The sequence below is a fragment of the Dolichospermum heterosporum TAC447 genome, assembly GCF_024584745.1.
GTDB classification, from domain to species: domain Bacteria; phylum Cyanobacteriota; class Cyanobacteriia; order Cyanobacteriales; family Nostocaceae; genus Dolichospermum; species Dolichospermum heterosporum.
This window is the reverse complement of sequence record NZ_CP099464.1, coordinates 1,555,061-1,670,403: the sequence shown is the minus strand read 5'-3', so window position 1 is coordinate 1,670,403 and position 115,343 is coordinate 1,555,061. Positions and strand designations below refer to the sequence as shown.

General features: G+C 38.6%; 93 protein-coding genes, 4 pseudogenes and 2 CRISPR repeat arrays (1 of these 99 cut by a window edge). Of the genes and pseudogenes, 37 read left to right on the top strand and 60 right to left on the bottom strand.

Features of this window, described 5'->3' with window-relative positions; translation table 11 throughout:
* The first annotated feature begins 79 nt into the window (after nucleotides 1-79).
* The 5 genes and pseudogenes from NG743_RS07575 (at nucleotide 80) to NG743_RS07555 (ending at nucleotide 4,562) form a co-directional block, all read left to right on the top strand.
* Nucleotides 80-304, top strand: a complete 225-nt coding sequence (locus NG743_RS07575; protein WP_027404173.1) for a DUF6737 family protein — start codon at nucleotides 80-82, stop codon at nucleotides 302-304.
* A gap of 273 nt (nucleotides 305-577) precedes the next feature.
* Nucleotides 578-1,264, top strand: coding sequence for a TIGR04283 family arsenosugar biosynthesis glycosyltransferase (locus NG743_RS07570; RefSeq protein WP_027404174.1), 687 nt, complete (start codon nucleotides 578-580; stop codon nucleotides 1,262-1,264).
* A pseudogene (locus tag NG743_RS07565) lies at nucleotides 1,265-1,953 on the top strand (TVP38/TMEM64 family protein).
* A gap of 145 nt (nucleotides 1,954-2,098) precedes the next feature.
* Nucleotides 2,099-3,646 (top strand): mercuric reductase, encoded by a 1,548-nt coding sequence (locus NG743_RS07560; RefSeq protein ID WP_257121796.1) that lies wholly within the window; start codon nucleotides 2,099-2,101, stop codon nucleotides 3,644-3,646.
* 148 nt (nucleotides 3,647-3,794) lie between these two features.
* The gene (locus tag NG743_RS07555; protein WP_257121795.1) at nucleotides 3,795-4,562 is read left to right on the top strand and encodes a sterol desaturase family protein; all 768 of its coding nucleotides are present in this window, start codon (nucleotides 3,795-3,797) and stop codon (nucleotides 4,560-4,562) included.
* A gap of 349 nt (nucleotides 4,563-4,911) precedes the next feature.
* Here the strand turns inward: NG743_RS07555 and NG743_RS07550 are convergent, their stop codons facing one another.
* Entirely contained in the window at nucleotides 4,912-6,342 is a 1,431-nt protein-coding gene (locus tag NG743_RS07550; RefSeq protein WP_051424431.1) for a flavin monoamine oxidase family protein, read from the bottom strand.
* Nucleotides 6,343-6,769: 427 nt separating this feature from the next.
* Between NG743_RS07550 and NG743_RS07545 the strand changes: the two genes are divergently transcribed.
* Nucleotides 6,770-7,369, top strand: a complete 600-nt coding sequence (locus NG743_RS07545) for a MiaE family protein (protein WP_039201206.1) — start codon at nucleotides 6,770-6,772, stop codon at nucleotides 7,367-7,369.
* Here NG743_RS07545 and NG743_RS07540 read toward each other — a convergent pair.
* A complete protein-coding gene (locus NG743_RS07540) occupies nucleotides 7,366-8,292 on the bottom strand; it encodes an Rpn family recombination-promoting nuclease/putative transposase (protein ID WP_193963121.1) in 927 nt (308 codons plus the stop codon). The two genes, NG743_RS07545 and NG743_RS07540, sit on opposite strands and share 4 nt — an antisense overlap.
* Nucleotides 8,293-8,434: 142 nt before the next feature.
* Here NG743_RS07540 and recR point away from each other — a divergent pair, with 142 nt between their 5' ends.
* Complete coding sequence (recR, locus tag NG743_RS07535) at nucleotides 8,435-8,992, top strand: recombination mediator RecR (protein ID WP_027404180.1); 558 nt, start codon at nucleotides 8,435-8,437, stop codon at nucleotides 8,990-8,992.
* Nucleotides 8,993-9,015: 23 nt separating this feature from the next.
* A complete protein-coding gene (locus tag NG743_RS07530) occupies nucleotides 9,016-9,636 on the top strand; it encodes a tetratricopeptide repeat protein (RefSeq protein WP_027404181.1) in 621 nt (206 codons plus the stop codon).
* Nucleotides 9,637-9,816: 180 nt separating this feature from the next.
* Here NG743_RS07530 and NG743_RS07525 read toward each other — a convergent pair whose 3' ends face one another.
* Both NG743_RS07525 and cas6 (NG743_RS07520) read right to left on the bottom strand, forming a co-directional pair.
* Nucleotides 9,817-11,082, bottom strand: coding sequence for an FAD-dependent oxidoreductase (locus NG743_RS07525; protein ID WP_257121794.1), 1,266 nt, complete (start codon nucleotides 11,080-11,082; stop codon nucleotides 9,817-9,819).
* Between the two features lie 725 nt (nucleotides 11,083-11,807).
* Entirely contained in the window at nucleotides 11,808-12,947 is a 1,140-nt protein-coding gene (gene cas6, locus NG743_RS07520) for a CRISPR-associated endoribonuclease Cas6 (protein ID WP_027404182.1), read from the bottom strand.
* Nucleotides 12,948-13,128: 181 nt separating this feature from the next.
* Between cas6 (NG743_RS07520) and NG743_RS07515 the strand changes: the two genes are divergently transcribed.
* The 3 genes from NG743_RS07515 to NG743_RS07505 are packed head-to-tail and all read left to right on the top strand — an operon-like array spanning nucleotide 13,129 to nucleotide 13,811.
* A complete protein-coding gene (locus NG743_RS07515; RefSeq protein ID WP_035083218.1) occupies nucleotides 13,129-13,383 on the top strand; it encodes a helix-turn-helix domain-containing protein in 255 nt (84 codons plus the stop codon).
* Nucleotides 13,376-13,570 carry a hypothetical protein gene (locus NG743_RS07510; protein WP_027404184.1) on the top strand — a complete coding sequence of 65 codons (195 nt, stop codon included), beginning with the start codon at nucleotides 13,376-13,378 and terminating at the stop codon, nucleotides 13,568-13,570. Before NG743_RS07515 ends, NG743_RS07510 begins: the two co-directional genes overlap by 8 nt.
* Nucleotides 13,563-13,811 carry a hypothetical protein gene (locus NG743_RS07505; RefSeq protein ID WP_027404185.1) on the top strand — a complete coding sequence of 83 codons (249 nt, stop codon included), beginning with the start codon at nucleotides 13,563-13,565 and terminating at the stop codon, nucleotides 13,809-13,811. The genes NG743_RS07510 and NG743_RS07505 overlap by 8 nt, the downstream gene beginning before the upstream one ends.
* Before the next feature lie 73 nt (nucleotides 13,812-13,884).
* Nucleotides 13,885-14,434: a CRISPR direct-repeat array (repeat unit 37 nt; unit sequence GTTTCAGTCCCCTTGCGGGGATTAGATATGCGGAAAC).
* A 210-nt stretch (nucleotides 14,435-14,644) separates the two neighbouring features.
* Here the strand turns inward: NG743_RS07505 and cas2 are convergent.
* The 7 genes from cas2 to NG743_RS07470 all read right to left on the bottom strand — a co-directional run bounded on the left by cas2 (nucleotide 14,645) and on the right by NG743_RS07470 (nucleotide 21,372).
* The gene (gene cas2 / locus NG743_RS07500) at nucleotides 14,645-14,938 is read right to left on the bottom strand and encodes a CRISPR-associated endonuclease Cas2 (RefSeq protein WP_257121793.1); all 294 of its coding nucleotides are present in this window, start codon (nucleotides 14,936-14,938) and stop codon (nucleotides 14,645-14,647) included.
* On the bottom strand, nucleotides 14,935-15,912 hold the full coding sequence (gene cas1d / locus NG743_RS07495; protein WP_257121792.1) for a type I-D CRISPR-associated endonuclease Cas1d: 978 nt from the start codon (nucleotides 15,910-15,912) through the stop codon (nucleotides 14,935-14,937). Before cas1d ends, cas2 begins: the two co-directional genes overlap by 4 nt.
* Nucleotides 15,913-15,915: 3 nt before the next feature.
* Nucleotides 15,916-16,548, bottom strand: coding sequence for a CRISPR-associated protein Cas4 (gene cas4, locus NG743_RS07490; protein ID WP_257121791.1), 633 nt, complete (start codon nucleotides 16,546-16,548; stop codon nucleotides 15,916-15,918).
* Nucleotides 16,549-16,663: 115 nt separating this feature from the next.
* Nucleotides 16,664-17,674 carry a CRISPR system precrRNA processing endoribonuclease RAMP protein Cas6 gene (cas6, locus tag NG743_RS07485; RefSeq protein ID WP_257121790.1) on the bottom strand — a complete coding sequence of 337 codons (1,011 nt, stop codon included), beginning with the start codon at nucleotides 17,672-17,674 and terminating at the stop codon, nucleotides 16,664-16,666.
* The gene (locus tag NG743_RS07480) at nucleotides 17,652-18,404 is read right to left on the bottom strand and encodes a hypothetical protein (protein WP_027404190.1); all 753 of its coding nucleotides are present in this window, start codon (nucleotides 18,402-18,404) and stop codon (nucleotides 17,652-17,654) included. The genes cas6 (NG743_RS07485) and NG743_RS07480 overlap by 23 nt, the downstream gene beginning before the upstream one ends.
* Entirely contained in the window at nucleotides 18,385-19,347 is a 963-nt protein-coding gene (locus tag NG743_RS07475; RefSeq protein ID WP_193962646.1) for a DevR family CRISPR-associated autoregulator, read from the bottom strand. The genes NG743_RS07480 and NG743_RS07475 overlap by 20 nt, the downstream gene beginning before the upstream one ends.
* A 234-nt stretch (nucleotides 19,348-19,581) precedes the next feature.
* Nucleotides 19,582-21,372 carry a hypothetical protein gene (locus NG743_RS07470; protein WP_027404191.1) on the bottom strand — a complete coding sequence of 597 codons (1,791 nt, stop codon included), beginning with the start codon at nucleotides 21,370-21,372 and terminating at the stop codon, nucleotides 19,582-19,584.
* Nucleotides 21,373-21,630: 258 nt separating this feature from the next.
* On the opposite strand from NG743_RS07470, the gene NG743_RS07465 reads away from it, so the two are divergent.
* Nucleotides 21,631-22,572 carry an RpnC/YadD family protein gene (locus NG743_RS07465; RefSeq protein ID WP_257121789.1) on the top strand — a complete coding sequence of 314 codons (942 nt, stop codon included), beginning with the start codon at nucleotides 21,631-21,633 and terminating at the stop codon, nucleotides 22,570-22,572.
* A gap of 2 nt (nucleotides 22,573-22,574) precedes the next feature.
* Here the strand turns inward: NG743_RS07465 and cas3 are convergent, their stop codons facing one another.
* The 17 genes from cas3 to NG743_RS07380 form a co-directional block, all read right to left on the bottom strand.
* Nucleotides 22,575-24,617, bottom strand: a complete 2,043-nt coding sequence (cas3, locus tag NG743_RS07460; RefSeq protein WP_257121788.1) for a CRISPR-associated helicase Cas3' — start codon at nucleotides 24,615-24,617, stop codon at nucleotides 22,575-22,577.
* The gene (locus tag NG743_RS07455) at nucleotides 24,598-25,221 is read right to left on the bottom strand and encodes a DEAD/DEAH box helicase (RefSeq protein ID WP_257121787.1); all 624 of its coding nucleotides are present in this window, start codon (nucleotides 25,219-25,221) and stop codon (nucleotides 24,598-24,600) included. Before NG743_RS07455 ends, cas3 begins: the two co-directional genes overlap by 20 nt.
* A gap of 10 nt (nucleotides 25,222-25,231) precedes the next feature.
* The gene (locus NG743_RS07450; RefSeq protein ID WP_257121786.1) at nucleotides 25,232-25,834 is read right to left on the bottom strand and encodes a Uma2 family endonuclease; all 603 of its coding nucleotides are present in this window, start codon (nucleotides 25,832-25,834) and stop codon (nucleotides 25,232-25,234) included.
* A 172-nt stretch (nucleotides 25,835-26,006) separates the two neighbouring features.
* Nucleotides 26,007-26,297 carry a helix-turn-helix transcriptional regulator gene (locus NG743_RS07445; RefSeq protein ID WP_257121785.1) on the bottom strand — a complete coding sequence of 97 codons (291 nt, stop codon included), beginning with the start codon at nucleotides 26,295-26,297 and terminating at the stop codon, nucleotides 26,007-26,009.
* A gap of 124 nt (nucleotides 26,298-26,421) precedes the next feature.
* Nucleotides 26,422-26,802: a type II toxin-antitoxin system RelE/ParE family toxin gene (locus tag NG743_RS07440; RefSeq protein ID WP_257121784.1), complete on the bottom strand. Its 381-nt coding sequence runs from the start codon at nucleotides 26,800-26,802 to the stop codon at nucleotides 26,422-26,424.
* A 163-nt stretch (nucleotides 26,803-26,965) separates the two neighbouring features.
* Nucleotides 26,966-27,592: a hypothetical protein gene (locus tag NG743_RS07435; RefSeq protein ID WP_257121783.1), complete on the bottom strand. Its 627-nt coding sequence runs from the start codon at nucleotides 27,590-27,592 to the stop codon at nucleotides 26,966-26,968.
* The gene (locus NG743_RS07430; protein ID WP_257121782.1) at nucleotides 27,592-28,665 is read right to left on the bottom strand and encodes an RAMP superfamily CRISPR-associated protein; all 1,074 of its coding nucleotides are present in this window, start codon (nucleotides 28,663-28,665) and stop codon (nucleotides 27,592-27,594) included. The genes NG743_RS07435 and NG743_RS07430 overlap by 1 nt, the downstream gene beginning before the upstream one ends.
* Nucleotide 28,666: 1 nt before the next feature.
* Entirely contained in the window at nucleotides 28,667-29,095 is a 429-nt protein-coding gene (locus tag NG743_RS07425; RefSeq protein WP_257121781.1) for a hypothetical protein, read from the bottom strand.
* Nucleotides 29,096-29,130: 35 nt separating this feature from the next.
* Nucleotides 29,131-30,135, bottom strand: a complete 1,005-nt coding sequence (locus NG743_RS07420; RefSeq protein WP_257121780.1) for an RAMP superfamily CRISPR-associated protein — start codon at nucleotides 30,133-30,135, stop codon at nucleotides 29,131-29,133.
* A gap of 4 nt (nucleotides 30,136-30,139) precedes the next feature.
* Nucleotides 30,140-30,994: a type III CRISPR-associated RAMP protein Csx7 gene (gene csx7, locus NG743_RS07415; protein ID WP_257121779.1), complete on the bottom strand. Its 855-nt coding sequence runs from the start codon at nucleotides 30,992-30,994 to the stop codon at nucleotides 30,140-30,142.
* 7 nt (nucleotides 30,995-31,001) lie between these two features.
* Nucleotides 31,002-32,138: a putative CRISPR-associated protein gene (locus NG743_RS07410; protein ID WP_257121778.1), complete on the bottom strand. Its 1,137-nt coding sequence runs from the start codon at nucleotides 32,136-32,138 to the stop codon at nucleotides 31,002-31,004.
* A gap of 40 nt (nucleotides 32,139-32,178) precedes the next feature.
* On the bottom strand, nucleotides 32,179-32,598 hold the full coding sequence (locus NG743_RS07405) for a hypothetical protein (RefSeq protein WP_257121777.1): 420 nt from the start codon (nucleotides 32,596-32,598) through the stop codon (nucleotides 32,179-32,181).
* The gene (gene csx10, locus NG743_RS07400) at nucleotides 32,595-33,812 is read right to left on the bottom strand and encodes a type III-D CRISPR-associated RAMP protein Csx10 (protein WP_257121776.1); all 1,218 of its coding nucleotides are present in this window, start codon (nucleotides 33,810-33,812) and stop codon (nucleotides 32,595-32,597) included. The genes NG743_RS07405 and csx10 overlap by 4 nt, the downstream gene beginning before the upstream one ends.
* On the bottom strand, nucleotides 33,799-34,521 hold the full coding sequence (locus NG743_RS07395) for an RAMP superfamily CRISPR-associated protein (protein ID WP_257121775.1): 723 nt from the start codon (nucleotides 34,519-34,521) through the stop codon (nucleotides 33,799-33,801). Before NG743_RS07395 ends, csx10 begins: the two co-directional genes overlap by 14 nt.
* On the bottom strand, nucleotides 34,518-36,848 hold the full coding sequence (gene cas10, locus NG743_RS07390) for a type III-B CRISPR-associated protein Cas10/Cmr2 (RefSeq protein WP_257121774.1): 2,331 nt from the start codon (nucleotides 36,846-36,848) through the stop codon (nucleotides 34,518-34,520). The genes NG743_RS07395 and cas10 overlap by 4 nt, the downstream gene beginning before the upstream one ends.
* Nucleotides 36,841-37,773: a CRISPR-associated protein Csx3 gene (locus tag NG743_RS07385; RefSeq protein WP_193963008.1), complete on the bottom strand. Its 933-nt coding sequence runs from the start codon at nucleotides 37,771-37,773 to the stop codon at nucleotides 36,841-36,843. Before NG743_RS07385 ends, cas10 begins: the two co-directional genes overlap by 8 nt.
* A 62-nt stretch (nucleotides 37,774-37,835) precedes the next feature.
* A complete protein-coding gene (locus NG743_RS07380) occupies nucleotides 37,836-38,141 on the bottom strand; it encodes a CRISPR-associated protein Csx3 (protein ID WP_027404212.1) in 306 nt (101 codons plus the stop codon).
* Nucleotides 38,142-38,239: 98 nt separating this feature from the next.
* Between NG743_RS07380 and NG743_RS07375 the strand changes: the two genes are divergently transcribed.
* Nucleotides 38,240-39,580, top strand: a complete 1,341-nt coding sequence (locus NG743_RS07375; RefSeq protein ID WP_257122128.1) for a TIGR03985 family CRISPR-associated protein — start codon at nucleotides 38,240-38,242, stop codon at nucleotides 39,578-39,580.
* Between the two features lie 261 nt (nucleotides 39,581-39,841).
* Nucleotides 39,842-41,068: direct repeats of the CRISPR family, unit length 37 nt; unit sequence GTTTCCGCATATCTAATCCCCGCAAGGGGACTGAAAC.
* A gap of 870 nt (nucleotides 41,069-41,938) precedes the next feature.
* On the opposite strand, the gene NG743_RS07370 is transcribed toward NG743_RS07375, so the two are convergent.
* The 11 genes from NG743_RS07370 to sipA form a co-directional block, all read right to left on the bottom strand.
* Complete coding sequence (locus NG743_RS07370) at nucleotides 41,939-42,277, bottom strand: ArsR/SmtB family transcription factor (protein WP_193963508.1); 339 nt, start codon at nucleotides 42,275-42,277, stop codon at nucleotides 41,939-41,941.
* 195 nt (nucleotides 42,278-42,472) lie between these two features.
* Entirely contained in the window at nucleotides 42,473-42,739 is a 267-nt protein-coding gene (locus NG743_RS07365) for a transposase (RefSeq protein WP_168636564.1), read from the bottom strand.
* A 39-nt stretch (nucleotides 42,740-42,778) separates the two neighbouring features.
* Entirely contained in the window at nucleotides 42,779-43,063 is a 285-nt protein-coding gene (locus NG743_RS07360; protein ID WP_257121773.1) for a hypothetical protein, read from the bottom strand.
* 107 nt (nucleotides 43,064-43,170) lie between these two features.
* Nucleotides 43,171-43,566, bottom strand: coding sequence for a hypothetical protein (locus tag NG743_RS07355; RefSeq protein WP_027404217.1), 396 nt, complete (start codon nucleotides 43,564-43,566; stop codon nucleotides 43,171-43,173).
* Between the two features lie 1,839 nt (nucleotides 43,567-45,405).
* Nucleotides 45,406-48,351, bottom strand: coding sequence for a UPF0182 family protein (locus NG743_RS07350; protein ID WP_257121772.1), 2,946 nt, complete (start codon nucleotides 48,349-48,351; stop codon nucleotides 45,406-45,408).
* 173 nt (nucleotides 48,352-48,524) lie between these two features.
* Nucleotides 48,525-49,964: a cobyrinic acid a,c-diamide synthase CobB gene (locus NG743_RS07345; protein WP_257121771.1), complete on the bottom strand. Its 1,440-nt coding sequence runs from the start codon at nucleotides 49,962-49,964 to the stop codon at nucleotides 48,525-48,527.
* 284 nt (nucleotides 49,965-50,248) lie between these two features.
* A complete protein-coding gene (locus NG743_RS07340; RefSeq protein ID WP_027404220.1) occupies nucleotides 50,249-52,177 on the bottom strand; it encodes a CheR family methyltransferase in 1,929 nt (642 codons plus the stop codon).
* Nucleotides 52,178-52,374: 197 nt separating this feature from the next.
* Nucleotides 52,375-52,968, bottom strand: coding sequence for a chemotaxis protein CheB (locus NG743_RS07335; protein ID WP_228044034.1), 594 nt, complete (start codon nucleotides 52,966-52,968; stop codon nucleotides 52,375-52,377).
* Nucleotides 52,969-53,143: 175 nt separating this feature from the next.
* Entirely contained in the window at nucleotides 53,144-54,013 is an 870-nt protein-coding gene (locus NG743_RS07330; protein ID WP_027404222.1) for a polyphosphate kinase 2 family protein, read from the bottom strand.
* Nucleotides 54,014-54,524: 511 nt separating this feature from the next.
* Entirely contained in the window at nucleotides 54,525-55,082 is a 558-nt protein-coding gene (locus NG743_RS07325; RefSeq protein ID WP_027404223.1) for a peroxiredoxin, read from the bottom strand.
* Between the two features lie 56 nt (nucleotides 55,083-55,138).
* A complete protein-coding gene (gene sipA, locus NG743_RS07320; RefSeq protein WP_027404224.1) occupies nucleotides 55,139-55,381 on the bottom strand; it encodes a regulatory protein SipA in 243 nt (80 codons plus the stop codon).
* Between the two features lie 688 nt (nucleotides 55,382-56,069).
* Here sipA and NG743_RS07315 point away from each other — a divergent pair.
* From NG743_RS07315 to topA, 4 genes are all read left to right on the top strand, one after another.
* Nucleotides 56,070-57,029, top strand: a complete 960-nt coding sequence (locus tag NG743_RS07315; protein ID WP_193965010.1) for an IS110 family RNA-guided transposase — start codon at nucleotides 56,070-56,072, stop codon at nucleotides 57,027-57,029.
* A gap of 236 nt (nucleotides 57,030-57,265) precedes the next feature.
* Entirely contained in the window at nucleotides 57,266-57,850 is a 585-nt protein-coding gene (locus NG743_RS07310) for a hypothetical protein (protein WP_257121770.1), read from the top strand.
* Nucleotides 57,851-58,415: 565 nt separating this feature from the next.
* Nucleotides 58,416-59,255, top strand: a complete 840-nt coding sequence (locus NG743_RS07305; protein WP_027404226.1) for an FAD-binding domain-containing protein — start codon at nucleotides 58,416-58,418, stop codon at nucleotides 59,253-59,255.
* Nucleotides 59,256-60,609: 1,354 nt separating this feature from the next.
* Complete coding sequence (gene topA / locus NG743_RS07300; RefSeq protein WP_257121769.1) at nucleotides 60,610-62,796, top strand: type I DNA topoisomerase; 2,187 nt, start codon at nucleotides 60,610-60,612, stop codon at nucleotides 62,794-62,796.
* 182 nt (nucleotides 62,797-62,978) lie between these two features.
* Here topA and NG743_RS07295 read toward each other — a convergent pair whose 3' ends face one another.
* Both NG743_RS07295 and NG743_RS07290 read right to left on the bottom strand, forming a co-directional pair.
* Nucleotides 62,979-63,542 carry a GAF domain-containing protein gene (locus NG743_RS07295; RefSeq protein ID WP_027404228.1) on the bottom strand — a complete coding sequence of 188 codons (564 nt, stop codon included), beginning with the start codon at nucleotides 63,540-63,542 and terminating at the stop codon, nucleotides 62,979-62,981.
* A 179-nt stretch (nucleotides 63,543-63,721) separates the two neighbouring features.
* On the bottom strand, nucleotides 63,722-64,522 hold the full coding sequence (locus tag NG743_RS07290; RefSeq protein WP_371316503.1) for a type 1 glutamine amidotransferase: 801 nt from the start codon (nucleotides 64,520-64,522) through the stop codon (nucleotides 63,722-63,724).
* A 618-nt stretch (nucleotides 64,523-65,140) separates the two neighbouring features.
* Here NG743_RS07290 and NG743_RS07285 point away from each other — a divergent pair.
* The 6 genes from NG743_RS07285 (at nucleotide 65,141) to NG743_RS07260 (ending at nucleotide 72,988) form a co-directional block, all read left to right on the top strand.
* Nucleotides 65,141-65,905, top strand: a complete 765-nt coding sequence (locus NG743_RS07285) for a COP23 domain-containing protein (RefSeq protein WP_027404230.1) — start codon at nucleotides 65,141-65,143, stop codon at nucleotides 65,903-65,905.
* Between the two features lie 512 nt (nucleotides 65,906-66,417).
* Nucleotides 66,418-67,122, top strand: coding sequence for a peptidylprolyl isomerase (locus NG743_RS07280; RefSeq protein ID WP_027404231.1), 705 nt, complete (start codon nucleotides 66,418-66,420; stop codon nucleotides 67,120-67,122).
* Nucleotides 67,123-67,178: 56 nt separating this feature from the next.
* Nucleotides 67,179-70,172 carry a peptidase domain-containing ABC transporter gene (locus NG743_RS07275; protein WP_193962148.1) on the top strand — a complete coding sequence of 998 codons (2,994 nt, stop codon included), beginning with the start codon at nucleotides 67,179-67,181 and terminating at the stop codon, nucleotides 70,170-70,172.
* A 1-nt stretch (nucleotide 70,173) separates the two neighbouring features.
* Nucleotides 70,174-70,389, top strand: coding sequence for a hypothetical protein (locus NG743_RS07270; RefSeq protein ID WP_152540508.1), 216 nt, complete (start codon nucleotides 70,174-70,176; stop codon nucleotides 70,387-70,389).
* Between the two features lie 147 nt (nucleotides 70,390-70,536).
* On the top strand, nucleotides 70,537-72,120 hold the full coding sequence (locus NG743_RS07265) for an HlyD family type I secretion periplasmic adaptor subunit (RefSeq protein WP_027404233.1): 1,584 nt from the start codon (nucleotides 70,537-70,539) through the stop codon (nucleotides 72,118-72,120).
* Between the two features lie 739 nt (nucleotides 72,121-72,859).
* Entirely contained in the window at nucleotides 72,860-72,988 is a 129-nt protein-coding gene (locus NG743_RS07260) for a hypothetical protein (protein ID WP_257121768.1), read from the top strand.
* Here the strand turns inward: NG743_RS07260 and NG743_RS07255 are convergent.
* The 4 genes from NG743_RS07255 to menD form a co-directional block, all read right to left on the bottom strand.
* Nucleotides 72,979-74,016 (bottom strand): agmatinase family protein, encoded by a 1,038-nt coding sequence (locus tag NG743_RS07255; RefSeq protein ID WP_027404234.1) that lies wholly within the window; start codon nucleotides 74,014-74,016, stop codon nucleotides 72,979-72,981. The two genes, NG743_RS07260 and NG743_RS07255, sit on opposite strands and share 10 nt — an antisense overlap.
* A 122-nt stretch (nucleotides 74,017-74,138) precedes the next feature.
* Entirely contained in the window at nucleotides 74,139-75,059 is a 921-nt protein-coding gene (gene prmA, locus NG743_RS07250; protein ID WP_027404235.1) for a 50S ribosomal protein L11 methyltransferase, read from the bottom strand.
* A gap of 210 nt (nucleotides 75,060-75,269) precedes the next feature.
* Nucleotides 75,270-76,850 carry a phosphoglycerate dehydrogenase gene (gene serA / locus NG743_RS07245; RefSeq protein ID WP_027404236.1) on the bottom strand — a complete coding sequence of 527 codons (1,581 nt, stop codon included), beginning with the start codon at nucleotides 76,848-76,850 and terminating at the stop codon, nucleotides 75,270-75,272.
* Nucleotides 76,851-76,983: 133 nt separating this feature from the next.
* Nucleotides 76,984-78,696 (bottom strand): 2-succinyl-5-enolpyruvyl-6-hydroxy-3-cyclohexene-1-carboxylic-acid synthase, encoded by a 1,713-nt coding sequence (gene menD / locus NG743_RS07240; protein WP_257121767.1) that lies wholly within the window; start codon nucleotides 78,694-78,696, stop codon nucleotides 76,984-76,986.
* Nucleotides 78,697-78,708: 12 nt separating this feature from the next.
* On the opposite strand from menD, the gene folB reads away from it, so the two are divergent.
* The 3 genes from folB to NG743_RS07225 all read left to right on the top strand — a co-directional run bounded on the left by folB (nucleotide 78,709) and on the right by NG743_RS07225 (nucleotide 82,439).
* Nucleotides 78,709-79,074, top strand: a complete 366-nt coding sequence (gene folB, locus NG743_RS07235) for a dihydroneopterin aldolase (protein ID WP_257121766.1) — start codon at nucleotides 78,709-78,711, stop codon at nucleotides 79,072-79,074.
* A 153-nt stretch (nucleotides 79,075-79,227) separates the two neighbouring features.
* Nucleotides 79,228-79,689, top strand: a complete 462-nt coding sequence (locus NG743_RS07230; protein ID WP_257121765.1) for a hypothetical protein — start codon at nucleotides 79,228-79,230, stop codon at nucleotides 79,687-79,689.
* Nucleotides 79,686-82,439 (top strand): KGGVGR-motif variant AAA ATPase, encoded by a 2,754-nt coding sequence (locus NG743_RS07225; protein WP_257121764.1) that lies wholly within the window; start codon nucleotides 79,686-79,688, stop codon nucleotides 82,437-82,439. The genes NG743_RS07230 and NG743_RS07225 overlap by 4 nt, the downstream gene beginning before the upstream one ends.
* Before the next feature lie 37 nt (nucleotides 82,440-82,476).
* Here NG743_RS07225 and NG743_RS07220 read toward each other — a convergent pair whose 3' ends face one another.
* Together NG743_RS07220 and NG743_RS07215 are read right to left on the bottom strand one after the other, a co-directional pair.
* On the bottom strand, nucleotides 82,477-82,599 hold the full coding sequence (locus NG743_RS07220) for a hypothetical protein (RefSeq protein ID WP_255549939.1): 123 nt from the start codon (nucleotides 82,597-82,599) through the stop codon (nucleotides 82,477-82,479).
* Between the two features lie 246 nt (nucleotides 82,600-82,845).
* Nucleotides 82,846-83,391, bottom strand: a complete 546-nt coding sequence (locus tag NG743_RS07215) for a GIY-YIG nuclease family protein (RefSeq protein ID WP_027404241.1) — start codon at nucleotides 83,389-83,391, stop codon at nucleotides 82,846-82,848.
* Between the two features lie 67 nt (nucleotides 83,392-83,458).
* Here NG743_RS07215 and NG743_RS07210 point away from each other — a divergent pair, with 67 nt between their 5' ends.
* Nucleotides 83,459-83,827, top strand: a complete 369-nt coding sequence (locus NG743_RS07210; RefSeq protein WP_257121763.1) for a hypothetical protein — start codon at nucleotides 83,459-83,461, stop codon at nucleotides 83,825-83,827.
* A 554-nt stretch (nucleotides 83,828-84,381) separates the two neighbouring features.
* On the opposite strand, the pseudogene NG743_RS07205 reads toward NG743_RS07210, so the two are convergent.
* The 6 genes and pseudogenes from NG743_RS07205 to rpsT all read right to left on the bottom strand — a co-directional run bounded on the left by NG743_RS07205 (nucleotide 84,382) and on the right by rpsT (nucleotide 96,434).
* Nucleotides 84,382-88,631, bottom strand: a pseudogene (locus NG743_RS07205) (DNA-directed RNA polymerase subunit beta'').
* A 350-nt stretch (nucleotides 88,632-88,981) separates the two neighbouring features.
* The gene (locus tag NG743_RS07200) at nucleotides 88,982-90,874 is read right to left on the bottom strand and encodes a DNA-directed RNA polymerase subunit gamma (protein ID WP_193962180.1); all 1,893 of its coding nucleotides are present in this window, start codon (nucleotides 90,872-90,874) and stop codon (nucleotides 88,982-88,984) included.
* A gap of 193 nt (nucleotides 90,875-91,067) precedes the next feature.
* Nucleotides 91,068-94,406, bottom strand: a complete 3,339-nt coding sequence (gene rpoB, locus NG743_RS07195; protein ID WP_027404243.1) for a DNA-directed RNA polymerase subunit beta — start codon at nucleotides 94,404-94,406, stop codon at nucleotides 91,068-91,070.
* A 93-nt stretch (nucleotides 94,407-94,499) separates the two neighbouring features.
* Entirely contained in the window at nucleotides 94,500-94,622 is a 123-nt protein-coding gene (locus NG743_RS07190) for a hypothetical protein (RefSeq protein ID WP_255549966.1), read from the bottom strand.
* A 520-nt stretch (nucleotides 94,623-95,142) separates the two neighbouring features.
* Nucleotides 95,143-95,928 carry a TatD family hydrolase gene (locus tag NG743_RS07185; RefSeq protein WP_027404244.1) on the bottom strand — a complete coding sequence of 262 codons (786 nt, stop codon included), beginning with the start codon at nucleotides 95,926-95,928 and terminating at the stop codon, nucleotides 95,143-95,145.
* 218 nt (nucleotides 95,929-96,146) lie between these two features.
* Complete coding sequence (gene rpsT, locus NG743_RS07180) at nucleotides 96,147-96,434, bottom strand: 30S ribosomal protein S20 (RefSeq protein ID WP_027404245.1); 288 nt, start codon at nucleotides 96,432-96,434, stop codon at nucleotides 96,147-96,149.
* Nucleotides 96,435-96,903: 469 nt separating this feature from the next.
* On the opposite strand from rpsT, the gene hisD reads away from it, so the two are divergent.
* Entirely contained in the window at nucleotides 96,904-98,199 is a 1,296-nt protein-coding gene (gene hisD, locus NG743_RS07175; protein ID WP_027404246.1) for a histidinol dehydrogenase, read from the top strand.
* A 213-nt stretch (nucleotides 98,200-98,412) separates the two neighbouring features.
* The gene (locus NG743_RS07170; protein ID WP_027404247.1) at nucleotides 98,413-99,582 is read left to right on the top strand and encodes a homocysteine biosynthesis protein; all 1,170 of its coding nucleotides are present in this window, start codon (nucleotides 98,413-98,415) and stop codon (nucleotides 99,580-99,582) included.
* Nucleotides 99,583-99,779: 197 nt separating this feature from the next.
* Here the strand turns inward: NG743_RS07170 and patR are convergent, their stop codons facing one another.
* A complete protein-coding gene (gene patR, locus NG743_RS07165) occupies nucleotides 99,780-100,772 on the bottom strand; it encodes a heterocyst master regulator PatR (protein ID WP_027404248.1) in 993 nt (330 codons plus the stop codon).
* Between the two features lie 391 nt (nucleotides 100,773-101,163).
* On the opposite strand from patR, the gene NG743_RS07160 reads away from it, so the two are divergent.
* The 4 genes from NG743_RS07160 (at nucleotide 101,164) to NG743_RS07145 (ending at nucleotide 104,298) form a co-directional block, all read left to right on the top strand.
* Nucleotides 101,164-102,057 (top strand): tetratricopeptide repeat protein, encoded by an 894-nt coding sequence (locus NG743_RS07160; protein ID WP_193962915.1) that lies wholly within the window; start codon nucleotides 101,164-101,166, stop codon nucleotides 102,055-102,057.
* Between the two features lie 533 nt (nucleotides 102,058-102,590).
* Complete coding sequence (locus NG743_RS07155; RefSeq protein ID WP_257121762.1) at nucleotides 102,591-103,367, top strand: DUF7149 domain-containing protein; 777 nt, start codon at nucleotides 102,591-102,593, stop codon at nucleotides 103,365-103,367.
* 28 nt (nucleotides 103,368-103,395) lie between these two features.
* Entirely contained in the window at nucleotides 103,396-103,848 is a 453-nt protein-coding gene (locus tag NG743_RS07150) for a hypothetical protein (protein ID WP_257121761.1), read from the top strand.
* 24 nt (nucleotides 103,849-103,872) lie between these two features.
* A complete protein-coding gene (locus tag NG743_RS07145; protein WP_306459846.1) occupies nucleotides 103,873-104,298 on the top strand; it encodes a TaqI-like C-terminal specificity domain-containing protein in 426 nt (141 codons plus the stop codon).
* Nucleotides 104,299-104,382: 84 nt separating this feature from the next.
* Here NG743_RS07145 and NG743_RS07140 read toward each other — a convergent pair.
* The 4 genes and pseudogenes from NG743_RS07140 to NG743_RS07125 all read right to left on the bottom strand — a co-directional run.
* A pseudogene (locus NG743_RS07140) lies at nucleotides 104,383-104,517 on the bottom strand (TMEM165/GDT1 family protein); the annotation flags it as partial.
* 216 nt (nucleotides 104,518-104,733) lie between these two features.
* Nucleotides 104,734-105,072, bottom strand: a complete 339-nt coding sequence (locus NG743_RS07135; protein ID WP_027404251.1) for a type II toxin-antitoxin system PemK/MazF family toxin — start codon at nucleotides 105,070-105,072, stop codon at nucleotides 104,734-104,736.
* Nucleotides 105,059-105,283, bottom strand: coding sequence for a ribbon-helix-helix domain-containing protein (locus tag NG743_RS07130; RefSeq protein ID WP_027404252.1), 225 nt, complete (start codon nucleotides 105,281-105,283; stop codon nucleotides 105,059-105,061). The genes NG743_RS07135 and NG743_RS07130 overlap by 14 nt, the downstream gene beginning before the upstream one ends.
* Before the next feature lie 157 nt (nucleotides 105,284-105,440).
* Complete coding sequence (locus NG743_RS07125) at nucleotides 105,441-106,058, bottom strand: TMEM165/GDT1 family protein (protein ID WP_027404253.1); 618 nt, start codon at nucleotides 106,056-106,058, stop codon at nucleotides 105,441-105,443.
* 279 nt (nucleotides 106,059-106,337) lie between these two features.
* On the opposite strand from NG743_RS07125, the gene arsM reads away from it, so the two are divergent.
* Together arsM and NG743_RS07115 are read left to right on the top strand one after the other, a co-directional pair.
* Nucleotides 106,338-107,306, top strand: coding sequence for an arsenosugar biosynthesis arsenite methyltransferase ArsM (arsM, locus tag NG743_RS07120; RefSeq protein ID WP_257121760.1), 969 nt, complete (start codon nucleotides 106,338-106,340; stop codon nucleotides 107,304-107,306).
* 618 nt (nucleotides 107,307-107,924) lie between these two features.
* Nucleotides 107,925-109,516 (top strand): annotated as a pseudogene (locus NG743_RS07115) (IS1634 family transposase).
* Between the two features lie 142 nt (nucleotides 109,517-109,658).
* Here NG743_RS07115 and NG743_RS07110 read toward each other — a convergent pair.
* The gene (locus NG743_RS07110; protein WP_257121759.1) at nucleotides 109,659-110,561 is read right to left on the bottom strand and encodes an Rpn family recombination-promoting nuclease/putative transposase; all 903 of its coding nucleotides are present in this window, start codon (nucleotides 110,559-110,561) and stop codon (nucleotides 109,659-109,661) included.
* 443 nt (nucleotides 110,562-111,004) lie between these two features.
* On the opposite strand from NG743_RS07110, the gene arsS reads away from it, so the two are divergent.
* Nucleotides 111,005-111,979 carry an arsenosugar biosynthesis radical SAM (seleno)protein ArsS gene (gene arsS, locus NG743_RS07105; protein WP_257121758.1) on the top strand — a complete coding sequence of 325 codons (975 nt, stop codon included), beginning with the start codon at nucleotides 111,005-111,007 and terminating at the stop codon, nucleotides 111,977-111,979.
* A gap of 816 nt (nucleotides 111,980-112,795) precedes the next feature.
* Here the strand turns inward: arsS and psbA are convergent.
* Nucleotides 112,796-113,878 (bottom strand): photosystem II q(b) protein, encoded by a 1,083-nt coding sequence (gene psbA / locus NG743_RS07100; protein ID WP_027404089.1) that lies wholly within the window; start codon nucleotides 113,876-113,878, stop codon nucleotides 112,796-112,798.
* A gap of 710 nt (nucleotides 113,879-114,588) precedes the next feature.
* Between psbA and NG743_RS07095 the strand changes: the two genes are divergently transcribed.
* Nucleotides 114,589-115,343, top strand: the 5' portion of a protein-coding gene (locus NG743_RS07095) for a class II aldolase/adducin family protein (protein WP_027404258.1). Its footprint extends 22 nt past the window's final position; the window shows 755 of its 777 coding nt (coding positions 1-755); its start codon is at nucleotides 114,589-114,591; its stop codon lies off the right edge, out of view.

Below are 115,343 nucleotides of genomic sequence, written 5' to 3'. Positions count from 1 at the left end.
GTTAGTAGTCACTTTATTAAAAAAGTCATCTATTGCCCATGATTTCTCTTTTAGCAAATTCTAGTTTTTTCATCTAAAAATGTCTGAACAACAAACAATTAGTCCTTGGAAATATAAACCTTGGTGGTGTCAGCCTTGGTCAATTATCCTCACTGCTGTCACATTAATTAGCGGTAGTTGGTTAATATTTAAAATTCTTTGGGTGACAATTTTAGTAGCTATTCCATTATTAATTTGGATGGGATTTTTTCTGTTAATTTGGCCACAAATGATGATTCGCAGTCGAGTCTTAGAAGATGTTTGAAAAGTTTGGGGCGAATATAATAGAGCATCCGGCTCCCGTCAGGGATACGCTACTACACAAACGAATTCCACGCCCGTGGAATAATTAAAATCAAGAGTTTTGTCTGTGTAGCCGCGACTTCTAGTCGCCAGGATAAGTAATAATTTAGATTTTTCAAACAACCTCTTAAACAAAATGACAGAATAACTAATTTAATAAATCAATCCTCCAATTCTTCTTCCTGACTCCTGACTGGGCGCAGTCCCTGCGCCCCTACCTCCTAGCCTTAATGATATGAATGCTCAAATTTCTATTATTATTCCCACACTCAATGAAGCGAGTAATATTAAAGAAGTAATTACTAGCAGTCAATCCAGTAATAATGTAGAAATAATTGTGGTTGATGGTGGTTCACAAGATCAAACATTATTAATAGCCAAATCCTTAAATGTTCAGGTGATTATTTCTTCTCCGGGACGTGCTAATCAAATGAATGCAGGTGCTATGGCTGCTAGTGGGGAAATTCTCCTATTTCTCCATGCTGATACTCGGTTACCGACTAATTTTGAACAGATGATTTGCACAACCTTAGCACAACCGGGAATTGTAGCTGGTGCATTTGCTTTACAGATAAATGCCCCCGATTGGGGCTTGCGTTTGGTCGAATTTGGGGTAAAATGGCGATCGCATCTTTGGCAAATGCCCTATGGTGATCAAGGTATTTTTCTCACCAAAGATGTATTTCAGCAAGTTGGTAATTTCCCCCAAATGCCAATTATGGAAGACTTTGAACTGATGAGAAAATTAAAAACTCTGGGGAAAATTTATCTATTACCAACACCTGTAATTACCTCACCTCGCAGATGGTTAAAAAAAGGAATTATCCAAACTACTCTCTGGAATCAAATTATTGTCATTGCTTATTTACTAGGGATATCCCCCCATCGAATTCGTAATTGGTACTCTTCTTCAAAATTGTAAATAATTCTTATGGTTATGACATTTTTATCAGAAATAGATTTAGCTTTAGTACAGGAATCTATTAGTGTATCTTCTCTCAGTTTCCTATCATTTTTACAAAATACTTTACAATGGATTAATAGTCTTGGTGCTGTGGGGGAATAGTATTTATTGGTATCTACATTATTGCTACTTTGGCTTTTTTACCAGCCGCAATTCTCACTTTAGGTGCTGGTATAATTTTTGGGGTAATTTGGGGTTCTTTATATGTGTTTATTGGGGCTACATTAGGTGCTGTAGCCGCATTTTTAGTAGGACGTTATTTAGCTCAAAGTTGGATAAAAGAGAAAATATCTAGTTATAAAAAATTTGCCATTATTGATAAAGCCGTTAGTAAACAAGGATTAAAAATCGTCCTATTAGTTCGACTTTCTCCCCTTTTTCCCTTCAACTTATTAAACTATGCTTTCGGAATTACTAGTGTTTCTTTTCAAGACTATTTAATTGGCTCAGTGGGGATGATTCCTGGAACAATCATGTATGTGTATTTCGGTTATTTAGCAGGAGATTTAGCCTTAATTGGCACTCATAATCAACCGGTAAATCTCATCTTGAACTGGGTAATTAAAATCATTGGGTTAATAGCGACAATTGCTGTGACAATCTATGTTACTAAAATAGCTAAGAAAGCTTTAGACGAAGAAATTTGATTCCGAGGTTTAGTTGCTTATTTACAGAAAATTGAGAAAATCTGTTAAATATCAAACCGACAAAATTTTAATTATAATGTATCTATAAATAACAGATTGTCTAATCACAAACATACTTGATACTTGATTCTTCAGAGGTAAAAAAATGTCAAATTCAGAATCTCCAAGAGTCACAATGCGTCCAATGGATGAGTTTAATCAAAAACTAATCAAAAATGTTCATCCCGATAACTGGCTAAATCCCCAACCGGCTGATTATTATGATTTAGTAGTTATTGGTGGGGGAACTGCGGGTTTAGTTGTGGCTGCGGGGGCTGCGGGTTTAGATTTGGGTTTGAAAATAGCCTTAATTGAAAAAAATCTCATGGGAGGAGATTGTTTAAATTTTGGTTGTATCCCCTCTAAATGTTTAATTCGTTCTTCTCTTGTAGTTGAAGAAATCAAAAAAGCCAAAGATTTAGGGATTAATATTTCCCAGCAATTTGATGTAGACTTTGCCACAGTTATGGAGAGAATGAGACGTATTCGGGCGAGTATTAGTCATCATGACTCTGTGGAAAGATTTAAAAGTTTGGGAATTGATGTTTTTTTAGGTAATGGTGAATTTAAAAGTCATAATACTATAGAAGTTGATCAGCAAACATTAAAATTTAAAAAAGCTGTCATTGCCACGGGTGCTAGGGCTGTGAGACCGAAAATTCGGGGAATTGAATCCGCAGGTTATTTAACTAATGAAACTGTTTTTTCTCTGACTCAGAAACCGGAAAAATTAGCAATAATTGGTGGTGGTCCTGTCGGTTGTGAATTAGCACAAACATTTCAGCGTTTGGGTTGTGAGGTGACATTATTTCATCGCGGTTCACATATTTTAAATCAGGAAGATCCAGAAGCAGCGGAAATTTTGCAAAAAGTTTTGATTGATGAAGGGATTCGTTTAGTATTAAATTGTCAATTAGAAGAAGTTGTCACAGTTACGGAAGGAAAACGCCTATATTTTTCTGTGAATAGTGAAAGAGATTCAGTGACAGTTGATGAAATATTAGTTGGTGCGGGACGTGCGCCAAATGTGGAAAATTTGAATTTAGAGGCAGTGGGTGTAGAATACGATCAAAGCTTCGGTGTGAAAGTAAATGATTATTTGCAAACCACAAATCCGAAAATTTACGCCGCTGGTGATATCTGCATGAATTGGAAATTTACTCATGCGGCAGATGCGGCAGCCCGAATTGTGATTAAAAATACCCTGTTTTCGCCTTTTGGTTGGGGACGATCTAAACTCAGTAGTCTAGTCATGCCTTGGGTGACATATACCAGCCCGGAAATTGCCCATGTGGGGATGTACGCACAGGAGGCGAAAGAATTGGGTATAGAGATAGAAACTATTAAGATACCCTATAATCGCATAGACCGAGCGATCGCCGATCATGAAGAATCTGGTTTTTTAAAGATTCATCACAAAAAAGGCTCAGATCAAATTTTGGGTGCAACCATAGTTGCTAATCATGCAGGGGAGATGATTTCCGAAATTACCACAGCTATTGTTCATCAAATTGGTTTAAGTAAACTTAGCAGTGTAATTCATCCTTACCCCACCCAAGCAGAAGCCATTAAAAAAGCCGCAGACGCTTATCGCAAGACTTTACTCACACCAAAAACTAAGCAATTATTGGGATTTTTAAGAAAATTTTCTTAAATTAAGAGTTTCAGATCCCCGACTTCTTAAAGAAGTTGGGGATCTTGTTCTTTGTTCTTGAGACTCAAGAAAATATTCATGGTAAAATTCATGAATAGAGAGAAAAAATTGACCCATCTATGGCAGAATTATCAGGACATCAAACAAAATGGAATATAAATCTCTGGCTGTTTTCAGCAGTATTGTGATATTTGGAATCTTAGAAACATTAATTCCCTTTTTTCAATATCATCAAACTTTACTTAAAAGAGTTATTCACAATCTAATTTTAGGTTTAGTAAATTCTTTATTGGTTAACCTCACAGTTATTTTAATCTTAAAATCTCTCTGGAAACCAACTTTATCACAGGGATTTTTTTATGATCTAAATTTACCCTGGTTGCACTTTATTCTCTCTTTTTTGTTGCTAGATTTATATATGTATACGTGGCATAGATTAATCCACACTTGGGGTTTTGCTTGGCGGTTTCACAAAGTTCATCATACAGATAGATGGATGAATATATCCACAGCTTACCGCTTTCATCCGGTAGAAGTAATTGTCTCCAATATTCCTAAAATTGGATTAATTTATCTATTGGGAATTACCCCAAATGCTTGGATATTATATGAATCTTTATTTGCTATATCCTTAGTTTTTCATCATAGTAATTTTGCTTTACCTTTCAAAATAGATAAATTCCTGAGTTATTTTATTGTTACACCTAATTATCATCGCGCTCATCATTGCCAATTAACAAAATATTTAAATAGTAACTATACAAGTTTATTAACTATCTGGGATATAATATTTCAATCTCGTTATTATCCACCCCAACCAGAAACCATCCAATTTGGTGTACCCGAAGAAACTAGAAATTTTAATGTGATCAGTTTATTAAAATTACCGTTTGTGCCTGTGAATAAACACGATTGATAGCATCAGAGATTATGAATTGAGTAGTGCTTTCCTAGAAGGTGCAATTATGCCTGATGGCTCAAAGTATAAATCATCAGTTAGCGATCGCTCTTAGAGGGTGTTTGAAAAGTTATGGTTGATGTATCAAATATTTTTTACCCCTCCCTAACCCTCCCCTTTACAAGGGGAGGGAACTAGATTTTTATTGTTTCCCCCCTTGTAAAGGGGAAAGGGGTGTAGCAATGTGATAAAAATTACGGAATACCACTTTTAAAACATCCTCTTAGTCAGTTTATATAAAACCAGGTAACGGATAGTAAATCCATTACCTGAAAATAGCCGTAAATTTTGCTAGATTTCTTGTTACCTATGCTCTCACAGGAACTTTTGCCTTACTTAATGTACCCAAAATTTGCTCTGCGGCTGCTTCACCGGTGTTGATAGCACCTTCCATAAAACCTTGCCAATCAGCGAGGTGTTCACCGGCAAAGTATACATTCTCAAACTTGCGCTCTAAAACTGGTCTAATGGTAAACCACTGCCCTGTACCATACACAGCATAAGCTCCTCCAGAATATTTATCATTGCCCCAGTAGTAGCTGGTCTGTTTGAGCAAATGGGATTTAGTTTCTCCAAAAGCAGGTTTAAGAGCATTATTAATCATCCGACTCCGCCATGTATCAGTCTGCCGAGAAACTACGTCAGCTTTATCGCCAATTGTGTATGAAATCAGCACTCCCTTTTGAGATGGCTGATTCTTAGTGGCATGATAAAAGTAGTGAGGCAGAATATCTGTTAATATGTCAAAACTTTCGTCTTTCCAGAAACGTTGATCATAAAGCAAAGCATTTTTATTAATCCGCGCATACTGTAAGGCATTAATTGCTGCTTGCTTGTCCTTCGGTAGCATCGGTTCCCAATGAATTTGACTAATAGCCAGTGTAGGAAGAGTGCAAATTACGTTGTTAGCCTCAATCTTGAAACCATCTTCACAGGTAATTGTGACAGTCTCCCCCGATTGAACCACTGAGACTACTTGATGATTGAGCAGAATTTTATCTCTACCAATCGCTTTTGCCATAGCTTTAGCAAGTTGATTATTTCCCCCCTTAATCTTGTAGTCCATCTCATTCTTTTCACTAGACTCAGCGTATTCTGCTAAAGCGGCAAATGCAGAGACCTGACGGATACTTTCACCAAAATCAGTGCTGTCTAGGAGTTCTCTAAGTTCCAAATCTCTACCACTAATGCCATTGTTGACAAGATAACGCCACCAATCCATTTTATCTAGTTCAACTTTGTCGGCTTCACTAAAATTAGCATAAGCCTGGAGAATTTCCTCAAATTTACTATTCCATGCTGTTGAGTAATCCCATTTAGCTTCAGTAAAATATTCATCTTGATAGATCAAATGAGTATTAAATTGGTTGTTCTTTAGCTCCAAACCAAATTCTTTACATAGTGCAATCAATCGTTTGTGAGATGCTCCCACCCACTCTGCGCCTAGTTCAATTGTCAAATTGTCAGTATCATCAATCTTGTGGGAAAATACGCGGCCGCCTATTCGTGAGCGAGCTTCGAGAATAGTCACATCTACTCCCTGTTTAGAAAGAAAATATCCAGCCGCCAAACCAGAAAATCCTGCTCCTAAAATCACCACTTTTTGAGGTGTGGTGATAGCAACTTGAAAGGTATTTTTAGCAGGTTTGGTGGCAGAAATTGGAAAACCATTAGCCAATGCAATTAGTCCAAGTGATCCTGCTGAACCTTGAGTCAAAAATTCTCGCCGAGTAGTCATAAGTTTGTTCTGGAAGAAAATATATTTTCAGTGATTTTAACCAAGTCTCAGTATAGGTGTTTCAGTGTTGCCAAACAATTAAGTTTTACAAAGTTATATGGAAATTTGGATAAAAAAGGCAAAATTTTACAGGAATCTACATAATACATCTGGTGAAAATTAAATATGCGTGACTTAAAACCTTTGTAGAGATGTTCCATGTGTAGAGATTCTCAGATCTACATCCTTTACCGGAGATGTCTATAGTGCTAAACCAAAAGGTGCAATTATGCCTGATGGCTCAAAATATAAATCTTCAGTTAGCGATTACTAGGTCGCGCTATCTCTTTCCTTGGGTCTTGTAAGGAATACAAGAGGCTACCGCGAACGCCGCTGATTTAAGATTAGAATTAATTAGCCAAATTGTTCAATTGGGAGTTTTTTCGCTGTGCTGAGTTCACCTTTACCCACTATCAACGCCCTCAAACAACCTACCAGTGATGCTTGGGTAGAGCAGGCGATCGCTAACCTTGATATTATTTTACTAGATCACTCCCACTGTGAACGCAAAGCCGCAGGAGTAGCATTAAATATGATGTTCCGCTATCCCTCTAATGCTAAAATGGTGAGGGAGTTAACAGCGATCGCTCGTGAAGAACTCGAACACTTTGAACTTGTTAATCAATGGCTAGAACGCCGTCAGATCAAACTAGCAGCCTTATCCGCACCCCCCTACGGTGCGGGGTTAAAATCCCAAGTTCGGGGACAAGAACCCCAGAGATTTTTAGACTCCTTACTCGTCACCGGCTTAATAGAAGCCCGCAGTCATGAACGCTTAGGACTCCTAGCTGCTAACTGTCCAGAACCAGAACTAGCTCAATTTTACCGCAGTTTAATGGCATCAGAAGCCAGACATTTTGGGATGTATTGGGTTTTAGCTGACACCTATTATGACCGAAAAATCGTCATGGACAGATTAGATGAATTAGCAGAGGTGGAAAGTCAATTATTATCAACCTTACACCCAGAACCCAGAATACATAGTTAGTCAGTTTTTGCCGGAGTATGGATTAACAACCAAGTTTGCAAATCATTCAAACTCTGAAAATCTAAAAGAGCTTCACTCAATTCTTCTAACACAGACAATGGTAAACCAGAAATAGATTTTATCTTTCTCTGAGATATTTTACCAAACCGCTTTGTTAATTGTCGAATCACCAAATTAATTGTAGCTTGTTCTATGCCTTGTTCTATGCCTTGTTCTAGTCCTTCCTCTAGTCCTTCTTCTCTGCCTTGTTCCAGTCCTTCCTCTCTGCCTTCTTCTTTAATTTCTTGATAAACTCTAGTTTCTTTGAGTGTAATTCCTAACATTGATTCTACCTCCCGACGACTCAGATTTTCAAACTTGTAGACCATGATTGTCGTGATCATCTCCATCATAGCTTGACTTGATGGTGTGACAATCTCCTCATGGGTTCTGGTTAATAAATATCTAGCTACTGCTGGGGCTTGACTTTCTCCCAGAGTAGTTAGTAACATGACACCTAAACCTAATGGTAATTCTTGAATATCTCCCAATTCATCTAAATATACTCGATGTACTTGAGGACTGTTGAGAAATCCACGATGAGGATAAATGTCATTTTGTTCTGTATTTCGAGATGGATAAATGATCACTATTTGCCAATCACAAAATCTTTTGCGATTACGATAAAAATATAGTGAAGTTTCCGCACAGATTCTTTCATACAATTCCTCATCTCTTTGAAATTGTACCTCACAAAAATATACTATGCCCTGTTCATCACCTTCTGGTGGTAAAAATACACCATCAATTGCAAAAGTCGGTTCTTTGACAGCCACAGAATCAAAGCGGTAAGCCTGAGCATTAATCGGCGGATCTGTCAACAGTTCAAACAACAAAGATGGATATTGTTGAAAGAGTTTATAAAAAAGTGAATCTCTTCGCATAAATCATGATTATAATATTTACTGGTTAAAATTCCTCAAACTTTGCGTCTTTGCGCGAAACATAATTTAACTGTAAAATAGAAAAAACCCCGGAGGTAGAATTACGGTTTACGCACGTCCCCTAGCCAGATTAATCGAACAATTGCAACGGCTACCCGGAGTTGGTCCAAAAAGCGCCCAACGTTTAGCTTTGCACATCTTAAAAAGACCAGAAGCAGAAGTAGAAGCCTTAGCTCAAGCACTTATTGACGCAAAAAAACAGATCGGTTTGTGTAAAGTTTGTTTTCACCTTTCATCAGATCCAATCTGTGAAATTTGTCGTCATCCTCAGCGAGATAATACAACTATTTGCGTAGTTGCAGATTCTCGTGATGTGATTGCATTGGAAAAAACCCGTGAATTTAAAGGTAAATATCATGTTTTAGGTGGCGTAATTTCCCCTATGGACGGTATTGGACCAGAACAGTTAAATATTCAGCCTTTAGTCAGACGGGTAAGCGAACAAAAACCCCAAGAGGTGATTTTAGCTATTAGTCCTAGTATCGAAGGAGAAACCACAACATTATACATAGGTCAATTACTAAAACCATTTACAAAAGTCACCCGCATTGCTTTTGGTTTACCTGTAGGTGGTGATTTAGAATATGCTGATGAACTTACCTTAGCTAGAGCATTAGAAGGACGGAGAGAGCTAGATTAAAAGTAGCAAATTTGATTACCAAAATGTTTTTTACCAACTCCCTAGAAAATCAACTGCAAGAGTGGAATAATACCATTAACACTCAGCCAAATAATGTCAATGCTTATGTCCGTCGCGGCATGATTAATTTTAAATTAGGAAAAATTGCCGAATCAATTCAAGATTTTGATGATGCAGAAAAGTTAGACATTCAAATTACTCCTTATTTGTGGCAACGAGGATTATCTTATTATTATGCAGAACGATTTGCTGAAGGTGCAAAACAGTTTGAAATAGATTTAACTGTTAATGCCCAAGATGTGGAAGAAACGGTCTGGAGATATCTTTGTATAGCTAGATTATCCGGTGTTACAGAAGCTCGTAATTCTTTATTACCTGTGAAAAATGATCCGCGAAAAATCATGAAGTCTGTTTATGATTTATTTGCAGGTAATTGTACAACAGATGATGTTTTGAACGTAGGAAAATTGGCAGGATTAAAAGGTAAGTTTTACAGTCATCTCTATTTGGGTTTATATTATGAAGCTGAGAATAATTGGGAGTTAGCACAGGAATATATAGTTAAAGCTGCGGATGAGTATAAGCTTGATGATTATATGTGGTATTTAGCAGTAGTGCATAAGCAATTACGAGAATGGGAGTAATATAAATTATACATCTCCAGAAATAAAATTTCACGAATCGCTTCCCCTCCCTAACCCTCCCCTTGTAAAGGGGAGGGTTAGGGAGGGGTAAAACATTTGATAATAGCAATCATGACTTTTCAAACACCCTCTAATAATTTAATTTTCCTCTAAGAATCCCTTTGCGCCAGAGTAAGTTATCTAAAAATATTTATTAATTAAATAGTTAGAATATTCAGTAACTCCTCTTAAAGAAGGAAAATTCATAATTTCTCCTGTTAGATACATATTATTTTGTCCTTGAATACCTTCTAATTTATCATAAAAGCCATCTTTCATATCTTCACTACCAACATGGGGGAAATATTTCCATTTAATAGATACATATTCTCTATCAATTATAAATCCCATGTTTTTTAGTTGATTTTCTACGTCTAACTTAAGTTTTTGTTCGTTATGCTCTTGGTTTGCCACTAGATAAAAAGTACAAAATTCTGAATCTACATAACGACGATAAAAAAACATAATCTTTCCTTGATACCTACTGTTCATATTTTCAGTAAAAAATCCACTGTCAACATCTGTTTTAGTAAAGGGAAACTTATTGATAATAAATGCAAAAGTATAATAATTATTATACTTTATCTTAGAAAACAACTCATTTTCAAGCAAAGTTGCATCAAGAAAATCAAGGGCATTATCCAAGGGACAGGCTAAAATTAACTTATCAAACTCATAATTTCCTTTTTGAGTTTGGATATAAATTCTATCAGTTCTGTTAATGCTAATAATGTGTTCTTCAAATAAAACATTAAATTGTTTTGATAATTTCTGCCATAAACTTCCTGCTCCTTCTACAAAGAATTGCAGTCTCTTCGTAATAAAATATTCAACTAAACCTGTAAAAGTAAAATACTTCAAATAATAGGCAGTTGGAATTGTATCAAAATAACCATAGCCAAAAGGAGAAACAATTGTATTTAGAGTTTGGGCAAAATCCGATAAATTATTTTTACGACAATAACTATCAAAATTTTCATATAATTCTTCAGGAATATTAGATAAACCCGGCTGAGAAAATTTTCGATTTTTGAATAATAAATATGAAAACTTAAACAATAATTCCCAGATAAATTTTATTTGTTTGAAAAAACTTGATTTAATTTCCAAACCGTTATTGTTCAAAAAAAGAGGATTAGGAATAGCGGGTATTTTGGACTTCACCCCCAGTTCTTTCATTATTTCTAAAATCACCTTATAATCGCTACAAATCGCACCAGCACCAAGTTCAAAATACCTATCTTTATAGACAATAGTATGGCATTTTCCTCCAGGCTGGTTCTCTTTTTCGAGGATAGTGATATTTTTGTAACCTTTTTTTCTTAAAATATAAGCTACGGTCAAACCAGCCGCACCAGCGCCGATTATACAAATTTTTGTATTCAAGTCAAATTTGTTGTCAGTCAAAATTGCCTCCCAAAATCAAATACTAAGTAATTGGACAAAAATATTTACAGTCATTGCGAGCGAAGGGAAGCAATCACAACCCTGGCAATTGCTTCATTTCACTTCGTTCCATATGGCTAACGCCACGCTGCGCTAACGCCATGACATTGTGTAACTAATTCTGTCTCACTACTTATCATCCATTAGACATCTCCAGAAATTAAAGATCCTTAAGCTGAAACCCTTGTAGAAACGTTCCATGGAACGTCTCTACAATCTTTTTTGGAGATGTCTATTCGCAATGACATTGTGTAATTAATTCTGTCTCACTACTTACCATTCCCTAACCATCCCCGATGCTTTGGGGCTACGGTGTACACACAAGTTATCGAATCACCATTATTCCTCAAATTACCCCACCCTAACCCTCCCCGATGCTTGGGGGAGGGAACTAATTTTTCCTTAATCCCCCCTTATAAAGCTTATAAAGGGGGGATTAAGGGGGGTAATTTAACTTGTGTGTGATAGCCTTTTAGGAGAGGGCTAGGGAGAGGTAGGGAATGGGGGTTAGGTTTTTGGAGATTATCGGTTTCATCTAATACTTTTCAACCACCCTCTTATGTTATATTCTTCAGAGCAACTATACATGACTTGTTATCAAACTGTACTTATAGCCCATTTATAAACCCAAAAAAACTACTTTACTTCCCTCTAAAGAAATTCTTCTCAGGGAGTATAGAAAAATGTTAAACATTGGATTGTGTATCTTTAAGCATCCGACGTGCTAATTTAACATAGGTTTTCGCTGTGGTGTAAGGTATTTCTAAATCCTCGGCTATTACCTGTAATGATTCCCCCATTTCCCGACGGGCTAAAATCGTTGCCCAGGTTGTAGCGATTTTTTCAGTGCGTTCTCCTCCTATGCGTTTACGTTGTGCTGTGAATATTGTTGTCAATTCCTCAATGCGTTCTGATAGCAGATTATTGATAATTTCAGTAGATGTATTTGATTCTGGGTTTACCCAGTTCAAGCAGGTTTGTCCGAGTCCAAAAGTGGTCTTGTGTCCTGTTCCACAGTAGGGAGCAAGTTGGACTAAAGCATCAAATAATTGGGTAAATTCAGGGTTATCTAAGGCGGTTTTAGTTAATCCTAGAGAAATTGCTCCTGTAAAACCAGTGACAGAACCCCGTTTACCCGCTGCAACTTTGACTGATTCTAAGCAATGTTTATGAATGATAACGTTTTCATCTATCCATTCTAGAAAAGCTTCTTGTTCTATGGGCATTCCTGAAAAATCATTCCAACGTCTGAGGTAACTATGGAAAAGATTGAAGGGAACAGGAAGGGGAAAATGATGCCCTTTACGGCGAAAACTGGTAGGGGAAATAAAACTCAGATTAATATTTCTATGGTTTATAAATGATTGGAGTAGTTGGTTGTAAGTAGTTGGTGGATTAACAATACTTATTTGCTTTATTTGTAAGTAAGCATCCCTTAATTTCAAAGTAGTTGGCGGTTGTGTTAACCACTGACTCAAAAACTGAACTACTGGTTGAGAAATAGCGTTAATCTGCCAACGATATCTATAATTTGCTTGCAGTTGCAGTTGTTTTCCCGTGGGAAGTAATTGACCTTCTAGTGCAGAAATACTAAAGGGTTTTTCTGACTCACTATCATGCAAATATGCTGAAAGCGTTGGGTTAATTTGCCGCACTTGGTCTAAAAACCAAGCATGAAGTCCAATGGTATATTGCGAGTATAGAGCGGTGGAATCAGTCACTTCTAGCTCAAAAACTAAGCTAACTAATTCGGTATCATCTGCCCATATTAAAGGGGTGTTTTTTGATGGGTTTTTATGTTTGCTAGATGTAGCTAGTTCTGACATTTTTTTTAATGCTACATGGTTTTTATGATCCGCATTTTACAACCTTTCAGTCCCCTTGCGGGGATTAGATATGCGGAAACTTGACTGCTTTCCCTTATCTCTATCAATATAACTGGTTACTTTGCACTTGGCAAATATTTATTTTTCATATACATTAAGGAAGTTGAACGGAGATAGAAAAATGTCATTGAAAGTCCGAGAAGTTATATACAGAGAAGCAGAGGTAATTGATTTACCTGGGTTACTAGCACAAGCCCAAAAAAATTCCGGTAAATCGGTTGCCGGAATTTGTGAAATAGTAGGGTTTAGCCGTTCTTATTGGTATTTGTTGATAAACGGGAAAGAAAAATTAATCGCCTATAGCACATTACGGAAAATAGAAGCGGCTTTAGGAGTAGATTTTGGCATTGTCTTGGAGGAGAAATGCGATGGGTGATGAGGTTAAACGCTCGAAAAGGAAATTCGACCCAGTTACAGAACGCAAAGAATGGCACATGGCCGCAACTGAAGATTATTGCAAACGGATTGCTAAAAACACGGGAAAACGACTAATTGAAGTCATTGATATAGAAGATGACATCTTGCCGATAGTTTGTATTTTTGAGGATTACGAAAATGAGTGAAACAGCTACCTTGCTACCACTGAACACATTTATCTCAGTTTTTGAGGCTATCAGCGATCGCAACTGGTTACAATTCAAGGAACTTGAAAGGGCGTTCGCTAGTAGTTACGGAGTAGAAACTTGGGCAGATGTTTTAAACTTCCGTATTAAGCCAGCCCTTGAACCTGAAGCTAAAAAATGGTTGCTAGTCCAAAGATGTAGCCAAGGGATTAAATCAATAAAAATAATCAATGATGACTAGATGGCATCCGTTTCTTCAGTTCTCGCACCCACACGTCCAATTCCGCAACTTTTTGAGCCGCAGTGGAAGGGTAGCTTAAGTCCCCTTGCGGGGGTTAGATATACGGAAACTTAGGACAATTTTTGTACCTATCGTAGTTGTACGCCTGTTTCAGTCCCCTTGCGGGGATTAGATATGCGGAAACTTCCCTCTTTTAGGTGTCAGAATCAAAGACTATATGTTTCAGTCCCCTTGCGGGGATTAGATATGCGGAAACATAATGAGGTAATTTGGGAATCTTTGTTAAATGTAACAACGTTTCAGTCCCCTTGCGGGGATTAGATATGCGGAAACTGTAGCGGAGTTAGGGGAATCTCTCAAGTACGTGGGGTTTCAGTCCCCTTGCGGGGATTAGATATGCGGAAACTTTACAGGTATCCAGTCCATCTTATGCTCCCCAACTGTTTCAGTCCCCTTGCGGGGATTAGATATGCGGAAACTGTGGCGAGATTAAATGGCAATATTTGGCGGAGATGTTTCAGTCCCCTTGCGGGGATTAGATATGCGGAAACTATTCCCTGTTGTTTATTCCCTGTTGTCTGTTCCAGTTTCAGTCCCCTTGCGGGGATTAGATATGCGGAAACCCCGCCGTCTGAAACATAAACTGGGGGCGGAATCCAGAGACGATTTTGGCAGACCTCTCAAAAAACCTTATTTCAGGCTTCGGGTCAAGCACAAACTGAAACTGATGAAACGCTGAAAGTATTTAGTTGTCAAGGTTCTGGCTGTTTGGCGAATCTCCAGGGTTTTTGACCCCGCTTTAGGTCTGCCAAAAATTTAATCTCACCTATCAATTATATAATGATAGCCTGTTCTTGTCTAGGGATTTCCGAACCATAGGTAATAGTTCTTCTCACACTCCCAGCATCCAACACATACATTCTAATAGAATCTTCATCAGACTTGATCAGTTTTTCTATCTTGGTTTGCAACTGAGCAAATTGTACAGCAGTCAAAAAGCACTCAAATACACTGTATTGGGTCCACTTACCATAACCACTCAACATTTTATGTAAACGAGTCCGACGTTTATTGGCTGCTTTATTGTCAGGTAAATCATAAATAATCAGATAAAACAGTGTAGTCATCTTAATGATAAAGGTTTGTAGGGAATACCTTCTTGTAAATGACGACTCAGTAACCGTGCTTGTAATTCTATTGCTCGTCGGTAGGTACAACGATAGTCAAACACTGGGTGTTTAAATTCATCATTCATTTTTTTGTCAAAAGCTTGCAAAAAGGTTTTTCTCGCATTGTCCTTTAAGCGATAAGCACCCAAACTTTCGTTAAAATCTTCGGGTTTAATTTCGTGTTTATGCAATAATGACAGTACCAAATTATCAGCAATCAAAGCTCGAAATTCTTCCATTAAATCTAACACCATTGCCGGCTGACCATGATGAACTTCGTGGAGATAGCCAATATAAGGATCTAATCCTGCCACATGAACACCAGCCATAACTTGACCTTGCAATAAAGCATAGGCAAAACTGAGTAAGGAATTAACAGGGTCAGTAGGTGGACGGCGATTTCTGCCATTAAAAGTCCATTGTTTACCTATCATTCTTTGCCAACAAGCAAAATATTCCCTAGCTGCTAAACCTTCCACACCACGAACTTGATCTATATTTTGTTGAGTTTTAACTAAAATTTTCCGTTCTTTGAGCAGATTATCCTTTTCATTATGTCGGTACAAGACATTATATTGATTATGGATCTTTGCACTAACAATTGCCTTAACTAATTCCAAACGCCGCACAGGATCATGATAAACTGCATATTGTGCTAATCTCAATTGACCATTCCGAGAAGACTTAGGTAAAGCTGAACCCAAGTATTTACCAAAGGTAGAAAGATAATGCACTGGCATTCCCAATTCTAAAGCATAGACAAAAGCATCGCCGGTGACTTGGGGATTACCCATAAAAATAACTTCGTCTACTGTTTGAGCCGCAACTTTTTGTTTTTTCCAAGAACCGTCTTCTTGTTTCAAAGCTACTTGAAAAGCTTCATAATCTTTGCTTAAAACAGCATCAGGTTGAATGATATAAAGAGTAGGCATAATTTAATATTCTTGACGTTGTAATTGTTTGACTTCAAAAGGTAAACAAATTCCTTGCAGACTACATGATTGACATTTTTTAGGATGGTCAATAGCTGCTGGCATTTTGTTTTGACTTGCAACATGAGCAAGGGCTATAGCTTGTTCTGTCATTTGCCTTAATTGCGGTGTAAATGCCACAGTTTGTCTTCTACGATTGGCATGATAAAATATTTCACCATAGGTAATCGTGCGACCAGTGCGTTCTTCTAAACATAAAGCCGCTGCACAAACTTGAAAATGGTCATTTAGGTGTTGTGCCATCTTGCCTTTTTTGTATTCCACAGGCACAAGTTGACCATCGTATTCCTCAACAGCATCAATAATCCCGGAAACTTTGAGGCGTTCTGACCAGACCCATTGTTGTTGATGAATTAGGGTTTCTCCTTCTTGAAAAGTGCCTTCTTCATTAATATTGCGGTGGACATGACGACCTAAGATAATATGTTCATTGTCTGCCATTTCACCTAATACATATTCTAGGTAAAATCGTCGAGGACAATATTCCCAGGCATTGAGATAAGCTAATGGTAAATAATCTTCATTCATTTTATTTGGTAATGGGTAATGGGTAATTTCTCGTTTTCTCGTTCCCATACTCTGTATGGGAATGAATTCTAGAAGGCTCTGCCTTCAATAACAGCAGAGGCAGAGCCTCTGTGATAGCATTCCCAGTCAGAGACTGGGAACGAGATATGGGTAATGGGTAATTCTAAATTCTTACTTGTCCCATACCCATAGCTGTTTTACGTCCGACTCCAGAAAAGACCGCGAAGTTAGCTAAAACAGTGGCAATTCTGGCTTGTTCGGGGTCTGGAAACCGATATTTTACCCAGCCAACAGTACCAATTTCTGCACCAGCTTCCATCTTTAAAGCATGGGTTTTCAGTTCAAAAGCAGAAACTAAACCCTGCCATTCAACTTGAGGAAATTGTAATTCTGCGGGTGCAAATCTATTCCAACGACGGAGTAAACTGTTGAATACTAAATCGGGTAATGGGAAAGGTTGGATATTTTGATTCTGTTTAAAACTGGTGGGAGAAATAAACTGTAATTCAATTGTATTTTGTGATGGTATTTCTAACAATTTTTCAAAGCTGCTAGATTGATAAATATTTAGCCACTTACCTAATTTACAAGATATTCCTGCTAATGTAATTTCACCACCTAAATTGTTATTTAATCCCCACAATAAAGGTGCTAAAAGTTCTTGTTTTAACAGCGTAATTCTCAATCGTATTCTTTGCGGGGAAGTGTACTCTATTCCTATCGTCATTGGCAAAGTATCTTGTTGATGCAAATTCTCCGCGAGAATAGAATCTGCATTAGCAATCCATTGAAAACATTGAGCATGAATAGCCCTTCCTAATGTTGCTGGTAATGGTGCAGTAGCAGAAACGGAAATGAGAATTACATGAAGGTTATGAGAATCAACTTCAACACCTGTTAATTGATATGAATTATTTTGCCAATCCAGGGTAATTTCTTTACCAATAATTCGCTGACAGATTGATTCCATCAGTTGGGGATATAATCCACAATCTGGCAACACAGGCATGATTTTGGTAATACCATCAGCAATATGTAATTGAATCCAAACAGGTGCAGGTTGAATATCTGACAACCAAGCTTCTAAGGTGACAGAATTGATAATTTTTGCATCTTGTTTGAGGATTAAACTCATCCCAGCAAATGTAGTCTCAATATCTTCTGTAAATGTCATAACGAGCGCTGGTGGCGATAAGTTTTAATGGTAAAAACCCTGATTTAATCACTCGGTCTTTATTGAGTTGGGCTTTATCAGTGGAAAAAGGATTAATACGACTAAATGTGGTTTTTTCACCTAAATCATCCATTGGTTGAATTGTAAAACCAGTAGCAGGATTTGGTAAAAATAATGGTTCTGAAGTTTCTTGTTTAAAATCTGGTAAATATTGAAAAAAACAACTCCGTTTACCAAAATAATTAATTTGGGCAAATAATTGTTCTAGTTCTATTAAATGCTTTCCTGCACTACAACAAATTTGTAGATGTCCTTGTAAATGCACCCATTCCCGAAATACAAAACCATCTTGCATAGGCACAGTTAGACGGGTTTTATCTGCTTTGTCTGCGGATTGATCGTAATAGCGTAGCTTGTAACCATTACGATTAACAACCAATTTTTTTGGAGGACAAATATAAATGATTAAATCTCGAATCCAGGTAAATTCGGTTTTAATCCATTGGTCAAAATCATTTTGATGGTGTCTTCCCTGACTTTCTAACAACACTTTTAACAATGCCATTTTGATAGCATAAGGAGTAGGTACTAAATTAGACCGTGCCGCCATGCTGGTAGCATCAGAACGTTTGAGAGAAAAGAGGCTAACAGGTTGATAAGTGACAGTTAGCCATGTAGTTACGGTTTCTGATGTTGGGGAAGTTTTAGATTTAGGAGATTGCTTCGGCATTTTCACTATCCCAAGGTAGAGTTTGAGCAATCAAAATTTCAATCTGATCTGCAAATTCAGCCATGTTTTCAAATTCAAAACAGCGAATTGTCTCAGCACCATTGAGATTATTTAAAGTAGTGGCTAAACTCTTAATTTGACTTTGGTAATCGTATTCCAATGCACTTAACATTGGTGCTGGACAACGGCGAGAACTAACGGTAATTATACCCTTAAAACTATCAGGATGAGGTAAATTAGTATTGCGTTTTGCCCCATTGGGTTGTAAATAGGTATAAAGCACACTTTTTAGTAAAGCATCAAGACGTTTTTTGCGTTCAGCAACATCAATGCTATAACCAAAATTGTGGGGATTATAACCAATTCTAAAAGCCTCAATATTGAGAACAGTGGCATATAAACCCGAACTAACTTGCACATTATAAGGAGTAGGGTTATCTACACCATATTTAGCATGAAAATAACTCTGGGTTTTCACACGATTTGGTAAACCAACAACCGCCCCAAATTCAATTACAGAATCACGTTTTAGGGTTTGTCCACCTTTAACAGTCACCATGAAACCTTCTAAATCGCTGATGGTGCAAAGTTGCAGAACCTTACCAGTTTTCGCTGATAAATCGGTATCTTTATCTGTAAAAACCGAGAAATTTTTTTCCAAGTCATAACCAATTCTATCGGGATTAAATTGTTTACCACCCTCAGATAAACTTAGTCCAGATTCTAAAGCAACACGGTGTAAATGTTCAGATTGAATATGTTTGAACATATCCCCAGAAATGCCATTAACATACTCAGGTTCATCCATTCCGTCTTGAATGATGTAATAACGTCGAGTTAAGGATTGATTACCCTCATTACCTTCATTATTCAAAGCATGAAGTTGTAAAGAAAGTAACCCACTAATAGAAATTGAATAAACGGGAAATTTGGTTTTAGTCATTATCGGATTCTCCTTCTTCAATGTTAAGTAATTGGACAAAAATATTTACAGTCATTGCGAGCGAAGGGAAGCAATCACAACCCTTGCGATTGCTTCATTTCACTTCGTTCCATTTGCAATGACATTGTGTAATTAATTCTGTCCCATTACTTATCTACTTCTAGCACTCAGATCCCCGACTTCTTTATTTAATCATGTCAATAAATTATGATTTCTTGCCAGAAGTCGGGGATCTTATTCATTATCTACTTCTATTTCTAATTCACTATTTACACCTGTTTTATCTGCTTCCTTGGATTTACCCCAACCCTTAGCGTAACCATAGGCAATCAATAGGTTAGCCACTAAACTAGAACCATGATTTTCAATGAGATTGATAATTCCATCTAAATCATCTTTGGTAGTCCAAATGCGGCGGGGTTTGCCTTTCTTCTTTAATTCCTCATCAATGCGAAGATTTTCATTTTCATAACTAGTAAGAAAGATTGATAATTCAATAATAAAATCCTTTTTAGACCCTGCTTGACTGCTCAAACGTTGTGCTAAACCATAGATTCTATCCCAACCATGTTCATCTTTTCCGGCATAGACAGTCGCGCTATTAATAGCTTTAGCAATCCGTAAAAAACCGAGGTCTTGTGTAATGTCAGTTAAATTTAATTCCTGGTCATTTTGAGGATGATTAAAATTTTTCACCATGAGATTTAATCCATTAAGAGAAAATAAACGAGGAAAGAATTTAGCTTTAGAGTCTGCTAAACACTTAACAACATAATCGGCATAAATTACTTGAAAGCGAAAGAAATTTTCTAGACTTGTACTAGTAATGAAATCCCGATAAGCTGCTAATAATTCACTGTGTCCCTCTTCTGCTGATAGGGTAGTAACAATTGACAAGTGTTCTGTCAAAATATTGTGATAATCTGCTAATTCCTCAGAAGTTTTAGGACTAATCCAACCTGGTAAACCTAAAGAAAACACTTCTTTGACACCGTAAACTTGACCTTTAGAACCAAAGTGAGTTCCAATAAAGCTACTAACAAAATGATTAATCGGTTGCAAAAAATCATCAAATTCATCTTCTTCAGTATTTGCTGGGACTTGATGATGACTAAGTAATTCTTGACAGAAACGTAATATCAACTCAGCATCAAATCTAGCAATTCCGTGACCCCCAGAAGGTGGGTTTAATTGACGCAGCTTATTCAATACTTCACGGTATTTACTTAACTGAATATCTTGAGGTTCAAGAACAACAACACGCCAATCATAAACTCGTTCTGCGATTTTGATTCTTTCGGCGATACCAAAGGTAAATAACCCCCCAGCAATCAACCATAAACTTAACCAATCGGTTTTTTGAGAATCTACTTTATTACCATCTGCTTTAATGCGATTCACACCTTGGACAGATGTAGGTAAATAAATTTTAACTGCACTGGCTGTTTCTGGTAATTTCTGTCCAGTAGCCTCAGTAAATAACTCATTTACTAATTTATTAACATCCTCTGCTTGTTGGCTGAATGCTGTAAACAAAGCAACCAATAAAGCCCCATAATGGTCTTTAATTTGCCATCCTAAATACCACAATTCGTTATGATTGCGGTCATGGCGCATGGAAGTAAGAATTACGCCATTTTGGGTACTTGGATGCGGTGGTTTTGGTGAATCTTCGTTAAATTGGGGTTTACCTTTTTGTTGAAATAAATACTCCCGGTAAAGTTTTCGTCTTTCGGTTTTCTCCACTGTGTCAAAACATTCAGTTTCCTGGGATATTTTGCTAATGTCAGTCTTTTGACCTTTGACTGGTGGAAAAGGATCGGTATAATTGAGTTTATCTACCAGTTCTAAATTGACTGTCTGTTTTAGTTTTAGGCAGTAGTGTGTTCCTTGATCTAAAAGTTGAATTGCACTTTTTTGATTAGTAGCTTTCAGGGCATACTCCACAAGCTGCGCCAAACCTAACATCAAGAAAGTGTCAGCATAAGTGCCGTATTTCTTGGTAACAAATAGCTGCTGTGTCATTTGTCTTTCAACTCACAGGAGTTGTGTACTTCCAATCAGTGTATACCCACCTGGAAGAGGCGTATTCCAAAGGAAATTATGCCTCTTCAACAGTAATAAAGAGATAAAGGAAAGACTGGATAGTAAAGAATCCTGGTCATGGAATCATCCTGACAACGGGACTGAAACTATTCTTATGGTTTGTAGTTCTCCATTCAGTTCATCTATCTGCTACCAGATAAACCGCTATAGTGTATTAATAATCTCTTAAATACAACCGTGAGTGAAGTAAAAGCCGATTATGATGGTGCTTGGAAGGAAGGGGTAGAAAAATACTTTGAGGCATTTTTAACATTCTTCTTTCCCCATATTTACAACGAAATTGACTGGACGCGAGGTTATGAGTTTCTTGACCAAGAACTCCAGCAATTGATGAGAGAATCAGAAGTTGGTAAGCAATTTGTTGATAAGCTGATTAAAGTTTGGCTGAATGATGGTAAAGAAACCTGGTTACTAATCCATTTAGAAATCCAAAGTCAAGTAGATACTGGCTTTGCTAAACGGATGTTTTCTTACCATTACAGAATTTTTGACCGCTATAACCAGGAGGTTGTGAGTTTAGCTATTCTCGGTGATAGTCAAGCAAGTTGGCGACCTCAAGAATACAGTTATGGACGTTGGGGATGTCGTTTAAGTCTTCAGTTTCCTACTGTAAAATTACTAGATTATCAACCCCGTTGGTTAGAATTAGAAGCAAGTGATAATCCCTTTGCTGTACTTGTGATGGCGCACCTGCGAACACAAGCGACAACTAAAGATTTAACAGGCAGATTACGGTGGAAGTTAAGCCTAGTTAAACGGATGTATGAGTTAGGATATAGTAGAGATAAGATTCTTCAGTTATTCGATTTAATTGACCGACTGATGGCTTTACCACCAAATCTGGATTTGAATTTCAAAACTGAATTGAAGCAGTTTGAGGATGACAAAAAAATGGCATATATAACAAGTGTACAACGTATAGAAAGATCGCAAACTCTCCAAGAATCTGTTGTTAAAATTCTAAAAACCCGATTTCAAGATACTCCGTCTAAGTTAGTTGAACAAATCAATCAAATTTATGAGCATGACCGATTAAATCAGCTATTAGAGGAGGCTATTACTATTGGGTCAATTTCTGATTTTCAGCAACAATTAAGTCAGGAGAATACAGATACTTAATTCTAAAGTTGTACAGAACGTTGATCACACAGTCGTAAAGCCCTAACTACCAGCAAGTAGAGATGAAAATACTCAAATTCATCAGCAGTATTTAACTGATTCAAATCAAACTCTTTTTTAATTGGGTAGATACTTTTGCTTAAATTTGCTGGTGCTAAAGGTAAACTCTGATTTAGGAAGCGTGTCATACCTTGCCAACTTTGGGCGATCGCTCTTTGTGCTTCTGGATGTAATTCTATAGTTTTTATTTTAGTTATATCTGCTATACTCCAACCACCAGCCCAAGCAGAATGGTGACGACCGGTAGCCATAAGGACTGTATGACAGATATATTGAATTTGTTCATTATCAGCCTCAAAATAATCACTTAATAAGGGAAATAAAGATTGTTTGAGAATATCTTTGGCTAGGAATGCACTTTCAACAGCGTGGTTAGGACGCTTGTGTTTCTTTTCGTGGTCTTTGAGTGCTGTTTTTTGGTCTTTATCGTCTGGGTTATAATCAGTGTGTGCTAGGAGGTGTTGTTTGGGGTTTTTACCTTCAAATGAAGAATGAGCGATCGCTTGCCATCCCCGCATCACTTCCTGCCACTTAATTTGTAGTTTACCCAGGTCATGAGTAAAGATAGCGAAAAACACCAATAATTCAAATAATGCTGCTGCTTCTGATTCTTGGATATGTGGAAAAATCTTGTTTTTAATTAACTTTGTCCCTGCTGGTAGTAGTTCATTCCTGATACTATTGTAAGTAGTTGGTTCAGCTTCACCGTTTTTTAAGCGTAAGGTTTTAAATGGTTTATACCAACAAGTCCACATAGAACCCAAATGTCCAACATAAGTATCCATATTATAACGATATTCACTGACAATTGAACGCTGTGGTTTTGGTGGGGAAATAAACCCATTACCAAATTCATTAATGCCAATTAGTAAGCCAATATTTTCATCATAAGAAACATAGCGACAGTTGACTAAAATCTTGATACTATTAATCAATGATTCACGGGATTTAATCTCAGTGCAAACAGGTTGATTATAGGTTTCTGCTTTACCTTTTGGTGTTTCAATTCGTTTAAAAATCCAATCTGTACCAAATTCTAAGTTTTTGGAATCTCGCCAAACTTTGCATAGTGTAGACACAGGCACGGAAAAAGCCATTAATTTGCGGGGGTCAATGGGTTCTTCCTCAAAATCAATAAATCCGCTTTCTTCCCAAACAAATAAACTCCGACTATCAACTGAACGAATTAACTCACTGGCAAAAGATTGATCACCCCTAAAAAATGCCGCTTCAAAATTGTTTTCAAACTGCATTTTATTATTTTGTCGGCGTTGTTGTTGGAGTAAATCTTCTGCTATATGCACTTGATTTATCCAAGTTTCTTCGGTACGAAATCCGACATTTTCATTAACATGATTTGATTCAGTATGTGCCTGTAATACTTGCCATGTTGATTCACAGGTTTTTTCAGGATATGGCAGAAAACTTTGTTTTTTATCGGTAGATTCTTGGGTTTCTGGTTCTAAATCTGCTTCTGTAAGTGCAGTATAAGCTTGGTTAACTTCTATGGTGCGATAAACCAAAACTTGACCTTGTTCATCTTGGAATCTTGCACAACGTCCTGCCCTTTGTAATAATGAGTTCATTGGGCAAAGTTGACTGTACATAACTTGGCAAGTAATATTAATTCCTGCTTCAATTACTTGGGTGGAAATCAATATATAACAAGTACCGTCATCTTGCCAATTTTCAGCAAAGGTTTCTTTTAAAAATGTTTCTTTTTGGGCGCGATGTTCTGGTAAAAATCTGGAGTGCAGCAGGGTAATATTTAAGGTATCATCATAATTCAACTCTTGCAAATCTCTATATAATCCCTGCGCTTGAGAAACGGTATTACAGATGATGATAACCCGTTTATGGTTATGATTGTTAATACCAACTTTGATAACTTCAGCGGTCAATGGTTCAGATATAGCTTGAAATATCCGGCGACGTTTACCTTCAATAGCCTGTAAATCGGCATCTTCAATTTGAATTATTTCCATTGTCTATTAAACCTTGAATTTGGGTGGCCAGTTCATTGGTTAATGTGGCAGTCATCAGCAGAAATGGGGAAATACCTTTGACTTGTTGTAAAACCTTGAGAACGGTGGTAAAGGAACGGTCTGGGTCAAGTAAATGCAGTTCATCAAATACTAGATAAGATGCGAATATTGCCCCGGAGTTGACGTTAGCTGAACCCCGACCAACTGAGTAGGGAATATTCAAGAAACTGCTTAACATTTGGTCAATGGTACAGAAGACTATATCACCTTCAAAACGGGGGTCTTCTGGGTTTTCTCCTGTTTGTAGGGTAACGACTGGACAAGGGACATTTTGAGCTTGTGACCAGCGTTGAACCAGGATTTCTGTTCTTTGTCGCAGACTGTTGGCCAGGGTTCGTAGGGGGACGACGTAGATTAGCTTATTGGGGAAGTCGAGGTTGAGGGTTTTGGCAAAGAGAAAAGGGGCGATCGCTGTTTCGGTTTTCCCTGACCCTGTGGGGGCGCGGAGAAGGATGTCTTGACGGTGGAGGAGTTTGAGAATGGTTTCTCGTTGAAAGTTGCGTGGGGGGAAGGTGGTGAGGGTTTGGAATTGTGCATCTATCATGAAATTGTATTTATGCTGAAAAAACTTGATCAACCGTAATATTTAATTCTGGAAAAGTTGGGGAGATAATTATATCTGTACCTCGATAAGCATTTAATTGATAAACGCCTTGTTCATTGAGAAGATATACAAAAATAGTTGGTTCTTTGGGATTACCTAAATAATTACGACTACCAATAGCTAAATAATCAACTATCCAATATTCAGAAATCCCTAAACGTTGATATTCTTCTAATTTATCTATATAATCATCTTCCCAATTTGTGGAAACTATTTCTACTGCTAATTGTAATGGTTCAAGAAAAGCAGTGTAAGCGGATAAATTAGCATCCCAGAGGTTTTTATCTACTACGCTAACATCAGGAACACGACCTTGTTCTTTACCGCTGGTTGTTACAGTTCTAATGGAAATTCTTCCCGATACTCTGTAATTGAGATTCAGACGTTTAACCTCTAATTTAAAAGCATCAGCAATAAATTCTGCTAAGTTATCATGTTTTCTAGTTGCTTGTATCCGCATGATTTCTCCATTTACAAGTTCATAGCGACCTTCTTCGGGGAAGTCGTAGTTGAGGAATTGATCAAAGGTAAGTCGGGTTTTAGTTAGAGACATGGTTGTGAAATGGGAGGGTTTCTATTTTTACGATAATCTGAGTTTTAAGATTGCTTGGTAATTTTAATCCCCTTGCGGGGAAGAGAGATGGGCAACCATAAATTATATGTAGCCTAACATCTCACGGATATTTGTTTCCGTCCCCTTACGAGGAATTTATGGTTTTAGAATATCATATTTCAGCGATATTATTAACAGAATCAACAGCTTTCTTCGCAAGATATAATCTATAATTATTTTCCAAGTTGATCCAAGATTGAACTGAAGTACCAAAAGCTTTTGCTAGTTTTTCGGCAATTTCAGGCGTAATAGGCTGTTCATCTTGAACAATTGCGGAAACAATTTCAGGTAAATCCTGATTAATTGCTGCTAAATTAATTTCTGTCCAGCTTCTAGCTTCTATTTCTTTTTGTAAAATTCTTCCTGGAGGGAAGGAGATTACTGGTATTAAACGCTGTTGCATTTTCTCTTTTCCTGTAGATATGTACTATACATATCTTCTATTCTATGTTGTAGAGATGCTAATGAAGCATCTCTACAGTTAATCAATCAAGATTAAAAACTATCGGCACTATCGGCAGTAATTTCTAATGATGATAGTCAATAATTTCGATAATTAAGAGATATTCGCTTAATTCATCTTCTTCTATCGCCAAAATTAAGCGCCAATTCCCAGTTAGCCATACGGCATACTTTCCCTTGAGTTTCCCTTTTTTTAGCTTGTGAAAACCAAGACTCTTGTATTTAAATAAGTCCGACCTGTTACTCACCATATTGAGTGTTACCATCTTCTCAAAAAAGTTCTCACGGACGGCTTCTGTGTATTTATGAGAACCTTCTCCAGTTTCGTAGATTTTCTGGAGTTTTTGATAGTGAAAACGGATATCTCCCCAAGGCTTAGGTTGCGGAGGGTGTTTTTTATTCACTTTGTTAATTTGGGCTTGTTTGCGTGCGGATGTAGTCTTCATATTATTTATGTAGGTATCTATACCTGTTAAGCTGAACTTGATGTCTGGTATTGGCGGTTTACCAAGTTTGTATTTAAGTCATAAGTAAAATTCCTTGTCATTTATGAAACTACATCTCATATTATAAGCAATAAATATCGAAAAGAGCAGTAAATCGTCAAAATCACTCGATAAGCTTGATACTCTTAATACTTCCATCATCCTTCAGGGCAGTAATTTTGACTTTTACTACCTGTCCCTCCTTGAGAGAAGCTGCTTTTTTCGGTTCTTTCTCAGTCAGCTTAATTGTTCCCAATATCTCATAAGTTACTTTATTGCCTTTAACAGCAAGTACAGTAGCGTCTAAAACTTGATCAATTTCAAACTTCTGTGACTGAAAAACCTCCGTAATTGCCGCTTGACGTTCAGAAATTTCTTCAACTGGAGAAACTAAAATTTCCTCAATGGGACTAACCTTGTAATATCGCATCAAACGCATAGCCCAGCCTAATATTTTTAACATAGTCTGGGCGTTTGTTTGTTGGTTTTGCAGATATTGATTACAGGCACGTTCTATACTGCGGTAGTAACCTGCGGTGCGTCCACTGTGTCCAATTTGTCTACCATGAGTAACAAGAGTTTTCAGGTAGTTAAAAAATCTCTTTCCTGCGTCGGGTTGATTAACAATACTTCGCAAATATGCAATAACTTTTCCTACTTCGTTAACATCCGTTTCTTCTTTAACCAAAGTTATGGCTAAATTATGTGCAAGTTGGGATTCTTTTTCTGTTAAAGATTCTGTAGTTAACATTAATACATTCCTTCTGGTGGTTCGCGGTCAGTTGGGTAACGTAAAACTTCAGCAAGTTGTTGGAGTTGGGGAAGTTGCACGAGTTGGGAATGTGCAGTTTTAATTTTAGTTTCAATAAATTTTTGTAGTAGTTCTCCTGTGAGAAGATGATTATTACTGGGGGTGTAGCTGGAGTAGTGCGATCGCAAATCCTCAAAATTTTGTAATATCTTAGCTTGGGTAAGTTCTACAGTCATTGTCCCCATACCAATAGGTTTACCACCACCAATTTTCAAAGCAATGGGATAATTAGCATCTTGTCCCAGAATAATAAATAATGTTCCTAGTTCTTCAGGTTTGAGGTTTTTAAATTGCAATTGAGTTGTAAAACTATATTCTCTAGCAGCTTGTTGAACTGGAATTCCTTGATTTTGTCCTTTTTCAATAGCGCGAATTGTATGATAATAAAACTTACGCCCAGCAACTTTTCCCCTGGTGTTAAAATACGCGCTTCCGGGTTCAGGACGGGGACGATACAAGGATGGCATAAATCCCGTATTAAAATCCATACTTTCGCATTTAGCATCATTAAATTCTATTAATCCTTGCCAATTTAAAGCCCCAAATACTTGACTAGCAGGACATAATTGTTCTTTATTTGGACAAGGTAATCTTTCATTGGGTATTTTATCCCGATATCTTGAAGTAACTACTGCAAGAGTGCTATTTGTAATCGCTTCATAAACTGAACGAATACAACCTTTAAGAGAACTTCCTTGAATTATTAAATTTTTATCAACTCCTTGTACCATTGTTTTAATCAAAGGTACGCGAGTTGCAATATCGTTACCAGGAACAACTACACCAGTAGAAACATGAAGTGAGGTTTTAACTGTCAGCTTTAAAAATAAAGTTCCATGCAGACGATTTTTATCAAGTCTATCATGTCCAGCAGGATGTTCTAAACGTGGTCGTTCCTGTGGAAAAGAAACAAATTTATATGGTTTTTCTGTTTTATTTACGTCCGCATCATCACGGGAAACTGGCTGAGAAGGTACGGCTTTTCGTGGTTTAGGTTTGGGTATATCTGTCATTTTAGTTAACCGTTAAAGCGATAAAATGAATAGTTGCTGTATCAGCATCTTGGAAATATCTTTGCTTGATTTTTATATCTTTGGGATTAATAGATTGATCCTTTTCATCTTTAAAAATGAAACCTTTGGGAAACCTTGTTTCTTCTGGGTCATTCAAATAGGCACTTCTATCAAAAATTGCCCAATTACCAATTAATTTTTCAAATCCTTGTAAGTTAAATTCCTGTTTACTAAGAATTAACACTTCATAACCAGATTTATATTTTTTCCATCGCATTTCACAGATAGAATTAAAAACCTGTCCTTCTATTTCTCCTCTGTCTGCGGGTAATTTTTGACAAATTCCACTCACACCATGAGAATAGCGTAAAAAGTAATAATTCTTTGGTGATTTAGCAATTTGGGTAATTAAATTATTGAGTTGATCCAATAATACAAATTGCTTGTGATATACATATCCTTTTATCATGTTGTTGCACATCCTAAAACCTCACCCCAAGAACGAACCGCACGCATAAATAAATCTTTCACACCTGCTTCTGTATCACCTTCCCATTTCATCTGTACACCAAAACCTAAATCCATAGGTTCTGCACGGACTGGAGAATCTTGTCTATCGAATGTGAGAAAACCATAATTTTGTTCTAGTTGTAATTTTTCAGATGTATAAGATAAAAACTCACCAGCACCTAGTAAAAAAGTCCAATCCCATTCTTTATTGTTTCCTAATTGACGAATTTTTTTATTTTCATCATCTAATATACATCCTGGATACTGTACTACAGCAGAATTATATTTAACTTGCACAGTTCCTAGACCGCGAGATTTAGCAAAACCTAAACCAAACCAACCATCATTTAAATCTCGTAATACTAAACCAATTAAACCTAACTGTGCAAGGGTAAAGTTTTTTAAATGTATTTTGGTTTTAAATTCTCCCGCAGTGCAAACTTGATAATTGAATAATGCTCCTGGAATTGTTGAACCAAATACTCTATCTATTGCGACACCGTTACGTTCTTCTAATCTCAATTGTTTGATATCTACTGGATGTGCATCTTCTATTCTGATTCTACTAGCGATAGAAGTATTACCGAAAATTTGGTCAGTAAATGAAGAAAGTTTATATAACTTTGCTCCGATATTGGGATCACTTTTATTTTGTTCTTTAAAATTGTCTAGATAACTATCTTTTTTTAAAGGGTTATTAGCCCAAAGTTGCTGATCATCTCCTGATAGACGTTCTTCACTTCCTACAGTTCTAACTATACGTTCTGCATGAGCGCGAATTGCACCTTTTAAACTGCTTCCTGGTAAATAAATTGATAATCCACCTTGATGAAATGTTTCAACAAATGCCATATCAGGATTTGTAGGGTCTGCACCTTCTTTTCCAGATTTGATGAGAATTGGTCCATCGGGAATGATGGTTAAATCTATGGTGCAGTGATTAACAAATTTTTTGTGCATTATTTTATGATTCTGCTGTTGTAGTGGTTGAAGTTTTTTGAGAAATATTCTTGTTTAAATACTCAATAAATTGATGTACCCATTCATCTTTATAGTCTGCTGCATCTTCATAAGCGGTTGCATCTCCCATAACCATTTTTTGAAGATATTGCAAAAGAAATTGGGGATTATCTTCAACATCAACCCAGAGCATTTTATCAATATTTAGTTTAACAACTCCCAAACCGCGAGAACGTCCACCACCAAGGGGAATTTGTTCTGTTTCAAATTGATGTAACCCAATCATCAATAGTCCCAGTTCCCAATCTTCCGCATTTTCCACCACTGCACGAAATTCAAACTGTGTACTAGCTGGTACTACTTGGAAATCATAGAGTTTACCATCTGCTGCTGTTTCAGTATCTCTATCAATTGATACTCCGTCACGTTCTTGATATTGTCCAAACCAGGTGTCAGGTACTACGGTAAAATCACGGACTTGAAATTTACTTGCTATCCAGGGAGAACCAAAGAGACGAGAGATTAAATCTGTTTTGTTGATGATTTCTTGAGTTAAAATCTGGTCGTTATCAAAACTTTCTTTTAATTCTTTCATCTGTTGAGATGTAATTGACCACTCTTTTTCAATTGCTGGGTTAGCTGCAAATTTATCATCAATACCTCTAAGGAAACTTTCAAGACGGGATCTTAATGCACCTTTGAAGCTAGAACCTGGTATTAATGGTTGTCCTAATGCGTCTTTGATAACGGGTAAGTCTGTTCCAATAGGTTCAGTGGAACGTCCCGCACTAATTCTTAATGCGGTGATTGTTGTTAGTATTCCTGTGATTTCTAAGCGGTTTTTGAATGTGTCAAACATAGTTTAATTATCTACCTTTAATTTTTTCACTTCTTTCAACATGATCATGTGTTCCGTAGTATTTTAAACATAAATAACCACCTACTAATTTACAACTAACTCTGAGACTAAGGGTAACTCTAAAATGTTCAATGTCAGTATTTTTATAAGTTTCTAATTGAACGCCACCATCTCCTTTTAGACAAGAAATATCTCCATTGTACTTGTCTAATAGATATGCCACCTTAACTATCGTTTCATGTAATTTTAAACGTTCTTTTTTGTCTCTAATGTTTTCAAAATCTTTCAGAAATGAACTTTCATATTTAATGTAGTTTAGAGTTAATAAACCTTCTGACAATACATTTTCTTTACTTCTATTCCAAATTAGTCTACCCCAGGTGCTTAATGTGGCTTTATCTTCAATGATAAACAATAAAGTTTCTGGTACTCCTGTTAGGTATTGTAAATCAATCCATGCTCCTTGTGCCATTAATGCAAATTCTACAGGTTTAATTACATCCGTATCTATTTTGATAGGCAAACGAGGAATAGTAATTAGTTCTGAACTACCTTCAAATATATAGGTAATTTTATCTGCATAAAACATACCTATGGTATTAGCAAATCCTTGAATTGCTTTAAATCCTCCTACTAAATTAAAGTAAATTTCATAGCCACTATCTTGATAACCAGGAATTAAATCTTCACACCAATTCAATAATTCATCAATACCTTGTGTAAAGACTTCATTGCTCCCAGTTGAAAAGCCTGGAGGTGTATAAATAGAAATATTTAACCCTTTTTGACCGAGAAAAGATTGTAATATTTCTGCTGTTATTTTATCTTGAGCAGTATCACTAGCAATTAACCAGTGTATATCTTGTTCACCTTGATTTATTTGGTCTTGATACAATCCATAAATTCCATTAAGTTCTGCACTAGCTTCTCGAATTTTATCAATGTCGTTACTATTCAGTTTTTCTTCTGCTCTTTCTTTAAGTTCTTGAATGATATCTGCGACATCTTCATGATACTTTTCAATTTCTTCAGCAGTACAATTAGCTGTATCTCGTAAACGACTATAATAGCCGTTTTCATATTGTCGATCAATTTGATTAGTTAATAAACTTGTTCCAACTGTAGAAATTACTAAACGTGGCATATTTTATAACTCCTGAAAAACTTACTTGAATTAAATTGAATTACCCTAATTTTTCGCCTTTAAGTTTGTAGGTTAAATAACGCGCACCATATCCTAAATAACGGCGAGTCAAATCTAGCAAAATTGAGTTTGTATCATCAATTTTAGCTTCTTTTGCTATATCTTTTGCTTTTTGTTTAATTCTGGTATTAATATCTGAAACAATTTTTTCTGCTAGTGAATCTTTACCTCTTCCCCATTTATCATCTCTACCTACTTGATAATGCAGAAAATTTTTAATCACTTCTGTGCTTTCAGTGGTATCAGCAACGCGCACTAAGTTACGAAATTGTGATTCTTCTAATTTTCCATAGGATTTAGGGTTATCTAAAGCGTCTTGAATCCAAGTAACTAAATAATCATCAGCTTTAAGAATACCTTGTTGAATTTTTAATTTTTGTTGGGTTGATAATTCACTCATACTGCTTCCTCTCTTAATACTAAATGAAACTCATTACAAATTTGTACCTGTCCGAAACCTTCAGAAGTGCGATCACCTATTCCATAAACTTCCAAATCTTCCCAAGGCTTTAACCACAACTCTTTATTATCTGTACTAAATAAATACACACCTCCTCTATTTGTTACTAACTCTACATCTTTCATTAAACCCCAAGCGGTATTCCAACCAGAACGGTAATCATAACTGCTATAAGCAGCATGAAGTTCTAAAGATGAATCATTTACGCCTGTAAACTGTTGTAGCATTGTTTTAGAAATTACCGTTGTGCGTCGCCCATTTTCCGTTAAAATTGCATCTGCTTGTAAATCAATTGTGAAATAAATTCGGTTATCTGGTATTTCTGAAATCTTACCAAAAATATTCCCCCATTCATTCCAGCGTGTTCGTAACTTTTTATTAAATTGGTTGATTCGATTATCTGAATTTGACTGAATTTCACTTTGCTTTTTAGCGGTGATTTTAACTTTTCCTAAACCTCGTGAACTCGCACCTCCTAAACGAAAATTATTTTGATGGATGTCAATAAATCTGTGTAAAGAATCTACTAAATCATCAGGTACTAAAATGGCACTTTTATATATTACAAATTCTGGTTCTTTTATTTGTTGCTTCGATTCGTTTAATACTTTAATACTATAAAGTACGTTTTCTTCAGAAGTAGCGCGGCTGCGATTTATACCTACTCTGGTTAATAAACGAGAATTAGCAGAGTTTTTGGAATATATACTAGGATTTTGACTATAAAAACCTGTAAAATTATCTACTCTACCGCCATCTACAGGACAGTTAGGATCATAAACATGACCATAATTTTCTGCACAAAAGCGATCTATCAAAGTATCAAAAACCCCATTTCCTTTTGATGATTTAAACCCAGGTTTATCTTTAGAACTTAAAACAGTTGCAGGTATCACCCTAACTTCTGATTTAATTTTAACATTTCCCGGATAAGCATTTTGAAAAATTGCCGAATTTTCATTCAAAAATAATTTATGAAAATCATCACCTTCTTCAATTATTTTATTTGATTCTTTCAATATTTGTCCAGCGACAGCACCACGAATTACTGAACCAGGAATAAAAGTTTCAGCTTCAGTTATATTCCCTCCTGGTTTTTTACGTCCAATTGCTAAAGGTGATAAAGCTTGAATTTCTAAATTAATTTTTTTCATTATTTTCCACTCCTTTAGCTAAAAATTCCCATGCTTTTGCTTCTATTGGTAAATTAGGTAATTCCCAAGTTAACCAACCTAAACCCGCTGATTTACTCCCACCTAAAGCGTTAATATGTCGTAATCCTGCTAAAATTAGCGGACTTGCATAATTTGGAATACTTGATAAATAAATATTTCCTGTAAATCTCAATTTTGTATTTGCAGGTGATGTTTCTAAAAAGTAAAGTTTACTTTCTTCCGCAGTGCGACGACGACGGTTAATAGTTACACCAGGACGGATAATTTCTGGTAAATTTTCTGGATTTTCTTCACAAATTAAATCATCAAATATAATGCGAGAAGGTAAAACAGGATTTCCAAATATTTGACAAATTAAACAATGATGATTTTTATCATCTTCTGATATTTGATACTCTTCTCTGGCAAAATTACCATCTAAACCTGCTCTTTGTGGACACATACTTTGGGCGTTGGGAGAACAGCAAATATCCCATTTTAAACCTCTGGCAATTTTCTCACATTCATGGCGTAAACGTCCTTTTAATTGTGATGCGGGGATGAGTAAATTTCTTTCTGCGTTGCGAACTATGGGTTTATCTGCGAGTGAACCAGAAGAACCACCAGCACCAATACATAAAGCGGTATCAATGATAGCTGTAATGGAATAGGTTTGAATTGAGTTAGGTAATTCTGCTAATTTAATCATGACTCAACCTCCGCAGTTAAAATTGTTGATTCTTCATCTTCTGCTGATTGTACAAACTCATAGATATCAACCATATCTCGCCAAATTGTTTCATAAGTTTTTTCTTCTTTATCATACATCCAAGGTGCTAAATTACCTTTATTTGTATCATCTTTAGGTAAGCACCAAACATCTTCAAAATTAATTTTTAGTTCTTTTTGTCCTTGTTTTAGCCTAACTCGAAAATAACGATAATTGAGAATGGCTGTATGTTTACCTTGTTCTAATAAACTCCTGATTTGGTAAAGTTGGGATCTAGGAAATTTAGCTATTTTCAATGCTGCAACCGATGTTAATAATCCTCCTAATTCATGTAGAGTATAAGGTGCAGCGTAGAGTCTTAAATTCTGCGGACTTAATGCTTCTGTGCGAAAATCTTTAACACTTGATGCAATCATTGTCACAGATTTTAGGGTTAAAAAGTCTACTGTTCCCCCATAATATCCGAATTTCTTCAATTTTTTAGCTCGTTCTTTGGCAGATTTTAGTAATTGTTCAGTTAAGTCTTGGGCGTAGTAAATGGGTGTGTTAACAGCCGTAATTAAAACACCTATGGATGTACTAAGTTCACATTCTGAACGTTTGGCTGTTGCTGGTTGGTAGCGGTGAATTTTGTGTGGTTCAAATGGTTGATCAAATTTGAGTTGATAATTACCTAAAATCCGCTTTTCTTTTCCTTGAATTTGAATTTCCGCTAATTCAATTTTCTTGAGTAAAATTTCTTCAAATCTCTCAGCTATCATTTGAGAAATTTCTAAGGCTTTATTTCCAGGTACAACAATTAAAATGTCGTCACCACCAATAGTAATTATTTCAAAAGGATGAATTAAATCATCATTTTTCAAAACTGATTCTTTATCATTTAACCCTTTCAGTATGTGAGGATGTAAATTTTCTGCTAACGCTTGATAAACAGCATATTGTGTTGCTAGTTCTACATCTTTACTAAATTCTTGATATTGCTGTGGAGTTTTTATTTGTTTTTGGATATATCCACCCATATTATTACCATCAGCGTAAATATGGGCGATAAATCCATTACTAGCATTAGATACTTGGGTAAGAGTTGCTGCTGTTTCTACTTTATTAGGATTTGTATCTCTATAGTATTTAGTTTTTAAGCTAGGATTTTGTTCTAAAAAGTTATCAAATCTATTTGTCCACTTTTCAATTCTGTTTACACGCCATTCTAAAAGGGTTTCTTGATACCAATCTGGTTGTTCAGATTGACCTTTTTTTGCTCTATTACCAACAAGGTATTTTCTCACTGATGTTTCGGAAAAATAGGTTTCTTTGGATAAACCACCTTCTTCTACTTGCAGAATAGCAGAACGATTTTCCACTTCATCTCTAACTAAATAAGGATGGGTTTCAAGCATCGGTGGATAGCGACGGGTGGTTTTACGTTCAGGAACATCATTACCGCTACGACGTTGATTAAATAAAACTGCTAATTTGGTGGTTATTTCATTAAAGCTTTTACGGGTTTTAAATACTTCTAGCTGTTCCTGGTCATTTTTGGGATATCCAAAATAAGCCTGAACTATTGGTTTCTTATAATTCTGATGATACCAATCTAACCACAATGTATCTTCTATCTTTTCTTTGAGTAGACCAAACCGAATTTCTAATAATCTAAATCTATCACCAACTGCACAGGAATTAGCTGTTAATGTTTCTGTGGTATAACGTTTCTCAATAGCATTAGCTAAATCATGAACATAAGCAGCAGGACAAAAAGCAAGAATATTTCCACCTGTTGAATATACGATGAGTTCGGGAATGAGAATTTCTGATAATTTATAATCTTGATTAAAATTTTCGTTCAACCATTGTTTAGCTTCGTTACATTGAATACTATAACTATTTTTATCCTTGTTTAATTCTGGTTGGTATGTTTTATTAAAAAATGCTGGTAAATCAATTATATTAATTCTATCTAACAAACCTGATGCACCACGAATTTCTTGAATTTTTGATGATTCAAAAACATACTGTTTAACCTTAGTCACACCACCATAAATCAAACCAATTTTGGTAGTTTGATTCCATAAATTAGAATATTTCTGCTTTAACTCATCTAGAGTTTGCGGAAAATAATCATCAGGAATACTTTGAAATTCTTTAACCTGATCAACAATTTCTCTAACCGCTTCTGGTACTTCTCTCCCATTCCTTAAAGCTTCGTACATTTCTTGTAAAACGGTAATATCAAACTGCGGTTGACGTTGATTACCCCAAGCCAAACACCAAGCGATCGCAATACTAACAGAATTCATCTTATCCATTTTTAGATTCTCCTGAAACTAAACCCACCAAAACCCCAGCCAAAGCCCGAATCATCGGACGCACAGAAACATCCTCCCCCCGTTTTAAGCGATGCACATTTCCTCTAAGAATCGGCGTTTCCTGGGAAATCACATCTTCCACACCCTCATAATCACTGTGAATAATGGCCACCACCGACAAACCCAGAGACTTACATAGTTCTTCCCAAGGTGCAACCTCAGTTTCATCCTTGACTAAAATCACCGCATGAGTTGCTTCCCCCATAATCAACCGGTTAGCATTGGAAATTTTACCCCCCACATCAAATACAAATATTGGTGTATTGATCCCCCTGACTTCCTGTGCCTTCAGTTGTCCAAATTCTGGGGTAAAACCCGCCTTGTACTCCGTTTTTAACCTATTTGCTAAATCTGCGTCCCGTCGTGCGGTTTCCCCATACCAAGAACCATCCCCATCTGGACAACCAGAGATAAAATAGGATTCCGGTGCATTGGGAATCTGTAACAACGCTTGTTTTAGACCTTCCCGGAAGCAAGTCTTTCCTGTGTTCGCAAACCCGCAAATCACCAATTTGATACTTGACTGCTGCTGTACCCGCACCACATCCAAAATATCCCCAACTTGATAATCAGGATGTTTACTAATGGTGACTACGTACCTATCCAGCCCCTTGTCGCCAATCTTGGGGTCAAACAGAGCGATCGCATCATACAATATAGATAATTTATCAGCTAATACCTGACTCACCAGCACCGATGTCCGACCGTTGATTTTAATCAGCGAACCCCCCGGTAACTCCCCAGAAACAATCATTTGATTCAATCTGGTAGCTGCATCACGGACAATTTTATCACCTGTAGTCAGGGTAGCACCAAATCCTACCTTTAAAACGTCACCGTCTAAACTGATATGGTAAATACTCATTAAATAGCACTGGATTATAAAATAATTAAAACATGACTCAAGTAATTTCCTCAAGTAAAACTTCAATCAATTAAATCTCCCAGCTTATATGCCGGATTGTGTGTGATGCAAATCACGTATTTACCTAATTTCGGATCAAAAAAAGCGATCGCTCCGTAAATATGAGCTAATTTATGTGCCAACACAAAAGCCACAGGAATAGAAACGGGTCCATTAATCCTCAGCAGTTGTCCTCCTGTAAGTTCCCCCGACTGTGCCATTTGCTCTAACTTAGTGGCAGCATCTTTCACAATCTGGTCATTTTGGGCAGGTTCACCAAAACTCAACCGCAAAATATCGTCCTTGAACTCGATGTTGTAAGTAGTCATTACCTTTACTGATTCACTGACTATTACATCATACATGGCATTGGAAGCAGCCTATTCCAGATTAGTCTATGCTGGAACTATCCCCAAGTTCTAGTAAAGTGTCTGAGCAAATTTTTTCTGATGTCCCCCAAGTAGAACTGTTGCAATGGTTAGCACGCGGTTCTCTCAAGCAAAATCTTCTCCGTGCTATTCGGTTGTGGGTGTGGTTACGTTCTTTATATGGAGAAGGTCAAGATCATATATTCTTAGAGGATGGTTTTACCTTGGCAGATTGGAAAACCGCTTTCTTTGGTTCTACACACCCCAAAGGAGAAACAATTCCCGATTTCCATGACCCTAACTGTCATTGTGTAAAAACTACTGCTGACTGGTTGTTTGATGCCAAAACTGGATTAAATCAGGAAACATGGAAACATTCTTTATTATCTCATATTCATATCTCTAATTTAGATGAAATCCTCGAAAAACGATTATTTGGGGTAACTCGCCGTTCTTTACAAGCAGATTTACAAATCTTAGTAGAATTAGGTTGGTTAGAAAATAGAGAACAAAAATACCATCGAGTTCAATATTTACCTTCTCGTCCTATTACTAGCAAACACAATTATAATGAATTACATTTTCTCAATCAAGAAGATTTAGCGGAAATTGCTCAAAATCTATCTCAACAAATTGGCGGAATTCGGCGGTTATTGTTTAAACTAGACTATGTGGTAACTGCCGTAGACGAAGTTGGAAATTGGCAGGATGAACTCCGAAAAATCTGGGAACAAAAACCAGTGCCACCTATTAACTTAATTTATAATAGTGCCAGACTAAGAGAATCTATAGAATGTTTGGTTTATCCTGTTTGCATTTATTATGTACAACGTGCAGTTTATTTATGTGCTTTTGGGGAAAGTCCTGATAGAAAAACAGATTGGTATAATTTTCGGTTGGATAGAATCGAAAACATTACGCCAATTGAATGGACAAGTCCTGGGATTCCCAAAAATCTACAACAAAGATATCAACAAAGAAATTTGCCAAATCCAGAAGAAATAGAATTACAAATGGATAAGGCATTAGGGTTTGATTTCTATTTAGAATCTCGACTGATGCTGCTACGATTTGAACGAGATTATCATGACTGCTACATTCGGGATACATTTCGCCATGAAACTTTTAAATTGATTGGCTATCAAAAAGCAAAAAGTTTGATTCAAAGTTCTGTAGTTAGTTCAGAACACAAGGCAGAATTATTAAAGGTTATCGCCAATCGTTCCCCAAAGGATGCTTATTACAGTCTTCAGTACCGACATGGGGATTATAACGTAACTATGCGGTTAAGAGCTTGGCGACCAAGGGTAGAAATTCTCTCACCTTATGATTTAAGACAGAAAGTTACAGCCGATATTGTTAAGGAAATAGGACTTTACCAGAATAATTGGCCAATTTAATGCTTTACTATTTGTAATACAGTAACTATTGACAATTAATCTGCTAAATTTTACACTCATATAAAGACAAATTTGGCAGACCTAAAGCGGGGTCAAAAACCCTGGAGATTCGCCAAACAGCCAGAACCTTGACAACTAAATACTTTCAGCGTTTCATTAGTTTCAGTTTGTGCTTGACCCGAAGCCTGAAATAAGGTTTTTTGAGAGGTCCGCCAAAATCGTCTCTGGATTCCGCCTCCAGTTTATGTTTCAGACGGCGGGGTTTCCGCATATCTAATCCCCGCAAGGGGACTGAAACAAACCAAATTACCTAAGAATGTAGTTTGCTGCACATAGTTTCCGCATATCTAATCCCCGCAAGGGGACTGAAACGCTTGATGAAGCTTTTATTAAAACTGCGGCTTATGCCCGTTTCCGCATATCTAATCCCCGCAAGGGGACTGAAACATTAATTATCTCCAGTTCTTGTGCGGGATCAGGAAATCCTCGTTTCCGCATATCTAATCCCCGCAAGGGGACTGAAACTTTTCCTTATTGGAAGGCTTATTAAAGGCTCATTTAAGTTTCCGCATATCTAATCCCCGCAAGGGGACTGAAACCGCCGAGGGCGAAGCATGAGTTGTTTCCGTCTTCAGTTTCCGCATATCTAATCCCCGCAAGGGGACTGAAACCTAATGCTACATGGTTACTATCAGGAGATACTAAAGTTTCCGCATATCTAATCCCCGCAAGGGGACTGAAACACAATTGGTATACGAAATATGCAAAAAAATGCGGTAATGTTTCCGCATATCTAATCCCCGCAAGGGGACTGAAACTTAACCTGAAGTCTCTCGGATTAGCTGATGATGCGAAGTTTCCGCATATCTAATCCCCGCAAGGGGACTGAAACGTTCAAATCACTACAAATATAAAGGCGCAAAAAGTATTCAGGTTTCCGCATATCTAATCCCCGCAAGGGGACTGAAACCTTTTGGCGATCCACCATGTCTCCCTAATTCTCTGACGTTTCCGCATATCTAATCCCCGCAAGGGGACTGAAACATTAATTATCTCCAGTTCTTGTGCAGGATCAGGAAATGTTTCCGCATATCTAATCCCCGCAAGGGGACTGAAACTTTTCATTCCTCAACCTTTACACTTATAATTACATTAAGGTTTCCGCATATCTAATCCCCGCAAGGGGACTGAAACTACCAATAAATTCCTTTAAAGGGATGTCGATACTAAGGTTTCCGCATATCTAATCCCCGCAAGGGGACTGAAACGTTGAAGTTGGTGGTGTTCGCAAAGATGCGAAAAAAGTTTCCGCATATCTAATCCCCGCAAGGGGACTGAAACGTTTCATATTTTGGTATATTATTTTGCTATGTTTGTGTTTCCGCATATCTAATCCCCGCAAGGGGACTGAAACTTGATTAAGTGACGAACAAAAGCTGCTACACAAATGTGTTTCCGCATATCTAATCCCCGCAAGGGGACTGAAAAAATAAATAACTGATGATAGAACTTGAAGCAATACTGCTTGGTTAAGCCTGAAAAGTCATTAAGCTGTTACGCAGCTAAATTTGATAACCATAATTTACTTGAACTTTGTAGTGCGGGCATCTTGCCCGCTAGAATTATACAAACTAAATGCACAACAGCTTAGACATCTCCAAAAAATAAAGATACTTGACCTGAAAACCCTGTAGAGACGTTCCATGGAACGTCTCTACAATCTTTTTTGGAGATGTCTATTAGTAGGTTGTGGAACGTAAATGTATCCCTGCGGGACACTGCGTGAACGCGGAGGAATGGAACGTTCATGAAGTGTGGGGTATCCCTGCGATCGCTGGAGGCATTATACTAAACACGGGTGAGATTTAAACTTTTGCCAAATGACAAAGAACCCAGATGTGTAGGGGTTTAGCACTGCTCATTGGTGTCAACTTAAGTTAGAAATGGCTTATCCGTTGTTCTTTGTATGGTAAAAGAGTCCAGCTTCTAGCCGTTTTGAGTATAAAACTGTTTATTAATAAAGGTTTTACAGATTTTTATCTCAAAAAAAGTGCAAGGTTTTGGCTGATGGTGTCTCAAAATAGGTGCATTTTTCCTTGTCGGATTTGGAAAATTGAGGATATCCACATAGCTAAAACTGTTCCCTGTTCTCTGTTCCCAGTTAAGAGTTCCCTGCCCTCACAGACAAATTTTTCAGCAAACCCTATTTAGTCATCAAAAGACAACTTTTGCTATGAGACTGGGAATGAATTCCCAGTGGGGCTATGGGTTTTGCGTTAAGTTGATACCAGTGTTGAAGGCAGAGCCTTCTGTAATTCATTCCCCATACAGGGTATGGGAACGAGAAATAAAAATCAACTATTCACCACAGGAACGAGGGGATAAAAGTCCAGAATTGACGCGAAATTCCCCCAGATATGTTTCTAAAATCTGAAATTGGGGAATATTCAAGCTGTAATAAATCCAGCGTCCCTCTTGACGGGAATTTACTAGACTTGCTTCTTTGAGGGTTTTGAGATGAAAAGAAAGTTTTGATTGATTTATTTCTAAAGCATCACATAAATCACATACACATAGTTCACGCTGACGCAGAAGTTCTATAACACTCATTCTAATGGGATCTGATAGGGCATGAAAACCCAATACTATTAAATTGTGAGTGGCAATAGGAAAAGTTAGTGGTTTATTTAAGAGCATTAGGTATCCATCCTCATGATATTTGATTTTCTAGATAGGTCTTGCTGATAGCGCAGCGTGGCGTTAGCCATACTTCTGGACGCAAAGAGAGCGAAGGAAGAAGGAAGAGGAAAAATTTATTTACCCGTCAATTATACTCAACACGGCTTAATTATTTGATTTAAGCGGGTAGGGGTTTAGCAGTGATCATTGGTGTCAACTTAACGGTACAGCCTCCCAAATTAAAACTGATACTAATCGCACTGGATATTTACATGGATTTGAACGATATTTACCCATGATGATAATTTCATCTTTATAATAAGTGCATTGAGATAATACTTGTTTAACTTTATAATTTGTTTTTTCTTTTATTCTGGTAATAAAGTACTTTTTACTCTCGGTTAATTTGTCAAACCAATTAAAGCTAAAAAATCCTAGATCCACTATTATCAAGCCTCTTTCTGGCAGTTTATCTAACAAATCTTTTCCCCAGTTTTGGTCATGACTTTTGGGATTTTGTTAATACCATAATTTGACGAGATTTTGGTTAAAAGCTTCGACAATTATCATGATTTTCCCACCTAATTTTGATGAATTATCTTCGCTTATTTTTAATCTTTTTGATAATGCTTGTTTGCTAAATTCTATTGGTTCTACCCATAATAATCCTTCTTCTTTTAATACTCTTACTGCTTCTGATAATCCCGCTATTTGTCGATAAACTAAACTGAGAATTAGTGCTACCATTACTGGTAAGTTTAGCAATCTTAGATCCCCGACTTCTTCACAGCGATTTCCAATCATATAAAGTACATCTTAGCCCCCTCATCGCTTGCGGGGAGGGGGTTGGGGGTGGGGTTCTTGTTCCGGGTTTGATGACAATTTGCTGTAAGAAGTCGGGGATCTGATATTTATTGAAATAAGTTTTTAGGGGGGAAGCTGACCTTTTTAGGCACGTATTCAGAGCAGTCTATGGCTTCTTCTGTGAGAACAGTATCAGGCTTGACGGCACATTTTAAATAATGGTTATTGGCAAAAAATTGACATTTTTTACAGGGGACTTTTTGTAGAATTTTGTTTTTTACGCATACCTTATCATCTGCATTGGTGCGGATTTTATGAAAAAGCAGGAGAAAAACAGCCCAAACAAAAATAAATCCCAGAGGAGCTAAAGATAGTGCTAAATCTGGTATTTGGATATTGTGATATTGCACTTGGACTTTTTCTTGTTGAACTGCACCTTGAGCAATGGACAAGTTGGTATTGTCGGTTATGAATGTATTTCCCAATACCTGCTCTATATACATCTTATTTTCCTTAATTATCTATAATGGTTCTTACAGCAATTCTCGGTTTCATAAAATACAATGGAGGGCGCAGACCCTGTTCCCCTACAGGTTTTGCGATAAAAAACTGTACCTCATAACATCAGAAAGCACTGTAAATTGACAACTGTGACAGAACCAAGTGGCAAACCCCTCAATATAAAGTCTGTTTTAATTGTGACTGATGTTTGATTTTGAAACTTTTAATTTAAGTCTATGCTTTGTTTGGGTAAAGCTGTATATGGCTTCTGATTATAGGTTTATCAAAAGTAAAGATTAGTTATCTCTGTCAATAGTTTTGTTTTTTATTATGTGAATATATACCTGAAGTAGTACGTGGATATTAAAAATACAGTTGGTAAGAGAACTCCACAAAAAGAAATGCTCAATGTCATTCTGTTCGCGCTGCCATAGGCATTACGAAACGAAGTGTAGTGAAGAATCTCAAGAGATGCTTCGTTTCGCTATGGCTAACGCCACGCTCCGCGAACGCTACACTCAGCATGACAAAACAGGATCATTTATTTTGCGGCTTACTCTAATAGGTTTTTAAATTTTTGAATTTCTAGAACACCGATACATTAATTAATTTAATTGTAAGTAGGTGAACACAATAAGGGATCACCAAAAAATAAATTACCCAATTTTGTGGGATGGGCATCCTGCCTGTCCTTGGTAATTAGCGGGCAATTCGTCCCGCACCACAAGAAACTTTTGGGGATTTTTTTAATTGGAAGTCCCTAAAACCAATCTGTGTAAAGAAAAGTAAAATCGCCCAAACCCTCTTCACTCTTGCCTCTTGCCTTGCCATAACGACAATTTTCAACGCCAACCTACTTACACAATGTCATTGCGAATGAAATGAAGCAATCGCCAGGGTTGTGATTGCTTCCCTTCGCTCGCAATGACTAATTACTTATTAGTTTAAACTAAAATCAGTATAAGTAGGTGAACACAATAAAACCAAACTGTGTAAAGAAACGTAAAATCGCCCAAACCCTCTTGCCTCTTGCCTTGCCATAACGACAATTTTCAACGCCAACCTACTTACACAATGTCATTGCGAATGAAATGAAGCAATCGCCAGGGTTGTGATTGCTTCCCTTCCCTCGCAATGACTAATTACTTATTAGTTTAAACTAAAATCAGTATAAGTAGGTGAACACAATAAAACCAAACTGTGTAAAGAAACGTAAAATCGCCCAAACCCTCTTCACTTTTGCCTCTTGCCTTGCCATAACGACAATTTTCAACGCCAACCTACTTACACAATGTCATTGCGAATGAAATGAAGCAATCGCCAGGGTTGTGATTGCTTCCCTTCGCTCGCAATGACTAATTACTTATTAGTTTAAACTAAAATCAGTATAAGTAGGTGAACACAATAAAACCAAACTGTGTAAAGAAAAGTAAAATCGCCCAAACCCTCTTCACTCTTGCCTCTTGCCTTGCCATAACGACAATTTTCAACGCCAACCTACTTACACAATGTCATTGCGAATGAAATGAAGCAATCGCCAGGGTTGTGATTGCTTCCCTTCCCTCGCAATGACTAATTACTTATTAGTTTAAACTAAAATCAGTATAAGTAGGTGAACACAATAAAACCAAACTGTGTAAAGAAAAGTAAAATCGCCCAAACCCTCTTGCCTCTTGCCTTGCCATAATGACAATTTTCAACGCCAACCTACTTACACAATGTCATTGCGAATGAAATGAAGCAATCGCCAGGGTTGTGATTGCTTCCCTTCGCTCGCAATGACTAATTACTTATTAGTTTAAACTAAAATCAGTATAATTCTGAGTTGAAATATCAGCTATTTAGCCAGCGGGTATTTCGTTTTCTAGGGGACGAATAATAGTTGCTGGTGGTGCGAGTTCTGGTTGAAAGATTCCTTGTAGTGCTTGTTCTAGGGTGGGTGCCATGATGATGCGATTTTCATAGGCTACGACTACTCTCACTAATGTTGGTAAACTATTTTGTGTGGCTTCTAAATAAATTGGTTCAACATATAGTAATGATTGCTCAATGGGAACTATTAACAGATTACCTTGAATTACTCTTGAACCTTGACGATTCCATAGGGAAATTTGTTGAGAAATAACTGGATCTTGATTTATTCTGGCTTCAATTTGTTCTTGTCCATAAATTAAACGTTCTTTGGGAAAGTTATATAATACTAATTTGCCATAATTTTCACCGTCGGAACGTGCTGCTAACCAAGCGATTAAATTGGTGCGTTGTTTGGGTGTGTAGGGAAGTAGGAGGATGAATTCTTCAAAGGAAACGTTGGGGAGACTGGTTATTAAATAGTAGGGTTCAACTTTACGGCTCTCGTTACCATAGATTTCATTGGGAATCTGCCATTGATCCTCCCGATTATAAAATACTTGGGTATCTGTCATGTGGTAGATCATTAAGCGTTCAGATTGAATTTTGAAATAATCTACTGGATAGCGGAGATGAGTGCGGAGATTGATTGGTAAATTATTCAGTGGTTGAAACATTTTGGGAAATATTTTTGACCAAGCTGTAATTAATGGATCGGAGGCATCAGCAATGTAAAATCTTACTGTACCGTTGTTAGCATCAATGACGACTTTAACAGAGTTACGGATATAGTTAATACTATTTTTACCTGTATCTGAGTAAGGATAGCGATCGCTTGTGGTGTAAGCATCAACTATCCAATAAAGATAATTTTCTTTGCCAGGAAATTGTTGATTTTGACCATCTATATGGGCATCTGCTACAACTAAATAAGGATCACTATCAAATTTTAAGAAAGGGGCAATGGTGCGAATTCGTTGGTTAATATTCCGCCGTAATAATATTTTAGTTTCTGGTAAAAAATCTCTAGTAAATATCATTCTCCAGTCTTTTAAATATAGGGAAAATAGCCATCTTCGCCATAGAGAGTTGATATGAATACCCCCTAATCCATCATAACTATTATAAACATTATCGCTGCCACTGGGATAATCTAATTCTTTAACTTTTGTCCCAGTCATGACGTGAGTATTACTAATTTCTCCATAATAAATTCGTGGTTGTCCGATAGGAATACTTTCCCGAATATTAGGACTAGAAGTATTTAATACGCTACCATTTTCACTAATATCTTTGACAAAATATTCTGGTAATCCACCAGCAGCAACGGTATTGACGGGACTCATAGTGAAGCCATAACCATGAGTATAAATCATATTTTGGTTTACCCATGTTTGTGCTTGGAGGGGAACATCTGGATAATTTAATTCTCTCGCTGCAATTAGTACCTGTTGTTTTTCCTGATTACCGTTATTTTTAATTAAATATCTATCAATATCAGCATCGGAAAATTTATAATAAGGGCGAATTTGTTGTAACTGACGGTTAGTTTTTAATAATGGTTCTTGATCCCAAAGCCGAATATTTCTAATTGTCAATTCATTAGCTTTGATATCTGCTTCTGTGAGTTTTCCTATGGGGTTAAATATTTGAGAGTCAATGACATCTAAATTAAATGCTTGACGAGTTAGGGCGATATTTCGCATTATATAAGGTTGTTCTTTTTGTAATTCATTTGGCTCAACAATAAAATTTTGTACAGCCATAGGTACAATGAAATTACCTATGAATATCAAAGTTATATAAATACCTAAAGCATAACTTACCCGGCGATGATGTGAAGATTTTTGTTGCCAAAATACAGTTAACCATAATAAGTATAAGGCTATAGCTACTGATAAAATATACAGTATTGTATCTGCTGGTAATTGGGCTTTAACATCAGTATAACTAGCTCCATAACTGACACCACGAACCGAGTATAGGAGTTGATAACGACTGAGCCAATAATTTAAAGATACGACTAACATTAAACAGCCGACTAATCCCGATAAATGGCGCATTTGTGGAGAAGAAAATCCGGGAAAAACGGCTTGACTGAGACTATTTGCTGATAATAAATAGGTGAGAATGACGCTAATACAAGCATATAGGGATAATCCTATTAACCAAAATCCTAAAAGTTCCCAAATGGGGAGATGGAAAATATAAAAACTGATATCCTTGCCAAATAATGGTTCAGGATGATCAAAGGAAATAGGATGAAAAGATAAGAGAATTTTTGCCCAATGTTGAGATAGTATCCAGCCAAAGATAAGACTAAAAATAATAGCGATCGCCCTGAAGCACAATTTGCTATAAATTAATATAGCCATAGATAATCCCCCCAATAGTCCTAAAGACCAAGGTTGAGAAATTATCTGTCTTCCCAACTGTAAAATTATCTCGGCTCGAAATAATAGTGGTACTGATAAACTAGATTGATTAACTTTCTCTAACCAATAGGAGAGGGCAATGTTTCCATAGTGTATTAGCATTAGGCACAGTAAAAAAATTAACCCTAATATTAGAGGTAAGAGCGATCGCAATTTAATTTTACTGGTATAATTTTGCCATTGAGGGAATTGATTATTTCTGGGATATTGAGGACTAAGAAAACTCGTTAATTTTTGACTAATTTTTAGTTCCTGTACCGGAATAGAATGAGAAAAAGGGGGATATTTCAACCTCTCAGCTAAAGTGAGATTTCCTAATAAGTAAATGGCGCTCAAACTCACAATAAACAACCATAAACTCCCCTGAGTTAACAATCTTTGCAAAAATACTTCTATATAACCAACTTCCTGAAACCAAAAAATTTCCGCACCCAAATAAGCAGCTATATCTAAGAATAGCCACAAACTCAAACATCCTATAAAAACTCTAATAGGTTTCATTTTTAAAACATTTAATGTCATTTGTCACTAGGATTTTAGAGGGTGTTTTAAAAGTTATGGTTGTCAAATATTTTTTACCCCACCCTAACCCTCCCCTTAGTAAGGGGAGGGAACTGGATTTTTATTGTTACCCCCCTTTATAAGGGGAAAGGGGGGTAACAATGTGATGAAAATTACGGGATACGACTTTTCAAACATCCTCTTAAACATTTCTGGATAAATCTTTGAGGAATTTCTCTACTTTCTCCCCAGTGTTGATGAATATAAGAAGCATGAACATTAGGTAAATACCAACCTTCAAAACCTGTATTTTCATCACAATCATAGCGATAGGTATTAAATAATGGTTGGGGAGAATTAGTGATTAAATGAGAACGATGAAATTCATGTCCAAAAATGTTTTGATTGCTATCAAGTAAAAAAGTATTTTCTAAAACTACTGCGCGACGATATCCTAATGTTAATCTTTTATCCATTTGTGCATAAGTGGGTAATATTCCTACCATTGACCAAGAGTTACCATCAAAATCAATAATTTTCTCACACAAATACATCAATCCTCCACATTCCGCAATTGTGGGTATTCCTGCTAAAATTGAGTTTTTGACTGTTTCTATTAGGCTGGTATTTTTAGATAATTGTTGTGCGAATACTTCAGGAAACCCTCCACCAAAATACATTCCTTGGATATCTTTGGGTAATTGATCATCATTTAATGGACTCCAAAATACTAATTCTGCTCCTAATTCTTCTAGTAGATCTAAGTTATCTTGATAGTAAAAATTAAAGGCTTGATCTCGCGCTACAGCAATTTTACAGCTTATTTCAGCTTTATGAGGTATACCCCTCTCCAGTCCTCCCCTTCCTAAGGGGAGGGTGGGCGATAGCACGGGTGGGGTATGGAAATTTGGGGAAGATGCTGATTTTAAAAGTGGGAGAAGTTTATCCCAATCAAAGTAAATATCACCTAAATCGGCCAAACTATTAATTATTTGATCTAATTCTGCTAGTTCTGCGGTGGGAATTAAACCGAGATGACGGTCAGGAATGGTAATATTATCTTGTCGTCGTAAGACACCGAGTATGGGTAATTGTAAAGGTGAAAGGGCAGCTTTTAATAATGATAAATGCCGATCGCTTCCGACTCGATTTAAGACTAATCCAGCAACTTTAATTCTACTATCTAAAGAACAATAACCGTGAGCGATCGCAGCTACTGAACCCGATAAACGGCTACAATCAATTACTAATATTATTGGTATATCTAACAATCTAGCAACGTGCGCTGTACTCGCAAAGTCGGTTTTTTCACTTGTGGTTGATAAATGGCTAATACCATCAAACAAACCCATTACCCCTTCAACTAAAGTATATTCAGACTGGGGAGAATGATGGTGAAAACATTGCTGCACATAACTTTCTGAAGTTAGCACAGCATCTAAATTTCGGCAAGGAAGACCAGTAACATATTGATGAAACATCGGATCAATATAATCGGGTCCCACCTTAAAAGATTGCACTTTTACACCACGACGACGTAAAGATGCTAATAGGGTAAGTGTAACTGTTGTTTTCCCGACTCCACTCCGTTCTCCAGCAATAATTATAGACATAGATTATAAGATTATGTAAAAATAATTGTACTTAGCGACTAGAAGTCGCGGCTATACGGGCAAAACCCACCTGCGTGGGTTAAAAACCTTGATTTTTCTTAGGGACTTCCAATTAAAAAAATACCCAAAAATTTCTTGTGGTGCGGGCATCTTGCCCGCTAACCATCAAGGACGGGCAGGATGCCCATCCCACAAAATTGGGTAATTTATTTTTTGGTGTTCCCTTAGTCCACGCAGGTGGACTTTGTTTGTGTAGTAGCGACTGACCGTCGCCGATAGCGGGGCTAAATATTTTCTGATCCTTCCCGTTGTCTTTCTTCAATGTCCACTGGAGAAATCATACTATTGATTTTTTCTACATCAGTCATCATTATAATGATACCTACTATTGTTTCTTCTAGTAAAGGACTACAGGCAACATAACATTGGATTTTTTTACCGCGACGGTTGGTGGCATTCAGAAGCATTTCCTGTAATTTCTTCTTACCAGACATAGTATCACGAATGGGATTTCGCAATTGTTCTATAGGTACCCCGATATCCAAACTAAACAAAGATTTATTTATTACTTCATCACTGCGTAAACCCCACAGATCTTCAACTGTATGATTCCAAATTAAAATATTAAAACTACTATCCATAACTACTATTCCCATTTGCAGAGAGTCTAAGATAGAAGCAAGAAAAATATTAGTTTGGTCAAGTTCAGTGGTGCGATCGCTTAATTCATTATTTATTGTTTGTAACTCTTCATTAGCAGATTGGAGTTCTTCATTCATTGTCTCCATTTCTTGATTTGTTGATTGAATTTCCTCATTGGTTGTTTCTAATTCCTCATTGGTAGATTGTAATTCCTCATTGGTTGTTTCTAGTTCTTCATTGGTAGATTGTAATTCTTCATTAGTAGATTGCAATTCTTCATTAGTTGTTTCTAATTCCTGTCGAGAGCGTTGTAGTTCTGTATGGAGTTTGATATAAGGACTGACATCATTAAAAGAAATTGTCACACCGACAATATTTTGATCAGTATCTTGTAGAGGAATAATCCGCACATCTAAATGTTGAAGTTCTGAATTAGATTGATAACGTTCAATATTTGTGAGTGTAATAGGATGACGTTCATTATAGACCCGTTCAATTATTGAGCGTAATTCCACAGGTCTATAAGATAGTTCTAAATTATGAAAAGGGCGGTTTAAATCTCTAACTGTTAGTCCAAATAAATTTCGAGCTTCTTCATTAATCATGATTAACTTACCATTATTATCAATCACAATTTGGGCATTAGATGCAGTATCAAAAGCCAATTCTTTAATCTGCATTTCATAATCTATATTCTTATTTGAAGCTGGACTTTTGATATTTGTAAGCAGCAATCGACGATCATTCATATTTTCCAAAGATACTTTCGCAAATACACGATCTTTTAAATCTATGGGGATAAATAAATTAGAGTGCATGACTAACATCTCTGCTTTTCCTAAAAACAGATAGCCATGGTCATTAAGCGCAAAATGAAACCGATTGATAATCTTTCCTTGTGTTTCCGAATTAAAATACATTAACGTATTGCGACAAATCAATAAATCTAAACGAGAAATTGGTGCATCCTGAAGTAAATCATGACGACCAAAAATCACGCAACGACGTAAATCTTGACGAAAAACATAGTTTTTATTCACTAGATCAAAATATTTGTCGCGCAGTTCTAAGGGAACTTCAATAATATTTTTTGCTGAATAACTAGCTTGACGAGCTTGAAAAAGAGCTTCTTCATCTACATCTGTCGCGTAGATTTTTACCCGTCTACGAAACTCTTCCATTCCCAATATTTCTGATAAGACCATTGCTAAAGTATAAGCCTCTTGTCCAGAAGCACAACCAGCACTCCAGCACCGAATCTGTTCATCTTGTTGTTTATTTTTGATGATATTAGGGATAATTTTCTTGGCTAAATATTCCCAAGCTGAACTATCTCTAAAAAAAGCAGTTACATTAATTAAAATAGTATTAAATAAATTTTTAAATTCATCTGGATGAACTTCTAAATAATCTTGATAATTCACAAAGCTATCTATATTTAAAGTCTCCATCTCTTTAATAACACGACGCATTAAAGTTGAACGTTTATAACCGCTGAAATCAAACCCTCGATTGATTTTCAAATATTCTAGGAGATTTTCAAAATCCAGATCCTTGTGTGGAGCATTCATAAGCAATAGATACACATCATAGATAATTATAAATGATAAACTTCCCCTGTTCCCTATTCCCTTTTCTCAACTTATCGGTTGAGCATAACCAGTACCGAAGAATCGAGAATATTGAACTTGCAAAACTATTGTTATACATAGCAAGCCTCCGATAACAACATAAATTTGTAATATGTTATGGCAGAACAGCATGGAAATTATGATGAAGTAGCATAAGACATAACCAAAGTTATCAAAGCTGAGGAAATTTCTGTTAAAGGCAGGATAAAATCTACATTCCCTGTCTTAATTGCTGAAGATGGCATTCCCGGAAATTCAGCACTTTTGTCATCCTGGACAATTACCGTCCCACCCATTTTTTTGACTGCTTCCACACCCATTGCGCCATCACTACCAGTTCCTGTAAGGACAACAGCGATCGCTCTTTCTTTATAACTTGCTGCCACGGATTCAAACAACAAATCCGCCGAAGGACGGAGAAAATGCACCATTTCCGACTGAGACAAAGAAGCTGTACCATCACTATTCACCAACAAGTGGTTATTCGGAGGAGCAATATAAACAGTCCCTGAAGTGAGTTCATCTCCTTGCTGTGCCTGAACTACTTTCAGTGGAGTCCGACGACTGAGAATTTCTGCCATCAGGGATGGATGACGAGGATCTAAATGTTGAACCACAACAATTGCTGCTCGGAAATTTGCAGGTAAATTTGAAAGCACCTCAATTAATGCCGTTAATCCACCAGCCGAAGCCGCTAAAGCCACAATATCAAAGTTAGGAAGATTTGGCATATTTATCCTGAAAATTATCATCTTTCCCAACTCTAAGATATCTAAATTTTCAACTCATTCCCTGTACCTACAGACCTATGAATCAATCATAGCTAATTTGTAAACATATAAATGCTTAGATCCCCGACTTCTTTAAGAAGTCGGGGATCTTTTTGTTCACATTTCACTGACAAAGCTAATTTTCTGCTTCCAGATTTTTTTTAGCTTCCTGTAATTGCTTTTTATTTTCCTCACTAATTTCAGGATATTGCAAATTTAACTCCTGTAACTTTGTGCAAATAATATCTGCTACCACCAACCGTGTAAACCATTTCCGATCAGCAGGAACAATATACCAAGGAGCTAATTCTGTACTTGTATTGTTAAAAACTTGCTCATAAGCATCCATATAATCATCCCAAAAAGCCCTTTCTCGGATATCACTAGCAGAAAATTTCCAATGTTTTTCCGGTGAATCAATCCGTGCTAAAAACCGCTTTCTTTGCACCGATTTTGAGACATTTAGAAAAAACTTCAGCACAATTACCCCATTATTAACCAAGTATTTTTCAAAATTATTAATTTCCTCAAATCGCTGTTTCCATATCTGATTACCTTGAGGAAACTTGGGTAATTGTTGTTTTTTAAGAATTTCTGGATGGACACGAACTATAAGTAATTCCTCGTAATATGAACGATTAAAAATGCCAATTCTACCCCTTTCCGGGAGAGACTTCATCGAACGCCATAAATAATCATGATCTAATTCTTCCTCACTAGGAGATTTAAAACTAAATACCTGGCACCCTTGGGGATTCACCCCCGACATCACGTGCTTAATGGTGCTATCCTTACCAGCAGCATCCATAGCTTGAAAAATAATTAACAAAGAATAACTATTTTGGGCATAGAGAACATCTTGATATTTAGCTAGTTGTAAAACACCTGTTTTTAATTTTTTAATCGCATCAGTTTTTGGGTGAAACTCGCATCTATAACCTGGATTATAGTCCTTGATCAAAGAAATTTGATCACCTGGTTTAACAATATAAGGATCATGATTCATATCAAAAAATTAAGTAGGTTGGCGTTGAAAATTGTCGTTATGGCAAGGCAAGAGGCAAGAGTGAAGAGGGTTTGGGCGATTTTACGTTTCTTTACACAGTTTGGTTTTATTGTGTTCACCTACTTAATTAATTCTGTCTCACTACTTATTAAGTAGGTGGACGTGAAATAACCAAAATGTGTAACGATATGTAAATTCACCTCGATGGGTTATTGTCGTTGATTTTTAGCCATTTCAAAAAACGAAATATATTTTGATTTTCCTCCGCCCACCTACTTAGGGAACACCAAAAAATAAATTACCCAATTTTGTGGGATGGGCATCCTGCCCGTCCTTGATGGTTAGCGGGCAAGATGCCCGCACCACAAGAAATTTTTGGGTATTTTTTTAATTGGAAGTCCCTTAGTCCACGAAGGTGGACTTTGTTTGTGTAGCCGCGTCCGCGAAGCGTGCCGGAGGCATCTTTCTAATCGCCGTCTTTCTAATCGCCGCCTTTCTAATCGCCACCTTTCTAAGAAACAGAAGATTGCAACTTGTTCAACATTTCCAGAACTTGCATACTGTGAATACTAGGATTAACCTTCACAAAAGTTGTGCGTAATATCCCTTGAGGATCAATAATAAAACTATGGCGCATAGAGACAACACCTATCCAAGAACCATAAGCCTTACTAACTTCACCCTTAATATCAGCTAACAAAGGAAATTTTAACCCCTCCGAGTCACAAAATTCTGCATGAGAATCAACATCATCAGCACTGATACCAATAATCTCAGTATTTTTCTGAATATATTTAGGTAAATCTTGCTGAAAACGTCGGGCTTCAATAGTACAACCAGAGGTAAAATCTTTGGGGTAGAAATAAAGAACCACCCACCTACCCCGAAAATCAGCCAGAGAGACTTTACCATTGCCTGTATTAGTTGGTAAAGTAAATTCAGGTGCAGGTTGATTAATTGTGGGTAATTTACCACCTAAAGCTTGAGCAGGAGGGGTAAAATTAAACCAACTAATAACAGCCAAACAAGAAGCAAATAAAATGCTAATAAAAGTGCGACGGGAACCCATTTTCTCAACCAAAAGAATAACTTAATATAAGTTTACATTCTTGTTGTTCTCTATCTTCAATCTGATTGCGGTTCGGACAGGTTTTCGATACTTTCAATGTGTTGGCTATCTATGAGAAAAGCACCTCTAGTAAAGCGGACACCCCAATAACCACCAGGACGATGGTCAAGAACTATACCTTCCTCGCCAATACGAATTACTTCAGGGGGACGTAACATAGGCATTGGTTCAGCCGTTTTCAGGTATGGTGGCAATGATACCACACGGACTTTACTACCAATTGGGAATTCTGAAGACATTTTGCAATGGTTTGTAGTTTTGAATAAGTAGGCAGGCAAAATTAATTATATAAAAGATTTAGATTTAATGTAGGTGTAGGGGTAGCGCCCCAGTGCCTACCCCGGTAAGTAATTGGACGAAAATATTTACAGTCATTGCGAGGGAAGGGAAGCAATCACAACCCTGGCGATTGCTTCATTTCACTTCGTTCCCTATGGCTAACGCCACGCAACGCTTACGCAATAATCTTGTGTAATTAATTCTGTCTCACTACTTATCGTGGGCAACTTTGTTATATATACTCAAAACGGCTAGAAGCTGGACTTTTTTATCATACAAAGAACAAGTTCAAAGCCTCTCCCCGTTGCGGGGAGAGGTTTACCAGAGGGGTTTCATATTTGGTTAAACTATGAATGAACCGTTTGCAGTATAACTATACGTTGGGTTTCGTCCCTCAACCCAACCTTGTATCTTAGAGGTATGTTAGAAGAAGTGGTAGACCGTCCCAACCTGGGTCAGAAAAGACCGCTTTGTAGCAAGGATCACCACAACAATCTCCATGACAGAACTCGAACAGTCGCCTGGGGTAAAAACTATGAACAAAGACATAGATAATATAGCCCGTATCGTGCAAGGATGAGTGAAATCAAGGGGATGAATAAAAACAAAACAAATTAAAAAGAAGTAATTGAAATTGGAGAGTTAAAAATGGATTATATCTCCCAATGGGTAGGCATTGACGTAAGTAAAGCAACACTTGATGTTTATATCCGTCCAATGGGTAAAGCATTTCAATTTGCTAATACTGAAACAGAAATAGCTAATCTAGTTAAGCAACTTCAATCTAACGATTTAAACCTAATCGTACTGGAAGCAACAGGAGGACTAGAAACAGAATTAATCATTCAATTGCAAGCGGCTCTTTTACCAGTAGCATTAATCAATCCTCGTCAGGGAAGAGACTTTGCTAAAGCTACAGGTAAGTTAGCCAAAACCGATGCCATTGATGCACAGATTTTGGCGCATTTCGGTGAAGCAATGAAACCGGAGGTGTTAGCAATCGAAAGTGAAATGTCACGTCAATTAGGCGAATTAATTAGTCGCCGAAGACAATTAGTAGAAATGTCTACAGCGGAAAAGAATCGCCGTGACCGCGCTCGTGGTAAAGCTTTGACAGATATTGAATCCCATATTGATTATCTTGAGCAACATCTTCAACAACTCAATCAAGAAATTGAGACGTTGACCCAAAATAATCAACAATGGATTGATAAAGTCAATCTACTCAAAACTACTCCTGGCGTTGGTCAAGTAATTTCTACCACTTTAGTTTCTGACTTACCAGAATTAGGTCAATTAACTGCCAAACAAATCTCTCGCTTAGTTGGTGTTGCACCAATTAATCATGATAGTGGTCAGCACAAAGGTAAGCGCATGATTAATGGTGGTCGCGCCCATGTTCGTGCCATTCTTTATATGGGTGCTGTTGTTGCCATGCGTCATAATCCTGTTATCAAAACTTTTTATGAGCGCTTGGTTGAACGTGGTAAACCCAAAAAATTGGCCATTACTGCTTGCGTTCATAAAATGTTAGTTATTTTAAATGCGATGATTCGAGATCATCTTCCTTGGTCTATTTCTCAAGACTCACAACCAATTTCTGCATAAAGTTCTACTGTCGTTTTTATACCTCCAATCTAGTTTGGTAATTTATGGCAATCTATAATTTACCTGTTTTGTTCTGTTCTGTTTTTCTCCTCTATTTTCTGACTTTTTTCCTAGACTTTAAATTTTTCCTAACGATCGCTTGACAATCAAGACAGTCGCTACAATAAATATTGTTTTACATAAAGGGAACGGTAGAGCCTATAAAATTTCATAGCATTAAATTCAATACAATAACCATGAAAATGAGATTTCTCAATTATTCTCTTGCGCTAGTGGTTTTATGTAGCGGATATACAATTACTCCAACTATAGCCGCTAACCAACAGGTAAAAGTGGCGAAATCTGTCTGGAAGTTGTTTTCTCCTGCTGACGGTAGTTTTCGGATTTTAATGCCAGGGAATCCCAGGGAGACTAAACAAACAGTAAATACAAAATCGGGGAAAATTAAATTAAATCTGTTTAGTGTTGAACGCCAACAAGAGGAAGTTAATTATGCCGTTGGTTATGTTGATTATTCCTCTGAATATATTGAATTATTAAATCGCAAAAAGCTGGTTGAAAAGGCTTTAGATAACGGACGCAATAATGTGGTTAAAAAAGCCAAAGGAACTTTAATTAGTGAACAAAAAATTAGATTATGTCCTTATTTTGGCAGGGAAATTAGCTATAGTAAACCGGGAGGAAACATTGTTAAACGGAGAATATATTTAGTTAAAACCCGGTTATATCAAGTAAGTGCGGAAACTACTAAAAAAAGACAGAAGTTTTTGACTAAGAGTATAGAAGGGTTTTTAAATTCCTTTAATGTATCTTCAAGATAAATACGATGTTGAGTGCATAAGATTTTGGGCGCAGGTCTTGTTTGGGTGCAGGTCTTGTTTGGGCGCAGGGACTGCGCCCCTACGAATTCGTTTTAAATATTAAGTAATTGGACAAAAATATTTACAGTCATTGCGAGCGAAGGGAAGCAATCACAACCCTGGCGATTGCTTCATTTCACTACGTTATATATGGCTAACGCCACGCTGCGCTAACACAATAACATTGTGTAATTAATTCTGTCTCACTACTTATTTACAGTCATTGCGAGCGAAGGGAAGCAATCACAACCCTGGCGATTGCTTCATTTCACTACGTTATATATGGCTAACGCCACGCTGCGCTAACGCAATGACATTGTGTAATTAACTCTGTCTCACTACTTAGGGATATTAGACGAATTATTTAGGAGATAAAACCACATCTGATGTAAACTACTAATACCAATTTTACGTGAATGTCCACAGAATCATAAAATACATTGACTCATCCGTCCTTATCTGCATTTATTGGCGTTCATCTGCGTTTAATTATTCTTAAAATCTTAAATTGACATATACAAATTTTATGTTACGTGATTTCCACAATCGAGCCGAATTAGTCGCATATCTCAAGGAACAGTTCCCCCAAGCCGCAGCACAAGATGATCACATTAGCGATATTCCCGGAGGAAGGAAAGCCGCACAACAAGCACTACAAAAAATTGACCCCATAGCTTACGCAAAAACCCGTAACTTCCTAACTGGTGACATTACCAAATTATCACCATACCTTCGGCATGGAGTCTTGAGTTTGCGCGAAGTTCGAGAATATATACTCAACCGAATTGACAATCCAGAGGATGCTAATAAACTAATTAATGAACTAGGCTGGCGTGATTATTGGCAAAGATTATATGTCAAACTAGGAAACGAGATTTGGCAAAATCAAGAAGAATTCAAAACCGGTTATCAATCAACAGACTACGCAGCCCAACTACCTGAAGATATCACAACCGGAACGACAGGACTAGTTTGCATTGACAGCTTTAGTCAGGAACTACGAGAAACAGGCTACCTACACAACCACATGAGAATGTGGTTAGCAGCTTATATTATCCATTGGCGGCATATTCAATGGCAAGCCGGCGCAAAATGGTTTCTCCAACATTTACTCGACGGTGATCCAGCAAGTAACAATATGTCATGGCAATGGGTAGCAAGTACATTTAGTCATAAACCCTATTTTTTCAACCGTGAGAATCTAGAACGTTACAGCAAAGGCGTTTATTGTCGTCAATGTCCCCATTTCGGTAAATGCGACTTTGAAGGCAGTTATGAACAAGTAGAACAGCGACTTTTTCCTCAAGCTAAATTCAGCAAACAGCCTAATAGTCAAAGTTGGCAAAAAGGCAATCATCGAAAATAAGCCCACCAATTTGTTAATAAATGTAAAGAATAAGTCCTATCTCAAAAATCAAATGATATCTTAAAAGCATAGGACACCAAGCAAATAAAAACCGACTAAAAGAAAGGGTTCTTTTTAGGAACTACGGTCAGAAACGGTAAGTTCTACCGGGATTGTCTGTGGAGCGGGCGAACCTCTTGGAAGTCATTCTAAGACCGCGATGAAGCAGGAAGTAAACGCTAAGACTATCGCTGTCCAGATGTGTCTAGACTTTGGTAATTTTGGGTAAGTTTTATAGAACGGTAAATGATCAGTGTGTCCCCCTATCATAAGCCCGACAATTACAGCGTTATTGATGACGAAGTGGCAACTAGCCAAACTCTAGATGAGGTGGCGAGGCCAAATCCCAGAGCGGAAAGACGTGGAGATGCTGTATTTGCGTTTTAGAAAGTCCACCCTTAGTAACTTAAATTCACTTACTCACTTTAATCATTTGAAACCTGCAAATTCATTAGAACCCGGTCAACCTTGATCGGGTTTTTAGATGTTTATATTTTGTTTTAATGAGAAAATTGCTGTGATATGAGCTAAATAGTCCTTTCCCAATTGATTTTTTACAGTATAATTTAAGGATTTTAAAGCGGCTCTAAGTAGTGAGGCAAAATTAATTACACAATGCCATTGCGTAAGCGTTGCGTGGCGTTAGCCATATGGAACGAAGTGAAATGAAGCAATCGCAAGGGTTGTGATTGCTTCCCTTCGCTCGCAATGACTGTATACTAAACACGGTTGAGACATGGACTTTTACAAAATTACGAAAAACCTAGATTTGTAGGGGTAAAGCAAGAGCTTCATTGGTGTCAACTTAAAGTAAAACCCATAGCCCGCCTGGGAATGAATTCCCAGTCTAAGGGACTTCCAAATAAAAAAATACTCAACCACCTAACGCAAAAATCTCTCAAACCCTTATTCCTCTGTGTCCTCTGCGCCTCTGTGGTTCGTTAATCAGGATAATTTATTTCTTGGAAGTCCCTAATAGTATTAACGTAAAACCCATAGCCCGCCTGGGAATGAATTTCTCGTTCCCATACTCTGTATGGGAATGAATTCTAGAAGGCTCTGCCTTCTATGAAAACAGAGGCAGAGCCTCTGTAATAGCATTCCCAGTCAGAGACTGGGAACGAGATATCATCAGGATTTGAGCTTAAGTTGACACCTATGAAGCTCTTGCTTTACCCCTACCCACAGAATCAAATTATTAAGCCGTGTTGAGTATAAATATTTTTGTCCAATTACTTAATTTTTCTTTGTGCTATGAATGGTAAATACACTCGTTCTCAATTATCCTAGATAAAGCATCTCAAAAACAAGCGCCATGCCTAAACGCCTCCTAGTGGTCGAATCTCCCGGAAAAGTCAAAAAACTGAGTCAAATTCTCGGTGCAGATTGGATTGTTCGCGCTAGTTGTGGACATATCCGCGAACTCAGTAATGAGGGTGATGATTCACTAGGATTTACAATGGATGGTAATACTGTTAGCTGCAATTATGTTCCCCGTGACCAACGGGCAAAGGAAACAATTCAACAATTAAAAGCGGCGGTTAGGCAAGTTGATGAAGTTGTTTTGGCTACAGACCCAGATAGAGAAGGAGAAACCATTGCTTGGCATCTTAAAGAAACGTTAGGATTAAAAGACCCCAAACGAGTAGTTTATACTGAGATTACACCATCAGCGGTGCGAAATGCGATCGCCCATCCCAGAAAACTTGACACCAATCTCATCGGTGCAGGATTATGTCGAGATTGTCTGGATAAGTTGGTAGGTTATAAAGGTAGTCCCCTAGTTTGGGCATTAAATAACGGGGCAAAAAGTGTAGGTAGAGTTCAAAGCGCCACATTACATCTCATTTGTCAGCGCGAAAGAGAAATTCTGGCTTTTGTTCCCCAAGATTACTGGAGTGTCTGGGTAGATTATCAAGAAGGATTCCGGGCTTTTTACAAAGGTACGGCCAATACTGAGAAAGAAACACCAGAAGCAGAAACGGAAACTCACGATGATGCAGCTAGTAACAACCCCGAAAAACCCGAATCTCAGCGCGTTCTCTCGGAAGCAGAAGCAAATAGATTAGTTGAAGAAGCAAAACTTCATCCTCATCAAATTATTCACCTAGAAGGGAAACTGGTTTATCGTCAACCCCCTCCACCATTTACCACCTCCACCCTCCAACAAGCTGCCGGTTCAAAGTTGAAATTTTCCCCCGATAAAACCATGCAGGTGGCACAAAAGCTATATGAGGCAGGGTTGATTACATATATGCGAACAGATTCAGTCATGTTGAGTCCTGAATTTTGTGCGAGCGCTCGTCAATGGTTGGAACAAAATGACCCGCAAAATGTCCCCCAGCAAGTAGCCAAACAGCGTAGTAGTAAAACCGCCCAGGAAGCACACGAAGCCATTCGTCCTACAGATGTTTTTCGTCCTTCGGTGCAATTACGGGCAGAATTACCTGAAGATGAGTTTAACCTATATGTGATGATTTGGAAAAGAGCGATCGCTTCTCAATGTCGTCCGGCACAACTTCGTAAAACTCTAGTAATTACCAAATCAGGTAATATTCTATGGCAAGCTAGAGGGCAGGTAATTGAATTTTACGGTTATGCAAAATATTGGCTGAATCTTAGCAAAGATGCAGTTTTGCCTTTATTACAACAAGGACAAAAACTGAATTTAGCCAAAGCGGGACATGACCAAAAACAAACCCAACCACCACCCAGATATAGTGAACCCAAACTAGTTCAATTGATGGAAAGAAAAGGTATTGGTCGCCCTAGTACCTATGCTCCGACAATTGCCACTTTAAAAAAACGCAATTATGTAGAATTGAAAAAAGACAATCTTCAACCCACAAATTTGGGTTTAGAAGTAGATGAATTTTTACAAAAAGCTTTACCCGATTTATTAGAAGCCGAATTTACTGCTAAAATGGAAAATGCCCTAGATGCAATTTCTGAAGGCAAAAACTCTTGGCAACATTACCTAACTAATTGGAATCAAAGTTATTTTGTCCCTGCGCTTTCCAATGCTAAAACTGTAGTTATTAATTCATCAACTACAGCTAAAACTAATAATTTTGTTGACCGCAAATATGAAACTTCTAGAACTCGTTGTCCTGATTGCAAGGAGTGTTTAGCTAAAATTCCCAGCAGTAAAGTTAAAAAGAAATACTTTCTTAAATGTGTGAGTGGTTGTGAAAACATTGTGCTATTTTGGAGCGATTTTAACAAGAAGTGGGAAGCACCGAAAACTAAAACATCTGCAAATGAAAATGCTCCCAAATCTTCAGCAAAAATTACTGCACATCCCTGTCCAGTATGCAAGAAACCCTTAGAGGAATATAGTTATATTAAAGATGGGCAAAATAAAACTATGCTGCGTTGTTCTGGTCAGGATTCATGGAAGGATAAGAAACATCAGGATGTGGCTTATTTTCATACTGCAAAAGGGTGGTGGAGTCCTAAACTTGGGAATTTAAATGATTTTAACGCAGATGAACGCAGATGAACGCGGATAAAGAAGGATGAATTAATGGAGTTGATGGGTTGCTGAATTGAGGTATGAAATTCCCAAATTGAACCTTTAAAACTCAAACCTCAGTGCGTCTACTCTTCGAGATCACGAAGCGTGATTGCGCCTTTGCGTGAGACTAAAATTCATACCCTTAATCAGCAACGCCGAGTTGATTTTTAACTTTCTAAAATATTAGAATCTGTTGCTAAAGTTCGCGCTCCTGTTTGCATTAGTTCAATATCTGTTAATGTCCAATTACGGGAATTTTGACAATGATGCGCTACTAATAGTCCCCATAATCCTCGCGGTATGAGAATTGGTACTACCAAATTGGCGCGAACTTGCATACTGCGAAGAAAATCACGGTGACAATCCTGAATTGGTTCTAATTCTATATCAGCGATCGCTCTTACTCTTCCTTCTAAGTACAAAGCAGCATATTCATGGTTAAAACAACCGCTTGGTCCGGTAAAACCAAGAATCGAATATTCATCAGCACTCAATGATTCAAATGTTACCTGCCCTTGCCATTGTTCATAGAAATAATACAATACTACACGATTAGCCTGAAGTGATTCTCTCAGGTGATTTGTCGTTTTTCGCACTAATTCATCGCGTTCTATTCTGATAACAAGGCGATTAAGTAATTTTTGCAACCCCTCATCAGGGTGACAATTTGAGCTATTTTCAGATTCTGGGGAAGAAGGTTTACCTTGAGCGGAGTCGAAAGGAAGTTGCACAGATTTAAAATAATAACTAATTAAACAATTTCACGCTTCTATAGAAACTTATCAGATATTGTACAGACAATTATTCTTATTTAATAAAGAAATAATGTAGTTTATGAACCTGGTAACTGGTGATTGGTAATTGGGAAGAATGTTTTACCCATTACCCATTACCCATTACCTATTACCTATTACCTAACTCCAGCCACACTGGGTAAATTAACTTTTAAGCGTTTCAATATCGCTTCCCGTCCTTGCATTGCCAAAGTATCTTCTAAATGTGAAAGTTTAATTTCTTGCTGATATTTTAACTTTAACGCAGTTTGAATTAACCAGTCGGCAACAAAAGGATTTTTTGGTAATAATGGACCGTGAGAATAGGTAGCGATCGCATTTTGATAAAACGCGCCTTCTGTTCCATCTTCTCCATTATTCCCCAAACCATACACCACACGCCCCAAAGCTTCCACTTTTCCTAATGTAGTTCTTCCGCCATGATTTTCAAACCCAACTAAATAAGGTTTTGTTCCCGTCATTGCTTCTAGTTCCTGTGCTAACCGGGAAGCTGTAACTTCTATCACCAAATTGCCAATACATCTTTTCGTATTTTCACCAGGATGAATAGAAACTAAATCTAAGATTCCTAAACCGTCAATTCTTTGTCCAAAGGCTGGTTCGTAATAATTTCCCAGCAGTTGGGGAGAACCGCAGGTAAAAACTCCCGGCGTGCCATGTTCGATTTTATCACGCATTGCCTCAGCCTTTGCTCCTTGCAAATCCCTCATGACAATTTCTTGCTGACGATCCTGTGCGCCCCCACCAACAATCACATCTACTGATTTTATATCTTCTGTGGTGGACTCTTGGTCTAAAGGTAACACAGTCACATTATACCCCCGCCATTGAGCGCGACGTTGGATAGTGATCACATTTCCGCGATCGCCATAAGTACTCATCAACTTGGGATATAGCCAACCAATAATAATTTCCATCGGTTTATAACTTATAAAACTTCTACTATAGCAGGAGTCAGGTAGGGGCGCAGAGCCTGCGCCCATTCCAAATTGTGAGGTCTGCGCTATCTTCCGAATTGTTGCAATATATTAATGAATTTCAAGTTTAGTAAATAGACAACGCAAATAAAAAAACTCATGCTAAATTAAAAGTATGGTACAAGAAGGTTAAAAGTCAAACCTTAAGTCCGAACTGTTCATTAGAGTTTGTGCCTCCTGCTCTAATGTATCGGCAATCAATTTTAGATTTTAGCTTCCTGTCAAAGTTTTTTCGCCTAAATCTCACCAAATTGTTATTGGAGGTGTTGAACTCGCAGCCAGAAGTGCCTGCCCATTAGAAATAAGGGTTTTAAACGGAAGCGTAATTTAAATCGGATTTAATTGATTGCTTGTCAAGTCCACTTCTATTATTTTTGTATTGAACTACAACCTAATCAAGAAACCGCTGTAAGCTGCTGATAATCCTTCGTAGCTTGTAGCGGTTTCTGCTATGTATATTAAAAATAAAAAAACAGGTATTGTTAATGAATCAAAAAAATATATTCTCCGTCAATAGAGATATCAACTATTTACCTGTTTCTCACAGAGGTTATATTTATGTCATTACAATCACTTCGGGTTCTATTATTGAGTAGTCTGGGCTGTTCTTTATTTTTTGGTAATACTGTAGCTTTTGCTCAAGTTGTTGTTCCTACAATACCATCAGGTTCATCTACTACAGTACCATCAGGTTCATCAACCACCATACCAACTTCCACCACAGTTGACAGTAGCGCCAGATTTAGTTGCCAGTCTAACAATGGACAGTTTACAGTCATGTATCAGCCCCAAAGTCAACCTGGACAATACTTTGCTTGGGCTGCACCTCAGAATTTAGGAGGCGGGTGGGATGCTCAGAAACGTTGTCAAGCGATCGCCACCCGTTTAGAATTATATCGCCCAGATGGATTACAAGAACTGCAAATAGCGGTAGAAAATAGCGAAAATATTATCTGTGTCACCACCGAAGCCCAACCCAGTTGTCGAATTGTCTTAACAGTCCCTCGTGGCAAAGATCCTTATACTATTCGCAATAGTGTATTCCAAAATTTAACTACTGCTGATAGTGGACAACAAACTATTGCTGTCAATACTTACACTAATCGTAATAGCAGTAATGGCAATAGCTTATACAGTCTCGGACAAACGCTTTTAGGTGGTAGCAAGAATCAAGTTACTTCTACTAAAGGTGGGATTAATTTGAAACCATACCTTGATCCTAAAGATGGTGGTACTGGTGGAAAACTGAGAAATGGAGTAGCAATTAAAGGTAGTACCACACGCCAAAGCCCCAATCGGCTAAATCCGGGCAGATTTCGTTAATTATGATTCCGGGCAACCACAGGGGGTTTGCCCCTACAGTATTTTTGTGATTATATTTACCTTTTTAGAGAAATTAAATTTACCCTTTATATAATTTTGTCCTGTATTAACTTATTAGGTGTTGTAATTATTTCTCAGGATAGATTGATTTTTGAAGATTAGTGAGTAAGTGAAGAATACGCAATAACCGCAATGACTGGTTATCTAATTTAGGCTGCTAATTCGTCATTATGCCCGATTTCCTACAAAGTAAGTTTGATATGACAAATTGATTAATTTATGGTAAGTTGGTACGATAATATCCAAATATCAGCACTCTGACTACTTAAATGCCCAGAAATCAACTCTTGGTTATTGGCAAATAATTAGTATTTAAATACTACACTGAAACCAAAGCAGAGTAAAGTTGTCATAAATTGTATAATTTAACCAAAATATAACTTGGTGACAATCTAGTTCTACTATCTTTTGAAGAGAAATTAACAATGGTAACAAACCTGATTACAAGTAATATGAATCAAGTTCTACAATTGGGCGATCGCACCCTCCAGCCTACAGAAGTTTTATCATTATTGTCGGAATACCAGCTATTACCGCTATTAATTAAGGAAATATTCATTGATCAAGCGATCGCAGAAATTGTCTGTACCCCAGAAGAAGAAAAACTAGCCTGTGAACAATTAGCCCAACAATATCAGGGAATAGAACCACAGAGCGAAAGTTTCCAAAAATTACAGATCATGGCCGTACGACAATTAAAACTAGAAAAGTTCAAAGAAGAAACCTGGGGAGGGGATTTAAACTCCTACTTTTTTCAACGGAAAAACCAGTTAGATAGAGTGATTTATTCCCTAATTACCACCTCAGAACTTGGTATCGCTCAAGAAATTTACTTCCGTATTCAAGAGGGTGAACAATCTTTTGCGGAATTAGCACGGGAATACGCCCAAGGACCAGAATCTCAAACAGATGGCTTAGTCGGACCTATAGATTTACAATCCCTCCATCCCATGTTGGTGAATATCCTCTCCAAAAGTCAACCACAACAACTATCACCACCGACTCAAATCAATAACGTCCTAGTAATTGTTCGATTGGAAAAAATACTCCCAGCCCAACTAGATCGTTCCATGCGACAACGATTACTAAATGAACGATTTAATCAGTGGTTACAAACACAAATGACAGAAAAAAAATGTCAGATTCAGACCATATAAATCGCCAAATATCCACCTTTTCGCCAAAATGAAGTGAAATAAATAACTCAATCAATATGACTTATATTCAGAGTACCTTTGAAGAATTCATTGCCAGTATTGAAGGATTTGATCAATTATCGAAAGAGGAAATTAATAACCTCTTATCATCACAAATTCTCCAGCCTTTGCGTTATCGCATAGGACAAAAAATTATTGGTAAAGAACAACTACCAGAAAGGATAGCCATTCTTTATCAAGGCAACGTCAGACTATTGGGATATAATCCCCAAAACCAATTACCAATTACATTAAAATTACTGCAACCAGGGGCAACAATTGGCGAAATTGCTTGGTTGCGTGAACTTCCTTGTGAAACAGCGATCGCTTCCACAGAAGTCATCTGTTTAACCTGGAAAGCCGCAGATTATTTGCAATTTATCAACCGCAATCCAGCCTTTGCTAAAGCTCGTCAACACATAAGTCACCCAATTGAAATATTTGATGTTTTGAGTTCCCAGGTAGCACAAAAAGCTTTAGTAAATCACAACCTCAAAGAAATTACCCAACAGGCTCAATTAGAAGCAAAAATTCATTATTTATCACCAGGAAAAACTGCTTTAAGAGAATTAGATAGCGATCGCATTTGGTTTGTGAGTGGTCGTAGTTCCCTACCCAATTTCCCACCCAATTCTCGCATAGAAACCGACGTAATTGAAGTTAAAGGTAACATTCCTCTCCGTTTATTGGGCATTAATCCTCAAGACCTATCATTACTTGATGGTGTTACCATTGAATCCGAAACATTAGAAACTATATCAGATAGCAGAGCAGATTCGGAAATTCCCTACGCCCAAGAACCAGAATTTGTTCCCCCCGCCACATCAAACAAGCAACTTAAAAATCAAAACTATCCATTTTTCCGAGGACAAGGAGAATTAGATGCCACTCTAGCTTGTTTTCAAATGCTATCCAAGCATTTAGAAATGCCCTTTCGGAAAGAAGTAGTCCGCCGCATTTTAAACGACCAAATTAAGCGTCAAGGTAGTATATCTTTTCAAGTTTGCGCTTATTTATCCGAACTAATTGGACTTAAATCCCAGCTAGTTGATGTTCCTGCTGTTTCCATCAATCGGATTCCTACACCAGCATTAATTCGCTATCGTGACAGTTTTGCTGTCCTCTATGCGGTAGATGGAAAAACAGTAGTTTTGGGTTTACCATCTCAAGGCATTATCAACTGCCAAATTAGTCAATTAGTAGAAGAATTAGAAACCGATGACGCTAATCTTCAACCACAAGTTAGAGTTTTATTACTGAGTGCAACCAAAGAAACACCGAAAGAACGCTTTGGGTTATCTTGGTTTGTTCCTTACTTATCACGTTACCGCCGGGTACTGATAGAAGTATTTATTGCTTCCTTCTTTGTCCAACTAGCTGCCCTCGCTAATCCTCTGGTTATTCAGCTAATTATTGATAAAGTCATCGTCCAAAATAGTATTAGTACCCTGAATATTCTAGGAGTATTACTATTAGCAGTGGGTGTATTTGAAGCAGTATTAACCACCTTGCGGACTTACTTATTTGTAGATACCACCAACCGCATTGATATGAGTTTGGGGTCACAAATTATTGACCACTTGCTACGCTTACCACTGCGCTATTTCGATAAAAGACCAGTTGGTGAACTATCCACCAGAATTAATGAATTAGAAAATATCCGTCAGTTTCTCACCGGTACGGCTTTAACAGTGGTGTTAGATGCCCTATTTTCCGTCGTTTATATAGTTGTCATGTTGTTTTATAGTTGGCAACTAACTCTCGTCGGATTAGGGACAATTCCTCTATTTGTGGTAGTGACATTAGTCGCTGCTCCCACCGTGAGTAGACAATTAAGAACTAAAGCTGAACGGAATGCCGAAACTCAATCTTATTTAGTTGAGGTCATGTCAGGCATTCAAACAGTTAAAGCCCAAAATATTGAATTACGCTCTCGGTTTTCTTGGCAAAATAAATATGCTAAGTTTGTCGCCGCTGGTTTTAAAACAGTCCTTACTTCCACATTAGCTAACTCAACCAGTCAGTTTCTCAGTAAACTTAGCAGTTTATTAGTTTTATGGGTGGGAGCTTATTTAGTTTTAAAAGGAGAATTAACATTAGGAGAATTAATTGCTTTTCGGATTATTTCTAGTTACGTTACTACCCCAATCTTACGGTTGGCGCAAATCTGGCAAAACTTCCAAGAAACTGGTTTATCTTTAGAACGATTAGGTGATATTGTCGACACACCACAAGAAGCAGAAATAGATCGGAATAATATTTCCCTTCCTGCTATTAGCGGTGCTGTTAAATATGAAAACGTTTCCTTCCGATTTGCTGCCAGCGGACCACTACAACTCAGCAATGTCAGCGTCGAATTTGCCGCAGGTAAATTTGTGGGCATTGTCGGACAAAGTGGTTCAGGCAAAAGTACAATGATGAAATTACTGCTCAGACTTTATGACGCAGAATCTGGCAGAATTTTAGTTGATGGTTACGACATTGCCAAAGTCGAACTTTATTCGCTGCGGCGGCAAATTGGTGTAGTTCCCCAAGATACGCTCTTATTTGATGGCACAGTTCAAGAAAATATTGCCTTAACAAATCCTGATGCCACAACTGAAGAAATTATTGAAGCTGCACAAATTGCTGTTGCACATGAATTTATTATGACCTTGCCAAATGGTTATAATACAAGAGTTGGGGAACGGGGATCAGCCCTTTCTGGTGGACAAAGACAGAGAATTGCGATCGCTCGTTCTGTATTACAAAGACCTAAAATCTTAGTTTTAGACGAAGCCACCAGTGCCCTAGATTATCCCACAGAAAGGCAAATTTGTTTGAACTTAGCTCGCGCCTTCAAAGGCAACACAGTCTTCTTCATTACCCACCGTTTAAATACTGTTAGTAATGCCGATACTATCGTCGTCATGGATAACAGTAGAATGATAGAACAAGGTAGTCATCAAGAACTCATGGCAGCTAAAGGTCATTATTTCTACCTTTATCAACAACAAGAAGTAAATTTGTAATTTGTCAGTTATTTGTAAGGGTTTAGCTCATGCTTTACCCTGTTCATCTCTTTCCCATTTTCTGAATGGGAATGCCATTACAGAGGCTCTGCCTAAAGCCGTTAGAGAACTCCACAAAAAAAATGATCCAATCTTGTGGGATGGGCATCTTGCCCGTCTTTGTATTATTAGCGGGCTTTTCGGACTGCACCACAAGAAATTTTGGGATATTTTTTAATTGGAAGTTTCTTATAAATTCATTCCCATACAGAGTACAGAGTATGGAACGAGAAAACGAAAAAAGGCAGTAATACATTAAACTTTTCAAACTCTAAAATTACACACCCCTAAATATTCAATCTAAAATCCCAAATCCCAAATCATTATGACTCGACTTAATGGTAGTTACACCAACGGAAATGGCAACGGAAACGGTAACGGATCTTATAGAGATGCACAAGTATTAACACCACCCAAACCCGCTCCTAAACAGCCAAAACCCGATTTTAATTTTAATAACTTCGAGCAATCTGTAGTCTTACGCCAATCCCCAATTTGGTCAAGAACCATCATGCTTACCCTCATGGGATTAGCTTGTTTTGGGATTATTTGGGCTTGTTTAGCGAAAATTGAGCAAGTAGTTCCCGCCACAGGACAATTAAAACCAGAAGGAACAGTCAAAGACGTACAAGCTCCCATAAATGGAGTTGTAAAATCACTGTATGTAAAAGATGGTAAAGAGGTAAAACCAGGAGATTTATTATTGACCTTTGATTCCATTGCGACCCTAGCCGAATTAAATTCATTGAATAAGATTCGGATAGCTTTAATTCAAGAAAACAATATCTATCGGCGCTTAATGGGAGCAAGTACCGGAATAGATGCTGAAATAGCATTTTTACGCAGTAGACTCCCAGGAGAATCAGCTTTTCTGCTTAAAAGCCGCGCTTCCTTAGTAGCAGAAAATGAATTATTACGTTCTCAATTAAGAAATTCACCGGGAGCAGCAGGTACAGGAATTGATGAACAACAATTATTAGCAGTTGCTAAAACAGAATTAAAATCCCGTTCTAAAGCCGCAGATTTAGAAGTTGAAAAAACCCGAAAACAACTTTCTCAAACCAGATTTAAACTGCAAGATACTAAAAATGGCTTAGCAATTCAAAGTCAGATTTTAGCTAGTCTTAAAACCTTAGCTGAAGAAGGTGGTATTTCTAAACTGCAATATCTGAATCAAAAACAACAGGTACAAACGCTTTCCGCAGAAATATCACAATTACAAGAAGAGGCAAAACGTCTACAATTCGATATTGATAAAGGAAAAGAGCAATTAACCAATACAGTTGCTAGTTCTGATAAAACTATTTTGGAAAAAATCGGTGCTAACAAACAACGGATTGCAGAAATTGATAGTCAATTCATGAAAATTATTCTAGAAAATGAACAGCGTTTAGCAGATATTAATAGTAAAATCTCCCAAACACAATTAAACGTTAAATATCAAGAACTTCGCGCTCCTGTAGGAGGTGTAATTTTTGATCTTCAAGCTAAAAATCCGGGTTTTGTTGCCAATTCTACCCAAAAATTACTACAAATTGTCCCCAAAGATAGCCTCATAGCCGAAGTTTTCATCACCAATAAAGATATTGGTTTCGTGAGGAAAGGTATGAATGTAGATGTGAGAATTGATTCCTTTCCCTTTAGTGAATTTGGTGATATCAAGGGTAAAGTAATTGATATTGGTTCAGATGCTTTACCTCCCGACCAAAACCATCAATTTTATAGATTCCCCGCCAAAATCAAGTTAGATAGACAACAATTAAGTCTCACCAATCAAGATAGAAAGATATCCTTACAGTCCGGTATGTCTATTACTGCTAATATTAAAGTCCGAGAAGAACGGACAGTCATGAGTTTATTTACAGAGATGTTTACCAAGCAAGTGGAGAGTTTGAACGAAGTCCGTTAGGGATTTTTAAAAGACTTAAGGGAACACCAAAAAATCAATTACCCAATTTTGTGGGATGGGCATCCTGCCCGTCCTTGATGATTAGCGGGCAAATTCGTCCCGCACCACAAGAAATTTTTGGGTATTTTTTTAATTGGAAGTCCCTAACCTATATGTGTAGGGGTTGAGATTTAGTAGATACTGTCTTGAAAGTCAAGTGGTGGGAGAAAGAAAATTAGGGGTTTAGCAGTGATCATTAAGTGTCAATTTAACGTAAAACCCATATACCGACGTATTTGTTGGATTATGGCTGATGCCTCCGGCGATAGCGAAGCGCTGCTGCAAGCAGTTCGCAGGGATACGTGCCATTGCTCCGCGTTGATTCTGGGTTCTTTGTCATTTGGCAAAAGTTTAAATCTCACCCGTGTTTAGTATAAAACCCTTGTAGAGACGTTGCATGGGTAGGGATTCTCGGCTCTACATCTTTTTTGGAGATGTCTAATCAAATGGATCTTGTTTGTTGAATAGGTATATTTTTAATCAAATCATCAACTGGGAGAAAAGGGGCAATAAAAAAGGTTTGGTTGTCAACCAAACCTTGACTTAAATCCAGTGCATAACAACATCCCGAATTAATTTAACCTATATGATTTATTTTCAGCATCTTCCTATAGTATGTATGCAAATTTCATAAAACCTGATAAGAAATCATTTATTATGCCAAAATGGCGAATGGTAATTGGTAATTGGTAATTGGTAATTGGTAATTGGTAATTGGAAAATTACTTCTGTCACCTGTCACCTGTCACCTGTCACCTGTCACCTGCCCCCTGTCACCTGTCACCTGTCACCTGTCACCTGCCCCCTGTCACCTGTTCCCTATTTCTGAGATAAATCTAATAAATTTGCTAACTTATAAACTGTTCGCGCCCCGACATTACCATCCCATTCAGCATCACCAACTTCACAAACATCAAAACCAATAATTTTTCTACCACTATTTACCAGTTCGCGGAATAGACAATAAACTTGTTCTAATTCCAGTCCGCCAGGGACAGGAGTACCTGTGTTGGGGCAAAGTTTAGGGTCTAAACCATCAATGTCGAAGCTAATATAAACTTTTTCTGGTAAATGATTGATAATTTCTCGACATAAATCCAACCAAGTCTTACCAGAATATAGTTGTTGTTTAATTGCTGAATCATAATAACCAATAATGCGATTATTTGATTGATTAATTATTTGTACTTCATCATGACAAATATCTCGTACACCTACTTGGACTAATTTAGAAATTTGCGGTATTTTTATGGCATTAAACATAATAGACGCATGAGAAAACTCAAATTCCTCATAGGCATTACGTAGGTCTGCATGGGCATCAATATGTAAAATACCCCAGTCATCATATTGATTAGCTAAAGCTTGAAAGTAGCCTAATGGCGAACTGTGATCACCACCAATAACAGCAACTCGTTTACCTTGATTTATTGCTGCTTGTGCTTGGGTAAATAACCAATGATTTACCTGTTCCCCTGCTTTGTTAATTGCCTCTAGAATAGGAGTTAAATCCGGTGAGTCTGTTAGGGATTTACCTTGGGCTTGACGTTCAATAATTATGGCTGCTTGTTGACGATAATAGTTATTTTTTTCAATCATTTCCTGGGGAATTTCTACCATAAATATTCCCTGTTTCCAACCATCAGGATGATCAAAATCAAATAAATCTATTTGTCGTGAGGCATCTAAAATTTGCTGTGGTCCGTTGGCCGTTCCGGCACGATAGGAAACCGTGACTTCCCAAGGTATGGGGAAGATAATTAAGTTGGCTGAATCGTAATTAAATGGTAATCCCATGAAGTTGCCATTTTTTTCGGCTACGCTGTTGGGATTATAGTTTTCAATGGAGTCGTTCATATTGAAAATTAGTGCTGGTTAGGGATTGATATTTATATTTTATCAATATTTGTTAATCTCGGCTGATTTTAATTACCATTACTTTTGGTGATATTCAATAGGAAAAAATCCATAACTTATAATTAAGAACGACGGGCATTTAAACAACACCATTCTTTTCTTTTCCAGAGAGTAGCTACAATCCAACCATTTTGTTCTAAAGCATCAGCAACGGATTTAGATTGTTCTAGTAAAATACCACTGAATATACCCCAAGTGCTAGGTTTGGTAATGGCGGTCATTTCTGGGAGTAATTCGATAATTACATCTGCTAAAATATTGCAAACAATCCCGTCTACAGGTTGATCAATGATTTTTCGGACTATGTCTACACTACCCTCAAGAGGGATTAAAGAATCTGGACGAATCTCATTCAGAGTGCGATTACTAAAAGTAGATTTTACGGCTAAAGGATCGTTATCAACGGCATAGACTTTCCCCGCACCTAATAAGATTGCCCCAACGCCTAGAATACCTGAACCACAACCAATATCGGCGATAATTAAAGGTTTTCTTGGTTCTTCTGTGTCTAGGAAGGATTGGGGGATTTCACTGAAGCGCATTTCTAGGGATTCTAAACATAGTTGAGTGGTGGCATGATTACCTGTACCAAAGGCTACGCCTGGATCAAGACGAATTACCAATCGGTCTAGGAATTCAGGTAACGGTAACCAAGCAGGGTTAATGAGAAAGCGATCGCCTATTTCTTCAGGTTGCCAATGTTGTTTCCAGCTACTAGACCAGTCTTCTTCGTCAATTAAGCCCCAATGCACCACTGGTGCGGTGAGTCCTACACACAGGGCATCTTGACGCAGCCACAGCGATAAAGCAGCCAAATCTAGCAGTTGTACTTTAAAGGTGGGTAAATAAGCCTTAACAAAAGAGACATTGCCCTTAATTTCTACTGCTGTACCACGACAGCCAAAGTTTTCTAAGCGCCAAAATATAGTTTCTTCTAAATCTAGTTCAGATAAAATATTTAATTCCCACCAGGTATTTGCCATAGGATTTTAGATTGGTAATTGGTAATTGGTGATTGGTGATTGGTAATTGGTGATTGGGGAAAACAAACTATGATTTTTATGACTAAGATAATTAAGATAATCCTTCTAATCATCCTAATCAAATAAATCACAAAAATCATAGTTAAAGATGATTTTTCTAATTCTCAAATTATTTAATCATCTTCATCAAATAAATCCCAAAAATCACAGTTAAAGTGTGACTGTATAAGCGTCTCGAATACCTTCCACTTTTTTAATTTCTGCTAAAATGCCATCGGGTAAAGGATCATCAATGCTGAGAGCCATAACAGCATCACCACGAACGATTTTCCGACCTACCTGCATACTGGCAATATTGACATTAAAGCTACCCAGTAGAGAACCGAGTTTACCAATAATACCGGGCATATCACGGTGTCGAGTAAACAGCATATATTTGCTGGGGGGAACGTTAATGGGGAAACCGTCAACATCCGTTAAGTGGATTTCCTTATCACCCAACAAAGCACCTGTAACAGAATGTGTACCTAGAGTTCCTGTGGCTTGAAGATGCAACGAACCAGCATAATCCCGTGCCGAAGCGTCCCTGGTTTCAATGACTCTAATTCCTCGTTCTTTGGCTTCTATGGTGGCGTTGACATAATTTACCCGTTCCCGCAGGGCTTGGTAAAGAAGTCCTTTCAGGGCGGCTATTACCAAGGGTTGACTTTTATTAGTTGCCAGTTCTCCTTGTAGTGTAACATTAAGTGTCTCAACTCTACCGCCGGTGAGTTGACCAACTAAGTTCCCCAAGGTTTCCGCTAATTCCATGTAAGGCTTGAGTTCTTCTAGGATATCAGGACTAAGTCCAGGAATATTCACCGCGGAACGGGCGGATAGTCCTAATAACACATCCCGAATTTGTTCAGCCACATCTATGGCTACATTAACTTGGGCTTCAGCAGTGGAAGCACCGAGGTGAGGTGTAAGAATAACATCTTTACCCAAGCGTAGCAATTCCGATTCACCTAATGGTTCGGAATCGAACACATCTAATGCAGCCCCGGCAATTACACCATCTTTGATTGCCACTGCTAAAGCCGCTTCATCAATAATGCCACCACGAGCGCAGTTAATAATCCTGGTAGTGGGTTTCATTAACGCCAAAGTTTTAGCGTTGATTAAGTTGGCAGTTTCTGTGGTTTTGGGAATGTGTAAGGTGATATAGTCGGCTTGCTGGAATAGCAAATTTAAGTCTACCAGTTGACAACCCAGTTGTTCGGCTCTTTCTGTGGAGATAAATGGATCATAGGCGAGGAGTTTCATCCCCATAGCCTTAGCGACACTAGCAACATGAGAACCAATTTTTCCTAACCCGACAACACCGAGGGTTTTTTTGTATACTTCCGAACCAACATAACTTTTCCGGTCCCATTCACCACGTTTTACTGAAGCATTAGCATCAGGAATATGACGAGATAAGGACAACATCATGGCTAAGGCGTGTTCGGCTGCGGCAATGGTATTACCTTCTGGGGAATTGACGACAATAATCCCTTTGCGGGTAGCTGCGGGGACATCAACGTTATCCACACCCACGCCAGCCCGGCCAATAATTTTTAATTTTGTACCGGCTTCTATAATTTCTTGAGTAACGCGAGTTCCAGAACGGATCATCAGCGCGTCATACTCGCCAATGATGGCTTTGAGTTCATCTGGTTTGAGGCTGGTTTTGACATCAACTGTAGCTACTTGGGAAAGAATATCAATACCAACTTGATCAATGGGGTCGGAGACAAGAACCTTAGACATAATTACTTGATTTTGGTTGACAGGTTTTGCTTTGCAAGACTTTTTAGTTTAATCTTTATCTGTGGCACTTGGGGAAAAAATTATGGAAAACAGGCAAGAGGCAAGGGGAGTAATAATAATTTCTCTTTACCAATTACCAAATTTTACTAAATTTTACTAAATTTTCTTTTCTCCACATCACGTCTCTTTTCCTGTTTGTCTTGACTTCCAAAACTCTAATTCCCATTTTTGGTAATTGTTTTAAGTTATCTTGCAATTCTTCCCAAGAACTAATTAACTGATAATGCACCTTGTAAGTCGCGCATAAATGAGAGAAATCAATATTTTGAGGAGTAGCAAAAAACTCTTCAAAAGGCGGGTTGAATTTAGCAATGGGTAACATTTCAAAAATTCCTCCACCGTTGTTATTGATTAAGATAATTGTTAGATGTCCAATAAATTTATTGCTAATCAAGAAACCATTGGTGTCATGCAATAAAGATAAATCTCCTGTTAACATCACACTACTTTGCTGATGATGTGCTATTCCTAAAGCAGTGGAAAGTGTACCATCAATGCCATTTGCACCCCGATTAAAATAGGGTTTAATTCTTAAATTATTGGGTTTCCAGAAAAATTCCACATCTCGCACTGGCATACTATTAGCAATGAATATGGGTGTTTCCGGTGGCAAGATTTGGGAAATTAACCAAGCAATTTTACTCTCGATTAATTCATCTACATTTTCCAAATCATCATCAATGTTTTTCCTAATTTGCTTTTCTGCTGTACACCATTTTTGTAAATATTCACTTTTTCCTAAATTTGCAATTTCCAACTTACCAATTTCTGCAACTGAAATCCTTAAATGGGTGGTTTTTCCATGTAAAGGGTCTAAATTTTGATCACAATTATCAATGACAAAACGTTGCGGTTTAGCACTGGTTAACCAATTACGTAGTTCTTTACTTGTGGGCATTTCGCCAATTTGGATAACTATTTCTGGAGTTAATTCTTGGGCAAGGTTTTGATTTCTGAGAATGATATCATAGGTGGAAATTAAATAGGGATTTAAATCTGCGTAATTTCTAACGGGGGAAAGTCCTTCAGCTAAAACAGGCCATTGGAGAGTTTGACAAAGGTTGGCGATCGCTCTACAATACTCCTCCGGGGCTTGTGGTTGGGCTACACCAGCGATAATAATCCCTTTTTGGTAATTGGTAATTGGTAATTGGTAATTGGTAATTGGTAATGGGGTGGAAACTATTCCCGCAAAGAAATCTTCCACATCTAAGGTAAACTCTGTACCGTCGGCAATGGGCGCAAGAGGGTCATGAAAAGGTATATTTAAATGTACTGCGCCAGAGTTGGGAAATTGACAACGTTCCCAAGCATAAATTACCGTTTGTCGGAGATAATCTAACATTCCCACATCTAGAGAAGGTGTAGCTAATTCCCCTTGCCAATTGGGATAATGACCATATAATTTTACTTGGTCAATAGTTTGTCCAGAATGACAATTCCGCAATTGTGCTGGTCTATCGGTAGTTAATATTAACAAAGGTACGCGACTTTCCCTAGCTTCAATTACCGCTGGATAAAAATTTGCCCCCGCAGTTCCCGAAGTACAAACTAATACTACAGGTTTTCCCGTTGCCTTGGCTTGTCCCAACGCAAAAAAAGCCGCTGAACGTTCATCTAAAATGGGAATAGCTTCAATATCTGGTATTTGTCGCACAAAAGCCACCGTTAATGGTGTAGAACGAGAACCAGGACAGATGACAGCGCAATTTAAACCCAAGCGTTTGAGGGTTTCTGTTAATACATAAGACCAAAGAAGATTAAGATTATTAAAAGTAAGTTGCATTGACTAGAGATTATGGACTGTATTCATTTAACAGGAATTCGTGGCTATGGTTATACCGGATTTTTACCAGAAGAACAAGCATTAGGACAATGGTTTGAGGCAGATGTTAAATTATGGTTGGATCTTTCTAAACCCGCCAAAACAGATAATATTGAAGATACTATAGATTATCGGCAGATAATTAGCTTAGTGCAAAATTTGCTAAAAACCTCAAAGTTTGCATTGGTGGAAAGACTAGCTGGGGCGATCGCTGATAGTATTTTAGAGGATCAGGAGGGAATTAATCAAGTACAAGTTATTCTCAGTAAACCCGCTGCACCTATTCCTGATTTTAGCGGCAAAATTAGTATTGAATTGACTAGAAGTAAACTCCAGTAGCAGGAGTCATGCAGAAAGATTTGGTTTATTAAAATTGTATCAATTAGGGAGTGTTGGACTTTAACAGAGGATGAGTTGAAGTGTCGGTATAATTGGTTAATGGGTGGCGCGATTTTGACGTAAAATAACTGAGTAAAATCTTAGTTAACGGGAATGGCAATACCTTTTACAGACAAAGAAATGAAGAAAGCTTGGGGTGGAAATCTATCTGCTTCTCAGATAAGTCCTCGTACTAATGCCCATCGGTTACTTTTGTTTTATGCTGTTGAATGTGGTTTGAAAGCAGTTTTAATGGCAAGACAGGAAACAAGACGTACTAATTTATGTAAAGATATTAAGGAATGTGGACATAATATCAATAAATTATTAAGTCTTTTAGGTGCAGGAGGATCTCTGAGCTTACCCACCGAAATATTTATTCAGGAAATATTGGATACACGAAATAATAAAGAAGAGAGAAAATTAAACCCTGGTCAAATGAACGAACTGTGGCGTTATGGAGGAAAAGTTACTGCTATAAATAAAGATGGAAAAATTAAAGCCAATGATGAAGATATAGAAAATAAACTACTAGAAATATCAAAATGGATTGCAGGAGAAATTGAAAGATTATGAATAAACCCAAATTACTGACATGGCTTGATATTAGAAGAACTATTCGCACAAAAACTAATTATGGAACTAATTTACCAGATGGTGTAGTGAAAATTTACTGTTACTCAGATGCTTTAGAAATATATTTTCGGAATAGAGAGAATGCTGTTATTGCCTTAAAAGAATGGTTCAAAGATTGGTATCAGGAAGAAGAGTCTGTTATTCAGTTTGACCTTGGTAATGCTACATTTCCAGTGGAATTTATCTCTGAAGAGGAAACTTATATAACTGATATTGATGTTCGTCCCTTTTGGGAAGAAATTGCTTATCTAGAAAGTGACTCAGAAACAGAAACCGCTATAAAAAAAATAGTTAAGCTTCCAGAACCATATCCTGAAAGACCTAATTTAATAGCTTTTTATTCTTTTAAAGGTGGTGTAGGGAGAACATTAAATTTAGCAGCCCATCTTTTTGCTTTGCTAGATAGAGCTAAAGAGTTGAATGAATCTGTAACTATCTTGGTGATTGATGCTGATTTGGAAGCACCAGGTCTTACTTATTGGAATGCCTTTGAAAAACAACAGCCAGAAGTTTCTTTTATTGATTTTTTAGAAGTTTACCACTATCCTACTATAGATAGAGATGAAACACTTTCTCTATTTGCAGATCAAGTTAAAAAATCAGCTAGAAATGAAGGAAGATCAATAATTTATTTCTTACCTGCGTTTATTAAAGATGAAGAACTACTCGATACACCTATTTTACCTGAACATTTAGTTAGAAGTCCAGATGGAACTTGGGAATATGGCAATGCTATTTATAGTTTAGGTCAAGTTGTTGATGCAGATTATGTTTTTATTGATTTGAGGGCAGGATTGAGTGAAATATCCAGTCCAATAATTTTTGATCCAAGAATTGAGAGGTTTCTAGTAACAACAATTAATGATCAATCTATTAAAGGTACAAGCCTTGTTTTAAAACAAATTGGTAAAGTTGCACCACCAGAAGCGAAAGTCAAAGATAAAACATATTATGATCCATCAATAATTATTAATATGTTGAGTTTAAAAGAAAACCTTAAAGAATCACTTCTTAATGTCACAACGGACTTAAGAACTGCCTATGTACCATCACAAGACGATAAATTAGATGAGCCAAGATTCGACATTAAACCAGCTTACTTTGCAGAAGAATTACTTTATGTAAATAATTGGGAAGATGCACGCTCAAAACTAAATGCAACTTCAGTGATGAAAAATGCTAGAAATTGGGCTAAAGAAGTTTTACCAAATGTCGAAAATCAGGAATCAACTTCAGAAACACAGAAAGAGGAAGAGGTGAAAAGACTTAGGGATTTATGTCAGCGATATGAGTACGCCGAACAAGGACAAGGAGAAGATTTACTGATAACAGAACCTTTGCGGAACTTAGCTACTAATTTTAGAGATAAATTACCTCATATAGTATCAATTGGAGCTAAAGGTGCTGGCAAAACTTTTAATTATATACAGTTGTCACGGTTTAAATATTGGGAAAATTTTCTGAATTATATTGATCACCAACATAAAGAAACTGAGATAAAAACATATATATTTCCTTTACTTGAGTCTAGTAATGTTAAGGATAATGCAAAAACTGTTATTACTGAATCCAGAATTGAAGTTATAACAGCTTTAGGCAATAATGTTCCTGAATTTGTGCATTCAGAGTATGCAGATAGGATTAAAAAGGCGCTTGACGAGGAAAATTGGAATGAACCAAAATGGACAGAATTTTGGATTGGTGAAATTGCCAGAGCTATAGGTATTAATACAAATGTAGATAGTCCTAATACTCTTGGCAGCATAAATCAAGATTTAAAAAACAAAGGATTAAAGATTATCTTTTTGTTTGATGGGTTAGAAGATATTTTTTCCAAAATCGCCTCTAGTAATCAACAACAGACGGCCTTAAAAGCTTTGATTGATGATTTGCCCAAGAAATTGTCAGAAATTAGGCAATCTAATCTTGGTGTAATAATTTTCTTGCGTCGTGATTTTCTGAGGTATACAATTACTCAAAATTTGAGTCAATTTGAGAATCTTTATCGTGCTTATGATTTATCTTGGAATCAAGATTCTTTTTTGAGATTAGTTTATTGGATTTGTAGCGAATCTAATGTGATAGATGCAAATAAAGATAGTATTTATAGTCTAAATAAAGAGAATCTCATAGATGAATTAGAGAAGTTATGGGGTAAGACACTAGGAACAGATAAGTCTAAAGAAGCCTACACAGCTTCTTGGGTATTTGCAGCTTTAACAGATTTTAATGGCAGACTTCAAGCTAGAGATATTGTTCGTTTTTTATACAATGCAGCGGATATTACAGTAAATAGACCTAAAAAAGAAGTACAATTTGAAAAATGGTCTACAAGCCGACTCTTACCTCCTCCAGCAATTCGCCGCGCTCTAAAACCATGTAGTGAAGAAAAAGTGAGAGAAGCTAAAGAAGAATATCTAGCTTTCAAAACATGGGTAGAAGATACACTTCCTAAATATCCTCCGGCTCAACTGATAATTCCTTTTGCTGTAGAAGATTTTGATATGGATCAAAAAACAGTAACATTATTAGAAGAAATGGGCGTGATTTATGAAGATAAACAAAAAGAGGAAATAAAGCGATTTTATATTCCTGAAATTTTCCGAGAAGGTTTAGGTTTTTCCGGTCAGGGTGCAAGACCTAGAATAGTAGCGTTGAAGCGTCGGGTACTAGGAAAAGGAATTTTGTAATTATCTTTTCTTGAATTTCGCCAATCTTCAATTTATCTTAACTCAACTGATTACGAAACTTACTCACACTAATACTCAACAACACCACAGCAAAACCGAGTAAGGCTAAAACATGAATCCACAGCACATCTAACCCACATTCCGCACCCCCCAGTGTCACAATCGGTAATTTCGGATTTTTGAAGACCTGTGAGGATAATTTTGATACAAAATGGTCTAAATTTTAGGTAGCGATAGCGAAGCGCTGCTGCAAGCAGTTCGCCAATCTCAAATCCCCAAATGACCATTTTTCGTTGTGTGACAGTTTAGGGTGCGGAAGGTGGGATACAATAGGTCGTTTACGTGGAAATTTTCGTTAACCGAACAGTATTGGGTAGGGATTTATCTCGTTCCCAGTCTCTGATGTTCATTTTAAATCTAATAATCCTGTTTCTTTTAATTTTGGATTAAAGCGGATTTGAGTATTGACTCCCCGGGCTTTGAGAACTCCTAAAATTTCTTCTTCAACCCGCCGCGCCACATTTTTTAAAACCTTGCTTTTTCCGAATTCATCAATAGCTATATTTTGATAATTATTTTGTTCTTCTGGTGTCATTAATTCTTTTACATCTATAGGATTATTCCATTTTTGTTTATTTTCGGTGTTCGGAATATCAGGATTAGCATTTTCCGTAATCCAAGCATTTTCAATAGCTTCCAAAATTGTTCGATTAGGACGTTCTATAGTTTGTACCTTTACCCAATAACAATTTTGAGGTTGACGGACTAAATGCTGCTTTAAACTTAGATAAATATCACGAGAATAGCCAACAAATTGCAGAATTTTATCCTGATTAAAAATCGCGTAAACTCCAATTTTTTCTTGAAAGTTGACTATGACTTCACCATCATTATCAATATAGGCATGATATTCTAAACTAGCTAAGGTTGGTAAGTTTATTTCTGTTGTCATAAGTGAATTAAAAATTTGTTATTGTAATCATAAACCAAAAAACTTTCCACATCTTCACCATTATCAAATGAAATTACCTTTTTTAATCCTAACTTTTTTATTATGTGAGTTTTTTGCTCATAAAAGTATAAATGCCAAACCTCAACCAGTTTCTCGTATCGGAGTTGAACATGATCAATCAGCAGAGTTAATTACACAACCAATCACAATTGACAGTTATTGGTATCAGATGCCCCAAGTCAATCCTGAACTATATTTCAGTATCAGCAAGCCAGAATGTAAAAAAATAAATCCTCTTGATTACATCAAGAATCCAGAATCTTTTTTGAAATTATGCCCCAGTAATAACTCAAATCGTAAACCTTATGAGCCAGTTGAATATCTAAAAGTTCCTCCCCTAGATTCTGGAATTAAGATCAAGCTGGGTGATTTTTAATAATGGATATAAGTAGGTGGGTGTTAAAAATTGTCGTTGGGGCAAGGGAACAGATTCAGATATCAGTAGAAAACTGGCTTAAATCTGATTAAGGGACTTCCAGGAAATAAATTATCCCAATAAATAAATGAACAAACGAACCACAGAGGCACAGAGAACACAGAGAGAGAAGAAATAGGGAGGGTTTTTGCGTTAGTTTTGGGACATTTTTTTATTTGGAAGTCTCTAAGAGGTTGTTTGAAAACTTTTTCGTGTGGGATCTGACACCCGCAGATCCCCCTGAATCCCCCTTGAAAAGGGGGACTTTGAGGAATTTAGCCCCCCTTTGTAAGCTACGGTGTACACACAAGTTATCGAATCACCATTATTCCTCAAATTACCCCACCCTAACCCTCCCCTTGTGAAGGGGAGGGAACTTCCAAGAAATAAATTATCCTGATTAACGAACCACAGAGGCGCAGAGGACACAGAGGAATAAGGGTTTGAGAGATTTTTGCGTTAGGTGGTTGAGTATTTTTTTATTTGGAAGTCCCTTCGCCGCAGTGTCCTAGAGTTTATTCATCATCAAAATCATCATCATCGTCATCATCGTCCTCTTCTTCTCCAAAATCATCGTCATCTTCTATAACTAGGTCGTTAATTTCATCAGCAATTAAATCATCCTCATCGAGTAGTAACCGTTCTCCTATTTTGCTGCCAAAGCCACTATCGCCCATGCCCGGTGCGTCGAGGTTGTAGAGTTTTGCAGTGCGGTCATCTAGAACCATGTCCAATGAATCATCTACTTCATCTAAGATGCCACTGCCCATATCTACTACGTAATCATCAATTACCCCCGCTTCTTCGTAGGTGTTGTAGCCAGTCCCCGCAGGAATCAAGCGCCCAATGATCACGTTTTCCTTCAGTCCCCGCAGCCAGTCGGATTTGCCCTCAATGGCGGCTTCTGTTAAGACCCTGGTGGTTTCTTGGAAAGAAGCCGCAGAGATGAAACTGTCGGTGTTCAGCGATGCCTTGGTAATCCCCAATAGCATGGGAGTGTATTCTGCCCTCGCCCCACCGGTAATTGCCATAGCTTCGTTCACCTGTTCTACCTGCCGGAGTTCTACCAGTTCCCCCGGTAGCATGGTCGTGTCGCCACCGTCATCAATCCGCACTTTGTTGGTCATTTGCCGGACAATTACTTCGATGTGTTTGTCGGAAATGTCAATGCCTTGGGATTGGTACACCATCTGTACTTCATTCACTAAAAAGGTTTGTACCTTCTGCAAAGCGTGGCTTGCACAGGCATAGATCCCATCCTCTGACCCCAAACTGAAGAATATTTCCAGAATCTCATGGGGGTTGGAAGGTCCGTCCGTGAGGGGTTGTCCGGCTACAATGTGCGCCCCGTCGGGAACAATCAGGTTTTGCCCAGGTCCAAGGGGATAGTCGGTGACTGTGCCATTGGCTTCGACAATTTTAATGGCATAGGCTTCACGGGTGATGGATGTCACCTCATCCCCATCGCCATAGACAATCTTCACTTCCCCCGGACGACGGGCTAAAATACAAGCTTCCTTGGGTTTACGGGCTTCTAGCAGTTCCTCAATCCGGGGCAAACCTTGAATAATGTCCCCAGTCTTAGCCCGTTCAAATACCAACAACACTAAGTTGTCACCCCGTTGCACCAAGTCCCCATCTTCCACCTGTAACACCGCCCCCGGACTCACCCGGTAAGGACGACCAATGCGAAGAGTAATGGTGTAAACAGAAGGTGACAGGTGACGGGTGACAGGTGACAGTGAAGAAGCATTTCTGTCACCTATCTTCTGTTCCCTGTCACCTATCTTCTGTTCCCTGTCACCTATCCTCTGTTCCCTGTCACCTGTCACCTGTTCCCTGTCACCTGTTCCCTGTTCCCTGTCACCTGTTCCCTGTTCCCTGTCACCTATCCTCTGTTCTCTGTCACCTCCCTTGACTTCCACCACCTGCCCCGACTCCGCCGCGAATATACCGGGAGCGATCGCACTTCCTTCCACTACCAAATCACCTTTACTGATGGTGGGCAAGACATTGGTATTCACTGTCACCAAATCATTGGCACGCAATACTAAACAACGGCGGACTGTTTCTGCCCCCTGTTGCACACCCCGGACTATCCCCCCTTCCTTACATAATATTTTCGTCCGGGCTACCACAGACCCCGGTTCAATGGTGTCACCATCCACCACTTCCAAATTAGTTTGGGTACTGCCTTGGGTGGCATCGGCGGTAATGTCGCGGCGCACTACCAAAGACTCTAAAATTACCAACTGTAGTCTTTGAATCTCTGGATCTTCTGGGTCTGTAATCAGTTCAATGTCCGCCGCCAAAGGTGAACCACCGTGTTCTCCCTCTGTCTCCTGCTCAATTTCTAATACTATCTGTGTCCGTAGCAGTTCCACACCTTCCACCGACTTCACCCGTTCTGAATCCTTGTAAGGAATCCTTTGCACCGCCCGCAGTTGAATCGAGCGCCCGGTGTGCTGACTGACGGAAGTGGTGGCTGGAACATCAGGGTTGGTGGGGACAGCAAATTCTACTACCGGACGACTCAGCAACCCTGGACCTTCAGGAGTTTCCACATACTGAACATAGCGCAATTCCGTAGCTACAGTTCCTTGCAGTTCCTCACCGGGTTGCAAAAACGTATTGTCATGGGCGATCGCTGTCTCTGGATCATCTACCATCAACAGTTCACCGGGTTTAATCACTACTTCCCGTAAAATGTCGTTCTTTTGGGTAACTTCCACTACCCCACCAGTTTGACAGAAAATGTCCTGGACTACTTCTGTCCCCGCTTCCACATACTGTCCATCTTCCACCCGTAACAAGGAAATATCTTTATTTACCTCATGGGTTTCTTCTGGTATCCACAGCAGTGTTCCCCCTGAACTACCTCATAGCCCAATTTGGCTTTACCTTTTTTCTGTACCTCCACTTCGGCAAACTTCAGTAAGCCCCCGGTGGTTGTCCGATACTGGTCATCAATCAATTCTGCCACTACCTGACCATTTTGTACCTTCGCCCCTGGAGTCGCCCGCAAGTTAAACTCCGATATCGCCCCATTATCGGGATTGGTAGTGGTAATCAGGTAATTATTCCGTCCTTGGGAACTCTGGATTGTCACTGCTGCCTGATCCAACACCACAGAAGCGGTAATAATCTCAATTTCCCTGGTGGCTTTCCCTGGAATCGCTTCTGGTAACCGTACCACACCCCCATGAACTGTGGTTAATTTGGTTTCCGCTAAGACTCCATTGGTAGCGATCGCATCGCCATTTTTTACCACCAATTCTGCTCCGGGCAGTAAATTATATACATCCCCCGACAGAATCCAAATCAACCCCCCTCTGGAGGCGGTGACAGTGGTATTGCCCTGACGGTCGGTTTTTTGTTCCGCCACCACATCGGCAAACTTCACTTCCCCAGCCAAGTCCGTCGCCACATCCTTGACGGCTTTTTCTGTATTGGTTCTGGTGGTTCTCCCTCCCAGCGCCACCTCAGCCACTAAGTGATCTGCTAGTACCTGTTGACCATTGTGGATATATAAAGTCGAACCTTGGGTAACAGCAATTTCCTGGCTTTCCCCCGTTCCCGATTTCTTATCCCCTTCAATTGTCAAAGTCCCATTGGCTTCCACATACAAAGCGTCTTCACCATGTCGAGTCCGATAGGGACGGGTTTGTAACTTGCGGGGAATTTTTACTGTTCCTGACACCTGCGATCGCACCTGTTGGGCTACTTCCCCTGTGAATACACCCCCGGTGTGGAAAGTCCGCATGGTTAACTGGGTTCCCGGTTCACCAATACTTTGCGCCGCAATAATCCCCACAGCTTCACCCAAATCCACCATCTTGGCATGAGCCAAACTCCAACCATAGCAGTGCTGACACACCGACCGCGCCGCCTCACAGGTCAAAGGACTGCGGACAGTCACCTTCTGTACCCCGGCTTTTTGGATGGCGATCGCCAAATCATCATCAATGGGGGTATTCCGAGGGGCAATGATTTCCCCCGTTTCTGGATGCACCACATCCTCACCCACCACTCGACCCATCAACCGCGTCGCCAGTTTAATCAGAGTTTTATTCCCCTCCACCATCGCCCCAATCGTCAAACCACGATTAGTGCCACAGTCAAACTCCCGCACAATCACATCCTGGGACACATCTACCAACCGCCGGGTCAAATACCCCGAATCCGCAGTCCGCAGCGCCGTATCCACCAGCCCCTTCCGCGCCCCATAACTAGAAATAATATATTCCGTTACCGTCAATCCCTCACGGAAATTGGTCTTAATTGGTAAATCAATAATTTCCCCCTGGGGATCTGCCATCAGTCCCCGCATCCCCACCAACTGCCGCACCTGAGAAATATTGCCCCGCGCCCCCGAAAAAGCCATCATATACACAGAATTGAGGGGATCTGTCTTTTGGAAATGCACCACCACCTCATCCTTGAGCGCTTCTGAGGTACTATTCCAAGTATCAATCACTTTTTGGAAACGTTCAACTTCAGTAATTTCCCCCCGTTGATAGCGTTCCTCCGTCGCCAAAATTTCCGTCTCTGCTGCCTCCAGCAGTTCCTTCTTAGAAGGAGGAATCATCAAATCATCCACACTAATAGACACCCCCGCCTTGGTAGCATAGCGAAAACCCAACTCCTTGAGTTTATCTGCCATCACCGCCGTCCGCGCCGTCCCATAATGGGTAAAAGACCAGGAAATCAAGTCTCTTAATTTACCTTTGTTCACCACCAGATTGCGAAAAACTGCTTTAGTCATAATTTTAGTAGGGGCGCAGGGCCTGCGCCCAATCATTAGTTGTTAGTAGAAGGAGTCAGAGGGAGTGGGGGAGTGGGGGAGTGGGGGGAGTGGGGGAGTGGGGGGAGTGGGGGGAGTGGGGGGAGTGGGGGGAGTTGGGGGAGTGGGGGGAGTTGGGGGAGTGGGGGGAGTGGGGGGAGGCAAGAGTAAAAATATTCTCCCCTACATCCCTACATCCCCTACATCCCTACATCCCCCACATCCCCCACATCCCCTACCTCCCCTACCTCCCCTACCTCCCCCACATCCCCTACCTCCCCCACATCCCCTACCTCCCCTACCTCCCCCACATCCCCCACCTCCCCTACTCCCTAAGCATCTATCGCTTCCTGAATCGCCTTGTTATAAATCGCCCTGCCAGGAGTCGTATAAATGTATTGAGAAATCAAATTTCCCTGACCATCTTCCCGTACCCGGCGGAACTTATAGATTAGGGTGCGACTTGTTACCCTACCCTTAGCATCCTTGTCCTCAATCACTTCCAAAGGTTCAGTATCCGGTTCACCCGAATCAATTTCCCCATCAAAGCGCACGTAAATATAGGCATGAAGTTCCACCTGCTGCGCCTCATAAGCCATAATTACATCATCCAAAGACGAGAAATACTTACCTGCCCCCTTCGTTGCATTGGGATTTTCCGCTGTCAGATAATACGCCCCCAACACCATATCTTGGCTAGGAGTGACAATCGGTTTACCCGTTGCCGGTGACAAAATATTATTAGAAGCCAACATCAACAACCGCGCTTCTGCCTGACTCTCCAAAGACAACGGCACATGAACCGCCATTTGGTCACCGTCAAAGTCAGCGTTAAAAGCCGGACACACCAAAGGATGTAATTGAATCGCTCTTCCTTCCACCAAAATCGGTTCAAAAGCCTGAATCCCCAAGCGGTGCAGCGTCGGCGCTCGGTTTAACATCACCGGATGCCCCTCAATCACCTCCTCCAACACATCCCACACACTGGGATCATTACGAGAAATCAGCTTCTTCGCCGCCTTGATATTATTCACCATCCCCGACCGAATCAAACGATTGATTACAAAGGGCTGGAACAACTCAATCGCCATCTCTCGTGGCAGTCCACACTGGTGAATCTTCAGCTTTGGTCCGACCACAATTACCGATCGCCCTGAATAGTCTACCCGTTTCCCCAACAGGTTTTGTCGGAACCGTCCTTGTTTGCCCTCAATAATATCCGACAACGACTTCAGCGGGCGGTTATTAGCCCCCACCACCGTCCGTCCCCGGCGACCATTATCAATCAAGGCATCCACAGCCTCTTGCAGCATCCGTTTCTCGTTACGGACAATGATCTCCGGGGCGAGAATTTCCTGAAGCCTAGCCAAACGGTTGTTGCGATTAATTACCCGGCGATACAAATCATTCAAATCGCTTGTCGCAAACCGCCCCCCATCCAACTGCACCATCGGGCGCAAATCTGGGGGAATCACGGGGATAATTTCCATCACCATCCACTCTGGCTGAGAACCGGTAGCGATGAAATTATCAATCACCCGCAGCCGTTTAATTAACTTCGCCCGTTTCTGTCCCTTGGCTTTCTCAATTTCTTCCCGCAGGGTTTCCGCCTCCTGCTCCAAATTAATATCCGCCAACAACCGCAACAGAGCCTCAGCCCCAATGCCCACTTCCACTCCCTCTAACTGGGAATCTTCACTGTAGATAGCATCCTCAATTTCTAGCCACTGGTCTTCACTCAACAGTTGTTTGTAACTGAGAGTATCCGCGTTACCAGGCGCTAAAACACAGTAAGAGTTGAAATAAACAATCTGCTCCACATCCCGCAGCGGCATATCCAGGAGAATCGCAATATAGCTAGGAATCCCCTTGAGATACCAAACATGAGCCACCGGGGCAGCCAACTTAATAAAACCCATCCTGTGACGACGGACGCGGGATTCTGTTACTTCTACACCACAGCGCTCGCACACAATCCCTCTATGGCGCACCCGTTTGTACTTACCACAATGGCACTCCCAATCCTTAGCAGGACCAAAAATTCTTTCACAAAACAACCCATCCATTTCCGGCTTGAGAGTGCGGTAATTAATAGTTTCTGGCTTAGTAACTTCACCTACGAGTTGTCCATTAGGCAAGGTACGCTCACCCCACTGGCGGATGCGTTCTGGCGAAGCTATACCAATTTTTACGTAGTCAAATTGATTATTTTGGGGGGATCTCATGGGAATTAAAAATTAAAAAACAGAAGTCAGGAGTTGGGGGAGTTGGGGGAGTGGGGGGAGTGGGGGGAGTGGGGGAGTGGGGGGAGTGGGGGGAGTGGGGGAGTGGGGGGAGTTGGGGGCAGGAGTAAAAATATTCTCCCCTACCTCCCCTACCTCCCCTACCTCCCCTACCTCCCCTACCTCCCCTACCTCACTAATCATCTCCTTCCAAAGATTCACGGGAAAGCGACTCATAGGTGGGTCTAGGTGGTGTCCGTCGAGCAGCTTGATCTGCCATCAGGTCTACCTCCACATCCAAAGAACTACCATCTGCTTGAGTTTCTACCTTATGCACCGCAATATCTAAGCCCAAAGACTGCAACTCGCGCATCAACACCTTAAAGGATTCAGGAGTACCAGGACGGGGAATAGCTTTGCCTTTGACAATGGCATTCAGAGCCTCATTCCGTCCCTGCATATCATCGGACTTAACTGTTAACAACTCCTGCAAGGTATAAGCAGCACCGAAAGCCTCCAATGCCCAAACTTCCATTTCTCCAAATCTTTGCCCACCCTGTTGAGCCTTACCACCCAAAGGTTGCTGAGTCACCAGAGAGTAAGGACCTGTAGAACGAGCGTGAATCTTGTCATCAACCAAATGCACGAGTTTGAGCATATAGGCAACACCGACAGTAATCGCCCGGTCAAAGGGTTCGCCCGTGCGACCGTCATAGACCATGATTTTCCCCGCATTGTCGGGGTTATATACCCAATCCTTAGCAGTTTCGTCTCTGGCTTCTTGGAGTTTGCCGTGAACTAGGCGACGGGAAGTTTCTTCCCCGTACATTTCGTCGAAAGGGGTAATTTTGAACCTAACTCCCAAATTATGACCAGCCCAACCTAGCAAACATTCAAACACCTGACCGACGTTCATCCGGCTAGGTACACCCAAGGGATTGAGAACAATATCTACAGGTGAACCATCGGCTAAATAGGGCATATCTTCAGCAGGCAGAATCCGGGAAATGATCCCTTTGTTACCATGTCTCCCTGCCATTTTGTCACCCACTTGGATTTTGCGCTTTTGAGCTACATAAACCCGAACCACCATATTTGCCCCTGGTGGCAGTTCATCACCTTGTTCACGGGTGAATAACCGGACATCAACTACCCGACCTTTTTCACCATTGGGAACTCGCAGAGAGTTGTCGCGGACATCGCGGGCTTTTTCACCAAAGATAGCCCGGAGCAGTTTTTCTTCTGGGGGTTGGTCTGATTCACCTTTGGGAGTGACTTTACCAACGAGAATATCTCCAGCATCTACCCATGCGCCAATCCGAATAATCCCTTGTTCATCTAATTGTCTGAGGGCATCTTCACCGACGTTGGGAATTTCTCTGGTGATTTCCTCCGGTCCGAGTTTAGTTTGTCGCGCCTCAATTTCGTATTTTTCGATGTGAATTGAGGTATAAACATCTTCCTGCACCAAGCGCTCGGAAATGAGAATCGCATCTTCGTAGTTGTAACCTTCCCAAGGCATATAGGCGACAACGATGTTTTGTCCTAATGCCAGTTCTCCACCTTCTGTAGAGGAACCATCTGCCAATACCTGACCGGCAACGACTTTTTCGCCAATTCTCACCAATGGTTTCTGATTTAAGCAGGTATCTTGGTTAGAACGTTGGTATTTGGAAAGTTTGTATTTAAGTTCTTGCCCTTTTTCAATAACTTGACTACCACTGGCTGCGGACAATTGACCACTAGCGCGAACACGAATTTCTGTGGCATCAACATACACTACATCGCCATCTGTGCGGGAAACTATGACCATGCCGGAGTCTCTCGCAGCTTGAGCTTCCAAACCTGTTCCCACTAAGGGGCGTTCTGGTTTTAACAGGGGTACAGCTTGGCGTTGCATATTAGAACCCATTAGCGCTCGGTTAGCGTCGTCATGTTCCAAGAAGGGAATCATGCTGGTAGCTACTGAGACTATCTGGACTGGGGAAACTGCCACGTAATCCACTTGTTCAGGCCCGGTGGTTGTCCAGTCTTGGCGATAGCGAACTGGTACTTGTGGTCCTTTGATGTAACCGTTTTCATCTAGGGGAACGTCACCGGTGGCTGTGCGGAGGTCGTCTTCTTCGTCTGCTGTCATGTAGACGGGCGGAACATCAAATAAGACTTTGCCGTTTTCTACTGGTCTAAAGGGTGTTTCTAGAAAACCGTAGAGGTTAACGCGGGCATGGGTGGCTAATGAACCAATGAGTCCGGCGTTTGGTCCTTCTGGTGTTTCGATGGGACAAATCCGTCCGTAGTGGCTGGGGTGAATATCTCGAACTGCAAACCCGGCTCTTTCTCTGGTTAGACCACCTGGACCTAAGGCACTGAGGCGGCGTTTATGGGTCAATTCCGCTAGGGGGTTGGTTTGATCCATGAATTGACTTAGTTGGCTTGAACCAAAGAATTCTTTGATGGCTGCGACTAAGGGTTTGGGGTTAACTAGGGATGCGGGGGTGAGAACTTCAGCATCGGATACGGTCATCCGTTCTCGAATAATTCTTTCTAGGCGGTTTAACCCTACTCTGACTTGGTTTTGCAGTAATTCCCCAACGCTTCTGACTCGGCGATTTCCGAGGTGGTCAATGTCATCAATACTACCGATATCGTATTCTAGGTTAATCAGGTAATCAATGGCGGCGAGAATGTCCCCAGGGGTGAGGACGCGCATGGTGTCAGGGGCGGAAAGACGAAGTTTTTTGTTGAGTTTATAACGACCAACTTTTCCCAGGTCATAGCGTTTAGGATCAAAGAAGCGGGAATCTAAAAGCTGTTGTCCGCCTAAAACTGTAGGTGGTTCACCGGGACGAAGTTTTCGATATAATTCCATTAGGGCTTCTTCTTCGGAAAATTGCCCTTCTTTTTCGATGGTTTTTTGGAAGTATTCTGGATGGCGCAGGGCATCAAAAATTTCGTTGTCGGATAATCCCAGTGCTTTCAAAAGTACCTGGGCTGATAGTTTCCGGGTTTTATCTATCCGTACCCAAACTAGGTCATTACGATCTGTTTCAAATTTGAGCCATGCACCCCGGTTTGGAATTAAGCTGGCAGAATATGTACGTCGTCCGTTTTTATCAATTTCTGATTTATAGTAAACTCCAGGCGATCGCACAATCTGATTGACAATGACACGCTCGGCTCCATTAATGATAAATGTGCCTCTATCTGTCATCAAGGGCAGATCACCAATGAATACCTCTTGCTCTTTAATGTCTCCTGTTTCTTTGTTCAGTAGACGAGTAGGAACATACATTTGCACTGCATAGGTGCTGTCTCTCCGCTTGGATTCTTCAACGCTGTATTTAGGTTCTTTGAGTTTATAGTTATTACCTAAAAAGTGCAGTTCCAATTTGCCAGTGTAGTCTGTGATTGGACTAAAAGAATTCAGTTCTTCTATTAGCCCTTCTTCTAGAAACCAGCGAAAACTAGAACGCTGAATTTCAATCAAGTCGGGTAACAGAAAGGCGGATTCCATGTATTTGTCGTCGTTAGTCATGCCTTTACCTTTATCAACCTGGTTAAACTTTGAAGGAAGCCGATAGCTTGCATGGCGCAGCCATAGCTGCGAGTCTGCCATGAGGGCTTTGTGCTAGAATATGAGTCCAAAGGTATGAAGTCCATAAGCTTGACAATATTCGGCTGCTAGATTTTTGACTGATAGCGCAACAGTCGCGTTAGCCCTAAAATTTCTTTCTACTTCACACTTTTTCACCTTTTACACCTCACACTTGATCCTGGTTGTGGATTCCCAAAACCGGGGACTGACACCGGAGTAGGATTCGATAGGCAACGTTGTGTTTAAGGCTGCACTATGGATTTGATATTGCTATGATTGTCTGGAGTGGACAATTACTTTTAACGATTTTCTATAGGTTTGATATACCAAAGGATTGCCGTTTCTACCTTTTCAAGGTTTTTCCAGTGAAACCTTGGTTGCCAATGCTTGTGATCTATTGAGAGCATCCGTTTGTAGAGATTTAAGTGGATGGGCAGACAATGTTGGATTTTAGATCTGGGTCGCTTCGATTGATTAAGCGGGCTAAAACCACAAACTCTCAAACTGGCTAATATCGGGTTGATAACAGCACAAATTGAGTTTTAGGAGTTATTATCCTTCCTTTACCATTATGGCTTGACCTAAATGTTTTGGAGGGATTAATTTTAGCACATTTTTATCCTCCGTTTGATCTTATAAGTTAAATCAGTGCTAATGCTAAAGATTTGATGATCATTTATAATGATAGACCGAATAATCTACAGGCATTTTGGGTGGTTTTCTGGGCAATTTCTTCTATTGTTTCGGCTCGTAGTTTTGCTAGTGCTTCCGCTACATAGCGAACATAGGCTGGTTCATTGCGTTTTTCACCCCGTTTAGGTACGGGCGACAGAAATGGACAATCTGTTTCTATCAGCAAGCGATCGCTGTCCACCATAGCCGCGCTCGCTTGAATAGCTTGAGCATTCTTGAAGGTAACAGTGCCGCTGAAGCTAATATAAAAGCCTAAATCCAGAAACCATTGAGTTTCTTCTGGTGTCCCTCCCCAGCAGTGCATGACACCCCGTACTCTTTCTCCATGCAAGTCCCGCCATTTTTGCAGTACGTCTCTGACAGCAGGTGCAGCATCACGACAATGAATGATCACTGGTAAATTGAGTTCACAAGCGATCGCCAATTGTGATGCAAATACTTGATGTTGATGCTCATAGTTATCCGCTTTGTAAAAATCCAACCCCATTTCCCCAATGGCTACCACTTGGGAATGAGAACTGGCTAAAGACTTGATTTGGGTAGCTGTTTGCTGATCCCATTTATGAGCATCTAGAGGATGCAGCCCTACAGCAAAACTAAGTTCAGGAAACTGCTCTGCTATAGCTTGAATGCTCGCAAATTCCTGGGGGTGAACACAGGAGTGGACTAATCGCACTACTCCTGCTTCTTGCCACCGAGAACGCACGGCTGCTAAATCTGGCTGAAAGATGTCAAAGTTAATGTGTACGTGGGTATCTATAAGTTGCATGGCTTGTCGGTGAAAAATTTTAGATTTTGGATTTTAGATTTTAGATTGAGAATCTTTGGTACAAGCTCCGCCATGAGAGAGGGGAATTAATCCAAAATCACCAATCTAAAATCATCAGTCTCCACACTTGAGGGTAGAAGTAAATCCAAAATCAAAAATACTCGCTGCGTACGCTGCGCTAACGTAAATCCAAAATCTCTTGACCACTGAACTATTGACTAAGCGGTAAGGGTTTTGTGTTTATGAGCCAATCTTGACTTTTTTCTGGCTCCATTGTTGGGATGCAGTACGCCAGTTTTTACAGCTTTATCAATCTTGCTGTAAGCTTCGGACATTCTCGCTTCCACTTCCTGCTTGAGTTCTGTTGTCGGGTTGACAGCACAAGCTTCCACAGAACTAAAGTATTTTTTCATCAGCGTTCTCACGGCTGATTTATATGCTTTGTTACGCAGTCGGTTACGTTCTGCGATTTGTGCGCGTTTAAGAGCAGACTTTGTATTCGCCACAGTAATTCCAAAAAAGACTATTAATTATGTACACACACTACTAGGTTTAATAAATATAGCATTATTTTCGCTAATGTGATAGTTTCTGAAAAAAAATATTTTATTTGGGCGGAAAAGCTGATGCCTGGGCTTGAAAAAATAGATTAAAATGATTTACTGACAAAGAAACCAGATCAGTTCCCCAAATTCAGACTTCTGGAATATTAAATTTCTCAGGCTGTCTGAATTTTATAAAGTAGTATCAAAAAAATCCAGGTTAAGCTAGAGAAGAGAATTACATTCAGCTTGATCCCCTAAGACCGCAAAGCGGAAGTCGAAAGTTAAAAGTCAAAAGCCAAGAAGCTGATATTTTAGGCTTTTTAGCTGTTTTGAATGGTTGTTCTACTAACGCGATGTGGTCGTAGCAGGTAAAAAGCCCAAGTAGTTCTTGTTTTGCGAATATTGTAAAATTTGGTATTGTCATTACTCCATGCTGCGAATTATTACTCAGCAGGCAGACGTTAGATCAGAACTTCAACGAATCTGCGATCGCACCCAGGATGAACAGGTACTTCATAAAGAAGCAACAGTCCGCGAAGTGTTGCAAGCGGTGAAGCGCCAAGGGGACAAGGCTGTACTACATTATACAGCCGAATTTGATCACCAAATTCTCAAAGCAGAAGAACTCAAGGTAACAGGATCAGAACTGGATGCAGCCTACCAACAGGTATCCAAGGATTTGCTCCAGGCGATTCGACTAGCTTGCCAAAAAATAGAGGCTTTTCACAGTCAGCGTATCCCCAAAAGCTGGGTACAATTTGGCGATGATGAAGTAGTTTTAGGCAAACGCTACACCCCGGTAGATCGAGCAGGTTTATATATACCAGGCGGTCGGGCTTGTTATCCCAGTACAGTGTTAATGAATGCCATTCCCGCAAAAGTGGCAGGTGTCCCTCGTGTAGTGATGGTGACACCAGTTAGAGGCGGTAAAATGGTGAATCCTGCGGTTTTGGTAGCGGCCCAAGAAGCAGGAGTTCAGGAAATTTACCGTGTGGGGGGCGCTCAAGCCATCGCAGCTTTAGCCTATGGCACGGAAACTATTCCCAAAGTCAATGTGATTACCGGACCTGGTAATATTTATGTCACCTTGGCTAAAAAGTTAGTTTACGGAACTGTGGGCATTGATTCTTTAGCAGGACCGAGCGAAGTGCTGGTAATTGCTGATGAAACAGCTAATCCTGCTTATGTGGCGGCGGACTTGTTAGCTCAAGCAGAACATGATCCTATGGCGGCAGCGATTTTGCTGACAACGGATGCGGGGTTGGCGAAAAAAGTGCAAATGGCGGTGGAAAGACAATTGGTAGATCACCCGCGCCGGATAGATACGGAAAAGGCGATCGCCCATTATGGTTTAATTGTGGTGGTAGAATCCCTCACAGCAGCAGCCGAACTTTCCAACGAGTTTGCACCAGAACACCTAGAATTAGAAGTTGCCGATCCTTGGGCTTTAATTAACCAGATTCGCCATGCTGGGGCAATATTCCTGGGTAGTTCCACACCTGAAGCTGTAGGCGACTATTTGGCAGGTCCTAACCATACCTTACCTACTTCTGGCGCTGCCCGTTATGCTTCCGCTTTAGGGGTAGAAACATTTTTAAAACACTCAAGTATTATTCAATACTCACAAACTGCCTTGGAAAAAGTGGCATCTGCCATTGACATCTTAGCAACTACAGAAGGTCTACCTTCCCATGCTGATTCCGTTAAACTCAGAGTAGAGGATTGAGCGGGAATTTTAGATTTTAGATTTTAGATTTTAGAGTAAAAAAATTTGGCACAATCCCCGTCCTGAAGGATGGAAAAATACTCGCTGCGTATGCTTCGCTAACGTCAGTCCCAAATCCAAAATTTTCGGGCTTCTACACTTGAGGGTAGAGTCAATCCAAAATCCAAAATCGTAAATCCAAAATCGAGTGATAGTCCTTCAAATAAATTTAAAATGCGAACAATTGCGGAAATTAATGAGAAAATCAGCCGAAAACGGGCGGTAGTCTGGACGGTTGAAGAGTTAAAAGCGCGAGTTGCCGAAATTGGTGTTGCTAAAACCGCTAAAGAAGTAGATGTAATTACCACTGGCACATTTGAGCCGATGGAATCAAGTGGTGCAATTATTAACTTAGGACATACTGACCCACCGATTAAAATTCGGCGTTGCTGGTTGGACGGAGTTCCAGCTTATGCTGGTTTTGGGGCGGTAGATTTATACTTGGGTGCTAGTTGTCCAGTTGATTCCCTAGATGGGGAAGAAGTGCGGGAACGTGGTGGTGGTCATGTAATTGAGGATTTAATTGCCGGTAAATCTATCCAAGTTCGCGCTATGGGACAAGTTACCGATTGCTACCCTAGAGCCACATTTGAAACCACCGTTACCCGTGATACTATCAATCAGTTTTATTTATTTAACCCGCGCAATCTTTATCAAAATTTTATTGTTGGGGTGAATGGAGGCGATCGCCCACTGCATACCTACTTAGGACCATTACAACCCCGCGTGGGGAATGCAGTCTATTCTAACCCTGGTTCACTGTCACCCCTCCTCAATGATCCCGATTTACAACTTGTGGGGATTGGGACGAGGATCTTTCTCGCTGGGGGTATTGGTTATGTAGCTTGGGAAGGGACACAACATTTTCCCTTGCAAAAGCGTTTAGAAAATCGGACACCTATTGGACCATCGGCAACTTTAGCGTTAATTGGTGATGCTAAACAAATGGACGCGCGATGGATACGAGGTTGTTATTTTAAAAGCTATGGACCATCTTTAATGATGGGTGTAGGTGTACCATTGCCAGTTTTAAATACTGGTGTGGTAGAACGCTGTGCTGTCCAAGACAAAGACTTAGTAGCACCAATTGTAGATTTTTCAATTCCTCGTCGTGTCCGTCCTACTTTCGGTTTAGTGAGTTACGCTCAACTTAAATCTGGACGTATCACTATTGAAGGCAGGACGGTACGAGTAGCCTCTTTAGCCAGTTTGTTTCTTTCCCGACAAGTAGCCCAAGAGTTAAAACAATGGATTACTGAAGGGAAATTTACTCTCACTGAACCAGTAGCCCCAATTCCTATGGAGCGTTCTTTTTTACCTCAAGACCGTTGGACGGAATTTTAAGATGAGGAATTCAGGAGGTAGGGGCGCAGGTCCTGCGCCCATTCAGGAGTATAGCTAACGCCACGCTACGCTATCAGGAGTTCAGGAGTTCAGGAGTTCAGGAGTTCAGGATTCAGGAGTTCAGGATTCAGGAGTTCAGGAGAAAGAAAATTATCCACTGACAACTGACAACTGACAACTGACAACTGACTAATTACCTAATCCCCAGGTTTAGGCTTTTTAACTGGCTTAGGAGTGGGGGTTTTTGGCACAGGTTTGGTGATGACTGTGGTGGCGGCATCACCTGCTGCCTTTCTAATGGGACGTGGGGCTTCTCCATTGCGTCTGGGAGGGAATGGCTTTCTACCACCACCACCGGCACCACGAGGCGCTCCTTTGAAGGGTGGTCGGCGTTTTTTGGGTAAATCGGCGATCGCTTCGGCATTAACTACTACTAATGCGTCAGCTTCCCGTTTAACATTGAAGTCCCAGAACTTACCCACAGCTTTAGTGGTTAATACGCCCTTGAGTTTCAACTTAAAATATTTAGCTTTATCAGTAGGTTTACGGGGAGCTTGTTTGATTTTCACAACCAAACTCTTTTCGTCAAAGGACTGGTAAACTACCTCACCACGCACAGAAAAACCACCATCAGGAACTGCTGATGAGGGTTTTGGATGAATGCTTAACGCTACGCTACCGTTATCAGAAACTGCTGTCGAATCTGTACCAGCTTCATCTAGTTCATATTTCGCCAGATTTTCTGGTTCCCAAACACCAACAATTTGCAGGTGCAATGCGTCATTTTCTTGTCTAGTGCGGGGATAAACTACCCATAGATGTTCTTTTTCTAGGTCTAAGTGATTTTTGACTAAGCTCATAATCCGACCTAAGAGGACGGCATTAAGTTCAACCCCATCTTTTGTGATTAATGTTCCTTGGGTAAACTGTTCATCACTAGCATGGTAACACCCGCGAATTAACCCAATAGCTCGGTATTGAGTCGGTTCGCTAGGAGGTGGAATTGGTTGTTCTCGATTAGCCAAATGTCCATTAGAGTCAGGTTTGCTAGAGTCAGTGAGAGAACTTTCCAGTTTAGAGGATTGGTCTGCTAATGTATTAGCATTAACAGGGGATTCAATCTCTTTTATGCCTTGGTTAGAGGCTGTGAAATTTGCGGATTCAGAAGACGGCATCAGGTCGGAATTCATAAAAACTCCTTGCGGCACAAGACATACCCCATTGTGGGATTTAATAAAGACAAAGGAAAAGAGCCAGTATGTAGCTGATTAAAGTATATTTCTTTTTAACCTGGCTACTCGCTTAATGCTCTGTACGAAAATCAAGACGCAGAATCCCACATTTATACACTAAATGTGCAATTTAGCGGCTTTAATCCAGTTATGGCTTACGCCAAGCTACGCTATCGGAAGCATAGCATAGCGATAATTCGGACGGGTCTTCCTAAAGTCATCACTTACTTTAGCAGGATAGATATTTATTTGTTATAAAATTCACAGACAAATGACCGTATTCCGCAAAGTTTTGGAAATTTTTAACTTTGCTATTAATTTCATTACCATTGAGGAGCAGAATAATATTGTGTCTGAATCGCGTAATCGCTGGATAGTTAGGGTAGTGTTAGCTTTCGCTGTTGTTGCTTTTGTAGGGGTTTCTATTATACCCATCCTTACAGCGATTAATAAACCCCAATCATCACCACAAAGTCAGCCCACTGCTGACCCTAAAATATCTTCATCGGAGCAAAAGTCAAAACTGGAAGATCAAGTTCGGGGTTATGAATTAGTTTTACAGAAAGATACAGAAAATCAAACTGCACTCAAGGGACTTTTACAAGCACGTCTCAGTTTGTTGAGTCAAAAAAGCCGAGGGGAAGTGAAACCAGCAGATATTCAAGCTGTGATTGAACCTTTGGAAAAACTCGCTAAACTCAATCCCCAACAGTCAGAGTATGGGGTTTTATTAGCACAAGCTAAACAACAAATTGGCGATAAGGAGGGGGCTGCTCAAACTTACCGGACTATTTTAACTACAAAACCGGGAGATTTAAAGGCTTTGCAGGGGATGGTGAATTTGCAATTAAGTGAAAAACGTCCAGAAGCGGCTATTGGCTTATTACAAGAAAGTTTGTCCGCTGCTACTCAAGCTAATACTATTCAACCAGGAAGTGTGGATGTGGTTGCTGTGCAAGTGCTTTTGGGTAGTGTCTACGCTTTTCAAAAGAATGATGATAAAGCTATCTCTGCTTATGATCAAGCGATTAAGAAAGATTCTCAAGATTTTCGCCCCGTTTTAGCAAAGGCTATGCTATTTAAAGAACAAGGTAAGCTTGATGAAGCAAAACCTTTATTTGATAGTGCGACGGCTTTAGCACCGGCTCAGTATAAGGACGAGATTAATAAGGCTGGAGCGGTTTCTGAGCCTACTCCTACGTCTTCACCGACGGAATCACCTACACCTACACCTACTCCGTAAGAGGATGTTTGAAAAGTTTTAAATGTATAAATTGACCCCTCTGGTAAACCTCTCCAGTATTAAATGTTATTCCTTTTCCCTCTCCTAAAAGGAGAGGGTTAGGGAGAGGTGCGGGGAGAGGCTTTAAAAACCCCATTCCAACTAACAAAAGTTTTTCCGCTTCCCTCCCCTACAAGGGGCTACGGTGTACACACATCCTTCCTTACACTAGGTTTTCAGCCATAACAAAGGATGTATTCTCAATCCAGTCCCCCTCCTCGCTTGCGGGGAGGGGCTAGGGGTGGGGTTTTATGGCAACCAACAAACAATTTCTTACTTGTGTGTACACCGTAGCCTACAAGGGGAGGGTCAGGGAGGGGTAGGGAAGGGGGGTAGGGGGGTTAGGTTTTTGGAGATTATGGGTTTTATCTGATACTTTTCAAACAACCTCTAAGACCTTTTTAATTTTAACGGTACATTACGGAATAATTTGTGATAAAGTGCAAGTAATTATCAGTTGTTACCTACACTTTATCACGTTTGAGTTGAGAATAATGAATTTTCATAAAATGCAACCTAGAGAATCATTAAATAAGGCTTTTCTCAAAGTTAAACCTAATAGAAATGATATTGAGAATTTTAAAAAGAATCTGCATAGTTTAATTGAAAAAATTAATGAATCAGAATCAGAAGAATTTCATAAAAATCTGATTGGGGATTTTTTAAAGAATACATATTATGGCACAAATCATTTTATTAATACCAAGGGACGCAATGATTTTGTTATTCATAATGCCAAAGATGCTAAAAGTAAAGTTGGTGTGATTTTAGAAGCTAAAAAGCCCACCAATAAAAGCGAAATGCTTAAAGCTGATAACTTGAATACCAAAGCTTTGCAAGAATTAGTTTTATATTTTCTGCGGGAACGTCTAACAGAGAAAAATTTAGAAATCAAATATTTAATAGCTACTAATATTTATGAATGGTTTATTTTTGACGCTAATAGTTTTGAGAAAGCATTTGTAGAAAATAAAACCCTAGTTCAGCAATTCACTGATTTTGAAGCCGGAAGATTAAGCAGTAAAAAAACTGATTTCTTTTATAAGGAAATTGCTAAACCTGCTATTGATGGAGTTGCAGAAATCACTTTTACACATTTTGATATTCGAGAATATCAACAATATTTACAACCTGGGGAAAATCTTAATGATCATCAACTAATTCCTCTGTTTAAGTTATTTTCACCAGAACATTTATTAAAGTTACCTTTTGCAAATGATAGTAATACTCTCGATAAAGGATTTTATAGCGAGTTATTACATATTATTTAGAAAGAGTTTAATTAATGAGTTTCGCTTTTTGTCCATAGATCAATTTAAGACAAAAATATTTGATGAGGCAACAGTAGATTGTGATATTATTTTGATGGAAAAAAGTAAAGCAGCAGAATATGATGTAAAAATACAATTGAGAAATAAAAATATAATTGAGCTTGTGAATGTTTTATCAAAAAATACTTTATCAAAACAGAAATTTTTTAATTTCCTACTTAATGAAAATCAACTATTGTTGTTAGATAAAATTCATTCAAAATCTCTATTAGTAAAAGATTATTTTGATATTAAAAATGGTGTAAAACCTTATGAAGTTGGAAAAGGTTATCCACCGCAAACTAAAAAAATATTAGATGAAAAACCTTATACTGCTGAAACTAAATTAAACGAAACTTTTCAACCTTTAATTGGTGGACGTTATTTTCATAAATATGTAATTTTATGGAATGATAATTTTTGGATTAGTTATGGTAAATAGTTAGCAGCACCTAGAGAAGAATTAATATTTCAAGCACAAGAAAAACTAATTTTTAGACAAACTAGCGATCATATAGTTGGAACTTTGATTACATCTGGATTTGTGATGCGAGATAATACCCATATTATTCTCAAGAAAGACGATAAATTCAACCTTAAATATCTACTAAGTATTTTGAATTCAAAATTAATTGATTTTGTTTACACTAGCATCAATCCAGAAAAGGGGGAAGCTTTAGCACAAGTTAAATCTTTCCATTTAGGAATGTTACCATTTTATCCAATTTCTCTGGAAGAACAGATTTCTTTTATCCAAATAGTTGAGAAAATCCTCACTGCTAAAAAATCAGATCCCAATGCAGATACAACCGCATTAGAAACAGAAATTGATCAACTTGTTTATCAACTTTATGAACTAACAGCAGAAGAGATTAAAATTATAGAAGGATAAACACCACAAAACCCACAAAACCCAGATTCCCGACTTCTTTAAGAAGTCGGGAATCTAATATCTAACATCTGTTTTCTATGTTAATTATTTTCCTTCTATGGCGGCGACTATCCCAAAGATGATAAATAGAAAGCCGCCGATAAAGGTAATTTGCCGTTCGGAAATTTTACCTGCTATTAATCTACCACCAATAACGGCGATCGCAGCACAAATTGCGTGTAGATGCGGAAATTACAGGAAGTCATACTTTGGCTGAAACTGCTAGTACAACACGGCATAAATAAACCAACCATTCTAAATCGTTAAAAAGCCTATACTGTCTTCGTTTTGACTTTTGACTTTTGACTTTTGACTTCCGCCCTGCGGTACTAGTGGTCTGTCAAATTTCTATTTATGAATGAGGTTTAAGGTCAAGTGTATATGTTTTAATATCTACTACTCCAAAGCTAAATGTAACTTAATAGCATCATTGACCAAATCTATCAACTCTTGACTTAAACACCCTACCACATCTCCTAAAATGCGCTGTTTAGAAATTGTCCGTATCTGTTGCGCTTGTACCTTAGAAGTTTTATATAAACCGGAATCTTCTGGATTTAATAAAACCTCAAAAGGATATACACGACTCATATTAGATGTAATCGGTACAATCGTCACCGTAGTAGAGGCATTATTATTAGCATCATTGCTAACAATGAGTACAGGACGGCGTTTATCCATTTCTGACCCCACTGCGGGACTGAGATTTGCAAGGTATATTTCACCACGTTTCATCTGTTAGCCCATCTCCTACAGTTAAATCCCATTCTGGGTCAAATTCTGCCGCAGCTTCCCGATAAGCTTGCTCTAGTTCCTGATAACGCAGTAATTCTATGGCTAACTCAATTACTTGAGAACGAGATTTACAGCCTTTAGTCAATTTATAATTTTCAATAAACTGCACCAAAGAGGATGGTAAAGAAATGGAAAGTTTTTCAGCTTGCATAGTATTACCAAAAGGTAATTATATTTTTCCTACTTTATAGTAACATAAATAGTGGGGGGTAATACACTTAACATTCAGCGACCAAGAAAACACACAAAAACCCATAACCCCGACTTCTTAAAGAAATCGGGGTTCTAACATCTGTTTTCGATGTTAATTATTTTCCCTCTATAGCTGCGACTATGCCGAAGATGATAAATAGAAAGCCGCCGATAAAGGTAATTTGCCGTTCGGAAATTTTACCTGCTATTAATCTACCACCAATGACGGCGATCGCTGCACAAATTGCGTGTCCTAATATTGCACCAGCGGTGACACCAATGGGGTTATTTCCAGCAGCTAGGGCTATGGTGGCTATTTGTGTGCGATCGCCCCATTCTGCTATAAATGTTAATACGAAGGATTTCAGTAAAATTGACCAAACAGTTTTTTGCTGGGAGTTATTTAACTCTGCTTTGTCTACCGCTTCTTGTGCCTCTTCTGCGACTTCTTCGGTAGCAGATACAGCCATTTTATTGGCATCATAAGTTAACTTCAAACCAAAGGCAATAAACAAAACTATTTCCGCGTAATGAATATAGACTTTTGGTAATAAAGATACTACCTGCCCAAATGCAACTGATAAGATAGTCATAGCCGCCAAAGCAGCCACCACACCAGCAAATACCAAACGCCGGGGGTGGTGCATGGACAATATCACAGCAATAAAAAATGTTTTATCGCCTAATTCGGAAATGGTAATTAGTAATAAACCTGCGGTAAAAGCTGTTAGCACTCTCTCAAACTCCTAAAGGATTTTTTACCTGTGTGGAGTATCAATGAGAGCCATTCAACCTCACTGAACTCCACATAGTTAAATGTGTAGTCAGTGAAGGTCTCGCTTTCAAATACTTTATTTATTCGCTATCTAAACCAGGCTCATCACCAGTATGTTGACTTAGATATACTGAGCAGAAAATTTTGATTTACTGTCAGCAGCTACTCCCCTTCTATTAGTCATGTATAATACTCTTTTTAACAATAAAAGTCAAGCCATAAACCCTAATTTGAGATTATGACCTATTTAGAAACCGCAGCCCAATTTTACAGCCAAGTTGCCCAAACACCAGAAATAGGTCTTTGCTGTGTCCAAAGTACACCTTTACAACTACCAGGACTGAAAATTCCCCTGGCTATGCAGGAAATGAACTATGGTTGTGGAACTACAGTTCATCACAATGAACTCAGTAATGAACCCACAGTTTTATATGTTGGTGTCGGTGGTGGGTTGGAAGCTTTGCAATTTGCTTATTTTTCTCGTCGTCCTAGTGCGATTATTGTTGTCGAACCTGTGGAAGCTATGCGAGAAGCTGCAACCCGTAATTTACAACTTGCTGTAAAGGAAAACTCTTGGTTTGATCCTAGCTTTGTCGAAATTCGTCCGGGGGATGCTTTTAATTTACCTGTTGCGGATGCTTCTGTAGATGTAGTCGCGCAAAATTGCCTGTTTAATATTTTTGAACCAGCAGATTTAACTCGCGCTTTAAAGGAAGCATATCGGGTATTAAAACCAGGTGGGCGCTTGCAGATGAGTGACCCAATCGCTACAAGTCCAATTCCTGCTCATTTACAAAAAAATGAACATTTACGCGCTTCGTGTTTATCCGGCGCACTCACATATCAAGAGTATACTAATCTAATTATTAATGCTGGTTTTGGACAAATTGAAATTCGCGCCCGTCGTCCTTATCGGTTATTAGATAAACAAACTTATAAACTAGAAGAAAATCTACTTTTAGAAAGTCTGGATTCTGTGGCTTTTAAAGTAGATATTCCCGCAGATGGTGCTTGTATTTTTACTGGTAAAACAGCGATTTATGCAGGTAAGGAAAACTTTTTTGATGATAACGCTGGACATATTCTCCAACGCGGTATTCCGGCGGCGGTTTGTGATAAAACAGCGGGAAATTTAGCAAATTCAAATCCTGAAGAAATCATTATTACTAATTCTACATGGTATTATGATGGTGGGGGATGTTGTTAATTTTATGTATGTTTATATTGTTATAGCTTGTGTGACGATGCAAGAGTCATAAGTAATTAGACAAAAATATTTACAGTCATTGCGAGGGAAGGGAAGCAATCACAACCCTGGCGATTGCTTCATTTCACTTCGTTCCATATGGCTAACGCCACGCTGCGCTAACGCAATGACATTGTGTAATTAATTTTGTCTCACTACTTACGCGACGCTATCAGCAAGTTCTAATTAAAACTATGATTCTTGAATTTCTCTTTGTAAAGCCTGAATTTGCTGAAGAGATAATTCTGTAATTTCGGCAATTTGTTCTAACCCACATTCCGCACCCTGAACTGTCACATATCAAAAAAGCCTAGCGAGTAGTACATAATAACTAAAAATCATTCGAAGGGTAAGAGGCTTAATGATAGTAAGTAGCATTAAGCTGGGCATGGAGTGAGAAAGTGGAACTTCGTAACGGGACTGAAAGAAAGAGAAAATTCGATATGATTAAAAAATTAATTGTTCACAAAAGCAAGAAATGAGAGAATCACAATAGAACAAGTAGAGGAATCTGTTGTGAAATTAAAACCCCAAGAAATAGAAATTCAAAACATAGATCATCTAGGGATAGTAGCAGGGATGATAGATTCAATCGGAATAGTAGAAATAATAAATGAATTAATAGGAGTTGAAAAAGACGAGAAAGTAAGTGCAGGTCAAGTAGTAAAAGCCATGATAATAAACGGGTTAGGATTTGTATCGAAACCCTTATATATGTTTCCCCAATATTTTGAAACAATTGCCTGTGAGCATCTAATAGAAGAGTAAAACCAGAATATCTTAACGACGATAAATTGGGGAGAGTTATGGATAAACTATTTATCAAAGGATTGGATACACTATTTTTTATCATAGCCTTAAAAGCAGCACAAAAATTTGGAGTATCACTGTCAACGTCACATTTAGACTCATCATCAATACACGTGCATGGGCAATATAATACAAGTTTACCAGAAGTAATATTTGAGAATCAAAAAGTAGGAAATAACCAAGAATTAGAAGAATTAGCAGTAAAATCACCAAAAGAGATAACCATCACCTACGGTTATTCCCGTGACCATAGACCAGATTTAAAACAATTCATCATAGAAATGATATGTTCAGGAGATGGAGACATACCAATATTTTTAAAACTAGCATCAGGAAACCAAACAGATTCATCATGCTTTGGTCAAATAGCAGTAGAATATCAAAAACAATTAGAAGTTAATAGTCTCATCGTTGCTGACGCTGCTTTATATACAGAATCAAACCTGAAAATGATGTCAGAATTACGTTGGTTATGTCGAGTACCATTAAGCATAAAAGCAGCAAAATCATTAATATCAACATTACCAGAATCAGAATTTATTGATAGTACAATACCAGGATATAAATTAGCATCAAAAACCGAAAATTATGCAGGGATAGAACAAAGATGGTTAGTAGTGCAAAGTCAAGAAAGAAGAGAATCAGACCTGCGTAAGCTCAGACAAAAAATTACCAAAGCAGAATCAAAAGCTGTGAAAGATTTGAAAAAGTTATCACAAGAGAGATTTGCTTGTGAGGCTGATGCTATCAAGGCATTATCAAAATTATCAAAACAATTCAAATATCATCAAATTAACGAAATTTTGGTTACTCAAATCAAATTTAAGACAAAAGATTCTTCAGAAGAAATATCTTACCAAATATCAGCTACAGTTTCCGAAAATGAAAGTAAAATTAATACAGAATTGCTGAGTGCAGGACGTTTTATTATTGCTACGAATGCTTTAGATTCAAATGAACTTAGCAATGATTCCATGCTGAGTGAATATAAAGCTCAACAGTCTTGTGAGCGGGGGTTCGGTTTTCTTAAAGACCCATTATTTTTTGCAGACAGTATTTTTCTCAAAAGTCCTGAGAGAATAGAGTCTCTGGGAATGATTATGGGTTTATGTCTACTGGTTTATACTTTGGCTCAACGTCAAATTAGAAATGCTCTGAAAGATTCTAAATCAACAATTAAAAATCAATTAGGTAAAGCAACTGACCGTCCTACTTTACGCTGGATTTTTCAATGCTTTCAGTGTATTCATTTAGTTGAATATAACAACGAACAACACGTCTCTAATTGGACTCAAGATAGGGATTTTATTCTGAATCTTTTACCAGATGATTGTTTTCATTACTATCAATTAGCCACTTAATTCTTCTCTCCATTAATTTAATTAATATCAGATTTAGGAGCTAATCTGTTTGATTCATTGCTCTATTTTACTATGTCTATAATTTCGTTTTTTACTTCAATTTATTAGTCTAACTTATAATCTGTATCTTGAATATCTTCATTTATTTATCTTTTTCTCCCTCTGGGTGGTGTTCATTCTTGTTGCTCCTTATTGACAATGGGTTTTGATGCCATTTTTGGTGTTTTTCTTTTTTGCCAATGTATTTTCTCGATAATATGTTATTTTTTATTCTCAATTTTATTTCTTGCCTATGTAATTCCACTCCTGTGACAGTTGGGGTGCGGAATGTGGGTTCTAAACTCATGCCAATTCGTAACAATTTTAAAGCAAACAGTTTTGTTGTTTCAGCTTTACCTTCTTCTAAAGCTTCTTGATAAACTCTGGTTTGTTTCAACTCACTTAAACCTAACATAGCTTCAATCTCCTTTCTGCTTCTTTTGGGTAATTTATAGACGATAATTGTCTCAATCAGATTAATTAAATCCCGTTTGATTTTGGTATCAGTTAGTTGTTGGTTTGCTTGTGCAATTAAGCGTCTTGCCAATGCTGGTGCAGCTTTCTCTGTTTCTATTACCAGTTTAACAACTCCTACCCCTAAAGAACTCTCTCCCAACTCATCTAAATAAATGCGTGTAACTCGTTCAAGCAGTAAGATTTCGCCAAATTGTAGATTCTGTTCTCTTTCTATATTACGACTAGGATAGATGATTACAGCTTGCCAAGGATGAGGAGTTTTGTATTGTCGCAGGTAGAGAAAAAGCTCTGCAAAGAGACGATAATATAAATCATCATCGGGTTGAAATTGAACCTCGACAATGTAAAATGGTTTTTTAGGATCTTTGGTGGTTGGTAAAAATAAACCGTCTAAACGAAAAGCCAGTTGTTTAACTTCACGAGAGGTAAATTCATAAACATCTGCTTCTGTGGGAGAATTATTAATTAATTCAAAAAAGATGCGAGGAAATGCTTGAAATAAGCTATAGAAAATTGTATCGGTTTTCACGGTAATTGAATAATTCTTATATCTAATCTAGCTAAGGTTTCGCGCAAAGAGGCAAAGGAGTAAAGACGCAAAGCCAGAAAACTCTTGTTCCCAGTCTCTGACTGGGAATGTCATCTTAGAGGTTCTACCTCCAGGTATAATAGAGGCAGAGCCTCTTAACTACATTCCCACGCAGAGCATGGGAACGAGATGTCTAAATAAATGCGTGCAACTCGCTCAAACAACAAGATTTCCCCAAATTGTAAATTCTCTTGCTTTTCCTCGTTCCCAGTCTCTGACTGGGAATGTCATCTTAGAGGTTCTACCTCCAGGTACAATAGAGGCAGAGCCTCTTAACTACATTCCCACGCAGCATTATCAATAGTCTGTCACTTCCCCCTGTCTCTTAGGTTAAATGACCTTTAAAACATCCTTTTATAGAAATTCGTGCTGGAGATGCTTCTATGATTACACCTTTTTTTCAACAGCTAAATTCACCTTTAACAAAGAAGGAAATTAACGTTTTACAAATTAATTTGGGAAAACGTTGTAATTTAGCTTGTAACCATTGCCATGTGGAAGCTAGTCCCAAAAGAACAGAGGAACTGACACCGGAAATTTGTCAACAGTTAATTATCTTAATTGAGAAGTTTCCCGAAATTAAAATTGTTGATTTAACTGGTGGCGCACCAGAAATGAATTATGGTTTTAAGCCATTGGTAGAAGCTGCTATAAAGGCAGGTAAACAGGTAATTGTGAGATCAAATTTGACAATCTATTTTGTGGAGGGATTTGAGGATTTACCAGATTTCTTTGCTCAACATCAAGTTAGAATTGTGGCTTCTCTTCCTTGTTATTTAGCAGATAATGTGGACAAAATGCGGGGAGATGGTGTTTTTGATCAATCTATTCAAGCTTTGCAATGGCTGAATAAATTAGGTTATGGTCAAAACCCAAATTTAGTTTTAGATTTGGTGTACAATCCTCCATTACCAAATAGTGAAAATTTTTCTTTAACTCCCGAACAAGAAAATTTAGAAAAGGCTTATAAAACCTTTCTGTCGAAAAAGTTTGATATTCGATTTAATCATCTTTTCACAATTACTAATATACCTGTAGGGAGAACAAAGTTTCATTTAGAACGAAAACAACTTTATTCTAGTTATTTACATTTTTTAGAATCTCACTTTAACCCAAAAACAATTGATGGTTTAATGTGCCGTGAACAACTTTCTATTGATTATTTAGGGAATATTTATGATTGTGACTTTAACCAAATGATGAATTTACCTGCAAAAACTAGCAATGGTGAAAAGTTGACGGTGAGCAAATTATTAGAAATTGGTAGTTTAGATATAATTAATGAAATCCAAACTGCTGAATATTGCTATGGTTGTGCTGCGGGGTGTGGTTCTAGTTGTGGTGGTGCTATAGTATAAAGTGACAAATATTAAGAATATATATATCATGAAAAAATTACTTTGTGAAGAAATTTGCGGTAGTTGAACTTCTAATTTTTAGATGCAGTATGATGAAGTCAGAGTTAAGTCTCCTCACACCACATTTTTTGTTAAGCCGTGAATTTATTTTTTCACGGTTTTTATTTTTCCCTGTGTTCTCTGTGTTCTCTGTGGTTCGTTATTCCCTGACTCGTGCGTAAGTCATAAATATCACTCAAATTAATAACATTGACAGGTTGTTCATCACTTTTTTGTCAATTTGTCAATAGGGAATTTTTGCGATCGCCCAAATTAGATCATTTCTGAGTAAATTCATGGCTAAAATTGTTGAGGGAATAGCTATGAATTTTGTAAAGTTTTGTATGAGCCTGGGAAATTAATTTCTGAAACTACTGTCAATAAAGGGTTTGAGACTAGAATCTTCTGAAAGATCCAAAATTGACAATAATAACCTAATTATGAAATTATTTGAAATAATAGCAAATCGCTGAAAGTATAGCAACCTGGTTAATAAATAGAAAAGATTCTCAATTAATTATTAAGGAAACATAGAGGCAATTGCTAAAAGTTATAAATATCAAAAGTATTATTGATTTTCTATAATTTAAGCTGATTATACAGCCATTATGAATAATATATCTGATAAACAGCATCTAGGATAAAACTAAAATTGTGCGATAGCGAACTGCTGTCGCTCTTTCGGTACACAAACCCTAAATCTAGCCAGATTAGCAGTTCTCTTACAAAAAAAACGCTCCCCATAATTGGAGAGCGTTTTTTATTTAACTAAACCGATTAACCGTTGATTGCAGGAGCGCTTAAAGCAACAGGAGCAACATCAGCAGCAGCCAAGTCTAGGGGGAAGTTGTGAGCGTTGCGCTCGTGCATTACTTCCATACCTAAGTTAGCGCGGTTGATTACGTCAGCCCAAGTAGCGACTACGCGACCTTGAGAATCCATGATTGATTGGTTGAAGTTGAAACCGTTCAAGTTGAACGCCATGGTGCTGATACCCAAAGCTGTGAACCAAATACCAATTACAGGCCATGCAGCGAGTAAGAAGTGTAGTTGACGGCTGTTGTTGAAGGAAGCGTATTGGAAAATCAAGCGACCAAAGTAACCGTGAGCAGCTACGATGTTATAGGTTTCTTCTTCTTGTCCGAATTTGTAACCGTAGTTTTGCGATTCGTTTTCGGTTGTTTCTTTAACTAAGGAAGATGTAACCAAAGAACCGTGCATTGCGGAGAACAAAGAACCACCGAAGACACCAGCTACACCTAACATATGGAAGGGGTGCATCAAGATGTTGTGTTCAGCTTGGAACACGATCATGAAGTTGAATGTTCCAGAGATACCTAAAGGCATACCGTCAGAGAATGAACCTTGACCGATTGGGTAGATCAAGAATACTGCGGTTGCTGCTGCTACAGGTGCAGAGAAGGCTAGGCAAATCCAAGGGCGCATACCTAAGCGGTAAGAAAGTTCCCATTCACGACCGAGGTAGCAGAATACTCCGATCAAGAAGTGGAATACTACCAACTGGTAAGGACCGCCGTTATACAACCACTCGTCTAAGGAAGCAGCTTCCCAAATTGGGTAGAAGTGTAAACCGATAGCGTTGGAGGAAGGAACTACTGCGCCGGAAATGATGTTGTTTCCGTAGAGTAAAGAACCTGCAACTGGTTCGCGGATACCATCAATGTCAACTGGAGGTGCGGCGATGAATGCAATTACGAAGCAAGCGATCGCAGAGAGGAGGGTGGGGATCATGATTACGCCGAACCAGCCGATGTATAAACGGTTGTCAGTGCTTGTGATCCACTCGCAGAAGCGGCTCCATACGTTAGCACTTTCGCGCTGTTGTAAGGTGGTTGTCATGTGTTTATAATTGCGTTTGAGTTATGTATGTTCTGGTAGGTATTTCTACCTCATGTCTTTATAGTAAGCCTTATATTTCGATTTGTAAAGGGGTTTTCGTAATATTTTTCGATAAATCTAGAAACCTGGGTCGTCTTTATGGCTATAACCTAGATATGGTAAGGCTTTCTACTGTTAATATTTTTTATAAAAACTTTTAATTTTTTTTCCTAACATTCAACATTTCTGCGTAGTGATAAGTAGTGAGACAGAATTAGTTACACAATGTCATTGCAAATGGAACGAAGTGAAATGAAGCAATCGCAAGGGTTGTGATTGCTTCCCTTCGCTCGCAATGACTGTAAATATTTTTGTCCAATTACTTAAAATAATAATTATGGATAAAAAAGTGATTACCAGTAGTTATTCCCTGCCAATCAAGCTGATATTTAATTTTTGAAAAAATCTGATATAATCAGCAATACCTTGTTCAAATTAAAAAAAGTCTTGATTTATACTCAAAACGGCTAGAAGCTGGACTTTTTTATCATACAAAGAACAAGTTCAAAGCCTCTCCTACCTTAATCAAATTTAAAAAAGCCTTGATTCGTAGATTGGATTGTTCGCGTTAGTGTTGCCCAGGAATAGCATAAAAAATAACAAATGTGTTGCCTTGCGCGAATCGCTTGACAATCAAGACAGTCGCTACAAAAAATGGCGAAGCTATATATATGACCGAAAAACCTATACAAAAACCCAATAGTCCCCAAATTCCCACTTTTACTTCCATTACGGAGGAAAGATTACACCGTCAACAACGACTAGCGGCTGCATTGCGGCTATTTTCACGGTTTGGATTTGATGAAGGTGTTGCTGGACACATTACAGCCCGTGACCCAGAAAACCCTGAACATTTTTGGGTAAATCCTTTTGGAATGCACTTCGGTTTAGTTAGAGTTAGTGATTTGATATTAGTTAATCAGCAAGGTGATGTAATTTACGGTAATCGTCCGGTAAATCGCGCAGCTTTTGCTATTCATTCTCAAGTTCATGCAGCCCGTCCTGATGTGGTAGCGGCGGCACACGCCCATTCTATCTATGGTAAAAGTTGGTCTAGTCTGGGTCGTCTGCTTGACCCCCTGACTCAAGATGCTTGTTCTTTTTACGAAGACCACAGTATATTTATGGATTATACGGGAGTTGTGCTTGACCCGGAAGAGGGTAAGCGAATTGCTGAAACTTTAGGAAAAAATAAGGCTGTCATTCTCAAAAATCACGGCTTGCTGACGGTAGGTAAAACTATTGATGAGGCTGCTTGGTGGTTTATCACGATGGAGCGTTCTTGTCAAGCTCAATTATTGGCAGAAGCTGCTGGAATACCTAGCCCGATTAAGCCGGAGTATGCGAAGATAGCTTATAGCCAAGTGGGTTCTCCTGAGATGGGTTGGTTTAGTTTTCAGTCTTTGTATGAAATGATTGTGCGGCG

Coding starts and splice junctions, on each gene's coding strand:
- NG743_RS07575 (WP_027404173.1), top strand. CDS start 80: ATGTCTGAACAACAAACAATTAGTCCTTGGAAATATAAACCTTGGTGG.
- NG743_RS07570 (WP_027404174.1), top strand. CDS start 578: ATGAATGCTCAAATTTCTATTATTATTCCCACACTCAATGAAGCGAGT.
- NG743_RS07560 (WP_257121796.1), top strand. CDS start 2,099: ATGTCAAATTCAGAATCTCCAAGAGTCACAATGCGTCCAATGGATGAG.
- NG743_RS07555 (WP_257121795.1), top strand. CDS start 3,795: ATGGAATATAAATCTCTGGCTGTTTTCAGCAGTATTGTGATATTTGGA.
- NG743_RS07550 (WP_051424431.1), bottom strand. CDS start 6,342: ATGACTACTCGGCGAGAATTTTTGACTCAAGGTTCAGCAGGATCACTT.
- NG743_RS07540 (WP_193963121.1), bottom strand. CDS start 8,292: ATGCGAAGAGATTCACTTTTTTATAAACTCTTTCAACAATATCCATCT.
- NG743_RS07530 (WP_027404181.1), top strand. CDS start 9,016: ATGTTTTTTACCAACTCCCTAGAAAATCAACTGCAAGAGTGGAATAAT.
- cas6 (WP_027404182.1), bottom strand. CDS start 12,947: ATGTCAGAACTAGCTACATCTAGCAAACATAAAAACCCATCAAAAAAC.
- NG743_RS07515 (WP_035083218.1), top strand. CDS start 13,129: ATGTCATTGAAAGTCCGAGAAGTTATATACAGAGAAGCAGAGGTAATT.
- NG743_RS07510 (WP_027404184.1), top strand. CDS start 13,376: ATGGGTGATGAGGTTAAACGCTCGAAAAGGAAATTCGACCCAGTTACA.
- NG743_RS07505 (WP_027404185.1), top strand. CDS start 13,563: ATGAGTGAAACAGCTACCTTGCTACCACTGAACACATTTATCTCAGTT.
- cas2 (WP_257121793.1), bottom strand. CDS start 14,938: ATGACTACACTGTTTTATCTGATTATTTATGATTTACCTGACAATAAA.
- cas1d (WP_257121792.1), bottom strand. CDS start 15,912: ATGCCTACTCTTTATATCATTCAACCTGATGCTGTTTTAAGCAAAGAT.
- cas4 (WP_257121791.1), bottom strand. CDS start 16,548: ATGGGAACGAGAAAACGAGAAATTACCCATTACCCATTACCAAATAAA.
- cas6 (WP_257121790.1), bottom strand. CDS start 17,674: ATGACATTTACAGAAGATATTGAGACTACATTTGCTGGGATGAGTTTA.
- NG743_RS07480 (WP_027404190.1), bottom strand. CDS start 18,404: ATGCCGAAGCAATCTCCTAAATCTAAAACTTCCCCAACATCAGAAACC.
- NG743_RS07475 (WP_193962646.1), bottom strand. CDS start 19,347: ATGACTAAAACCAAATTTCCCGTTTATTCAATTTCTATTAGTGGGTTA.
- NG743_RS07470 (WP_027404191.1), bottom strand. CDS start 21,372: ATGACACAGCAGCTATTTGTTACCAAGAAATACGGCACTTATGCTGAC.
- cas3 (WP_257121788.1), bottom strand. CDS start 24,617: ATGGAAATAATTCAAATTGAAGATGCCGATTTACAGGCTATTGAAGGT.
- NG743_RS07455 (WP_257121787.1), bottom strand. CDS start 25,221: ATGATAGATGCACAATTCCAAACCCTCACCACCTTCCCCCCACGCAAC.
- NG743_RS07450 (WP_257121786.1), bottom strand. CDS start 25,834: ATGTCTCTAACTAAAACCCGACTTACCTTTGATCAATTCCTCAACTAC.
- NG743_RS07445 (WP_257121785.1), bottom strand. CDS start 26,297: ATGCAACAGCGTTTAATACCAGTAATCTCCTTCCCTCCAGGAAGAATT.
- NG743_RS07440 (WP_257121784.1), bottom strand. CDS start 26,802: ATGAAGACTACATCCGCACGCAAACAAGCCCAAATTAACAAAGTGAAT.
- NG743_RS07435 (WP_257121783.1), bottom strand. CDS start 27,592: ATGTTAACTACAGAATCTTTAACAGAAAAAGAATCCCAACTTGCACAT.
- NG743_RS07430 (WP_257121782.1), bottom strand. CDS start 28,665: ATGACAGATATACCCAAACCTAAACCACGAAAAGCCGTACCTTCTCAG.
- NG743_RS07420 (WP_257121780.1), bottom strand. CDS start 30,135: ATGCACAAAAAATTTGTTAATCACTGCACCATAGATTTAACCATCATT.
- csx7 (WP_257121779.1), bottom strand. CDS start 30,994: ATGTTTGACACATTCAAAAACCGCTTAGAAATCACAGGAATACTAACA.
- NG743_RS07410 (WP_257121778.1), bottom strand. CDS start 32,138: ATGCCACGTTTAGTAATTTCTACAGTTGGAACAAGTTTATTAACTAAT.
- NG743_RS07405 (WP_257121777.1), bottom strand. CDS start 32,598: ATGAGTGAATTATCAACCCAACAAAAATTAAAAATTCAACAAGGTATT.
- csx10 (WP_257121776.1), bottom strand. CDS start 33,812: ATGAAAAAAATTAATTTAGAAATTCAAGCTTTATCACCTTTAGCAATT.
- NG743_RS07395 (WP_257121775.1), bottom strand. CDS start 34,521: ATGATTAAATTAGCAGAATTACCTAACTCAATTCAAACCTATTCCATT.
- cas10 (WP_257121774.1), bottom strand. CDS start 36,848: ATGGATAAGATGAATTCTGTTAGTATTGCGATCGCTTGGTGTTTGGCT.
- NG743_RS07385 (WP_193963008.1), bottom strand. CDS start 37,773: ATGAGTATTTACCATATCAGTTTAGACGGTGACGTTTTAAAGGTAGGA.
- NG743_RS07380 (WP_027404212.1), bottom strand. CDS start 38,141: ATGACTACTTACAACATCGAGTTCAAGGACGATATTTTGCGGTTGAGT.
- NG743_RS07370 (WP_193963508.1), bottom strand. CDS start 42,277: ATGCTCTTAAATAAACCACTAACTTTTCCTATTGCCACTCACAATTTA.
- NG743_RS07360 (WP_257121773.1), bottom strand. CDS start 43,063: ATGATTGGAAATCGCTGTGAAGAAGTCGGGGATCTAAGATTGCTAAAC.
- NG743_RS07355 (WP_027404217.1), bottom strand. CDS start 43,566: ATGTATATAGAGCAGGTATTGGGAAATACATTCATAACCGACAATACC.
- NG743_RS07350 (WP_257121772.1), bottom strand. CDS start 48,351: ATGAAACCTATTAGAGTTTTTATAGGATGTTTGAGTTTGTGGCTATTC.
- NG743_RS07345 (WP_257121771.1), bottom strand. CDS start 49,964: ATGTCTATAATTATTGCTGGAGAACGGAGTGGAGTCGGGAAAACAACA.
- NG743_RS07340 (WP_027404220.1), bottom strand. CDS start 52,177: ATGAATGCTCCACACAAGGATCTGGATTTTGAAAATCTCCTAGAATAT.
- NG743_RS07335 (WP_228044034.1), bottom strand. CDS start 52,968: ATGCCAAATCTTCCTAACTTTGATATTGTGGCTTTAGCGGCTTCGGCT.
- NG743_RS07330 (WP_027404222.1), bottom strand. CDS start 54,013: ATGAATCATGATCCTTATATTGTTAAACCAGGTGATCAAATTTCTTTG.
- NG743_RS07325 (WP_027404223.1), bottom strand. CDS start 55,082: ATGGGTTCCCGTCGCACTTTTATTAGCATTTTATTTGCTTCTTGTTTG.
- sipA (WP_027404224.1), bottom strand. CDS start 55,381: ATGTCTTCAGAATTCCCAATTGGTAGTAAAGTCCGTGTGGTATCATTG.
- NG743_RS07315 (WP_193965010.1), top strand. CDS start 56,070: ATGGATTATATCTCCCAATGGGTAGGCATTGACGTAAGTAAAGCAACA.
- NG743_RS07310 (WP_257121770.1), top strand. CDS start 57,266: ATGAAAATGAGATTTCTCAATTATTCTCTTGCGCTAGTGGTTTTATGT.
- NG743_RS07305 (WP_027404226.1), top strand. CDS start 58,416: ATGTTACGTGATTTCCACAATCGAGCCGAATTAGTCGCATATCTCAAG.
- topA (WP_257121769.1), top strand. CDS start 60,610: ATGCCTAAACGCCTCCTAGTGGTCGAATCTCCCGGAAAAGTCAAAAAA.
- NG743_RS07290 (WP_371316503.1), bottom strand. CDS start 64,522: ATGGAAATTATTATTGGTTGGCTATATCCCAAGTTGATGAGTACTTAT.
- NG743_RS07285 (WP_027404230.1), top strand. CDS start 65,141: ATGTCATTACAATCACTTCGGGTTCTATTATTGAGTAGTCTGGGCTGT.
- NG743_RS07280 (WP_027404231.1), top strand. CDS start 66,418: ATGAATCAAGTTCTACAATTGGGCGATCGCACCCTCCAGCCTACAGAA.
- NG743_RS07275 (WP_193962148.1), top strand. CDS start 67,179: ATGACTTATATTCAGAGTACCTTTGAAGAATTCATTGCCAGTATTGAA.
- NG743_RS07265 (WP_027404233.1), top strand. CDS start 70,537: ATGACTCGACTTAATGGTAGTTACACCAACGGAAATGGCAACGGAAAC.
- NG743_RS07255 (WP_027404234.1), bottom strand. CDS start 74,016: ATGAACGACTCCATTGAAAACTATAATCCCAACAGCGTAGCCGAAAAA.
- prmA (WP_027404235.1), bottom strand. CDS start 75,059: ATGGCAAATACCTGGTGGGAATTAAATATTTTATCTGAACTAGATTTA.
- serA (WP_027404236.1), bottom strand. CDS start 76,850: ATGTCTAAGGTTCTTGTCTCCGACCCCATTGATCAAGTTGGTATTGAT.
- menD (WP_257121767.1), bottom strand. CDS start 78,696: ATGCAACTTACTTTTAATAATCTTAATCTTCTTTGGTCTTATGTATTA.
- folB (WP_257121766.1), top strand. CDS start 78,709: ATGGACTGTATTCATTTAACAGGAATTCGTGGCTATGGTTATACCGGA.
- NG743_RS07230 (WP_257121765.1), top strand. CDS start 79,228: ATGGCAATACCTTTTACAGACAAAGAAATGAAGAAAGCTTGGGGTGGA.
- NG743_RS07225 (WP_257121764.1), top strand. CDS start 79,686: ATGAATAAACCCAAATTACTGACATGGCTTGATATTAGAAGAACTATT.
- NG743_RS07215 (WP_027404241.1), bottom strand. CDS start 83,391: ATGACAACAGAAATAAACTTACCAACCTTAGCTAGTTTAGAATATCAT.
- NG743_RS07210 (WP_257121763.1), top strand. CDS start 83,459: ATGAAATTACCTTTTTTAATCCTAACTTTTTTATTATGTGAGTTTTTT.
- NG743_RS07200 (WP_193962180.1), bottom strand. CDS start 90,874: ATGAGATCCCCCCAAAATAATCAATTTGACTACGTAAAAATTGGTATA.
- rpoB (WP_027404243.1), bottom strand. CDS start 94,406: ATGACTAACGACGACAAATACATGGAATCCGCCTTTCTGTTACCCGAC.
- NG743_RS07185 (WP_027404244.1), bottom strand. CDS start 95,928: ATGCAACTTATAGATACCCACGTACACATTAACTTTGACATCTTTCAG.
- hisD (WP_027404246.1), top strand. CDS start 96,904: ATGCTGCGAATTATTACTCAGCAGGCAGACGTTAGATCAGAACTTCAA.
- NG743_RS07170 (WP_027404247.1), top strand. CDS start 98,413: ATGCGAACAATTGCGGAAATTAATGAGAAAATCAGCCGAAAACGGGCG.
- patR (WP_027404248.1), bottom strand. CDS start 100,772: ATGAATTCCGACCTGATGCCGTCTTCTGAATCCGCAAATTTCACAGCC.
- NG743_RS07155 (WP_257121762.1), top strand. CDS start 102,591: ATGAATTTTCATAAAATGCAACCTAGAGAATCATTAAATAAGGCTTTT.
- NG743_RS07135 (WP_027404251.1), bottom strand. CDS start 105,072: ATGAAACGTGGTGAAATATACCTTGCAAATCTCAGTCCCGCAGTGGGG.
- NG743_RS07130 (WP_027404252.1), bottom strand. CDS start 105,283: ATGCAAGCTGAAAAACTTTCCATTTCTTTACCATCCTCTTTGGTGCAG.
- arsM (WP_257121760.1), top strand. CDS start 106,338: ATGACCTATTTAGAAACCGCAGCCCAATTTTACAGCCAAGTTGCCCAA.
- arsS (WP_257121758.1), top strand. CDS start 111,005: ATGATTACACCTTTTTTTCAACAGCTAAATTCACCTTTAACAAAGAAG.
- psbA (WP_027404089.1), bottom strand. CDS start 113,878: ATGACAACCACCTTACAACAGCGCGAAAGTGCTAACGTATGGAGCCGC.